This window comes from Lysinibacillus xylanilyticus (assembly GCF_001708185.1).
In the GTDB taxonomy this organism is placed as follows: domain Bacteria; phylum Bacillota; class Bacilli; order Bacillales_A; family Planococcaceae; genus Lysinibacillus; species Lysinibacillus xylanilyticus_A.
Window position 1 is genome coordinate 517,928 of record NZ_MDDN01000002.1, and the last position, 115,343, is coordinate 633,270.

Sequence of the window (115,343 nt, forward strand, 5' to 3'; positions counted from 1 at the left end):
AATTCATTGTCGATTTTGTCTGAAGAACGGTCAATGTTCGCTTGAACATCCTTGATTTCACCTAACACCTTGTCAATTTTGTTGCCAACTTCTCTTGCGGTAGATTTACTAATAATCATAATTGCAAGTTCCTCCTAGAAAAAAATATGTTTATTCATATATATTACCAAAAAACTCTTATTCTTCCTAGCACTATTATCCAATTAGTAAGACAGATATATTTCTTAGGTCTAACCAATGCGAAAAGCCTCCTAACATCCTAGTTAGAAGGCAAAAATAATAGTTCAATTTAGTTCTTTATACTAAATTAGTCGAAAATAATCTTATTCACTGCATCACGGTCTAATTTTTTAATAACTTCTACCACTAATTTTACAGCATTATCATAATCGTCACGATGTAAAATACCTGCATGTGAATGGATATAGCGTGTAGCTATACCGATTGATAGTGCTGGCACTCCATTAGCAGTAATGTGCATTGAGCCAGCATCTGTACCGCCACCAGCCATTGCTTCGAATTGGTATGGAATATTATTATCATCTGCTACATCTAATACAAATTCACGTAAGCCACGGTGTGATACCATTGAGGCATCGTAGACAACAATTTGTGGACCAGCGCCCATTTTACTAGTTGATTCCTTCGCAGTTACTCCTGGTGTGTCTCCTGCTACACCTACATCGACAGCAAAGCCAATGTCTGGTTGGATTTTATGCGTAGCAGTTTTCGCACCACGAAGCCCTACTTCCTCTTGTACGTTCCCTACAGAATAAAGAATATTAGGATGCTTTTCATTTTTCAAAGCTTTCATAACATCTATTGCAATTGCACAACCAATACGGTTATCCCACGCTTTTGCTAATAGATACTTTTCGTTTTTCATCACGTTAAATTCAAAATATGGTGTGACCATATCGCCAGGACGTACGCCCCATTCAAGCACTTCATCTTTTGAAGCTGCACCAACATCGATAAACATATCTTTAATGTCTACCACTTTGTTACGCACATCTGCTGGTAAAATATGAGGTGGTTTTGAACCAATAACCCCAATAATTTCATCGCCTTTACGTGTTGTAATTGTTACACGCTGCGCAAGCATAACCTGGCTCCACCAACCGCCTACAGTTTGGAATTTGATGAACCCTTTGTCATCGATTTGAGTAACCATAAAGCCTACTTCATCTAAATGACCGGCAACCATAATTTTAGGACCATTTTCATCGCCAACTTTTTTAGCAATGACGCTCCCTAAATTATCTGTTTCAACTGAGTCTGCAAATGGTGCAATGTATTTTTTCATAACCTCACGTGGTGCACGTTCATTACCTGCAATACCATTCGCATCCGTTAAATCTTTAAACATTTGTAATGTTGGATCTAGTTGTGTCATCCTTTTGCCTCCTGCTCCTTGTATCCCCTCTATTATACTTCGTTTACCGAAATATTCCTAGCCTAAATCGTCTGAAAATTGGTGTATTTCTTACTTTAATATCCCGAACGCTGACGATTATAATTCTCTTCGTTTTTCTCTATATAGGCCCCAACAACGTCCTCAAACGTAAAACCTAGATTGTACGCAAGTAATCCATAGCATTGCCAAATAGCTAAATAACTATCCTCTGTTGGCTGACTAATAAACGTTAAAATATAGTCCTGTGTCATTAAAAATGTCTCTGTTAAATCTCGCTTCTCTTCAATTACTGGCCATTTTTCTATCGCTGTAAAACCTTTTAATAGGCCAAGTGATAATATAAAATGAATAGAATCCACATATTCCTCTAAAATCACATCACGCTCTGAGGGTCCCTTTGTGCTCCAAAACTTAAAGCAACGAGTTTCATTAGCAAGTTCGGCCAGCTCTACCATTAATGCTAAACCTTTTTCTTTAAATACATCACGATCAATTTTTTGTGTTTTTTCGATGAAATCATCAAGCTCTTTCTGCATTTTAAACAAATGTTGTAAATTCATTTTTTTCTCCTAAATTTCTTAAAATTATTTATAAAAAGTGAAACTAATTGCCCCCTTCAATCGTATAGGAGGGAATAACCTTTCTTCAAGGGGGAAATTGAAAATGTTGCCATTACTTATTCGACTTGCTGTTATTGCGCTTATTATCTATGTATTTTATAAAGCGATTCGTTATATAACCGATCCTAAGCGAAAACTTGATGAAGCCTATGAAAGAGGCCACTATTATTTTTATGATGACGTCAAAAATGTCCGAAAAAATTTCTTTATCTCTTATAAGGGTGCTCTTTTCGAAGGTGAAAAATACCTTGGTACTACTGATGATGCCTTTGAAGTTGTTACGATTTTTGTTGGCGCCCGTGACGCCGCTAAACTGCAAGGTTTTTCGAAAAAAGACTTTGAATACCTCCAGCAGGAAATCCTATTGAACTATCCAAGCGCAAAAATAAACTGGAAACAACCCATTGAAAAGCTTATGCACAACACATCCTCTTGATGAGGATGTGTTTTTAATATATCGCAACATTTTTTACGATTTATCGGAAACATTTTAGGCTTTATCGGAATATTTTCGAGATTTATCGGAAACTTTTTAAGTTTTATCGGAATATTTTTGCGTTTTTTCACCAGATTTGTACGATGATAAAAATTTGAATAGCTGCTAGTAACGGGAATCCAAATGCAAAACTGTTATGGCGTGTTTTATGACGGAATAAATACATCCCTAGTACGCCACCTACTGCACCACCAGCAATTGCTAATGTAAATAACGTACGTTCAGCAATACGCCATTCATGCTTTTTCGCTTTTGATTTATCCAAGCCCATCATCACGAGCAGAACTATAGAAACAACTGCCATATAGGCCAATAATGCTTGCGCCATTGAGTACTCCTTTATTTTTATTATTTACTACTACTCTAACACAAAAAAAGACTGACGGATAAGTCCATCAGTCTTTTAAGAAATTTTGCACCTGTCGCTTCGCTTTCGGTGCTGAAATAATTTTTAACTTCGTCAAAAATTATTTAGCTACTGCTTTTTTAGCAGATTCAGCTAATTGAGTGAATGCTGCTGCATCAGTTACAGCTAGGTCAGCTAACATTTTACGGTTAACTTCGATACCAGCAACTTTTAAACCGTGCATTAAGCGGCTGTATGAAAGACCGTTCATGCGAGCAGCTGCGTTGATACGAGTGATCCATAATTTACGGAAATCACGTTTTTTCTGACGACGGTCACGGTATGCATATTGACCTGACTTCATCACTGCTTGGTTAGCAACTTTATATAATGTATGTTTAGAACCGTAGTAACCTTTAGCTAATTTCAATACTTTTTTACGACGTTTGCGCGTCACTGTTCCGCCTTTTACGCGTGGCATATGAATTACCTCCTGCTTTTCATTTAAAAATGAATGTTAGTATTTTGTTTGTGTAGTCAAATTATTTCATGTAAACAAGTAATGATTTGATGCGTTTGAAGTCACCAGATGAAACGATGTTTGCTTTACGTAGGTGACGTTTTTGTTTTGTAGATTTGTTTGCGAATAAGTGGCTTCCATAAGCACGGTCATATTTTAATTTACCTGAACCCGTTTTTTTGAAACGTTTCGCAGCTCCACGGTGAGTTTTCATTTTTGGCATGTCGAATTCCTCCTAAACTGTTCGTCTAATATTATTTCTCGTTCTTTGGTTGAAGAACTAAGAACATGCTTCGGCCTTCCATCTTCGGTTTTTGTTCAACCGTCGATACTTCAGCACAAGCTTCAGCAAAACGATCTAATACACGTTGACCAATGTCTTTGTGTGTAATCGCACGACCTTTGAAACGTAGGCTACATTTTACTTTATCGCCTTTTTCAAGGAATTTAATCGCATTACGTAGCTTCGTTTGGAAATCATGCTCATCGATTGTTGGGCTCAGACGAACCTCTTTCATTACGATGACCTTTTGATTTTTACGAATTTCACGGTCTTTCTTTTGCTGTTCAAACTTAAATTTACCATAGTCCATGATACGAGCGACTGGCGGCTTGGCTTGAGGGGCCACAAGGACAAGATCCAAGTTTACACGAGTGGCGATTTCTAGCGCTTCGTTACGTGTCTTTACACCAAGCTGGTCACCATTGTGATCGATTAATCGAAGTTCACGTGCGCGAATGCCTTCGTTTACATACATGTCTTTGCTAATAGTAATCCACCTCCAAGTAGTTGTCGCGAATACATGGTTTGGGCAAAGCCTTGCCCGGTTGAACGGTACATCCTCTTGTCATGTCCATAAAAAAAGGACGGACACTTGAAGATGTCCGCCCGCTATATGTGCATGCGCAAGTCAGCGCAAAACAATTCAACGTGTCATACCTGTTCACAGCCTAAAAGCGTTGTATCAGGTGAGAAGCGGGCAGCCTCTACTTCAACCACAAACTTTGTATTCATTAACCTTAACTATATTAACATGTACTTCATAAGCTGTCAAATGTTTATTTAAATTATTTCTAATAAAATAACCTAAAAACTTTTAATCTAAACTATTATGACGGTTTTCATCAAAACGTGGGGTTGATTTCCGTTCCGGCTGGGCGCTTTCCTGGGGGCGTCCGATGAGCCCCAAGGAGTCGCCCAGCCTCCACTCCAATCAACTTATATAAATGACATACGTTCTAACAAATGTCATCCCAAACTTTTGATAATCTTGCCCAGCGAATTCTAATCCTTTTTCAATCTGAACAAATTCACCGGCAAAATCATTAAAATTATTTTGTAATTTCTGCTTTAATATTAGCTAGGAAGTCTTGGAAGCTAATTGTTTCTGAATCTTTTGAGCCATAACGACGCACATTAACGCCACCAGCCTCAACTTCTTTATCACCGATGACAAGCATATACGGGATTTTTTTCATTTGTGCTTCACGGATTTTGTAGCCTAATTTTTCTTCACGGTCATCCATTTCAACACGTAAGTCCGCTGCAGTTAATTGCTCTTCAATTTGTTTTGCATAATCAAAGTGTGCTTCGTTTGAAACCGGGATAACTTCAACTTGTACTGGTGCTAACCAAGTTGGGAATGCACCTTTATATTCTTCGATCAAGAAAGCAACGAAGCGTTCCATTGTTGATACGACACCACGGTGAATAACAACTGGACGATGTGGTTTACCATCTTCTCCAACGTAAGTTAGGTCAAAGCGCTCTGGTAATAAGAAGTCAAGCTGTACTGTTGATAAAGTTTCTTCCTTACCAATTGCAGTTTTCACTTGTACGTCAAGTTTAGGACCGTAGAATGCAGCCTCACCTTCAGCCTCGAAGTAATCTAAGCCAAGCTCATCCATTGCTTCTTTTAACATGCTTTGTGCTTTTTCCCACATTGCATCGTCATCGAAGTATTTCTCAGTATCAGCTGGATCACGGTAAGATAAACGGAATGAGTAATCATTTAAATCGAAGTCTTTGTAAACTTCTAAAATTAACTGTACTACTTTTTGGAATTCCACTTTAATTTGGTCTGGACGAACGAAGATATGTGCATCGTTTAAAGTCATCCCACGTACACGTTGTAAGCCTGAAACAGCTCCTGACATTTCGTAACGGTGCATTGTACCAAGCTCTGCAATACGTAATGGTAGGTTACGATAAGAATGCATACTGTTTTTGTACACCATCATATGGTGAGGACAGTTCATCGGACGCATAATTAATGTTTCATTGTCCATTTCCATTGGTGGGAAAATTGAATCTTGGTAGTGATCCCAGTGACCAGAAGTTTGGTAAAGCTCTTTAGAACCAAGTACTGGTGTGTAAACATGCTTGTAACCAAGTGATAACTCTTTATCTACGATATAACGCTCAATAATACGACGAATTGTCGCACCATTTGGTAGCCATAGTGGTAATCCTTGACCAACCTTTTGAGAAGTTGTAAATAATTCTAATTCTTTCCCGATTTTACGGTGATCACGTTCTTTTGCTTCTTCAAGCATTTGAAGGTGATGTTTTAATTCTTCTTTTTTAAAGAATGCTGTACCATAAACACGTTGTAGCATTTTGTTATCTGAGTTACCTCTCCAGTAAGCACCCGCTAATGAAAGAAGTTTGAACTCACGAAGCTTGCCAGTTGATGGTACGTGGATGCCTCGGCAAAGATCGAAAAATTCACCTTGGTGGTAAATAGATACTTGCTCATCTGCTGGAATTGCTTCAAGTAATTCTAATTTGTATTCATCGCCAACTTCTTCATAGATTGTTTGTGCTTCTGCACGGCTAACATTTTTGCGCTCTACTTCAAGGTTTTCAGCGATAATTTTTTTCATTTCTTTTTCGATTACTGGTAGGTCTTCAGCTGTAATTGGTGTCGGTGCATCAATATCATAGTAGAATCCACCTTCAATAACTGGACCAATTCCAAGTTTAACTTCTGGGAATAAACGTTTAATCGCTTGTGCTGTTAAGTGTGCAGTCGAGTGACGTAGAATTTCAAGTGCTTCCTCATCATCTTGTGTAATAATCGAAATTGTTGCGTCCTCTTCAATTGGTGTTTTTAAATCAACTAAGACACCGTTTACTTTACCCGCATACGCTTTTTTACGAAGTCCTGGGCTGATTGATAATGCCACATCATCAGTAGATGTACCTTTTGCAAATTCCTTTACAGCGCCATCTGGGAAAGTTAATTTAATCATATCTGACATTTTGTTTGCACTCCTTAATGTTTTTCTGGGATACATTGATTGAGAAAACGGTATAGACTTTCCGGATTGAGCATCTTTTACCCGGTGTGAGTAGATTCAAGCGACTACTCAAGAAAATAAAAAAGCTCCGTCCCTAACAAAAGGGACGAAGCGTATGCTCGTGGTTCCACCCTTCTTCCTTCCGACTCTAATAAGCCAGACGAAGCTCAAGGCTAGCTAACGGGCTAGGGACCGGCGAAAGATTTTCCCTTTCGCTGCTCAGTAGGTAGTAAATGATGTGCTCTAACTAGGAAGCTTACAGCCAATGACTTCCCTCTCTAAAAGCTGATACACAAAACTCATGTCCTCATCAATGCATTTTCTTAATTATTATATGAGACAGTATACGCTCGATTGTCGCAAAATGCAACAGTCAATCTTACATACGGCGATTTTTTCCGCGCATTTCAATCGGCTCTGTCAAGGCTTTGACACGTTCCATAATACGTCCAGCCTTCACGACTTCTATGTCACCTTTTTGCGTCTGTGCTAAATGATGCTCTAATTCATCATAATTAAAGTTAGATGTAATGAACGTTGGCAATTGCTCTGCCATACGATAATGGAAAATAGTCCCCAGAATTTCATCACGAGTCCATGCGGTCATTGTTTCAGCTCCTAAATCATCAAGCATGAGCACCGGAGCCTTTTTCACATAATCAATTTTTTCATTCAATGTATTATCGCCAATTGCATTTTTCATTTCTCGTAAAAATTCAGGCACGAAAACAACTACTGAACGAATTTTGATGGAGGCTAACTCATTCGCAAGTGCACCAAGTACAAAAGATTTTCCTACACCAAATTTTCCATATAAATAATAACCCTTTGCGGGAAGCTTTCCTGTTTCTAATGTTGTCTTCACAAATTGTGCCGCTTTTTGCGCAATCATAACACGAGATTCATCGTCAATGAGTAAATCTTGTATTGTCGCTTGCAGCACATCCTTCGGCATATGCATGCTCGCAATCATATTAGCTACGTCACGACGCTCTTCCTCACGTATCTTTTGCTCACATCGCACATAATCAATTTCAATGGTACTCCGCACTACACGTAAAGTTGGTAAAAAACCTTTTAAATAGTTTGTACAACTTTCTGTATTGTCACAGCCACAGCAAGTAGTAGATTGACTAATAAACTCATGAAGCTTCGGTAAATTACGTTCAATTGTCGCATAGCTTAACTCATTTGCATGTTCTGTTAAAAATTCTTGTACACGAGGGTTTTCTAAAATTTCTTGACGCATCGCTTCGTAACGTTCTTGAAATGATGGTACATTAATTGCTCTTTTTAATGGTCCATTAATTGGTTCGATTGTCGTTCACCCTCCTTACTTATCACTTTTCCCTAGCATTTCCAATATTTTTTGACGCTCTCGCTCAAAATCTATCGTGCTGGAAGTGTTTTCTTCTTGTTGCTCGTTACGCTTGTAAAACCATTCAGGTACCTTCTCTTCACGTTGATTTCCTGAACGTCCTTTAACACCTTGATTACTTTTCCTCGGTGTCTGCTGGGGCTTATTTTTCCACGCAGTGTATTTATCATGCTCCTGGCGTGCTAGCTCCATTGCTGCCTTTGCTGTTTGAATATTTTTACGTACCCAATGATCTGCTATCGTTTCCACATATTTTTTAGGTAGCTTCATATCAGTTGTTAACATGACATATTCCAAAAGAGCATTGACAACGCCTACTGGCATGCCATGCTGGACAATTAAACTTTCAGCAAGCTGTACGGAAGTCTGTAGAGGTTCTTTGCCATTATTAATATCTCGCAGTACTTGGACTGGCGGAGTCGTCTCTAAATAATGTTGAAGCTCCTGATCCTTTGTTTTTTGTCCGGATTCTTCAAGAGACGATGGCTCACTCACTCTAGCAAGCTTTGGTGGCTCTTTTGATACCGTTAGCTTATAAAAATCCGCAGCTGCCTTACGTAATCGATCCAGTGAAATACCTAGGTCATCATCTAATGCAAGAATCACTACTTTTTGCATATCTAGTGCAGTTAAGTGATATAAAAACGCTAATTTTGCTATATTTTCACGTACCTCAATTGTTAGTAAGCTTTTCGGCACTAGTTGCTCCGATAAGCCCGCTTGCAGTAATTCAAAGTCAAACTGTTCAAAATAAAACGGATACACTTTTTGCTGTTGTTCCTTACAACTTGTATCCACTTGTAAATCATCTGGAATCTTTGTACTTACTGGCTTAAAAACATCTATGAAAGCACGTGATACCTCTTTAAATTCTGCATCTCTTGCAGAAGGAATAAAACGCTGACGCAATTTCCGATAAGCTTGCTCCCCAATTTTACTAAACAAAAACATCGACAGCAGTGGATCTTTCATAAAGCTATCTGCATCAAGCGGTCGCATAAGCTCATATAAAAAACTTCGTTGGTCAGCATCTTCCTTTTTCCATGTGCGTAACAAACCAATTGCTTCGAGCGCAATACGTGCCTCAAATACTTTACCAATTGGAAGCCCTAGCACATTCATTAAAAAATAATGAGTCATTTGCTGCCTTGGCATTTGCTCGGCTTCTGCCCATAGTGTTAAATAAAGGCTGATTGGCTCCGCTCCAATTAAAGGCTGATAAAATAGTGTTACTAATTGACGTTCCTGCGTAGAAAGTGCATGAGGTAGACGAATGTCAAAAGGATCAGCGGGCTGCAATTCCTTATACAAATGAATCAACGTCATTCACCCTCTCTGTTTTTCTATGATTTCTGCTCTGTCTGACGTTGAATAATCTCTTTGATTTCTTCAATAAAGACATTGATATCCTTAAATTGACGATAAACCGAAGCAAAGCGCACATAAGCAACCTCATCGATTTTCGCTAAGCGATCCATGACCATTTCCCCTACATCCTCAGATTGGACTTCAGAATTCCCAATGCGACGAAGATCTTTTTCAATAGACATAACTAGTCCCTCAAGTACTTCAAGAGAAACAGGACGTTTTTCGCAAGCACGAATAAGTCCACGAAGTACCTTTTCACGGCTGAATTCTTCTCGTGAACCTTCCTTTTTCACCACAACTAACGGTGTCTCTTCAATTTTTTCAAACGTTGTAAAGCGGAAGCCACATGACTCACATTCACGACGTCTACGAATTTCTTTATTATCATCTACAGGCCTCGAATCCACTACACGCGTTCCGTTAAATTGGCAAGATGGACATCTCATATAATTACTCTCCTGATTTCACAACAATTTAATATTTCTATTATAACAAATTTCCCGTATAGACAAAAGAAGATACCTAAGAATCTAATTTCGTATCAAGGCAGTTAGATATGTCTAGCAACAACTGATGATCAAAAGCGTAAGAGTATGCTAATTGAAGTCAAAGGAGGGTTTGAACAAGCAAAAGTGATATTATAGGAAGGAATAATCAAAAGCACCGAGTAGTTCACTCTTCTTGCCCAGAATGTAGACAAAAGATTTTTGAAGCAAATCTGTGATTGAGGTTGTTATAGAAGTTTATTTACGACCAGATAAAGCAGACAATAGACAATATATTAGAGAAACTCAAGTTAACTATTATCAAAAATGAGCACATCGAAACCACTTGGATTTCAATGTGCTCATTATAATTATTATGCGTTTACTGTTTCTAAAGCTTTTGCCACTTTTTTCACAAGATCTACTACGCGTGCAGAATAACCCCACTCATTGTCGTACCAAGCAAGTACTTTTACTTTGCGGTTACCCATTACCATTGTAGAAAGTCCATCTACTGTAGAAGAGTAAGTTGTTGTATTGTAATCAGAAGATACTAGAGGCTCAACTGAGAAGTTTAAGATACCTTTCATTGGACCTTCAGTAGCAGCCTTCACAAATGCAGCATTAACAGCATCTACTGTTACGTCTGTATTTAAATCAACTACAAGGTCAACTAATGATACGTTTGGTGTTGGAACACGAAGTGCCATACCGTGAATTTTGCCTTCTAATTCTGGTAACACTAATTTTAATGCTTTTGCAGCACCTGTAGATGTTGGAATAATTGATTGTGCGCATCCACGTGCACGACGTAAATCTTTATGTGGATTGTCTAGATTCTTTTGGTCATTTGTATAAGCGTGAACTGTTGTCATTAATCCGCTTTCGATACCAAATGTGTCATTTAATACTTTAGCAACTGGTGCTAAGCAGTTTGTTGTACAAGAAGCATTTGAAATAACATCATGTTGTGCGATATCAAGTTTCTCGTCATTTACACCTAAAACAATTGTTACGTCCTCGTTTTTACCAGGTGCTGTTAAGATTACTTTCTTTGCGCCTGCTTCTAAGTGCATTGCTGCTTTTTCACGATCATTAAATTTACCAGTTGCTTCAATAACGATATCCACACCCATTGTTGCCCATGGTAATTTTAATGGATCACGTTCGCTAATAATTTGAACACGTTTACCATTTACAATCAAAGCATCGCCTGCTGGTTCAACCGTACCTTCAAATGTTCCGTGATTTGTGTCATACTTAATCAAATGTGCTAACGTTTCAGCTGGATAGCTCGCGTTAATTGCAACAATATTTAAACCTTCTTGTACGATCGCTTGGCGGAAAACCATACGTCCGATACGTCCGAAACCATTAATAGCAACTGATACTGTCATTTATAAAATCCTCCTGTGAGTGCATACTCAGATTAATTATATACTTTATGCTGATTAGTATAACACAATTTTAAAAAAGATGAACATTATATATGTCATAATATTAAAGTTCTTATTTTCTGAAAAATAAAATCGTCAAATTTCAGTCTTTATTTTGGCATAAGCCCACAAAAAAATGCGCAGCAAGATGTTCTTGCTACGCATCGAGTAATTTTACTGATTCTTAATTCATTTATAATACGTCCCAATACGTCAGGATTTTTTTCAATTGGCTCTCTGTATGTTCTAAGTTTTCATTATTGTAGATAACCGCATGGGCACCTTTTTCTTTGACAGACATAGGTAGCTGAGAATGCATACGTGCTAACGCATCCTCCTTCGATAAATTATTGCGCTCCATTAAGCGTCTAAGCTGTACCTCTTCACTAACCGATACAACAAGAATACGCTCAACAAAATGCTGCAATTTACTTTCAAATAATAATGGAATATCCATCACAACATGCTTTTCCCCTGCCTCTAAATAAGCGTCGCGCTGGCGTAACATTTCCTGGCGAATAGCCGGATGCATAATATCATTTAAAATTTTACGCTTTGCAGGTTCATGGAAAATGATATCACCAAGCTTAACGCGATTTAAACTACCGTCTTCTAGCAATATATCTTGTCCAAAATTTTCGGCTATTAACGTTAATGTCTCCGTTCCTGGTTCTACGACATCACGTGCTACAATATCCGCATCGACAATCGGTAATCCAAGTGCTGTCATCATTTTCGCTACTGTACTTTTTCCGCTGGCAATACTTCCTGTTAGTCCGATAATCATAGTTAAATCCCCTTTAATGTTGACAATTTGGGCAAAAGACTGATGTGCGCCCACCTATCGTCATCTGGCTTGTTGCAGTTTCACACACTGGGCACATTTTCTTCCCATACATTTGCAGTCGATTCTGCATACTTCCAGCCTCACCATTGATATTACGGTAATCTGAAATTGTTGAACCTCCTGCCTCAATGCTTCGATGTAAAACAGCAACAATCGCCTCAAATAATGCACGCTTACGTTTATCGCTAATACGATTCATCGAACGAGCTGGATGAATTTTCTGAGCAAACAACGCCTCCGTAGCATAAATATTGCCACAGCCAGAAATAACCTGCCCATCCATTATTACTTCTTTGACGGCTTTTTTCTCATATTTCGGCAACTTTGATTTAGCAATAAAAAAATCACAAGCTACTTCATCAAATGGTTCTGGCGCCATTTTTGTTAATGGGGCATGATCCTCAATTTTTGTTAAAAAACGCAGTTCACCGAAGCGGCGAATATCCGAATAGATTAAATAACCACCGTCTGCCATGTGAAATGTCGCATGAATATGCTTTTGAAATTTCGCTTCCTCGATTTCCTCAGGCGAATTTACTACAAACCACGCTCCTGTCATGCCTAAATGACTGACAAGTACATAAGGAACATCCTCTTTCAGCAAATGAAAAAAAATGTATTTTGCACGTCGTTCGATTTTTGTAATCGTCATTTGACACAAGGACATTTCAAACGCATCCGGTTCGGCTTGCTTCACAATACATTGCTTTCCCTCTCCAAAGGAAAAACGAATAATTTCAGATAGTTGAACTTGCTGAATTGTACGCCCTTCAATCTTAGGTTTTAATGCCTGGACGACTCCTTCAACTTCTGGTAATTCAGGCATTTTAACTCCTCCTTATTTTGCTTCGTACCAAGTTGCGCCGTAGTTGAAGTCCACTTTTAGCGGTACAGCAAGCTCGATCGCACTTTCCATAACCTCTGGTACTATTTTTTCAAGCATTGCAATCTCTTCCTTAGGTGCTTCAAAAATCAATTCATCATGCACTTGTAATAAAAGCTTTGCCTGCATATTTTCTTTTTTCAAGCGAGCGTCCATATCAATCATTGCTTTTTTAATAATATCAGCTGCACTCCCTTGAATCGGTGTATTCATCGCAGTACGCTCTGCAAAGCTTCGTAGATTGAAATTAGAGCTCGCAATATCAGGTAAATATCGGCGTCTATTTAAAATCGTTGTTACATAACCATTGAACTTCGCATCTCGCACGATATCATCCATATATTCTTTTACACCCGGGAAGCTCGCAAAATACTTCTCGATAAATGTAGCAGCTTCCTTACGAGTAATATCTAAATTTTGTGATAAGCCATAATCACTAATACCATAAACAATACCAAAGTTTACTGCTTTTGCAGCGCGTCGCATATTACTATCGACCTCATCTGCTGAGACATGGAATACATCCATTGCTGTTCGCGTATGAACATCCATATCTTCACGGAAAGCTTCCACTAAATTTTTATCCTTTGACATATGAGCCAATACTCGCAATTCGATTTGTGAGTAGTCGGCAGAAAACAATATCCAATCTTCTTTCGATGGGACAAATGCTTGTCGAATTTTTCGTCCCTCCTCTAAACGAATCGGGATGTTTTGTAAATTCGGATCCGTTGAGCTTAGACGTCCCGTAGCCGTTAATGCTTGTTGGAATCGTGTATGCACCTTTCCATCCTCTTTATGGATTTCCTTCAGCAATCCTTCAATATAAGTTGACTGTAATTTTCCAAGCTGACGATACAAAAGTATATGCTCGATAATAGCATGCTCTGGCTTTAATTTTTCCAATACATCCGCTGCAGTGGAATAGCCCGTTTTTGTCTTTTTAATAACAGGAAGACCAAGTTTATCAAAGAGAATAACGCCTAACTGCTTCGGTGAATTAATATTAAAGGCTTCTCCTGCCTCCGCATAAATCTCCTGCTCAATTACAACTAATTTGTCGTTTAGCTCCTGGCCCATCTTCTCCAAAGTACCACGATTAACCGTAATACCCTCACTTTCCATTTCACCTAAAATAGAAGCAAGCGGAAGTTCTAAGTTTTTATAGAGTTCGAACTGTTCATTTTCCTTTAATAATGCCTCTAGCTTTGGCTGCAATGACCATACAGCAAAGGCTTTGCGACCAGCATGCTCAGCAAGTGCCTCAATGGCAGGTATAGCACGTTTTGCTCCCTTCCCATAAACAACCTCATTTGCTTGCACATCACGATAACCCAGTTCCTTTGCAAGTGTTGCCACATCATCCCCACTAAGTCCAGGATTATTAATATAAGAAGCAAGTAATAGGTCAAATTCAACACCCGCTATACGAATACCTGCACGTTTTAACGCTGCTTGTGCTGCCTTTGAATCTGACATATATTTTATTTTTGTAGCATCTTCTAACCAAAGGCGAAGAGCATCTGATTTAACCGCAATATCAAACGGCACATAAGTTGTGCTCATGCCATCTGTTAAAGCAATGCCTAGTTGCTGACATGTGTGATAATGCTCATCCTCTAGCTCTAAGTGCACTGCCATGACATCCTTTAAATGCGCTGTCTTAACTTCTTGCACAATTTTATAATCAAACGGTGCTTGCTCTTCCTCTTGGACAGTAAAATCACTTTTATCGATCAGTGATTTAAAGCCAAGCTCCCGCCACACGTTCATTAATTCTTCCTCATCTGGACCATTATAAGCAAGGTCAGAAAGCGTTATTGCAATAGGCGCCTCCGTAAAAATGGTCGCAAGCTTTTTACTCATTAGTGCCTGTTCTTCATTGGCAACTAGCTTTTCTTTCATCTTAGAAGCCTTCACCGCATCCATTGCCGCATAAAGTGCCTCCACCGAACCATGCTCTTTTAGCAATTTAACGGCAGTTTTTTCACCGACACCTGGTACACCAGGGATATTATCTGAAGCATCCCCCATTAAACCTTTCATATCAATAATTTGTTGAGGCGTTAAACCATATTTTTCTTCAATAAAGTTTGGTGTATTTTTCTCAATTTCAGTAATGCCTTTTTTCGTAATATATACTGTTACCTGTTCAGTTGCGAGTTGCGTTAAGTCACGATCTCCCGATACGATGATGACATCCATATCCTGCGATGAAGCTTCTTTAGCAAGTGTCCCAATAATATCGTCCGCTTCGTACAACTCAAGCTCATACCGCTTAATACCATAAGCATCAATAAGTTTCCGTATATAAGGAAACTGCTCAGATAATTCCGGTGGAGTCTTTTGTCGACCACCCTTATATTCCGTAAATGTTTCATGGCGGAACGTTGTCTTACCTGCATCAAAGGCAACCAAGATTTTCGTTGGTTGCTCTTCCTCTAATATTCTTTGTAGCATTGTTGTAAAGCCGTATACTGCGTTTGTATGAATTCCACTATCATTCGTTAATAATGGTAACGCAAAAAAAGCACGATACGCTAAACTATTGCCGTCTAATAATAGCAATTTTTCCTTTGTCATGATTTTATCCTCCTGCGTCGTCGTCCTCTTAATTGTAAAACGAAAACGTATGTTTGAAAATGCCTCTTCTTTTTACTTTATCGAGAAAACGGTAATTTTACCAATCATAACGATGAGAATCATGAAAATTTCTACATCATTATATTAACTATACAAAAAAGCCAATTGCACATCGCAATTGACTTTCTTCATGTTATTCGTTGGCCTCATTTATTTTTTCTTGTCGATAAAAAATCTCTTCATATATAACTGTCAAAATAAAGGCATTCATAAAGGCAAACACTAAAAATAATGGCATACCGCCTAGCTGCGGATGTGTAAGCTCTGAATAAAATACCATGACAGTACCAATTTGCGCTAGGAAGAAAATGAATCCAATCCCAACTTGCCATATAGGACGCTGTACTTTACGTTTTTCGTACCAAAATAATTTCTTAAATACTTTTCGTACATCCTCTGCAATAACTAAACTTAACAAAAATAATAAGACAAAAAATACTGGTATATGATAAACACTTTTTGTGATCCATGCAAAATCTGATAGACGGAAGAAAAGTGTAAACAACGATGCAATACTACATGCTATCCCTAAATTTTGGAGCCACATGTTAATGTGCAATTTCACAGCTATTACCCCCAATTTTTAATTCTGAACATTATCATTCTATCAGAAAATAGTTATCTACGAAATACAAAATTATAAATTTCTATTATTTACATAACATAAATTTGATATTTGAAAGATATTTATAAAATGTATAATTAAAAATACCTAAAAACCACACCATGAAGGCTCCTCACTATAACGTAGAGTTGATTCCCGTTCCGACTGGGCGCTTTGTTGTTGCTGCCGCTACGTTAGCACTACGCTTTCGCACAGATAAAACATTTGTTGCTGTCGCATAGATAAAAACATTTGTTGCTGTCGCTTCGCTTTCGCGCAGAGCAGAGCTTCCTAGGGGCGTCGGATGAGCCGCTAATCCCCAAGGAGTCGCCCAGTCTCCACTCCAATCAACTTATACAAATATTACCATTCATTAAATAGTCCTTCCATAAGCTCGTAACCTGTATGTAAAAATATCATAAAAATGCATTGTTAGTTTCATGGATTGTGTAAAAAAAGCCGTCTCAAAAAGTTTGAGACGACTTCATATACTAATCCCTGCAAGAATAATAGTATTATTTTATATAGCCAGATAATATTTTCGCATATGGTGAAGTGGATGGCAAAATAATTACCGTATCTTCACCTACAGTTTTCTTATATGATTCTAACGTACGGTATAACGAATAGAATTCTGGGTCTTGCGAGAATGATTTATTGTAAATTTTCGCTGCTTCCGCTTCTCCTTCAGCTTGAATCAATGCTGCATCCTTTTTAGCTTTTGCCAGCATTTCTTGAACCTGCTTATCGGTTTGAGCTTCGATACTGCGTTTCTGAGCATCACCTTCAGATAGATATTTCTGTGCGATTGATTCACGATCCGAAATCATATTTGTAAACACGGACTGCTCATTCTCAGTTGGCAAGTCGATACGACGTATACGAACATCGACTACTTCTATGCCATACTTATCGTTTGAAAGTAGCTCATTGACACGTTCAGTCACTTGATCATTAATACTACCACGTGAAGAATTTTCATCATTAATAATCTGGGAATATTCTATTCGACCAAGCTCTGAACGAATAACAGAATAGATAAATTCCTCCATACGCGATTCTACTTTTTCTATAGTACCTGCATTTGAAATTAATAATTTTGGATCTGTAATTCGCCAAACAGCATAATTATCAATGATTATGCGTTTTTTATCCTTTGTATTAATTTCCTCTTCCGAAATCTCATAAGTCATTTGGTTTTTAGGAAGTTTTGTAACACTTTGAATAAATGGAACTTTTATTTTCAAGCCAGGCTCACTCTGAAATTTCACTACTTCCCCAAATTGTCGAACTACTGCGTATTCGGATTCTTTCACAATATAAACATTAGCAAATAAGATAATGGCAATAGCGAAAACGGCTGTTAATGTTACAACAAAAGAAATATATTTTTTTGGATTCATCGGACCTTTTTTCGACATTTTGATTACATTGTCCCCTGAATCTCCGTCTTTTGAAGCAGTCTTTTTGGATTTACCCGATAAAAAATTTAGGAATTTGTCAAGGTCCTTGTTTTTTTGGTCCATTAGTTACCGCTCCCTTCTTTTTTCTCTGTAGGTGTCTCCTGTGTCGTTGGTTGCAATGCTTGAATAGGCAAGTATTTCATCGTACTACCATCATCATTCATAATGTAAATTTGCGCTTTAGGTAAAACATTTTCAAGCGTTTCTAAAATTAAACGCTCACGTGTAATTTGTTGATTTCCCTTATATTGCTCATACATTTTATTAAATACTGCTACATCCCCTTGAGCCTGCTCAATACGAGCTGTTTTTTCACCTTGAGCCTTCGAGATAATGGCATCTTTTTCACCTTGAGCCTCGTTAGTACGTTGATTTTGATATTTTTTTGCTTCATTGATTTTTGTATTTTTCATTTCACGGGCATCGGTAACCGCTGTAAAGGCCGCTCGTACATCAGCATTTGGTAATTCAACATCTTGTAATTTTACACCCAGAATACTGATCCCAATATCGTATTTTTCAATAAGTGAAACCAATAAATCTCGTGTGTTTGCTTCTATATCTGCTTTTCCATCTGTTAACGCAGCATCTATGTTGGAACTTCCGACAATTGACCGAATCGCACTCGACGTAGCGCTATGTAAAATTTCTTCTGGATCTTGTGCGTTAAATAAAAACTTATTCGGTTCTGTGATCTTCCATTGAACTACAAGGTCTGTTAAAACAATATGCTCATCGCCTGTAATCATTTTCGTTTCAGCATCATAATCTTCCAATTCACCGTCTTTATTTTGCTTATAGCCAAACTGCAAACTAAATGTTTCTTTTGATAAAACCTCAACCGATTGTACAGGCCAAGGTAATTTAAAATGTAAACCTGGCTCGGTTACTGTATCATCGGCACGACCGAACGTAATGACTACCGCTTGTTCCGATTCATCTACCGTGTACCACGATGTAAATACAGCAATAAGTGCAATAATACCGAAAATACCAAGTCCAACCATCATTAGTGACCTTTTCACACTCATGTCTAATCCTCCCTTAAGCTTAATACTATTGTTTACGGGATACTTTATAAAAAGTTTCAAAATATTTTAATAAACTAATACTATATTTTAGGCAGTTTGACATACTATTCAAAAAAGTAGATTCTACATCAAATGTTGAAGCCAGGCATAATATGAAGCTTTCCCAAACGTTCTGGAAACTGCCAAGCCAGTTTTTCGACAGGAGTGTTAGGACATTCACCTTCATCTTAAATTGTATGGTCACCCAACAAATATTATCAAACAAAAAAATAAAAAAACCTGTTACCATTTAAGGCAACAGGCTATTGACAACTAAATGTTCAAATGCTGGGAAAAATGTTGTTGATAAAACAATACTAATTAATGCAGCTACAACCATAGCAAGACTTGCAAAAGTACCTTCAAGTTCACCAAACTCAAATGCTTTAGAGGTACCTGCACCATGTGCACCCATTCCTAACATTAGACCTCTAGAGGATGGTCTATGAAAGCGACATACTTTAATTACGAACGGTGCCAGTAGACTTCCTAAAATACCAGTTATCATGACGAAAACTGCCGTCAGGGTAGGTGAGCCACCAATCATATTGGAAATATCCATTGCGATTGGTGTAGTGACTGAACGAGGTACTAAGCTATGCACAAGTTCATCATTTAACCCGACTACTACGGCGATTATATAGGATGATGTAATGGCAACCGCGGATCCAACCGCAATACTTAGAAAAATTTCAAAAGCATGTTTCTTTAATAGGTTAAAATTTTTATAAATAGGTACCGCAAAGGCAACTGTTGCTGGACCTAGTAAATTTGTTAAAATATTGGCTCCTGCATTATAGGATTTATAAGATGTACCCGATAGTAACAAAACGATAATGATAACTAACGGTGTTATCAGTACGGGTGTTAGCCATTCCTTTTTATACTTTTTATAAAACATTTTACTACTATAAAAAACTGCAATAGTGCCTATTAAACTTACTACAGCTATTAAAAAGCTCATGCAGTATCACCTTTCTTTCGTAGCTCTAGCCACTGTGCTGTGAAACCTGTTGCAAACATGACAACAATAGCACTCACGACAATAACAAGCACAGCCTTCACACCTTGCGCACCGAAAAGCGAATCATAATCGATCACTCCGATCGCAGATGGAATGAAAAATAGCAATAACTCACTAAGTAATAAACCTGCACCTAACTCAATCCATTCAAGCTTAATAATATGAAACTGCAAAAGTAAAAACAATAAGACTAGTCCAATTATACTCCCTGGAATCGGCAAGTGAAGTAGACGTGCAATACTATTCCCAACAAATAAAAGTACATAAAGATAGCCGATTTGCACGATACTATTGACGATTTTCATGGTCATCCTTCTCTCAATTTTTTATCACACTTTAACGGCCAGTAATAAGCAAGCGTAAACTCACTTTAAAGCCCGATTGGTTCAACTACAATTTATGAACTGATTGTAGCTGAACATTATGCTACTATACTTTACACCTATTTACGTTAGGTGTAAAACAGAAAAAGAATCTACCACCAAAAACTTTGGCAATAGATTCTTTCTTCTGTGGCGATAACTAAGCAGCACAATCAAAAAATCTTTTATATTTAAAGATCTCTAAGCGATTTAACCTTAATAATTATAATGGGGGTTTCTATTAACAAGTATAAATCCCCATTATGAAGCTAAAATTGTGCTATTGTAAAGAAATTGTTAATTTTTCGGAATCATAACAATCATTTTTGTACCTACGCCAACTTCACTTTCTACTTGAATGCGACCATGATGCGCCTCTATTAAGTGCTTCACAATTGCAAGCCCTAAACCTGTCCCCCCAGAATTCCGACTTCGTGCACGATCCACACGATAAAATCGTTCAAAGACACGGGCAATTTCATGTTTTTCAATCCCTATTCCTTGATCCTCTATTTCAATAATGCCATACGTTTCATTTTCCTTTAAACGAACCGTAACGGTTGTATTTTCTGGAGAATACGTAATCGCATTGGTAATTAAATTAGTGACAATTTGAATGATACGATTCGCATCACCCATAACCTGAATATCACGATCTATATCAACATGAAAGCTCATATTTTTCTCATCCAGACGTGGTCCCGTTAACTCTGCTCCACGTATAAGTACATCTTGCAAGCCCATCGGCATAATATTAACGGTAAAACCATGCTGTTCAATTTTCGATAACTCCAGTAAATCCTGAATAAGCATCTGTAGACGGTTACTTTCTTTATTAATAATCTCTAAAAAAGATAGCAGCATTTTTTCATCCTTATACGCTCCATCCAGTAAAGTTTCAGCAAAACCTTTAATGGATGTAATAGGCGTACGTAGTTCATGTGATACATTTGCTACAAAATCCTTACGAATCTGCTCTAAACGAACAAGCTCCGTAATATCGTGCATAACAATAACAACACCAAGCCAGCGACCATGATCTCCTATAACAGGTGCTCCATACACTTCCTTATTATGTAGCTCCTGTTGTACTTCCATTTTAAGTTGTTGTCGATAAGGCATTTCTGTTAAAAACACATGGTCGATAAATTGCTCAAGTGATTTAGGTAAACCGATTGTACGAAAGACCTTCCCTTGAACATCGGCAATTTGCATACCAAAACGCTCTAGAAATACCCGGTTCACGATGGATATATTCCCTTCACGTCCAATCATCATCAGGGAACTTCCCATGTTTTCAATTAAAGTTTTAAGCCTCTCCTCTTCCACCTCACGAATCGTCGTAATATCCTGTAAATTACGTGCTAAAATATTGATCGAGTGACTTAACGGCATCATGCGTTCATGTTCATTTTCATGGGCTCGAGCACGATAATTTCCCTTTGCCAATTCAAGCGCTGTATCTGTCACGTTATCAATAGGCGCAATGAAATTTCGTATCATATAGCGACTTACAACAGCTATTAAAATAAGCGTTATTATGAAAAGAATCGTTAGCACTAGATAAAACCGTGCACGAATATCAGAAAACAGAGAGTCTTTCGCTTCAATGTTTTGAGCCGTATACAGTGCTTCTTTATCTTCCTTAGATAGTTCAAGCTTTCGTTCATCTAATACTTGATCGATAGATTCTTGCAGCTGCAAACTTGCCTGCTCATCGTACTGTTCTATATAAACAGGAAAAAGCTGACCTATAACAAGCATTAGGACAGCTAATATCGTTCCAAGTAATAGCATGAATGTCAAGAATAAGCTGTTGCTCATTGATTTCATGTCGTCTTCGGCTCCTCAAATTTATAGCCAAGACCGCGAATTGTTTTGATGAACATTGGCTTACGGCTATTTTCCTCAATTTTATCGCGAAGGTGACTGATGTGTACATCCACAATTCGAGTATCGCCAGCAAAATCATACTTCCATACAGCACTTAATAGCTGATCACGCGTTAACACACGGTTTTTATTTTCAAGTAAGTAAATGAGTAGCTCAAATTCCTTCGGTGTAAACTCAAGTGCCTCATCCTGTAAAAATACTTCAAAACGCTCAGGAAATACACGCAATTGACCAAACTCATACATTTTCTCTTGTAGCCTATCCTTATCTTCTACCACAACATTTTGTGTAAAACGTCTTAATACAGCTTTTACTCGTGCTAACACTTCACGTGGACTAAAGGGCTTCGTCATATAGTCATCTGCCCCTAGCTCTAGACCAAGTACTTTATCGAACTCGTCATCCTTTGCTGTTAACATAATAATAGGTGTATTCATACGTTGTTGACGAATTTGTTTACATACCTCCATACCATCCAGTCTCGGAAGCATCAAATCTAATAGAATTAAATCTGGCTGTAAATCAATTGCCTTATCAAGACCCTCTTGACCATCAGCAGCTGTTTCTACAACATACCCAGCTTGTTCTAAATTATATTTCAATAATGTCGCAATAGAAAATTCATCTTCTACAACTAAAATCGTTTTTGTCATGTATAATGCCTCCGATAGTGATTTGAAACCCCCATTTCAAATCTCAAGAAGTCTATAATGCGAGTGGTGGCGTCACCAGCAACGTACCTTCAATCACAAGCTGCTTTTGCTCATTATATGAGTGCACAGATACAGTAATTGTATTTTGGAATTTATTTACTTCTGTTACCTCTAAAAGCGTATCAAATAATTCATAGTGATAGAGAGGTCCTAAATATTTTAAATGTTGCTCAATAATTCGTGAACCTGGTCCAGGAATATACTTTGAAACAGCTGACGTAATAATGCCATTTAACATGATCGTCGGTACGATTGGCTTTTGAAAAGGCGTCATCGCAGCATAATCATGTTGAATATAAAGAGGATTACTATCATTTGTCAGACCTAAATAAAGTAGTAAATCCTTATCTTCAATCTTTTCGGTAATATGAATCTTCTCGCCAACTGTAATTTCATCAATAGTGAGACCAAGCTTACTGTTTTTTTGAAGCAAAGATACGCCAACCCCTTTTCTATCATACTACCTTCATAGTATCAATTTTATTCTAAAAGTACAACGAAAAGCAGAATAACCATTTTATCTTTATTCAGCATGATTTATCTGTGCGAAAGCGAAGCGACAGCAACATGTAACGTAGCAACAACAAAAGTATGTTGTTCACGAAGGAGTCACCTAGTCTCCACTCCGAACAACAATCAACTTACTTTCTTAGCATACTTTTTAACAAATTGTCTCCTCAAATCTAAGTTATGACACCACCCAAATTAAAAGAAACCACCTCATATGAGACGGTTACCTCTGGCTATCCATTCAATTAAAGCACTCCGTTAGTTTAAGTACATTTTTTCACAATCTTAGTAGTCGTAATAATTCTAAGCGTATATCCCCCATTCAAACAAAAAATAGTGGCTATCAGATTGTCCGAATATGCACTCATGAACATATCCTTTTAGTATTTGTATAGTTTCGATATGATTTAACCTAATTAAAAGTTCTTTAACAACTGATTCAGGTACATTCACATCAGCTAAATCCCTTTTAAATTTACTTATGAAATCTCCTTTTACCGACGCTATACAAACACATTTTCTTGGGTAATATTCATTAATCCAGAAATTTTTTAGTGCTGTTAGCCATTGTCCATCTGAAGAGTCTGGTTCATCACAGATATCCCATTCTTCTCCATCATACAATTGCTTTTTAAATATTGCAGAAAATGCCTCTTGAATATTATCAAATTGACCTTTTCTGGTGAATAATAAGTCTACTTGCATTGCTGATTTATCACTAAATTCATATACATCAAATGATAGATTTGACAATTGAACATTTGCAATTTGTCTGGAAAACAAATTGAAATCACCAAACAATTCTTGAATTTCACTTCTCAAAATAAATCTCCCCCCCTTCTTTCTGAAGCATTTATTTTTTGATTGTTGATTTTCAACTAACCTCCATTAGTTGAATAAGAAAAAGATGGGTTCCCTGCAGGATCCCATCTTGAAGTAAAGCACCCCTATAGTTTAAGTAGAGATTTCTTCACAAACTTGTCTTTTTTAAACCTAATTAATTATTACTATTTATATGCTTATTTATTTTTTCTTCTGTCAATGATAAACCATTTTAAGATTCCAATTATTAGTATTAAAAGTGCAAATATTAGTATTAAAATTGGTATTCCCTGTACGATTAGAAATCCTGTCCAAAAATCATTTGTAGTGCTGGTCGGGGAGGCTGTTGCCATTCCACCTATAAAAAAAGCCAATGGAGTTGCGATTACATTCAATCCCAAACTAATCATCACAAATGATAATTTTTTACTTTTAATCTTCGGTAATCCAGCCGACCAAAATAAAATTATTGCAACTAATAAAATCAAAACACCCCAAACACCATAAATAGCCAGAACACCCAAAACCTCTACCTCCTAACTAAACGATAGCTCATTCCACTTTCCTGGAAAGATGAAAATCCACCTACCGTCTACTATTTTACCACAAAAACCCATATCATTATTAAACTAAACTGCACTGTTAGCTCAATAAGAAAAGCACCTTTGACCTATGTACTTGATCTTACACTCGTATGAGTTAGGCGGTATGCGAAGCTCCCTAAAACAATCCAGATATGACCCTCTTTCTATTTTCTGGTATCCCGTAATTTGTAAGAACATCTCTTTTCAATCTCAATACTCAAAAAATCGAGTAGGAATGATTCCCACTCGATTTCATAAACTTTTATTAAGCTAAAACTTTCATAACGTCGCGGACAGCCTCTGCCGATTTATCTAAAGCTGCTTTTTCAGTGTCTGTCAATTCAAGCTCAAAGATTTTTTCTACACCATTTGCACCAAGCAATGTTGGAACGCCTAGATATAAATCATTGTAGCCATATTCGCCCTCTAAGTATGCAATAGATGGTAGTATACGTTTTTGGTCTTTAATGATAGCTTCCGCCATTTCAATAAGTGCCGCTGAAGGAGCATAGTATGCAGAACCATTACCAAGGAGGTTAACGATTTCAGCACCACCGTTACGTGTACGGTCAACAATCTCTGCAAGACGATCAGCTGGGATTAATGTTTCTAATGGAATACCACCAGCGAATGAGTAACGAGTAAGTGGCACCATTGTATCACCGTGACCACCTAAAACAAAACCTGTGATGTCTTTTACTGAAATATTAAGCTCTTCAGCAACAAACGCACAGAAACGAGCCGTATCAAGTACACCTGATTGACCTATTACACGATTTTTAGGGAAACCAGTCTCTTTGTATACAGTGTAAGTCATTGCATCTACGGGGTTCGTAAGTACGAGGATTGTTGCATTTGGTGAGTATTTCGCAACTTCCTTGGAAACAGTTTTCATCACATCTTGGTTAATTTGAACAAGATCATCACGGCTCATACCCGGTTTACGAGCAACGCCAGCAGTGATGATTACTACATCAGAATCAGCTGTATCCGCATAATTAGAAGTACCTTTAACATAAGAATCATAACCCTGCACCGGTGCAGCTTCCCACATATCTAATGCTTTACCTTTTGCTGGGTTTTCAGCTTGAGGGATATCCACCAATACTACATCACCAAGTTCTTTTTGAGCTGCTAAAAATGCTGCAGTAGCGCCGGTAAAACCGCTACCAATTACTGAGATTTTTTTTCGTTTCAGAGACATTCGAATACGCTCCTTTAAAATTAGGTTATTTAATCTATTATGCCTCGGCATAATTGCGTCAGGAATCGGCTTTGTGTAAGAACAAAGCCGATTCCGTGACATCCGCCGGAGGCTTCTTTCAGCGAGTGTTTAAACACCCGCTGAAAGAAATTAAAAGAGGGAGGAGAATAAATTCTCCTCCCTCGATTAAACAAGTTCATCGTAAATATTTTATTAAGCTAAGGTCAATAGAAATTTACATTTCACCCTAATTATATCGGCAGAATAAACTTCCGCTTCAACTATAATTTCTATTTTAGAATAGAAAATTATAGGTTTTTGATTAATTCATTCGCGAATTCTGAACATTTTACTTCTGTAGCGCCGTCCATTAAACGAGCGAAGTCATAAGTTACAACTTTAGAAGAAATTGTTTGCTCTACAGATTTAGTAATCATGTCAGCTGCTTCTTGCCATCCTAAGTGTTCAAGCATTAATACACCTGAAAGTAATACTGAAGATGGGTTTACTTTATCTTGACCAGCATATTTTGGAGCTGTACCGTGAGTAGCTTCGAAGATCGCGTGACCAGTTACATAGTTAATGTTTGCGCCTGGAGCGATACCGATACCACCAACTTGAGCAGCTAATGCGTCAGAAATATAGTCACCGTTTAAGTTCATTGTAGCAACTACGTCGAACTCATTTGGACGAGTTAAGATTTGTTGTAAGAAGATATCAGCGATAGAATCTTTAACTAAGATTTTACCAGCTGCTAAAGCGTCAGCTTGTGCTTTGTTTGCTGCTTCTTCACCTTGTTCAGCTTTAATAGCATCATATTGGTTCCAAGTGAATGTTTGATCAGCAAATTCTTTTTCTGCTAATTCATAACCCCATTTTTTGAATCCACCTTCAGTGAATTTCATGATGTTACCTTTGTGTACTAAAGTAACAGATGGGCGTTTATGATTAATAGCATATTCGATAGCAGAACGTACTAAACGCTCAGTACCTTCTTTAGATACAGGTTTCACACCGATACCAGAAGTTTCTGGGAAACGGATTTTGTTTACACCAAATTCAGATTGTAGGAAGTTGATGATTTTTTGTGCTTGTTCAGAGCCAGATTCGAATTCGATACCAGCATAGATGTCTTCTGTGTTTTCGCGGAAGATAACCATATCAACGTCTTCTGGACGTTTAACTGGAGAAGGTACTCCATCAAAGTGACGTACTGGACGTAAGCATACATATAGGTCAAGCTGTTGACGTAATGCTACGTTTAGAGAGCGGATACCACCACCGATTGGAGTAGTAAGAGGACCTTTGATTGCGATTAGGTATTCGTTAATTTTGTCTAAAGTTTCTTGTGGTAACCATTCACCAGTTTGGTTGAATGCTTTTTCACCAGCTAAAACTTCTAACCATTCGATTTTCTTTTCGCCGTTGTAAGCTTTTTCTACTGCTGCGTCCATTACGCGTGATGCTGCAGCCCAAATATCTGGACCGATTCCGTCACCTTCGATGAAAGGAATCACTGGATTGTTTGGTACATTAAGTACGCCATTTTCAACTACAATTTTGTTTGACATTGATGTTGCCTCCTAAATTCATAATCATAGGACTGTGTTATCAGTAACACAGTCCCAAATATTCTAGCATATTTTCCGAATTAGCGCTCGCTGATTGGAACATATTTTTGCATGCCTGGTCCAACATACTCTGCACGTGGACGGATTAGGCGGTTGTTAGCATATTGCTCAAGAATATGAGCTACCCAACCAGAAGTACGTGATACTGCGAAAATTGGTGTGAATAGGTCATGATCAATACCTAAAGAATCATACACTGACGCAGAGAAGAAGTCTACGTTTGCAGGTAATTTCTTTTGTTCTACGATCATGTCATGGATTTTAACTGACATTTCATAAAGCTCTGGTTTACCAGTAAGCTCAGTTAATTTTTGTGACATTACACGTAAGTGTGGTGCACGTGGGTCGCCTTTGCGGTATACGCGGTGACCGAAGCCCATGATTTTTTCTTTGTTGTCTAATTTATTTTGAATATAAGATTCAACATTTTCAAGTGAGCCAATTTCAGTTAACATTTTCATAACTTGCTCATTTGCACCACCATGAAGTGGTCCTTTTAATGCGCCGATAGCTGAAGTTACACCAGAATAAACATCTGATAATGTAGCTACACATACACGTGCTGTGAATGTTGATGCATTTAATTCATGGTCAGCATGTAATACTAACGCTTTGTCGAATGCTTCCACTTCAATTGCCGCTGGTTCTTCACCTTTAAGCATGTATAAGAAGTTTGCTGCATATCCTAATTCTGGTTTTGGAGCAACTGGCTCTAAACCTTTACGAACACGTGCAAACGCAGTAACTACTGTAGCAATTTTAGCTTGTAAACGGATAGCTTTACGGTAGTTAGCTTCCGGATCCATAACATCTGCCTCTTCATCGAATACACCAAGTAAAGATACTGCAGTACGTAGTGCAGCCATTGGATGTACAGTTGAAAGTGGGTAAGTTTTAAATTGGTCTACAATTGCTTGCGGAATAGTCATGTTGTCTGCTAATTGTTGTTTTAATTCAGCTAGCTCGTCCGCTTTTGGTAAACGAGTATGCCATAATAAATAAATTACCTCTTCAAATGACGCGTTCACTGCTAAATCATCAATGTTGTAACCAACATATGTAAGTGTGTCATCGATAATTGAACTGATTTTAGATTCCGCTGCTACGATACCTTCTAAACCTTTAGTTGCTGACATAAAATATCGCTCCCTCATAGTTAAATTTTTGGGTGTGTAAATGCTTTTTGTAGATCACATTTACGTTTTTTGCTCATATGAACCATTAAGTAAATCGCTTACATTGCTATTATAATCATTTTTGACATCTTTGTGAATGAAAATCCTCCGAATAAAGAAAAAGGTGTTTTAGCGATTATTTAAACGTTCCAAAGAGATTATTTTGTATTTTTTAACATTAATTCATCATTTGAAACGGGGTGAAATTGTAAAAATGAGGAATATTAAATATTTTTCATACGAAAGGACCACTAGTATATTGTTTTTTATTTTTTATTTGGTAATACTATGGTTCGTATTACCTGTATCTCTTGCGATTTTCTTATCTTTTTCTACGTACCCTATCATAAAATTTCTTCACTCTTATTGTAGGCTTGCCTATTGGCTTGCAGCAATCATCGTAGAAGTACTCATACTAACTTGCATTTTTCTTCTCGCTATCATATCTATAAACAGCATTATTCTGATCTTCCCTGAAATCCGAGAAACATTACAAAATTTCCCACTTTTCAACGAATATGAATCCATGTTCATCCAAGTTTTAAAGGAAAAATCATTGTCTATTTTCGATTCAGTCTTAGTATATATAGCTAATATCTTCCAATTATTTATGAAGCATGTTATTGAAGTATTTATATTCCTTATCGCTTACTACTTTGCCCTATTGGAAACTCGCAAATCTCGTTATTGGTTCTTTCAATATGTGCCAAAAAAATTCCGCAATGAATGGCAATCACATTTTTCGAAGATAATGCAACTATTCCATTACTTTTTGTTCGTGGAGTTTCAGCTATTCACAATCACACTGCTCATTCTTTGTGCAGGGTTTATGATTCTCCAATTTGAACAAGCCATTATTAAAGCTTTTATAGTAGCTTTCGCAGATATACTTCCTTTCTTCGGCATCGGAGTATTCCTAGTACCCATGAGCTTTTATTTTTACTTAAAAGGAAATACCTTTTTATGTGTGGCTATTTTAATTTTGTATCTATTTGTTCAATTAACAAGGCAGCTAGCTGATTCCATGCTTTGGTCAAATACACTGCAATTGCGAACATTCCACACCTTTTTCATCAGTGCCGCCTCTATCTTATTATTTGGTTTTTATGGCATTTTACTTAGCCCTATATTTTTATTTTTGGCGGTTAAACTAAAGGAAAATGCTATTTTTGAACGATGATGAATTGACCTTTTTTCATTTTTTTACGCATCCAATAATAAAAGATTGGTTGGAACATTTTACGAGTAAAAGGCATAAGCAACAATAAACCAATAAGATCCGTTATAAAACCTGGTAATGCTAGAAGTACACCCCCGCTAAAATTTAACACTGTGTCAATTAAAGCTGGACCAGGAGCCTCTCCACGTGCTATCGTATTTTTTACCTTTTGTACAGAATTCATACCTTTATTTTTCACTACAAAAATTCCTATAATACTCGTAGCAACTATAAGTAATAAAGTATTGAAAACACCAATATTTTGACCAATCACTATTAATAATGCCAATTCGGCCAATACGTAGACAATGAAACCAAGAAAAATTTTTCTCATATTTTTCTCCTTTCTATCTAAAAAAGCTATACCTTTAATACGTTATTATAGCCAATTTAGTTCCCTTAAAAAACAACGAGCCCCTAATAAGAAAGTCTAGACTATACTTTCATTATAGTAAAATCCCCATTCCATGAAGGGAAAAGAAACTATTTTTCATGCAAGAAACATCTATTGGCCCAATGACTCTGGCGGATGTCACGGTTTGGAAAGGAGTTTTTGTGCAAGCACAATGCCGAATCCGAACACAATTACGCTGAGGCATAATTGATTCAAACGAAAATATCTTTTTTCATAAGAAAAGCTCTAGTACAACCATTCGTACTAGAGCTTTTTGTTATGGTTTAAAGAACACTTGCATGCCCTTTGTAAATAACGCCTGTTTCAGCATCCATCGTAATTTCTTGATCGTGGCGAATCAATGTAGTGGCTTCTTTTACACCGACGATCACAGGGATACCAAGGCTTAGTCCTACAACCGCTGCATGACTTGTAAGTCCACCCTCTTCTGTAATCAGACCAATACAGTTTTCAAGCACTGGCATCATATCACGATCTGAACCAACCGTTACTAAAATGCATCCGTCTGTATCATATGCTAGTGCCTCAGCGGCATTTTTTGCAACAACTGTTTTACCTACAACTGAAGCTTTACCGATCCCTTGACCACGAGCTAGTAAATCTCCGATAATGTGTACCTTCATTAAGTTAGTAGTACCTGCTTCACCTACTGGTACACCTGCTGTAATGACAACTGCATCACCGTGCGTTACAAAGCCATGCTTCAAGCTTTCGTCAACAGCTAGCTCTAAAATTTCATCTGTTGTCGTAACACGTTGACAAACAACTGGGTATACACCCCAAACTAGTGTTAATGCGTTAGCTGTATTGGTAGAGCCTGTTACAGCGACAATCGGTACACCTGGGCGATATTTAGCAATCATTTTAGCAGTGTTACCACTTTCTGTTGGTGCTAATACTGCTTTTACACCTAAGTTAATTGAAGTGTACGCTACTGCCTGAGAAATTGCTTCAGTCATATTCGCCTCTTTTTCACGACTACGTGTAGAGACAATCGTCTTATAATCTAATGAATTTTCTGTGCGCTGTGCGATTTTATTCATTGTTTGTACGGACTCTACTGGATAAAGCCCCGCCGCAGTTTCACCAGACAGCATAATTGCATCTGTACCATCGATAATTGCGTTTGCTACGTCACTTGCCTCTGCTCGTGTTGGACGTGGATTACGCTGCATCGAATCTAACATTTGTGTAGCTGTAATTACTGGTTTACCTACTTGGTTACATTTTAAAATTAATTTCTTTTGTACAAGTGGTACTTCTTCTGCTGGGATTTCTACACCAAGGTCACCACGTGCCACCATTAATCCATCTGAAACTAAGATGATTTCATCGATATTATCGACACCCTCTTGGTTCTCGATTTTCGGGATGATTTGAATATGGTTACCACCATTTTGTTCAAGTAATTCTCGAATCTCTAGTACATCCTTTGCTCGACGAACAAATGAAGCTGCAATAAAATCTACACCTTGCTTAATACCGAATAGAATGTCCTGTGCATCTTTTTCTGTAATTCCTGGAAGCTGTACAGAAACGCCTGGCACGTTAACACCCTTTTTATTTTTTAAGACACCTGCATTTTCAACAATTGTATGGATAAGGCCTTTTTCCATATCTGTTGCTAATACACGTAATTGAATAAGTCCATCATCTAATAAAATGATTGAGTTTTGCTCAACATCCTCGATTAAACGATCATATGTGACAGAGAAGCATTTTTCTGTTCCTTCAACTTCAGTCATTGAAATATCAATCACTTGTCCTGTAGCTAAATGTAATTCCCCGTTTTTCATATTATGTGTACGAATTTCTGGACCTTTTGTGTCGAGTAAAATACCAACTGGTTTACCTAATTTCTGTGCTACTTCGCGAATTAAACTAATACGTCCTTCATGCTCTTCATGAGAACCATGTGAAAAATTTAAGCGGGCAACATTCATACCTGCTTCGATTAGTTTCTCTAAAGTTTCTGGTGACTCACTTGCCGGACCAATTGTACATACGATTTTTGTTTTTCTCATTTTCTGCCCACTCCGTTTTATAACAAATTATATAGATAGTTCTTTCATTAAAGTATACAAGCTTACATCTGACTCATGATTTTTTTCAAAAGCCTCAGGCATATCATAGTCAATAACTTGATGATTGCGGATACCTACCGCTCTTCCAGTTTTCCCCTCCATTAATAACTCAACTGCATGAGCACCGAACTGACTTGCCAGAACACGATCGCGTGCAGTAGGTGAACCGCCACGCTGGATATGTCCAAGAACAGAAACACGAATCTCTTTTCCTGTTTTGTCTTTTAACAGTTTTGCCAAATCACTACCTGACATAACACCTTCAGCGACAATAATAATACTATGCTTTTTCCCACGCGCAGCACCACGATCTAAGCGTGCCACAATGTCATCCAAATTATAATCTTCTTCTGGAATTAAAACTGTTTCAGCACCAGCTGCAAGACCTGCCCATAATGCAATATCTCCTGCATCTCGCCCCATTACCTCAACTATAAAGGAATTTTCATGGGAAGTTGCTGTATCGCGGATTTTATCAATCGATTCCACGACTGTATTTAGTGCTGTATCGAATCCTATAGTATATTCGGTTCCTGGAACATCATTATCGATTGTTCCTGGAACGCCAACAGCAGGAAAACCTTTTTTCACTAAATCCATAGCACCACGGTAAGAACCATCGCCGCCAATAACAACTAGCCCTTCAATCCCAGCTTCACGCAAATTGTCAATGCCTCGCTGTTGAACAGCGTCTTCTTTAAATTCAGGACATCTTGCTGAAAATAACTGTGTGCCACCACGTTGAATAATGCCACCTACTGAGCCTAAATCGAGATTTTCCATGTAACCTTTTATTAAGCCTTCATACCCATGCTTAATTCCGACAACTTCAATTCCATGATATGCTGCCTTACGAACGACTGCACGAACAGCTGCATTCATCCCTGGCGCATCTCCACCACTTGTTAATACGGCAATTTTTTTCATTGTCGACCTCCTGCAGTACTATTATTATTCACATTAACACGAAAAAACAAACTATGTAAGTGTTCTGAGGCTACAAAAACATAACTTTTACAAAAAAATAAAAAGAATGCGCTTTCACACACTCTTTTCAGCAAAAAACAACCGAAATCTAACATTTTTTCAAAAAATCTGCATTGTTTTTTGAGTGTTTTCTTCTTCCATCATTAGGCTTTTTATCTAATTAAGATACAAATTAGGTTCATTACGATAACATAGGGATAGATTTCCGTTTTATCTGTGTTTTAGCACGAGAAACAAATGTTTCCTGCGTGAAAGCGAAGCGACAGCAACAATATGTTTTCTGTGCGAAAGCGAAGCGACAGCAACAATATGTTTTCTGTGCGAAAGCGAAGCGACAGCAACAATATGTTTTCTGTGCGAAAGCGAAGCGACAGCAACAACATGATGTTGGTCTCGAAGGCATTATCACAAGAGGTGATATTTTTTAGCCTTCGTTCCTATACATCGCTTACCACCAAAGTCTCATAAGTGACCGCTGATCCTCAAGGATTCGCCCAATTTCTACTTCAATCACCTAAGCGGCAAAAGCTTCTCTCTTTTGTTACTGACCACTCATTGATGAAAAATCAAAAAATGTATGAATTTACGCTTCAGTATATTGTCCGATCTTTTTAAATTTCTCATAACGGTCTTCTATTAATTGTTCGCCATTTAAAGAATTTAATGCTTTTAGCGTGTCGCTTATACATTCTTTTAAATAAAGTGCTTGCTTCGCTACATTGCGATGTGCACCACCTGTAATCTCAGGGATAATTCCATCTATAACGCCAAGCTCTTTTAAGTCAGGTGCTGTTATACGCATAGCTTCTGCTGCTTGCTTCGCTAAGCTACCATCACGCCATAAAATCGACGCAGCACCTTCTGGAGAAATAACCGAATACGTAGAGTTTTCTAACATAAAGACACGATTCGCTACACCTAATGCAAGTGCGCCACCGCTTCCGCCTTCCCCAATAACTATGCTTATAACCGGTACTGTTAGACCCGCCATTTCGACTAGATTTCTGGCGATTGCTTCACTTTGACCGCGTTCCTCGGCAGCCTTACCTGGATAAGCACCTTTCGTATCAATAAAACAAATAATTGGGCGCTTAAATTTCTCAGCCTGCTTCATTAAGCGTAATGCCTTACGATATCCTTCAGGATGTGGCATACCAAAATTACGACGAATGTTTTCTTTAGTTGATTTTCCGCGTTGATGTCCAATAATTGTTACTGGCTGTCCTTCAAAGAGAGCAATTCCTCCAAGAATAGCCGCATCATCACCAAACGTACGGTCTCCATGTAACTCTATAAAGTTTTCGCACATTGCTTCTATATACTGTAATGTTGTTGGGCGTTCAGGATGTCTTGCAACCTGTACACGATCCCACGGCTTCATATTGGCATAAATAGATTCTTCTAACTGTATTAGGCGTGTTTCAAGCTTTTCGATTTCACCTGTCATATCTACTTCCGCTTCGGTAGCAATTTTTTTTAACTCATCGATCTTTTCACGTAATTGTACTACTGGTTCTTCAAAAGCTAAATTTTTAGACATGTTGCACGCCGCCTTTCGTATGCATTTTAACAAGTACTGCTACTTGGTCTCGTAAATCTTTTCGATGGAAGATTGCATCCAGCTGACCATGCTCTAGTAAAAATTCCGCTGTTTGGAAATCATTAGGTAATTTTTCTCTTACTGTTTCTTCAATTACACGGCGGCCAGCAAAGCCAATCAATGCTTGTGGTTCTGCAATATTAATATCTCCAACAGAAGCGAAGCTTGCAGAAACACCACCTGTTGTAGGATGCGTTAGTATTGAAATAAACAATAGTCCTTCATTGCTATGACGTTTTAATGCCACACTCGTTTTTGCCATTTGCATTAAAGATAGTACGCCTTCTTGCATGCGCGCTCCACCACTTGCAGTAAAGATAATAAACGGAACACGTAATTCAGTAGCTTTTTCAACAGCACGCGTGATTTTTTCTCCGACAACCGAGCCCATAGAACCCATGCGGAAATGAGAATCCATAATCGCTACTACAATTTCTTCTCCATCGAGTGTACCTAATCCTGTCAGAACAGCTTCATTTAATCCCGTTTTTTGTTGATCAGCTGAAATTTTTTCAACATAAGCAGGGAAATTAAGCGGATTACATGTTTGTAAATGGTCATCCATTGACACAAATGAACCTTCATCTAAGAAATATGTTACACGCTCCTGTGCGGTCATTTTGAAATGATGGCTGCATTTTGTACATACTTTATGATTTTTTTCTAATTCCTTCGTTAATTGAATATGACGGCATTCTGGACATTTTGTCATAAGTCCTTCAGGAAATCCCTTCTCTTGTCCGTCTTCTTTCTTTTTGCTAAATAAGCTGCGTATCGCCATGTTCGACTCCCCCTTTGTTGTCTAAATACTTTGTACATTCTTCATCCACTGCTCGTAGGCCTTTAATGCTTCTCTTTCATAGCCAAGCTGCATCGATTTCAACATTGTTTGAATTTGTAACTTTTCATCTTCAGTTGAGTTTCGATTTAAACGGTCGCCATCATAAGCTGCTAATTGAAACCAGATTTTCAATGAAAGACGGTTTCCTGACGTGATTAATATTTCTCGTAAAACATCCAGACAATTAATTGTTCCTTCTATCTCTAGCTTTACAAAAAAACTGTCCCACACAGGTAGTGTTTGCAGAGTCTCTGTACAACTTATTACGCGAATTGCTTCCTTTTCATGAATTTGTCGCGTTAATTCGACATCCTTTTTCGATTTTTCATCTTCTAATATAAACATCGACAGTATTTCTACAAGCTGATGTTTATGTGTTGAAGCTAGAAAAGTACCTCCACCATGTCTCGTTTCAATAAGACCTAATAACTCTAAGCTACGCAACGCCTCTCTCACAGAGGATCGTCCGACGCCTAAACGCTCAGAAAGGACTCGTTCGGAAGGTAATTTTTCACCAGCCTGAATTTTTTCCATTTTAATAAGTTGACGTAATTGTTGGACGATTTCTAAAAACACTTTCTTTTGTTCAGTTTTTTTATCCATACGATCAACTCCTCTTATAAAAAGTGGTCAGACCACTTTTTGACGTTGATTCTAGCTTACAAAATAATTATTAAAAAGTAAAGAAAAAACTGCATAAAAAATCTATGCAGCTTCTAAAATATTCTTTAATTCCCTAGTTTTTTCGTCGCTTGCGCATGTTTTACTTTAATCTGCGACTTACCAAAACGTCTTTCTAACGTTCCTTCAAGATAAATCAATTCATCCTCAAGCAAAAACTCTTGAACAAGCTGAAATACTTGAGGGAATAAAGTAACAGATACCGTTCCAAATTCATCCTGAAGCTGAACAAAAGCCATTTGCTCACCTTTTTTAGTCCGAATTTTTTTCACTTCTTCTATCATGCCAATCATTTTAACATACGTTCCTTCTCGTTCACGCTTTATCTCTCGGCACGTCATATTTACTTCATTCCAAAAAGTTCTTTCCTCAGTGACTGGATGTGCTGATATATAAAAGCCAAGACTTTCCTTCTCATGTAGTAATTTTTCCTTTTGAGGCATAGCTTCCGCTTCCATATACTTTGGCTTACCAAAGCTATAGGCAGTAGCCGATGCAATATCAATATCCTCAGTTGGTCTTAGCAACTCAGCATGCTTCTGGGCAGCCTCCACTGTTGCTAACAATACCGCACGATCTTTCATTAAATAATCGAGAGCCCCAGCGAAAATTAAAGACTCCATGATTTTTGGTTTAAAATGCTGTGCACTTAAGGCAACTGCCAAGTCAAATAAATTATCAAATGCTTCTGCATTCGTTTGTCGTAATGCATTAACTGTCTCTATAAATGTATAAGGTACACCCTTTACTCCGGAAAGGCTATAGCGAACTCCATCCTTTTCTACAGTAAAAAATTTCGTACTCCGTTTGAGCGAAGGTGGGTAAAACGGAATCCCTTTCTCTTTTGCCTCACTCACAAGCTGCTGAATTTTTTCCACATTTCCTGTTGCATTTGATAGTAGTGCCGCATAGAAACTTAGTGGGAAGTGTGCCTTTAAATATGCCATTTGATAGGAAATAACACTATATGCGACAGCATGACTTTTAGGGAAACCATAATCTGCAAAGCGTACAATTAATGCATACACTTCTTCAGCCACTTGAATATCAAAGCCTTGCTTTATTGCTCCATTAACAAATGCCACACGTTGCTCTTCTAATACTTGACGATTTTTCTTGCTCACCGCTCGACGCAATAAATCCGCTTGTCCCATCGTAAAGCCCGCCATCACCGAAGCAATTTGCATTATTTGCTCTTGATATACTATGACACCAAATGTCTCCCGTAAAATAGGCTCTAAAGCTGGATGTAGCATATTTGTAGGCTCCTTACCCGCTTTCCGTCTTGCATAGACAGGAATAAAATCCATTGGACCAGGGCGATACAACGCATTGACTGCCACTATATCTAAAAAATGGGTTGGATGTATATCACGTAAAGCTTGTTTCATACCTTCCGATTCTAATTGAAAAATACCTAATGTATCTCCCTTTTGTAGTAGCTGAAATGTCTTTTCATCTTGCATTGGAATAAGCTCAAACTCTATCCACGGGCCACCTGCTTTATAAATTGACCAACGTACCTGCTCTAATATTGTCAGATTGCGCAAACCTAAAAAATCCATTTTAACAAGGCCACAAGCTTCTACATCTCCCATCGGCCATTGCGTACAATATATCCCGTCATGACCCTCTTCAATCGGTATTGTATTGACTAGTGGTGATGGTGCCAGCACAATCCCAGCTGCATGGGTAGAAGAATTCCTTGGCAATCCTTCTAATTTTAACGCCACCTCCAACCAGCGACGATGCTTCTCATCCTCTGCTAGCCAGCCCTGCAAGCCTTGTGATTCGTCAACCGCTCTTTGCAATGTTATCCCAGGTTTATTTGGAATCATTTTCGATATTTTTTCCAATATTTCAGCGTCAAAACCAAAAACACGAGCAACATCTCTAGCAACAGCCTTCGCAGATAAAGTGCCAAACGTAATAATTTGCGCCACGTTTGCCTTTCCATATTTTTGAGCAACATAGTGGATGACTTTTTGTCTTTTACTGTCGACAAAATCAATATCTATATCTGGCAGCGTGACACGTTCAGGGTTTAAAAAGCGTTCAAATAATAAGCCGTAAACCAGTGGATCTACTTGTGTAATGGATAAACTATATGCTACAAGAGAACTTGCTGACGAACCACGACCTGGACCAGTTAAAATACGGTTTTCTTTAGCAAAATGCATAAAATCTGCAACAATTAAAAAATAATCAGCAAAGCCCATTGAACAAATAATTTCAAGCTCGTATTGAAGTCGCTCCCGATAAACATGTGGGATTTCAGTTTGTTTGAAACGCTCTGCTAATCCTGCAAATACTTCTTTGGCAAGCAAGCTTTCGGCTGTTTCACCTGTTGGTACAGGAAATTTAGGCATTTGTACGTGCATTTCAGGGATTTCCGCAGTACAGCTAGCTAGCATCGTTGCACTAGCTTCAAGCCATTCTGGATGATCCGCAAACCAACTTCGCCATTCTTCCTCTGTTGGAGCGAAATAGCTTTGTAAATAGACGGATAACATTGTACCCGTAAGCTTTTCACCTGTATCAATTGCTCTTGCAACCTCGAAGGCAAAATGATCTTCTGGACGTAAAAAATAACAGCTCTGTGAGGCAATTATCGCGATGTTCATCGTTTCACACCATGCTACATACGTTTCTTCTTTTTCCGCTATCACTCCTGCCGGCCTTGCTATCCCCATAAATAAGTGCTTACCGAATACCCTGTATAAAGCACTTACTACTTCAGTCCAATCCTCAACTCCCGCTAAATCATCCGAAGAAAGTAGTGCAACACAGCCTGCTGCATACCCTTCCAGCCATTTCCAAGGAAGTGCATCATCCTCCCGAATCGACACTGCACTACTAATCTTTAAAAGATGTTGATAACCTTCTTGTGTTTGAGCATACAGCACAAGTGGTACCTTTCTCTCGTGCCACTGTACATTTATCGAAAGCCCTAATACTGCATGAATATTTGCTTGTCGCAATGCTTTACTAAAAGGCAAAAGCCCGTACAATTTTGAGTTGACGATTGCACAGGCCTGAGTATTTTGCTCTTGTAAAAAAGGGATCAATTGTTCAAGCCGAATCGTGCTTTTCAATAAATCCGCGCTCGTATGCATTTTTGTGTATACATGTGTCAAATGAATCCCTTCCTTTCTAGGTTTCAAAGAATTATTAAGTAAAAGAATCGTCTCTTTATTGATAAGCCTTACAAATTTCCTGTAATCTCGTTATAACACGGTCTGCTTCTTCCCATGAGTAAGCTGTTGCACCAGAAGCAAGCGGGTGTCCCCCACCATTAAATTCCTTCGCTAAAGTGTTAATAACAGGACCTTTTGAGCGTAGACGTACACGAATCTGATCGGCCTCTTCAATGAGGATTACCCATGCACAAATACCTTTCACACTTCCAAGACAGCCGACTAACAGTGACGCTTCTGACGGTACCGCATTGTATTCAGCTAGCAATTCCTTTGTCAGCTTAATATACGCCGCTCCATGCTCATCTATTTTGAAGTTTTGATAAATATAGCCTTGTAAATTTAAAAGCTTTCGATCCATTTCATACATTCCATCGAAAATTTGATTTCGATCAAAATCATAAGTAATAAGTTCTCCAGCAACCTTAAATGTTTTTACTGTCGTGCTAGGATATTGGAAGCGTCCAGTATCTCCTACAATACCAGCAAATAATAATCTAGCGGCTGCATCAGATAGAGTCCAGTTTGCTACTTCTTTTCCTTCCTCAAAAAGCTCATAAATCATTTCACTACAAGAGCTTGCAGTCGTATCCACCCATAGTAAATCACCATATGCATCATCATTTGGATGGTGATCTATTTTAATAACCATTTTCCCTTTTGTATAGCGTTGATCGTCTACACGTTCAGTATTTGCAGTATCTGTCACAATCACTAAGGCATTGTTGTACACATCATCCGTAATGTAATCTGGCTTTGCTAAAAATGTTAAAGATTCATCATGCTCACCTGCTGCAAAAACCTTCTTTTCAGGATAATTTGCTAAAATAAGCTCTTTTAACCCTAGCTGAGATCCATAAGCGTCAGGATCTGGACGCACATGGCGATGAATAACGATTGTCTCATATGAAGCAATTGTGTCGATGATTTGTCTTTTCATAATAATTTCCTCCAAAATGATAGTAATAACCGTTAGCATTTTTCTTCAATAATCGTTACAATATAGTCTAGTTATGCTAGGAGGTTTACTATGCTCAATTTAATTTTTGTGTTTGCAATTATCATATCATTTGCTATTTATTTTTATTTTAAAACAAAACAGTTCCGTTCTCCATTACCCATCGCTAAAAATTGGTACAAAAGTAAAGCAAACGTAAGTTTCGGCGTATTTATTCTTGTATTTGGTGTCAATCAAGCCTATTTATTCCCTGGAATATATACATTTATTATTGTAGCAATTCTTGTCGTTTTAGGCATCCTTGTTATTACCGAAAATATTAAAAAGACTCGTCACTACGGCAAATTTGTTGAAGAAGAATTCCGTATTAACCAATAAATATCCACCGGAGGCTTTAGGCCAACAGATGTTTTTTGTGCGAAAGCGTAGCGACAGCAACAGATGTTTTTTGTGCGAAAGCGCAGTGCTAACGTAGCGGCAGCAACAAATGTTTTTTGTGCGAAAGCGTAGCGACAGCAACAACAGGAAGTTGGTCACTCAGTCGTTGCCACAGGACGTGGCGTTCTTAGACTGAGAGGTCCTTTATTCGGCGGGTGTTTGGATACCCGCTGAAAAAAGTGAAAGGGATGACCTAGCATTTGTCTAGGCCATCCCTTTTTGCATCTTCTTAACGTTCCAGCAGTTGGAACATCATCATTGCCTTTCCAACAAGCATTTGTTGATTAAACACTTCGAAGTCCATTTTCACGAACTTACGACTCATGTCTAATATTCGAGGTCTTACCGTAAGAGTACTTTCCATTTGCACAGGCTTGATGAAATAAATCGTCATGTTTTCGGCAACTGCATCCCCACGTTTTCGACGCTTTAACGCAAATGAGCCAACTTCTGCTAACAAAGTGGTAAATGCCCCGTAAGAAATTGCCCCATATTGGTTTGTCATTTGAGGTGTTACTTTAAACTCTACGATTAATTCTTCATCGCCAAGCACCTTCATCTCATTTTTCACTAAATCATCAATTGTTTCACCATGCTGTGGCTGTCTTTGTGCGAGTTGAAGCGCTTTTAGTACATCTTGACGACTAATGACACCTTGCAAAATATTGTCATCATCGACAATTGGTAGTAGATCAATCCCTTCCCAAATCATACGATGTCCTGCAGAAGCAACACTCATTTTCATCGATCCGGCAATCGGATTTTTCGTCATAACCTTTTCAATAAGCTCAGTTTCTTCTCGACCAATAACGTCTTTTACTGTAATCATCCCAACAAGCTTATTGCTTGCTGTAACAACAGGAAATGCACCATGAGTCGTTCGTTCATTTAACTTTTGGAAGTGATGAATGGTTTCATCATTTCGAAGAACAGCCGTATCAGTCATCGGTACATAAATATCTTCAATAAATAAAATATCTTTTTTGATTAATTGGTCATAAATTGCACGATTAATCATTGTTGCTACTGTAAAGGTGTCATAGCTAGTTGAAATGATTGGTAGGTCTAAGGAATCTGCGAGTAGCTTGTTTTCCTCAGTAGTATCAAAGCCACCTGTAATTAAAACAGCTGCACCAGCTCGTAGTGCATTTTCATGCGCTTTAATACGATTCCCAACGATGAGCAAGCTTCCTGCATCTGTATAACGCATCATATCTTCTAATTGCATTGCACCAATAACAAATTTCGTTAACGTTTTATGTAGACCTGTTTTTCCACCTAAAACTTGGCCGTCTACAATATTAACAATTTCAGCAAAGGTTAATCGCTCAATATTCTCTTTCTTTTTCTTCTCAATTCGAATCGTTCCAACACGTTCAATGGAGCTTACTAAACGACGATTTTCCGCTTCCTTAATGGCACGATAAGCCGTTCCTTCACTGACCTGCATTTCCTTTGCAATTTGACGTACTGAAATTTTATCGCCCACGGGTAGTGATTCGATGTATTGTAAAATTTTCTCATGTTTTGTAGACAAAATATCACCTATTTCTCAAGTTCAATTCTGCTCTTAGTGTACCATATTTTTTATAAAAATATTTAATATAAAGTGATGAATTTGTTTTACTTTTCCCATCGTTTCAACTACGCACGTGGTGTCAGTTCATATAGTACAGCTGTGTTATTGATTAGGAACAGTTTACTTTTTCACCGGCTTTCAAAATTTGAACCTCTGAATTTTGCACTAAATCTGCAAAAACTTGTGGATCCTGCTCGATTGGAGGGAATGTATTATAATGGATTGGTACGACAATTTTCGGCTTCAAAAATTCAACTGCACAAGCGGCATCTTCTGGACCCATTGTGAAATTGTCTCCAATTGGTAAAAATGCAATATCGATTGGGTGGCGTTCCCCTATTAATTTCATATCGCTAAACAACGCCGTATCCCCTGCATGATAGATTGTTATTCCTTCGATAAATAATAAAATCCCAGCAGGCATTCCCATATAAATGATTTCATTATTTTCAGTTACATAAGACGAACCGTGGAATGCTTGAGTAAATTTCACTTTACCAAAATCAAATTCCTTGGCCCCGCCTATATGCATTGGATGTACCTTCACTCCTTGCCAAGAAATCCAATTAGCTAGCTCATTCGGTGCAATAACGAGTGCATCATTTTTCTTAGCAAGCTCGACTGTATCACCTACATGATCATTATGGCCATGTGTAAGTAAAATAATATCTGGGGCTTCATCAGCAACCTTTAAATCTGTTTGCCCATTCCCATTAATAAATGGATCAATCAATATTGTTTTCCCCTTTGATTGAATTTTGACAACAGAATGTCCATGATAACTAATTTCCATATACGTTTCCTCCTTGCAGTACATAATGTGCTTCATCATTTTTATTCGCTATCCATGCGATTTTTCCCTTTTTTTGATATGCTGTACAGAGAATAATCGCAGCTTTCCAAACAAAGCCAGACCCTGTTAGGAGACAATTATTCATTCGTACAAAAATGAAGCTTCGAATTCGACTTATAGTTTGCTGAAAGATCGAAGCTTCATCGTGTAGGCTATTATTTCAGCCGAGCACAATGTTTCAATACAACACGAGGAGGAAATGTTTATGTCAAAGGTTGAAGAAATTCAAAATTATTTACAACAAAATCAAATTGATGCTGCTTTCATCACAACACCAGACAACGTTTTTTACGTTTCAGGCTTTAAAAGTAACCCACATGAGAGATTACTAGGCGTAATGGTTTTTAAAGAGGCAGAACCTTTTTTAATTTGTCCACAAATGGAGATCCCAGATGCAAAAGCTGCGGGTTGGTCCTATGAAGTCATTGGTCACCAAGATACTGAAAATTCAATGGAAGTTCTTGCACAAGCGATTAGAACCCGTCATGATAATCCATTAGCGTTTGCCATTGAAAAAGCACAACTAAATGTAGAACGCTTTGAAGCCCTACAAATCTCGTTCCCGCAAGCAAAATTTGTCCGCCTCGACGAAAAAATCAATGCTATGCGAGTGATTAAGGATGAAAATGAATTAGAAAAATTACGTAAGGCAGCTGAATTAGCTGACTACGCTATTGAAATCGGCTGTAAGGAAATCGCTGAAGGCAAAACGGAGATGGAAATCTTAACAGCCATTGAAAATGCAATTCAAGATAAGGGCTGCAAGATGTCCTTTGAGACAATGGTATTGAGTGGTCCTAAAACAGCCTCTCCTCACGGTACACCAGGTGCTCGCAAAATCGAAAAGGGTGATATGGTGTTATTCGACCTGGGCGTAATTTACGATGGTTATTGCTCTGATATTACACGTACGGTTGCCTTTGGTGAACCTAGTGAAGGACAAAAGGAAATCTACAACGCAGTACTTTCTGCTAACACAAATGCAATTGCAGCGGTAAAACCAGGTGTTCGTGCAATGGATTTAGATAAAATTGCTCGTGATACTATTTCCGAAGCAGGCTATGGTGAGTATTTCACACATCGACTTGGTCATGGACTCGGCATTTCTGTGCATGAATTTCCATCTGTAACAGGTGCCAACGACATGGCTATGGAGGAAGGCATGGTCTTCACAATTGAGCCAGGTATCTATAAATCTGATGTGACAGGTGTCCGTATTGAAGATGATGTTGTAGTAACAAAAGACGGAGTAGAAGTATTAACAAAATTCCCAAAAGATTTGATCGTACTATAATTCAAAATCCGGATACAAATACGCCAAGGCGAAATTGATTTAATGAATCCTATAGAAAAGGAAGGAAGCAACCAAAAGAGGTGCTTCCTTTTTTAGTATAAAGTATTGCGGCAAAACGAGGGGGTGATTTCCGTTCCGACTGGGCGCTTTGTAGCTTGAAACGGAAATCAACCCTCTTTTTGCTAAGAGCTCGACCTTCATTGCCACAATAGTTTTTCAACAATATGAAAGGAAGCAACCATAATGAAACATGGTGCTTCCTTTTATTATTTTACTTATTGAATTAACTCATCAACATTAACATATGGCAGACCTTGAGAATCTGCAACTGCCTTGTAAACGAGATGTCCATCTATAGTATTAACACCTTTTTTCAATGCAAGATTGTCAAGACATGCTTGGTTGTAACCCTTATTAGCAATTTGAAGCGCATAAGGAATTGTATTGTTTGTTAAAGCGATTGTCGAAGTACGTGGTACAGCACCAGGCATGTTCGCAACTGCATAATGCACAACGCCATGTTTTACATAAGTTGGGTCATCATGTGTCGTCACACGATCAGATGTCGCAAAAATACCACCTTGGTCAATTGCAATATCAACAACTACAGAGCCAGGTTGCATTGACTGAATCATTTCCTCAGAAACAAGCTTTGGTGCTTTGGCGCCAGGAATTAAAACAGCTCCAATTACTAAATCTGAGTTTTGCACAGATTCTGCAATATTATAAGGATTGGACATTAATGTTTGAACATCACGACCAAACAAATCCTCTAACTGACGTAAACGTTCTGGGCTTAAATCAATGACCGTTACATCTGCACCCATTCCGACAGCTATTTTCGCTGCATTTGTTCCAGCGATACCACCACCGATCACAGTTACTTTACCGCGTGGAACACCTGATACGCCGCCCAGTAAAATACCTTTACCTTCATGATTTTTCTCTAAAAATTGTGCGCCAATCTGCGTTGCCATTTTACCTGCAACCTCACTCATTGGTGTTAAAAGTGGTAAAGAACCATTTGCTAATTGTACAGTTTCATAAGCAATACCTACAACTTTTTTATTTAAAAGTGCCTGCGTTAACTCAAGCTCTGGCGCTAAATGTAAATACGTAAATAAGATTTGACCTTCATAGAAATAATCGTATTCTGATGCTACAGGTTCCTTTACTTTCATGATCATTTCTTGTGCCCATGCTTCTTTTGCCGACTCAACGATATGAGCACCTGCTGCCAGGTAGTCTGCATCTGTAAAACTTGAGCCCAAACCTGCTCCAGTTTCAATGTACACTTCATGCCCTGCATGTGTTAATGTTACAACTCCTGCTGGTGTCATGGCTACACGATTTTCATTGTTTTTAATCTCTTTTGGAATACCAATCTTCATATTTCCTATCCCCTTCCATTACCTAAAAAATAAGCATCAGTTTGTTACATACACTTCGATGTATTGATGCGCCCCTTGCATTTCCATATTACCAAACAAATAAAAAAAATGCTTTAATAAAAGTGATTATAGAAAAAATTTATATTATTCCTACAATATTAAAAACTCAAATTCAGGTGGCAATCTTTAGCCCGCGATGAAAGCAAATCGATTGGAGCACTTGAGTTGCACCATTTACTTGATGGCTCCCCTGGAAAGAATGTAACGAAATATAATTCTGCGAATATTACTTCATTCCCAAATGTTTTCTGTGCGAAAGCGCGCCCAGTCGGAACGGAAATCAACCACACGTTATGGTTATGAGCCAAATCACTGTAAATGCCTTCACTTTTTCACATTTATTCTTCCGGAAAGTATTTCCTTTAGAAAATCATTTGGTATAATCAAAATATACAAATCAGGGAGGTAATTCAAATGGCTAATCATTATAAAAGCATTGTAGTTGCAGTAGACGGTTCTAAGGAAGCTGAATACGCATTCCGTAAATCAATCGACGTTGCAAAACGTAACGAAGGTGCTGTCTTAAACCTAGTAAATGTTATTGACACTCGTTCATTCGCTGCAATCGAAGCATATGACCGTTCAATTGCTGAACGTGCTCAAGCATTCTCTGAAGAATTATTAAATGGTTACAAAAAACAAGCTGAAGATGAAGGCATTGCAAACGTTAACCTTGTAATTGAATACGGCTCACCAAAAAATATTATTACAAAAGAGCTTTCTAAAATTGTAGACGCAGACTTAATCATTTGTGGTGCAACTGGTCTAAATGCAGTAGAACGCTTCCTAATCGGTTCTGTATCTGAAGCAATTGTACGCTCAGCTAAATGTGATGTACTTGTTATCCGTACACCTGAAAATTAATATGTAGTACATAAAAAGGTATCCAATTTTGGATACCTTTTTTACTTATTTACCTTCTTGCCACATTTTCACTTTTTCAAAGAACATAGCAAGAGCTTGTTTATTTTGCATATTTGGTACTTTTGCTAACAATACCTCTTTAGGCGCTTTGAAATCTGCACCTTGTTTTTGCAAGATCACAATACTTTTTTCAAGTGCTTTATTGGCAAACATTGTATCTGGTAATTGAATAATTGCCTGAATCCAAGCATGCTTTTGAATGTATTTATGCAATTGTTTCGACTGCTCAGACTCAAAGAGATGGGTTGGTGCAAGGAAAAATAAGTAGCCTCCATCCTTTGTATAGTTAATGGACTGCTCAATAAATAAATGATGTGCATAACTCATTCCTTCTGAAGGGCATAATTCATAATCTAATGCGACATCTTCATTCGGATAATAGCCAACTGGTAAATCACAAACAATTGCATCGACAGGATTTACTAATAGATCTTGTAAAGCATCTTGGCGATATAATGAAACTGGTTGCTCTGTTAAATCAGCGGTAGCAGCAGCTAAACGAATAAGTAGCTCATCAACCTCTACACCCGTTGCTTCTATTTTCCCATCTAATAAATTCATAACTGTTAGTAGTAAATTTCCTGTACCTATTGCTGGATCTAAAATAGAAATTTTTTCGGTTTCTAGACGCTTCGCAAATATTTGCTCAACAAAATAACCAACTAATAACCCAAGAGTATCTGGTGTCATTTGGTGATTTGGTTGAGAGCCTTTTCGCATCCCTTTTAAAACAGCAATTTGAATCGCTTTACGCACATCTTCCTTTGACGCACCGTCTTGTGAAAAATCAACTTCCCCATCTAGCCATGCCTCTAAACCATCTAAAATACCCTCAAGTAACGTAGTATTATGTTCTTTTTCTATCTTTTCAGCATGTTCATTTAGCATACCAAATAATTTTTCGATATTTTCCATACATAACTTCCTTTCAAGCAGAAAAGAGCCGTGACAAAAACTTGTCACAGCCCCTTTGTCTAGTAATATCTTAGCCTAAAATCAATAAATTATGCTAGTGCTTTTACAGCTGCAATTGCCGCTTCATAGTTTGGATGGTTTGTTGCCTCAGAAACATATTCTACATATGCCACTTTGTCATTTGCATCCACAACAAATACTGCACGTGTTAGAAGACGTAACTCTTGGATATAGACACCGTATGCTTCACCAAATGACAGATCGCGGTGATCTGAAATTGTTTGAACAGCGTCAATACCAGCTGCACCACACCAACGTTTTTGAGCAAACGGAAGGTCAACAGATACTGTATAGATCACTACATTATCACCTAAGCTTGCTGCTTCTTCATTAAAACGACGTGTTTGCGCATCACATACACCAGTATCTAATGATGGTACTACACTAATTAAACGAATTTCCCCCTCTGAATCTTTTAAAGTGACAGGTGATAGATCATTCGCTAATACAGTGAAATTTGGTGCTTGGTCTCCAACCTTTACTTCATTACCTACAAGTGTTACTGGACCATTTTTAAATGTTACTTGTGCCATATAAACGCCTCCTAATCTTCATATGTACATAATATTACTAAATGAAGGGAATTAAATGCAACTGAGACAGCTTACCAAAAAAATTAATGGTTTTAAAGAGTGCCCAGCCTTTACTCCAATCAATTTATATACAAGGCATATATATTACAAAGTTTGGAGCTATTCCCCAACAAACTAACCATTAATCACCACTATCACCGCAAAAATAAAGAGCTGTCTCAAGTAATGAGACAGCTCTAGCCACTATTCTTCGTTTTTTTCCTCTAACTTTTCAGGTTCTGGTTTTTCCGCTTGAAGTACGGATTCAGTCTTTTCCTCTTTGATTGGCAAAGATGGTTGCACAACACTTTTTTCAATATAGACTTTTTCATGAACAACTGTTGTGTCTGCAAAATAATCATGTAGACCTTGATTGTTCGGTAAAATGACTATAAGAATATATAGGGGCATAAAAATGTTGTTAATGATGCGACCTATCCAATCACGGAATAACACATCTGACCAAGTCAGCTTCTCATGTTTTAATGAAATAACCCGTAATCCAAATATCATTTTCCCTAAGGTTTGCCCAAAAAATTTCGTCATTAATACGAAATAGCTGTAATAAAAAATAGCGGATATAATCGAAATTGGTGCATACCACACTGTTTCGGATAATGACCAATCCATTATATAAAAAATCGGGTTAACAAGAATTCCGATTACCGCTGTAATAATGAATCCATCCAATAAAAATGCCCAAAAACGTATCCAAAAGCCTGCCGTTTTTAATGCATAATTTTCATTTGTAATTGGCTTATCAATTAGGAGGGCATTCTCCATAGAGGGTGAACCTTGCATAACAATTTCATGGTTTGTCATTGTACTCCCTCCTTAGTATTCGCCATATAAGTACATCATTTTTGGTGCTTTATATTCCGTCATAATTTTCATCAACATTTTTTCTTCTGCTGATGGACCAAACATTGATCCAATCTTCATACCGACATACGATTGCAAACCACCCACATCATATGAATACTCAAATAATTGAGCATCCTCTAAACCAAAGTCTTCACGTAATGCCGCAACTGCTGCTTCCTCATCACCAATTTCATCAATTAATCCTGCTTCAAGAGCCTTCGTACCGCTAAGAATTCGACCATCGGCTACTTTTTTCACATCGGCTTCAGGCATATTACGCCCTTCTTCAACAATATCAACAAATTCTTCATATGATTCATTAATCATATCTTGCATCATAGCACGTTCTTCCGGTGTCACTTCACGCATTGGACTAAGCATATCCTTATGTGCACCAGATTTAAATGTTTCATATTTAAAACCAACTTTTTCAGCTAGTTTTTGATAATTAATGGATTGCATAATGACACCAATCGAACCAGTAATTGTATCACGTTGTGCAAATATTTTATCTGCAGGTGCTGAAATGTAATAACCACCTGATGCTGCCATAGAATCCATAGAAACATAGATTGGAATTTGTCGCTCCTCTTTAATTTTTAAGAGCTTTTTATAAATTTCTGCTGATTCCTTTACACCGCCACCTGGTGAATTAACACTTAAGACGATGCCTTGAACAGTATCATCATATAAAATATTATCTAATTGGTCTAAGAAAAATTGATGATCATACGCAACTGGTTGCCATAATGTACTTGAGCCAACATCTTGAATCGTACCATCAACCTTTAAGTATGCAATACGTTTATCCATATTGCCGTCTTCTTTAATCTCTTCCATTACCTCTAAATTATTCCCAGCTACCATACTATCAAAATTACTAAAGAAATCCGATTTAAAAATTGCAAATACGGTGTTAATCCCCAATGAAAATACTAATAAGACACCTGCAATTATTAAAGCAGCCCACCTTTTAACATTCATAAATTTCCGCCTCCTCATCACGTTATACGATTGACATTCTAATTTGTTTCATTTTTTTTGCAATAATAGGCGAATGTTTTAACCTATTCAACCTATATTACATTACCTAAAATCATGAAAAAAATCAAAGTTCATAAAAAAAGTACGAACTTTGATTTTCTTCAACATATTTCCCCAGGAAATTATTATTGACTACTTTATTGATTTTTTTCTTGTTCACGCAATTCGACACGACGAATTTTACCTGATGAAGTCTTTGGTAGTTCAGTTACAAATTCTATCGCACGAGGGTATTTATAAGGTGCTGTTAAAGTCTTTACATGATTTTGTAGTTTTTTAATCAGTGCTTCATTACCAATTTCTCCATCACGGAGCACTACAAATGCCTTTACAATATTTCCGCGAACTTCATCTGGACTCGCAACAACAGCAGTTTCTTTAACTGCTGGATGCTTCAATAATGCATCTTCTACTTCAAATGGACCTATCGTATAGCCAGAAGATATTATGACATCATCTCCACGTCCTTCAAACCAAAAATAACCATCTTCATCTTTATATGCACGATCTCCGGTAATATACCAATCGCCTCTAAATTGTAGATTTGTACGTTCTGGATCATGTAAATATTTTTTAAATAACGCAGGTGTTTCACGATGCACAGCAATGTCTCCAACTTCTCCAATTGCAACTGCATTTCCGAAATCATCGATAATTTCAACAGTATTCCCCGGAGTAGGTTTACCCATCGAGCCAATTTTAGCCTTCGTCCCTACCATTGTACCAACAAGTAATGTATTTTCTGTTTGTCCATAGCCATCTCGTACTTGTAAATTCAAAACCTCCGAAAATACTTTTATCACTTCGCTATTTAATGGTTCACCTGCTGACACAGCCTGACGGACTGTACTTAAATTGAAATTTTGTAAACTTTCAAGTGCTGCCATAAATCGATATTCGGTTGGTGTACAGCACAGAATATTAATCTTGAATTTTTCAAGCAGTGTAAGGTATGTTGTCGCATCAAAGTGACCTTTGTAGACAAATGCTGTTGCACCACTTCCTAATGTAGCGAGAAACGGACTCCAAATCCATTTTTGCCAGCCTGGAGCTGCTGTAGCCCAAACAATGTCACCTTCTTGAACACCTAACCAATTCGGTGCAGTTGTTCGTAAGTGTGCATAACCCCAGCTATGTGTATGTACCGCTGCCTTTGGATTTCCTGTTGTACCACTCGTATAAGCTAAAAATGCAATGTCAGTACTTTTAGTAGGTGTGGAGCTTATGTAGGTTGTTGGTTGGCTTTGCATTTTTTCAAACAACGGCTGCCAAGATTCATGTGCATGACCAATGACAAATTGCTGTATGCCTTGCGAATTTTTAACAGCATCAAATTGCTCAATATAAGGCTCAAATACAACAACGCCTTTTGCGTTTGCGTGATTGATGCGATATTCAATATCCTTAGTTCTCAACATTTCTGAGCTTGGTATAATTGTTAACCCAGCCTTCAAGGCTCCAAGATAAACGATATACGCTTCAACTGATCTTGGCACCATGACTAAAATAACATCACCTTTTGTTAAACCATGTGATGTAAATACATGAGCTGCCTGATTAGCCTTTTCAAGTAAACAAGCATATGTAATGTACTGAATTTCTTCGTTTTCGTTATAAACTATTAATGCGCATTTTGTAGAATCCTGTGCATATTTTTCGATTTCCTCTGAAATGTTATACCACTCTGGTGCGATTAAATCTTGTCGTTTCATGGCAAATGCCCCCTTTTGCTATGCTCATTATAAAACTCAAATTTCATCATTTTCAATGAAAGGCACTCTAATTTGTTAAAGTCATGACAACTATCATGCTCTGCTATATGGCATCAGTCACGTCTTCGTTCAAAAAAACTCTCTATTGAATACGAAAGAAAAATATGGTACATTTTGGTCAACTAAAAGCATAATTGCAGGGGGACTCATTTAGAGTTGAGAAGGTAAAACCTGACCCTTTGAACCTGTTAGTTAATACTGACGTAGGGAGCAATTCACATCTAATTACTGATGAAAGGCTCTTTTGCGTGTTTTTTCTGCACGAAAAAGAGCCTTTTTTGCACGCTTACGTCCATCCAATAAGGAGGACATAAATTGATATTTCATACGATCCGTAAACGAAATCCACTTATTCATTGCATTACTAATTATGTTGTAGCTAATTTCCAAGCAAATGGCTTATTAGCAATAGGTGCTTCTCCAGTAATGGCCGATGACAGTCATGAGGTTGAAGAAATGGTCGCTATTGCCTCAGGCTTATTGATAAATATCGGTACCCTAAATAATCAAATGAAAAAATCCATGCTACTCGCAGGAAAAAAAGCTAATGCTCTGGGCATTCCCATTGTTTTAGATCCTGTTGCTGCAGGTGCAACAACTTACCGTAAACAGACGGTACAGCAATTATTAAAGGAAATAAAATTTGCAGCTATTCGTTGTAATGTTGGAGAGCTTGCGGCGATTGCCAATGTTGACTGGCAACAAAAAGGCGTAGATAGTGGTACTGGTTCAATTTCTTTAGAAATTGAGGCAAAGCAAATAGCTCAACTCTACAATTGTATTGTTATTGTGACCGGTGAAAAGGATTTTATAACTGATGGCGAACATCAGCAATGGATTACAGGTGGAAATTCTCAAATGACAGAAGTCACCGGAACAGGTTGCTTATTAAGTGCAATTTGTTGCGCTGCTTACTCCACAGGGAATGAACCCTATAACCAATTAGTCGATGCATTATCACTTTATAAAAAAGTGGCAGAACAAGCTTCTTCTTCCACAGATTACATTGGCGATTTTCAAATTACAGTATTGAATGAATTACATCGCATTTCCAAGGATGGTGAAGAACAATGCATATTGTAACAACAATTGCTGGTTCAGATAGTGGTGGCGGCGCAGGCATACAGGCTGATTTAAAAACATTTCAGGAATTAAAGGTCTTTGGAACATCTGTTATTACAGCTTTGACTGCCCAGAACACACTTGGTGTATCCGATGTCTTACCAATTGAAGTTAGCTTTGTTGAAAAACAACTTAAAGCACTAATCGAGGATTTTTCAATTAGTGCTGTTAAAACAGGAATGCTATTTTCCTCAGAAATCATTCAATCAATCGCACGTATTTTAGCTGAAGTTAATATTCCGTTAATTGTTGATCCTGTCATGATTGCAAAAGGTGGCGAAAGCTTATTACAGCAAGAAGCAATTGTAGCATTATGTAGTTATTTACTTCCTTTAGCAACAATCGTTACACCAAACATACCTGAAGCTGAAACACTTACCGGAAGAAAAATCAAAACGTTTGCAGATATTCAAGACGCGGCACACACCCTATTACAAAAGGGTGTACAATGTGTCATCATTAAAGGTGGTCATTTAACGGATAACGATTATGCAATTGATTATGTATTTTTTAAAGATGGCAAATCATTTTCCATGCAGTCCTCGCGTATTGCAACAAAAAATACACACGGAACAGGCTGTACGTTCTCTGCCGCACTCACTGCGTTTATTGGACGAGGATTTTCTATAAAAGAAGCGATTGTGGAAGCCAAAAAATATATTCAATTAGCCATAACTTATGATTTATCGATTGGCAATGGGCATGGTCCAACAAATCATTTTGCTTATCAAAAATATAAGGAGTCGTGTGAGGTGATCATTCATGAAACGTGATAATTTACAGCTATACTTTATTATGGGTACAAGTAATGTTTTAATTCAAAAGCCATTAAACGTTCTAGAGAAGGCTTTACAATCTGGCATTACCATGTTTCAATTTCGTGAAAAAGGACCGAATACACTCACTGGGCAAGCCTATGAAAATTTTGCGCAAGAATGTCAAAAGCTCTGTCAACAGTATAATGTTCCGTTTATTGTTAATGATGATGTAGAGCTCGCTGTGAAACTTGGTGCAGATGGTGTTCATATTGGACAAGAAGATTTGCCTGTGTCGATGGTACGCGAAAAAATTGGTAGCATGATTTTAGGTGTTTCTGTTCATTCACAAGCTGAATTACAAACTGCTCTACAATACGGTGCGGATTATGTAGGAATTGGTCCTATTTTTGCAACCTCTTCTAAAAAGGACGCCAAGCCACCTAGTGGGACAAAATTTTTACAGCAAGTTCGCATACAATACCCCGAACTCCCCATTGTTGCAATAGGAGGACTAAATTGCTCGAATGCCCATACAGCATTTAAAGCTGGTGCAGATGGAATTGCTGTTATTTCTGCAATTTGTGAAAGTGAAGATATTTCAAATACAATCTCTACACTTAAATCATTTTCAATATTGGATAAAAAAATCAAAATCTAACCAAACTAAAACCAGTGCCTTTTACGGTCACTGGTTTTAAGTTTAATAAATGCTGTTTAAGCAATTATTGGTTGTTGTTTGGCATACCTTTTAATTGAGATTCTGCCATTTGTACAAGACGTTTAGTGATTTCACCGCCAACGGAACCGTTAGCACGAGCTGAAGCGTCAGCCCCTAATTGAACACCAAATTCTTGTGCAATTTCGTATTTCATTTGATCTAGTGCTTGTTGTACACCAGGTACTGCAAGCTTGTTTGAACTGCGGTTGTTGTTTGAAGTCATGTCTCTCACCTCCTTGTGAATATAGAATGTGCGATATTAGATTTTTAATACGAAAATTTTATAGGTAAATTGTACCTCAGAAGGAAACCAACTAAAAAAGCCGACTCAAAATGCACTTTTGAGTCGGCTCGCAAATTTCTTCTATAGAAGATCTGCAAATTTATCTGCTTCTTGCTCTTTTTTCGGGAAAATATAGACCTCACGATTTTTCACTGCTCGTTCAATTAGTTCATCAAAATCCGAGAAGCTTTCATAATGCTCAACCTTTTCAAGCTTTGGTTTTGTTTTTGGACTTGCAGGAGTAAAAATTGTACAGCAATCTTCAAATGGCTGGATAGACGTTTCGTATGTGCCAATTTTCTCTGCAATATCGATAATTTCTAATTTATCAGATGAGATTAATGGGCGTAAAATTGGTGTGTTGGTTACGGCATTGATAGCTGTTAGGCTTTCAAGCGTTTGACTTGCTACTTGACCAAGACTTTCACCTGTAACAATTGCTAGTGCACCAATTTCTTCACGTACTTTATCTGCGACTTTTAACATCATACGGCGAGTTGTTGTCATCGATACATTAGAAGGTACTTTTTCTTTAATAAGAACTTGAATTTCAGTGAAAGGAATGACATGTAAACGTATACTAGCTCCAAATTTCGTTAATTCATTAGCAAGCACCTTTACTTTTTCCAATGAATTTTGGCTTGTATACGGTGGGCTAAAGAAGTGAATCGCCTCTAAGCGCACTCCTCGTTTCATCATTAAATAACCAGCAACAGGACTATCTATACCACCAGAAAGCATTAATAGAGATTTTCCGTTTGAACCTACTGGCATTCCACCTGCACCCGGAATAACTTGTGCCATCATATATGTTGCATCATGGCGAACTTCTACTCGAAGCTCGATATCGGGTTGCTTCACTTTTACTGATAAGTTTTTAAACTGCGGTAAAACATAACCACCAATTTCACGTTGAATGGCATGAGATTCTAAAGGAAATGTTTTATCTGTACGCTTTACTTCTACTTTAAAAGTAAGTTGTTCATTTTTAAATGTATCCATAATAGTTATCGCAAGCTTTTTCATTGCTTCCATATCTTTTTCACATGCAGCAACTGGACTAAATGATTGAATGCCAAAAATTTTGGGTAATCCTTTTACTAGAACGTCCATTTGTTCTTCATTTTGAATGGCAATAAACATACGATCACGCTCTGTACGAATGTGTAAGTGTCCTAAATCTGCAAATGCATGACGAATATTCTCACGTAAACGGCGAATAAAGTCCATTTTATTGCGTCCTTTTGTAGAAAGCTCGCCATATCGAATTAAAATTTCTTTCCAAATCATTATTTATATTCTCCTTTAAGTTCCATCAATACTTCATCTAATACTTGTTTAAACTTTACTATATCTTCATCTGTTACATATGCACCAAAGCTTATACGAATGACACCCTTTTTAAAATGTTCATCAAGATTTAGCGCTTCAACAACATGACTTGTTTTTGTTTGCTTTGATGAACAAGCACTAGATGTCGATACAATAACATTACGTTTTTGCATTGCATTAATGATGACTTCACCTTTTAAATCGCGAATACTAAAAGATAAAATATGTGCAGCTCCCTGTGGTGTCGATAAAATATGCACTGCTTCCCCATATCCATGTAATTGTGTGCAAATTTCTTCATACCATTGGCGGTATTTTTTCGCTCGGTCATTCATCGTCTCTACTGCTACTCTGGCCGCTTTAGATAGTGCGACAGCCTGCGGGACAGCTACAGTTCCACTACGTAAACCAAACTCCTGCCCTCCGCCAAGTGCATAAGGTTGCCATTTCATTTTTTTGCGGAATGCTAATACGCCTGAGCCTTTAAAGCCATGAATTTTGTGACCAGAAATTGAAATACAGTCTGGTCCCTCGTCATCGTTAAATGATATCGGTAATTTTCCAAAGCTTTGTACGGCATCAATGTGAAAAGCTGCTCGACTCGACTCATGGATAATTTTTGCGGCTTCAACAATTGGTTGAATAGCCCCCATTTCATTATTTACATGCATCATACTTACTAAAATGGTATCCTTACGCACTTTTGCGCGAAGCTCCTCTAAAGAAATAACGCCATTTTCATCTACTTGCAAATAGTCTACGTCAAAGCCCTCTTGGTCAAGCTGCTTAACAGATTCTAGCACAGATGGATGTTCAATTTCAGTTGTTAAAATATGATTTCCTTTATGTGTATTGCTACGTGCTAAACCTAATATAGCTGCGTTATTAGATTCAGTTCCACCTGATGTAAATAGCACATTTTTTGCTTCTGTATGCAAAATATCTGCTACTTGCTCACGTGCACGCATTAATAATTCGTTGGATTCAACACCCATTGCATGAATGGAAGCAGGATTGGCATAATACTGCTCATTCACTACCATAAATGCTTGCATAACCTCTTTTAAAGGTTTTGTTGTTGCACTATTGTCTAAATAGATTGTATTAACTTCCATTAATATTCACACACTTTCAAAACGTTGATTTAACGGTATTTATCATAACGCAATCTTCGGCAATTGACTACTAACTTTAACAATTATCCTAATTTAATCACTTATCTGTTTGCTTTTAATGTGAAAAACCCCCCTTTATAGAGTGGCATCTAAAGACTTGCTATGAACGTCTCTGGCTAAAAATTAAGCAGCATAAAAAATTGGATTTTTGCATTGTTAGGCTCATCATCATCACGTGTAGTTGATTTCCGTTCCGACTGGGCGCTTTGTTGCTGTCGCTTCGCTTTCGCACAGATAAAACATTTGTTGCTGTCGCTTCGCTTTCGCACAGATAAAACATTTGTTGCTGTCGCTTCGCTTTCGCACAGATAAAACATTTGTTGCTGTCGCTTCGCTTTCGCACAAAAAACATCTGTTGGCCCGAGACCTTAATTGACTAGTTGATTCATTAACCTTTCTTCATAGTTATAAATTCAGTTGATGCTGTGAATTCCATGACTTTATTAAAGCCTAATTTTTCGTAAAGGTGAATTGCTCTTGTATTAAATGTAGCTACTGTTAAACGAAGAGGACTATGATTTTCTTGCTGTAGCTGATTTAATATAAATGAAAAAAATTCTGAACCATAACCTTTTCCTGTTAGCTCAGGCTTCATCCCAATCCCAACATCAATGCACTCATCTAAATACGCAGCATAATCACGTCCTTTAGGTACTTGTGCAGCTGTTCCTGTACAGTAAAAACCGACTAGCTCTTCTTTATCATTGAAAATTGAATAATACGGACTTTCTAGAAATTCTTTTAGCGATTCATCGCATAGATCATTATTATAAAAATCATATGGTTCCTCATATTTCCAATTCAAAATGTCAGTCGCATAAATTTCATTCATTTCTCGAATATAAAATTGCATTATGAACACCTCTATTTTTCATCGTTTTTAATCAAAAATTGAGATAAGGTACAATGTGAAGCTTCCCGTTATTTATGTCCAAGAGCACACGCAAAAGTATGAAAAGTCGTATAAACACCCCAATAAATTGGCTTTTTAATAAAAAAACTGTCTAAAAAGTAATAACTATACCTTTTAGACAGCTGATGTAATTCTTTATTTACTTACTACTGTTTCATCTGCTACAAGTTCTTGAATTCGCTTTAAAGCGCCAGGCTCCATCTCTTCCACTGCCGTTCCAGCCTCTTCTAGTGCTTTGGAATAACGGAATTGATGGAAAGCTTCTTCGGCTTCTTTTAAACGCGCATGCAATTTTGCATTTGTAGCACGATGACGATTACCGTACTGAATAATACGTTCAATCAGCATTACATTTTCAATCAATTCATGTGCTTTTGACTTTACGTCCTCCACACAAAGTGTTGCTGCATTTAAATTATTATGAACCGTTCCCATGTTAAGAGGTACCTCTTGCAAACTTTGCATAACTACATAAATGTGCTCTGCTGCCTCATCTAGACGTGCATCCATCTCCTCAGGGATACCTGGAATATTAGCCTTATTCAATAACCTGTCTGTTTCTTGTAAAATTTTCTTTAAACTTTCTACTTGCGCACGAGCCTTGTTTTCATCAATTCGCAGCTTCTTCATCGTATTCGATAAATGTCCTTGCTCCTCATGAATACGTTCAAGCTCATCATTAATTTCAATCAATTCTTCCTGCAAACTTGAAGATGCAGATTTTTCTTCTTTAACACGCATTGCCAATAAATCATAGCGCCGTTGTAAAGCTTCTAATTGTTTTAATGCAGCTTTTGGAATATCTGCATCTTTTTCATTTAGATGATAGCTTTGCTGCACAAAGGTTGCTTCATCACTTACTAATCTTGTTGAACTAATAACATTAGTAATCGAGCTTAATAAACGATCACAATTTTGGTCAACGTAATTTTTAGCAATAACCTCTTTTTCAAGCAGGTCGTAATATTGATCAATCTCTTCATTTATTTCAGCAACACGTGGCTTAACAGCTGTTAAGTTAAGCTCTGCTAATTCATTTTTTAATGTTGCAAATTCCTCATCAAATTTATCCAGCGCTTTAGTTAGTTCTAAATGCTGTAAGTAATAGGATTGCTCCTCCATTTCACGCTGACCACTGCGTAATTCCTGTACAGCTCCTGGTAGCTTTACTTGCAATTCAGTCAAAATTGTTGGTACATCATTAATGTATTCAAATGTCTGTTGCGATTCTTGATTTAAGCTAATAACAATTTCTCGCGCCTGCAAATAGTTCCCTTCGCTAGTGAGCACATCAAATTCTTCAAACTTTTGAACGAACGTCTCTAACTTTTTCTCTAGCGCTGGTAATGCAACGCCGAACGAATGTTGGTGCGCTAACAATGTTTTACGCGCAGAGCGATAATATTCTTTTAATTGTTCAATTTCAATACGATTTTTTTCTTCGCTACCAATTAATTCATTTAGTTCTTCCAAGATTTTATCTTTATCTTGTTCACATTTTGCAATGTAATCTTCTATCTCACGTTCAATTAATGTTGCTTTCTTAAAACGAAGTCTATTGATTTGATCCTCTGCATCAAATAAAAGCGAATCAATTTTTGTCATATGTACATCGATGACTTCATCCCAACTATTGCGCCACCGTTCAAACATCTCTTCTGTTTCACCGTTCATGTTTAAAGATTTAACTTTCGAAATTTCTTCATTTATGGGATTGTTTTGTATTTGTGATTTTTCATTTTCAAGTTCAGCAATAATTACTGTATGTTTTCGTCGCATCATAAATCCTACTATTGCTAAAATTAATAGTAGGATAACTGGAATGATGATATACTCCATCGTAAGCCCCCTATTCTAAAATCAATATCGCCTTGGCGTAATTACGTCCAGATTTTGAATTGTGTTTGCACAATTCATTCCTTTCAAAATCCGTGACATCCGCCGGAGGCTTTATCTTCATTCAGTAGGTGTTTGGACACCACTAAAAAGAAACCTCATCTGCATTCATCTCATCACCTTGAGAGGTGGAAGTCTTCTGCTGAATGAAGATAAACGAATTGGCTAGTTGTATTTATTATATACTATGTTTTCGCCTTTTGTACTAAAATTTGAGTGTTTTTGTGTATTTATGCCTTTTCAAAATGACAATACTTAAATTTTGAACAACTGGCGTACTAAAAATCGTTATTATCCAAAATCTAAAGGAGTGGTAACTTTATGAAACGTGACGGCCATATTCATACCCCTTACTGTCCACATGGTACTTCGGATTCGTTTAAAGAATATATTGAAAAAGCAATCGCTCATAACTTTACACATATTACCTTCACAGAACACGCTCCATTACCATCGAGTTTTGTAGACCCTACACCAGAGCAAGATAGTGGGATGAATCCAGAATTTTTAATGCCTTATTTTGAAGATTTGCAAAGCCTTCAAAAGGAGTACGCACAAGACATTCGCATTGGAATTGGTTTAGAGATTGACTATATTCAAGGTTTTGAACAAGAAACTCGTCAATTTCTTGACACATTTGGACACTTTTTAGACGATTCTATTTTATCGGTCCATTTCTTACAATGGCAAAATACCTTTGAATGCATAGATTTTTCTCCAGAAAATTTTATAACTTTTTCAAAAAAAGTGGGTTCTATTAAACAGGTGTATGATTTGTATTATGATACTGTCCTACAATCGATTAAAGCAGATTTAGGACAATATAAGCCTAAGCGCATTGGACATCCTTCACTAATTCACAAATTTCAATTAGCACATATGGTGAAAATTGATGACTCTATCCGGATTCGAGAAGTTTTAGATTTAATGAAGGAAGAAGGCTATGAGCTAGACTTAAATAGCGCTGGTTTAAGTAAAACATATTGTCAGGAACCTTATCCACCATTTTACTTTATCGATTATAGTAAATCTATTGGGCTACCAATTGTTTTTGGTTCAGATGCTCATAGTGTGACTGATTTACATCAACACTATCAAGTTATATATCCAAAATAAATAACTTTCAAACGAGGTGCTTTATGTTTACACAAATTAATTATGAAGGATCTGTTGCAGAGCAATATGATACATTAGCAAAACAATTAGATGCACTGCTGACAGGAGAAAGCGATCGCATTGCTAATTTCAGTAACGCTTCTGCATTACTGAATCAATTTCTAACAAACATTAACTGGGTTGGTTTTTATTTATTACAAGGAGAGGAACTCGTATTAGGCCCATTCCAAGGCTTACCTGCCTGCGTTAGAATACCAATCGGACGCGGTGTTTGTGGCACAGCTGTAGAAAAAGAAGAAACAATGGTCATCAAAGATGTACATGCCTTTCCAGGGCATATTGCCTGCGACGCCGCTTCCCAATCCGAAATCGTTATTCCCTTGATTAAAGAAGGCGTTGTACTTGGTGTTCTTGACATCGACAGTCCAATCATCAATCGCTTTTCTAAGGAGGATCAAGAGGGGTTAGAGCTATTTGTAAAAACCTTACTCCTGCATTTATAAAAAATGCCCTGAAATGATTTATTGTCATTTCAGGGCATTTCAGCATATAAGGATGGCTGACATTTTATTTCAAAAACATCTGTTTACTTTTTCACATTATGAATTTGTTTGGCAGAATCGATCATGAATACAAAATCGATTTTTACCACTGTTTTTCGCTTCATATAGAGCAGTATCTGCATATGAAAAAACAGATTGAAACGCTGGACGGTACTGTTCATCCCACGTTATGAGACCAGCTGAAATTGTCACCTGAGGATCCGTTGCATTTGGAATGACTGCAACGATTGCTGTTGTCAATTCAATTGCTTCTTTCTCATCAATATTTGGGACACACACGGACATTTCTTCTCCACCCCAGCGTGCACAAATACCACGATCTCCAATCGTTTCTTTTAACTTTAACGCAATTTGCATAAGAATCTTATCACCAATTTGATGACCATACGTATCATTAATGTATTTAAAATTATCAATATCAATGAGTAGGAACATCCCTGATTGATCTTTTTCAAGCGATTTCTCTACATATTGGTCTAAATAACTTCTAGCATACAATTTTGTCAAATGATCCAAATCTACCATTTCTTGAAGTTGATTTCGTAATATTGAGTTTGCAATGGCTAAAGAAGAGTGGTGGATTAATGATTGCATTAATTTAAAGCTATCAAATGAAAAGAAATACGGCTCCTTGTGTAACACAATACTAAACCCATTAATTTTTTCTTCCATTAAGATTGGGATTGCCATAATTGAACGATAATCAATTTGATTAGAGGTTAATCGACTGAAATCAGCAATAAACAGTGGATCATTGGTATGTTCAAAATGTTGTTCAACATGTTTTATATATGTTTGCCCCTTCTCTGAATTGAATAAAGCTGTACTAGCATCTGTCACTTCAAAGGAGTCATTATGTTTAAAAGCGAAACAAACTTCCATTGGTTGCAAGGATTTCAACTGTTTTTGTAGAAAAAGTAACATTTCATGAATATCAATCCTCATATTTAAACGATGCGAGGTTTCATTGATGAGTTGTAAATCACTTACGAGGCGATGCGATTGATGATATAGTTTTGCATTTTCAAGTGCGTTTCCAGATGCTTGTGCTAGCATACGTACAAAATCCTTTTCAGTCGTTGTAAAAAGATATGATGTAGGTGCACCTACTTGTAAAATACCATAAATAGCTTGTCTCCCTTTTATTGGAGCATTTAATAATCGACAATTCAAATCGCTTGCAAGCTCTGTCGTTAGTTCTCCTGAGACAAAAGCCTCAATCGTTGCAGGTCTTTCAGATAAGTAATCGAAAAGCTTAATATCGATAGTCGTACGGCGGTCTTGATCATTTGATAGTATAAGCTCCACATTAAACTCTGGGAAATTATCCTTTATATTTTTCAAGACATTTTCTAAAATTAAATCAATATCCATTGTCGAATGAAATAAGTCTGTCATATTATACAATTTTCTATATTGATCTTCATTCACTTTTAGTTCTAAATTTTCTCTGATCATCTGTAGAACCTTCGTAAGGGTTTCCACACACTCTTCCCCATAATCTGAAGTCATAAAATCTGTCCAAGCATCTGTCGCCTCTACAAGTAGCACACCAATTGGAGTTTTGCCCTCTGCTTGGAATAGCACCAAATCTGTCATCATATTATAAGCTTCTTTTTCTTTTAATATATAAGGAATTTTCACCACATTTTGTTGATAAAAACTAGCTTCAACCATTTGCCATGACACAGCATTTAGTTTTGTTTCGATTGTTAAAGCAGCCATCTCTTCAACAGGTATTAAAGAATTACTGTCAAAACTGAGAAAAGCAGCATTTACAATCCCCAAGCGCTTCTTTAGACACTGTTTTAATGAATAAAAATACTCATTAAAACTGGCTTGTGCTTTAGAATTCACCCAAAAGCTCAAAACATCTGATTGTATATATTTTAGCGTTTGTAAATGGTCTGTCATGAAATCACCTTTTCTATATAACATCCAATAAATTACTATTAACTTATAGTACATTATACATAATTTGTGTCATTTTGACTATGTTATTCTATTTTACTTTTATATTTTACATTTTCACTGCATCATTGAACTATACCGGAGTTGCATGAACTGTATATAGAGGAAATTATTACTACATATCTTTTTTCGAAAATAGTTAGTGTAATAATTGACGTCTATGTAAGAAGCAGTTACAATGTAATTTGTGTAAAATAAACGCAGCAGTGGTATAAGCTTATTACTGTATTTTATTCCTCTATTTCATTTAGTATAGCTAAACAGAATAGATGGTGTATTGTGTAACCTAATGGCTGCATAGGCGAAAGTACATGAAAATAAAATGCGTATAAGAATGGGTACTACTGGTTTTTGTTTTACAACAAAAAAACCAAATTTAAAGGAGGAGACAACAATATGTCTCGTTATACAGGTCCATCTTGGAAATTATCACGTCGTCTTGGTATCTCACTAAGCGGTACAGGTAAAGAAATCGAAAAACGCCCTTACGCACCAGGTCAACACGGTCCAAACCAACGTAAAAAATTATCAGAATACGGTTTACAACTTCAAGAAAAACAAAAACTTCGTCACATGTACGGCATGAACGAACGTCAATTCCGTACTCTATTCGACCGCGCTGGTAAAATGAAAGGTGTTCACGGTGAAAACTTCATGGTTCTTCTTGAAACTCGCCTTGACAACCTAGTTTACCGTTTAGGTTTAGCTCGTACTCGTCGTGGATCTCGTCAATTAGTAAACCACGGCCACATCTTAGTAGATGGCAAACGCGTTGATATTCCTTCATACAGCGTAAAACCAGGTCAAACGATTTCTCTTCGTGAAAAATCTCAAAACCTTGCTGTAGTAGCAGAAGCAATCGAAGTAAACAACTTCGTACCTGACTACTTAACATTTGATGCTGACAAAAAAGAAGGTACATTCACTCGCCTTCCAGAGCGTTCTGAATTATCAGCTGAAATCAACGAAGCATTCATCGTAGAGTACTACTCTCGTTAATTTTTTAACGTTAGATTACTTACGGTTCTTAAGCCTCGCAACCTTGTTTATACAAGCGTTTGCGAGGTTTTTGTTTATAATAAGATAATCGGAAATTTACGTTCTTATTGATTTTGAAATAAAAAAATAACATACGGACAGGTGTACACTAACTCAGATTTATTCAATTTTCTACCACACTTCCAAAAAGTATTCTTCTCTATCTCCTTCTGCCTATCAGACTGAATCCATAAAAAAATAATGTAAATCAACTTTTGTCCCCTTTTGAACATATTTTGATAAAACCACTTTGGAGAATTAGGATCCTGAGTTGATCTTATTGTAATTAATTCACAAACAGGCAAAAAACAGTGAAAAAAATCAAGTTCAAGTTGAATATAAAACATACAAACACTATTTTATCTGAATTTTATCAATTTTCGTTCAATTAATAACAAAACTTGATTTTGAACCATTTATAATTAATGATACGTTATTAACATACTCAGGAAAAAGTAAAGGAAGGAGGAAATACCATGCTTAAATTTTATTAATATTTTAAATTAGGAGCTCTTTCAAGTAGTAAATTACTATTTTGTAGAAAAAGACCCGAGTAGCAATTACACGGTTAGGGGTTTTTTAAAAGTTTTTCGTATTAGAATAATCAGAAAATCAGATTCACCGTTATTGAATTTTGCGTATTATCGAAAATGAAAGGGGGAAGAACATGAAAAAAATGACAAAAAACATTCTTATTTTTTCTCTAGGCTTTGTGACGTTCTTCATTTTCTCAATCATTTTCAGATTTTTCTTTTAAAACAAAGGGGTAAAACGAAAAAGCAACTAAAGTTCCCAGTTATGGGCTGGAGTTGTTAACTCATAACGTCTGCTATTGGAAGTAGTCCAAACAAACTTAGAACAGCTTATGTATAGAGGGCAACACTGTTACGTGGTATCTGTTTATGCAAACGGTGTTAAACCAAGTTCGTCGAAGATAGCTTATGTATATTCATTCATATAGTAGTGCCCCCTAAAGTTAAAGTTTTTATTATGCAGCTAATTGGATGGCATGAATTCGGTATTTTAATTTCAGGAGGGATAACATGAAAAAAATAGCTATTTTGGTACTAATTTGTTCTTTGCTAGGTATTATTATTAGAATTTATGATATCGGGAAATCAAGAAATACAATATTCTCCATTTATAATATTGATTTAATTATTCTTTGTATAATAGTAATCTTTAGTTTGGTGCTCAGTTTAAAACTTGATCCAAAGAAATGAATCCGAATATAATTTACAGTATATTCAACTTATTTGTGTTTGATATTTTAAATACTAGTCAATGTTGTTAAACTCACTACAATCATGTATTAAAGATAAACCATCACTGTCCTTCTTAAATTCAAATTTGGCAAAGGTAATAACTCTATTATATTCTTTACCGAACCAATACTACGTTTGTGTACCCAAACTGTCCTAAGAAAGGAGACCTACCCCACCCAAGAATTCTTTAATAATAAAAACCCTAGAAACCTTATTAGATTAATGGCTCCTAGAATTTTTTTCATCGCTAAAATTTTCAAACGATAGCTGTTGTACTCGATTTTGATACAATTTCCCTCTTCAGCTTTTTTCGTTTAGTTCGCAATACAAGCCCAACTATTAGGTAAAGAATTGTAGTAATAATACCTGCCGTTGGAGAAACAATACATACTTTTCCCTCCCAGTCTCCACTCCAATCAACTTTTAGTGATGAGCCCTGAAAATGCTAAAAAAATAAAAAAGAAACCTTCTGTCTTTACGGAAGTCTAAATAGAAAATATTTCAAATTACAAGGAGGGAATTATGGGGTTTTCTGAACTTACTGTGATGGCCTTAATTTATAGTGGCATGATGATTTTTTTCTTAGTACCTTTTAAAAAGCAGCAAAGCAATTTTCAATCCATTTTTAAAGAAAGCTTACTTCATATCACTTTTCATAAAAAAGCTTTACTGGCCCTCCTTTTATTAACCTTTTTGTTAATAGCTATTTGGTTCGGTTATGAGCAAGAGATCTATCATTTTAATGCTCACAGTGGTGATCCCCCTATCAATACAGATTCAGAAGCAACTTTCTATATGTGCGCATTAATTGGGTATACAGTCATTCTTTATTTACTTCTCGCATTATGGATCTCCTTAAACATTTTAAAAAGAAAGGTAAATTAATTAAATATTCTAATAATTTATGACGTTTTTTTGTACTTTACAATAGTAATCTCTCAATTTATAAACAACTTAATCACTACTTTTATAATAGAAACAATATATCAGTTTTTTACTATTCATCCCACCTTTAAAATAGAACCGACTTCCAAAAAATATATTTTACTTTTATAAGAAAACAATTTAAAAACGCTTTCATTTAAACAACCATAGACAATTCAATCTTTCTACAACCTGAAAAAACAGCTAACTTTTTTGTAAAATAATAACATGAATAAAATTAACAATTTTAATAAAAATACGAGTTGAACTTTTACACGGATTAGAATAACATGAATTTCGGAAGGTGGTTCGCCATCATTCAAGCAATAACAATTTTGTTAAAGGGGTTGGAAATATGTCAGACGTTCTAAAGCAATTTGTAATGCCAAAAACAAACTTATTTGGACCTGGAGCAATTCAAGAAGTTGGTACACGCTTAAATGATTTAGAAGTGAAAAAGACATTAATCGTAACAGATGAGGGCTTACACAAATTAGGTCTCTCTGAACAAATTGCTAACATCATTACAGCTGCTGGAATTGATGTAGCGATTTTCCCGAAAGCAGAACCAAATCCAACAGATCAGAACATTGAAGATGGAGTTGCAGTATATCATGCCGAAAACTGTGATTCAATCATATCTCTTGGAGGAGGTAGCGCACACGATGCAGCGAAAGGTATTGGACTTATTGCTTCGAATGGTGGACGCATTCATGATTACGAAGGCGTTGACAAATCTCAAAACCCATTGGTGCCATTAATCGCTATCAACACAACTGCTGGTACTGCAAGTGAAATGACTCGCTTCACAATTATCACGGATACAGAACGCAAAGTGAAGATGGCCATCGTTGACAAACATGTTACACCACTTCTGTCGATTAATGACCCAGAGTTAATGGTTGGCTTACCTCCTGCCCTAACTGCGGCAACTGGTTTAGATGCATTAACACATGCGATCGAATCGTTTGTATCGACAAACGCAACACCAATTACTGATGCATGTGCTGAAAAGGTACTTCAGTTAGTTCCTGAATATTTACCACGTGCCTATGCAAACGGTGCAGATTTAGAAGCACGTGAGCAAATGGTATACGCACAATTTTTAGCAGGTATGGCATTTAATAATGCATCACTTGGCTATGTACATGCGATTGCTCATCAATTAGGTGGCTTCTATAACCTACCACACGGCGTATGTAATGCTATTTTATTGCCACATGTTTGCCGCTTCAACTTAACAGCACGCACAGAGCGTTTTGCAAGAATTGCTGAATTATTAGGCGAAAACGTTGAAGGATTAAGTAAACGTGATGCTGCTGAAAAAGCAATTGCAACAATTGAAAATCTCTCTAAAGATTTAAACATTCCATGTGGCTTCCGCGAATTAGGTGCGAAGGATGAGGATATTGAAATCTTAGCGAAAAACGCAATGTTAGATGTATGTGCTGCAACAAACCCACGTAAAGCAACTTTAGAAGACATTAAACAAATTATTACGAACGCGATGGGCCCTGTAGCGAAGAAAGAAGAGTCACTTGAAGCTGTCGCACTTTCTTAATAAACAATAAAACAAATAGAACGGCATGTCTTTTACAGGCATGTCGTTTTTGTTGAGTCGAAAATGCGTTCGCTCATTGTATGTAACGCCAACACTCGCTATACTTTTCTTAAAAAGAATTGGAGATATGAATATGCGTTTAATCTCAATTTGTCCTAGTAATACTGAGCTCGTCGCTTATCTAGGTTTGACAGATCAGCTTGTTGGTGTCGATGATTTCTCAGATTGGCCATTAGCAGTTAAAAACTTACCACAGCTAGGTCCAGACCTATCCATTAATATGGACGCATTAGAAGCATTACAGCCTGATCTTGTACTTGCATCCTTAAGTGTACCCGGTATGGAAAAAAATATTGAAGCTCTACAAGCAAGAAATATTCCTCACATTGTTTTTAATGCCAATTCATTAGAGGAAATCGCACAAGATCTCCATACATTGGGTAAAGCCTGTGGAGTTGAAGATCGAGCTAGAAAAATTTCTGAGGAATATTTACAATATATTGAACGTCTTCGCTCTGTTGCACAAACGATTCCTAAAAAACCTACGCTCTATTGGGAATGGTGGCCGAACCCTATTTTTACACCAGGTAAAATAAATTGGCTAACTGAAATTAGCACCATTGCTGGTGGGCAAAATCTGTTTCAAGATGTAGAACTCGCAAGCGTGCAAACTGATTGGGCAAATGTAGTAAGGCGCAATCCAGACTATATTATGATGGCTTGGGTAGGAGTTGCCTTCGAGCGTATTCAACCTGCAATTTTATTAAAACGTCCACATGCGCAGGAGCTACAGGCAGTTCAAATGAAACAGCTTCACGTGATGGAGGAATGGCTTTATTGTCGCCCATCACCTCGCCTAATAGAGGGTGCATTGAAACTTGCCCAAATACTTCACCCAAAAGAATATGGGCACTTAAAGCTTCCTAGTTTTTTAGATAGCTAAAACCCCTCGTTTTGCCAAAGAGCCATACTTTATTTAATAGAACACCCAAAATAAAACATCCCCTCAAATATTGAAGGGATGTTTCGTTTTGTTGTATAGGTTTGAATTAAACAAACTTCACCATATGGTATTTTTTCTTACCGCGACGTACAATGCTAAACGCATCCTCTAAACGATCCTTGCCGTCGATGACATATTCTAATTCAGTGACCTTTTCACCGTTCACGCTAATCGCACCATTCGTTACGTCTTCACGAGCTTGACGTTTTGAAGGTGAAATGCCTGCTTCCACAAGTAAATCTACGATGTTTTTATCTTCTTTCGCCATTTCAAAAGAAGGAACATCTTTAAACGCATCCTTCATTTCATCAGCAGAAAGTGCTTTTAAATCACCAGAGAATAATGCAGCAGTAATACGAATTGCTTGATCTAATGCTTCTTGACCATGAATTAAACGAGTCATTTCTTCTGCTAGGGCTTTTTGTGCCTTACGTAAATGTGGTTCCTCTTCCACAGATACTGCTAAAGCTTCTATCTCTTCACGATAAAGGAATGTAAAGATTTTTAAGTATTTTACAACATCAGCATCTGCAGCATTAATCCAGAATTGGTAGAACTCGTATGGGGAAGTTTTCTTGCCATCTAACCATACAGCACCACCAGCTGTTTTACCGAATTTTGTACCATCTGCTTTCGTTACTAATGGAATCGTTATACCAAATGCTTTCGTCTCTTCCTCATGCGTTTTACGAATAACTTCTAAACCAGTTGTAATATTCCCCCACTGATCAGAACCACCTACTTGAATGCGACAGTTGTAATGGTTGTATAAATGATTGTAATCAATACCTTGAATTAAAGTGTACGCAAACTCAGTGAATGAAATCCCTGTGTCAAGACGTGATGCAATTGTATCCTTTGCTAGCATGTAGTTCACATTAATTAATTTCCCGTAATCGCGTAAAAACTCAATTGTATTGATATCGCCAATCCAGTCACGGTTGTTAACTAACTGCGCACCATTGCCATCTTCTGCAAAGTCAAAAATACGCTCTAATTGACTACGAATACCTTGAACGTTTTTATCGATTTGCTCAACTGTTTGCAATTGGCGTTCTTCTGAGCGACCAGATGGATCTCCAATCATACCAGTCGCACCTCCTACTAGCAAAATCGGACGATGACCTGCTTTTTGGAATCGACGTAGTGTTAAAAGAGGCACAATATGTCCAATATGCATAGAGTCTGCAGTTGGATCTACACCACAGTATAAAGAAACAGACTGTTCATCTAATAATTTGGTCATACCTTCAGCATCAGTTTGTTGGTATAACAATCCGCGCCATTCTAAGTCTTGTAATAATTCGTTCGTCATTTCTATTCCTCCTAATGTGTTTAATGTTTCTTTACGTGTAGAGCCAATCTAAATAAAAAAGTCCCTACACGCAAAATATTGCATGCAGGGACGTTAATCACTAACGCGGTACCACCCGGCTTGAAGATGTCATCCATCTTCCTCTTCATTCAACCGCCTTTATCGCAGGCGCGCACGTCTAAGCTCCAAGCACGTAATTCGTCTCTACATTATGACCAGCTTTCACCAACCGCTGGCTCTCTAAACAGGGAATATAGATACTACTGCAAGCTCTTCATCACTAGAAAACTATAAGCATTATTCTATACGATTCTTTTTTTCATTGTCAATAACTATGTTCGAGCTAAATCAATATGTGCTATAATAAACAAGATTTTAGGAGGTCGATACATTGAAAGAATGGATTGAGAAAATCAATGCAAAGATCGAAGAATTATTAGTACGAAAATGGATGAAGAAATTACGCATTTCCGGAAGTGTTATCTGGAACTTATTTTTACTATTTTTAATCTTTGCATTGGTAGGCACTGTATTTGTCGGTTCAGTTGGTGCTGGCTATTTTGCTTCACTCGTTAAAGAAGAGCCTCTGCGCTCCAAAGAAGAATTGCGAACTCAAATTTTTAACTACGATTCAACCAGTGAAATTTATTTTGCCGACGATATTTATATTGGAAAATTACGTACCGATTTAGAACGTCGTGAAACAACATTAAATAATGTCTCACCAGATGTAATTAATGCCGTATTAGCGACAGAGGATGAGTATTTCCGTGAACACAACGGAATAGTTCCGAAGGCCGTTATTCGTGGGCTACTTCAAGACGTAACAAACTCTTCTACTCAAACAGGGGGCTCTACGCTAACACAGCAACTTATTAAAAACCAAGTATTAACAAACGAAGTATCCTATGAACGTAAAGCAAAAGAACTTTTACTTGCGATGCGTTTAGAGCATTTTATGACAAAGGAAGAAATTTTAGAGGCCTATTTAAATATTATTCCTTATGGTCGTAGCTCTTCAGGTCGAAATATCGCAGGAGTGGAAACTGCTGCTGAAGGTATTTTCGGCGTAAAAGCAAAGGATTTAACGCTTCCTCAAGCGGCGTACATAGCTGGTATTCCTCAAGCACCTTTTGCTTACACACCTTTTACAAATACAGGTGATCTTAAAAGTGAAGAAGCTCTTCAACCGGGCATTGATCGTATGAAAACTGTTCTTTATCGTATGAAAGACGCAGGTTATATTAACGAAGCGCAGTATAAACAAGCAATCGCTTATGATATCACTGCCGACTTCCGTTCACCCGAGATACATGCTGAGGATAGCTATCCATGGCTAACATATGAGCTCGAAAATCGCGCGAAAGAAATAATTGCTGAAAAACTAGCAAAAGAAGATGGTATTGATCCAGAACGCTTAAAGAATGAACAAAAATTAAAAGATAGATATATGATCTTAGCAGACCGTGATGTCCGTTCGAAAGGCTATCGTATTTATTCGACAATCGATAAAGATATGTACGATGCGATGCAAAAAGCAGCGGAAAACTTTAAATATTACGGTCATACGTATACAGCTAAAGAAAAGGACCCTGTAACAGGTGAAGAAGTTGAGGTTCAAATGCCTGTTCAGGTTGGTAGTGTTTTAATCGAAAATACTACTGGACGTATTTTAAGCTTCGTCGGTGGTCGTGATTTTGAATTAAAAAGTTATAACTATGCTACACAGGCAAAACGCTCAAATGGCTCAACAATGAAGCCTTTACTCGTATATGCACCTGCAATAGAATACGGTGTAATCGGTGCAGGTAGCCCGTTAGTCGACGTAAAATTCTCTATTGGTAATTGGAGTCCAAGCAACTATATTGCTAGTGATGAACGAGGACTTATACCTGCACGTGAGGCATTAGCTGATTCACAGAACTTATCTGCTTTACGTCTATATTATGATATTCTTAACAAACGTCCTGCCGATTATTTAGTAAAGATGGGGATTACGACCTTACAACCGGATGACTTCACAAACATTGCAGCCGGGATTGGGGGAGTAAAAGAAGGTATTACTGTTGAAGAGAACACCAATGCCTACTCAACTTTTGCAAATGGTGGACAATTCATCGACGCTTATATGATTGATAGAATTGAAGACCAAGATGGGAATATCATCTATAAACACGAAGTTGAACCTGTACAAGTATTCAGCCCTGAAACATCTTATATCATGACTGATATGATGCGAGATGTGTTATCACAAGGAACGGGTACAGTTGCAAAAAATACACTAAAATTCTCTTCTGACTTCGCTGCTAAAACTGGTACATCACAAAACTATAAAGATGTTTGGTTAGTCGGCTATAACCCGAATGTTTCTCTTGGAGTATGGATGGGTTATGATCAAAATCAATCACTGTATGCATTTAACAATACGTATCAGCAACCTAGTGTGCGTATTAACAAGCTATGGGGAACATTGATGAATTCTGTGTATGATGTAGATCCGCAATTAATTGACCCTAATACTAGCTTTAAGGCACCTAAAAACGTTGTGACTGCATCATTCTGTGGTATTTCTGGTTTAGCGCCTTCTGCAGCATGTGCGAATGCTGGTCTCGTGCGCTCTGATTTGTTTAATGCGAAAGTATTTTTACCTTCGCAGCCAGATGATAGCTTAGCTTCTTCTAGTGTAGTTACGATTAAGGGTAACACATATAATGCACTACCTAGTACACCACGAGAATTTGTAAAAGCAGGTGGTGCAGGTATTAATCAGGCATTTATTAAACGGATGCTAGGCCCACTTGGCGGTAATCCGGCTAGCCTATTACCAAAAAATTCGTCATTATCGAATTCAGCGGTATCAGCTGTTAATTTCCCAGCTGACAGTCATGCACCTGGAGCAGTATCTGCTTCAATTAATGGCAATACGTTATCTTGGTCAGGCTCTTCAAATGATGTAGTCGGTTACCGGATCTATAACGTAACAAACGGTGGTAGGACACTTGTCGGATCAGTACTTGAATCATCACAAAGTATGACGGTAGCAAGTGGTCAAGCCTATGCTGTTGTCGCTGTAGATATTACAGGTTTAACTTCACCGCAATCCAATGTCGTTTCTACTGGTGGCAGCGGAAGTGAAAAAAAACCTGAAGAAAAAGACGAACAAGAAAAGCCACCAACAACTCCACCTACTAACGAAAATGATTCGGACAATAATGAAAATGGCAATGGTTCCGATGGTAGTAATGGGGATGGCTCCAATACCGGCAGTGGTTCCGGGAATAACGGAAACAACTCGAATAATGGCAGTGGCTCCGGGAATAACGGAAACGGCTCGAATAATGGCAGTGGTTCCGGGAATAACGGAAACGGCTCTAACAATGGCAGCGGCTCCGGGAACAACGGAGACGGCTCGAATAGCGGCAGTGGCTCCGGGAATAACGGAAACGGCTCTAACGGAGGAGACAACGGAAATACAACTCCACCTCCTACCCAATAAAGATAAACAAGCTTGCTACAATCAATTTTGAATTGTAGTAAGCTTGTTTTTTTGTCATTATAAAGAGGACTACTAATTTGAAGAGGTGGAAAAAATATGAACATTTTAGTTTTAGGAGGCACTCGCTTTTTTGGTAAAAAGCTCGTTGAACTTTGTATTGAAATTGGACATAATGTAACTATTTTAACACGTGGTCAAAGTGGAAATCCTTTTGGTACAAAGGTGAAGCAACTAGTTGTTAATCGAGATGATGCTAATGCGTTGTCACAAGTACTATCAGGTACAACATGGGATATTGTCTATGATAATATTTGCTATTCTCCAAATGAGGCACATCAACTAAGCAAAATTTTAGATGGTAAAACGAAAAAGCTCGTTTTCACCTCTACTCTCTCGACCTATGACATAAACAACATTGTCAAAACAGAAGAAGATTTTAATCCTTACGATTATGAAATTCGAATGGGAAAGCGTGAAGATTTTTCATATGGTGAAGGTAAACGACAAGCGGAGGCAGTACTTTTCAAAGAGGCTACATTCCCCGTCGTCGCTGTACGTTTCCCAATTGTTATGGGTGAGAACGACTATACACGCCGTTTACATTTTCACGTTGAGCGAATTTTACAGGATCAGCCTATTTCATTCCCAAATATTGAAGCAAAGATGAGTTTTATTACCGATGAAGAGGCCGCTGCATTTTTATATTTTGCTGGCATTACGCCTATTGAAGGACCTTATAACGCTACAGCAACGGATGCAATTTCGTTACAAGATTTAATGGGGCTTATTGAAGAAGCTAGTGGGAAGCATGCAAAAATTTCACTTGTAGGTGGCGATGAACAGTCGCAATCGCCATATGGAATTCCAGCAGATTGGTATATGTCAACTGCAAAGGCAGAAGCTGCAGGCTTTACATTTAGTCACCTTCACGATTGGCTCCCTGCTCTAGTAAAAACATTAGTAAAAGAGCTGAAATAAAATTTTACTAAGTTACCCAATAGTTTGCGGATGGCATTTGTTAAAACGTAAACCATGTAAGTTGATTGGAGTGGAGGCTGGGTTATGGTGATAAGTCTTTTTTGATTAGCTATTAAAAATCTGCTAAACTTCTTGTAAAAGGAAGTCTAGCAGATTCATTTTTTATCGTATTTAATTGTCTAGATACTATAGCAATATCGTTTTTAAAATCGCTATTGCTTCATCGATTTCTTCCTTTGACACGGTTAAAGGAGGTAATAGACGAATAACGTTTGGTCCCGCCCCTACCACTAATAAGCCCTTTTCCTCTGCTGCCGTTATAAAAGGAACCACTTCAGTATCGCCACCACAGCCAATGCCAAGAAGCAAACCCTGCCCTTGAACTGTATACGTTGACGGTAAATTCGCTTTCAACTGCTTAACAAAATACGTGGAAAGCTCCTGTACATTTTGTAAAAAGGCCGGTTCAAAGATATGATCAAGCACGGTTTCCGCAACACTCATCGCTAACGGATTACCACCAAATGTTGTCCCATGTGTACCAGGACCAAATGTTTCATATAGCTCAGCTGTTCCAAGCATTCCGCCGACAGGGAAACCACCACCTAGTCCCTTCGCCAATGTTACAATATTTGGTTTCAATACAGTTTGCTCATAAGCATATCTTGTTCCTGTTCGTCCAATACCTGTTTGAACCTCATCGATGATTAGTAAAATACCTTTGTCATCACAGGCTTTCGCTATGGCTGCCGCGAATTCTGGTGATACGCTGTTAACACCGCCCTCACCTTGAATCATTTCCAACATAATGGCCGCGACAGAATCATCAATCGTTGCTTCAAGTGCTTCCACATCATTAAAAGGAAGAATCGTAAATTTTTCAACAAGTGGTCCGAAGCCATTATGTACCTTGCCCTGACCTGTTGCAGACATCGCTCCAAAAGTTCGCCCATGAAAAGATTTTTCAAATGTAATCAGATGATTTTTCCCTGTATGCTTACGAGCAAGCTTGATAGCCGCTTCATTTGCTTCTGCACCACTATTACAGAAAAATGCATAAGAAAAATGTGTGTTTGCTACTAATTTTTGCGCAACTTTCTCCTGACCCGGTATATCAAATAAATTAGAAATATGCCAAAGCTTTTCACTTTGATCATGAATAGCCTTCACAATCGCAGGATGGGCATGACCAAGACTCACTACAGCGATTCCACTTGTAAAATCTAAATATTTTTTCCCAGCAGCATCTTCTACTACAGTTCCTTGCCCTTTGACAATTTGGGCACGGCGTTTTCCATAGTTTCCAAATAAAGCACTCATTTTATCAACCCCTACTAATATTTTGCATAGGCAAAAATCTTCAAATATCTTCTCTAAATATCTATACTGCTTCCAGCAAATCATTAGAACGCTCAATCTTCACTATAATAAAGAATGACTTTTACTGGTTGAGGCTAAAATCGTCGTACCTTCTAAGGAATCTCCAACAATTTGCACCGATGGAATACCTGCACTTAAGCATTCAAGAGCTCCTTGTACTTTAGGTATCATCCCACCATAAATATAACCTTCCTCAATCCATTGATCGATTAAGGAAGACGTCGCTTCCGATTGATACTCATCATTAATTCGAATCCCACTTACATCCGTTACAAGTAATAGACTATCCGCATCTATAGCTAGTGCTATTTCACTTGCAACGGTATCTCCATTAATGTTTAACGCCTGACCATGTTCATCTGCTCCAACGCAAGCAATTACTGGTACAATACCCGCACTAATTAATGCTTCTAATAAAGATGTATTAACAGCTTTTACTTCACCAACAAAACCGTATACATCTTTGTCTAAATAATCCGCTACAAGTAACTGACCATCAAAGCCGTTTAAACCAATTGCAGCAATTCCAGCAGTTGTTAATTCATGAACAAGAGCTGGATTGACCTTTCCTATTAACGTTGACTGTACAATAGCAACTGCAGCTTCGTTCGTTACACGAATACCATTTAAAGCGTGTGATTCTACCCCGCGCGCCGCAAGTTCACGGTTAATGGCTGGGCCACCACCATGGGTAATAATAAGCTCTACACCACTCTCTTGTAGTTTTTTAAAATTCTTAAAAAACGACTCGTTTAAGCCTTCTAACGTACTACCACCAAGCTTAATGACCATTCGTTTACGAGCGGTATGATGCATTGATTTGAACGTAGTCATAAGTAAGATCACATCCCCAAGCATGCCCCTTGCCCTCACCCATACCAAGTGACACATAGATTTTTACTTCATTCATTTTTAAAATTTGAATTAACTCATCTTCTGAGAATGAAATGGGCTCACCATTTTCGACCATTGTTGCGCCACCAATTTGGATTGTAATGTTATCTGGATTAACTGTTGCACCACTGTAGCCTACAGCAGCAATAATACGTCCCCAGTTTGCATCACAGCCAAATACTGCCGTTTTCACAAGTGGAGAACCTACTACCGTTTTTGCAATTTTACGTGCTTCTTCATCCGAAATGGCCCCTTCTACTTCAACCTCAATCAGCTTCGTTGCCCCTTCACCATCTTTGGCAATCATTTTTGCTAAATCTTGCGCTACTGTTTTTAGAGTATAGTAAAAGTTTTGCCAATCTGGATGGTTAGGCGTTAAAGCTTCATTTCCTGCTAAGCCGTTTGCCATTACAACTACTGTGTCATTTGTAGATGTATCTCCATCCACTGTGATTGCATTAAAAGTGAGATTTGTAATGTCAGATAATGCATACTGTAAAACATCTGATTCGATATTTGCATCCGTCGTAATAAAGCCAAGCATCGTTGCCATATTCGGTTCAATCATACCTGAACCTTTAGCAACCCCAGCAATAATTACCTCTTTACCGTCAATTGTCGTACTATAACTTGTGTTTTTCATAACAGTATCTGTTGTCATGATTGCTTGTGCAAAATCAATAGCACTTTCTAAATTATCCATAGGCTCTAACTGAATAATCCCATTTGCCACTGGCTCCATATTCATAATTTCACCGATGACACCTGTTGAGCAAACCCCTACTAGATTCGCCTCTATGCCAAGCTTTTCTGCCAGTAGGGACTGCATTGTTAGTGCATCCTTTACACCCTGCTTCCCTGTACACGCATTAGCATTTCCGGAATTAACAATCATCGCCTGCATTTTCTTCGTCGCGTACACAACCTCTTTCGTTACTTTTAATGGCGCTGCCTGAACTGCGTTCGTTGTAAATACACCTGCAACACTTGCTGGTACTTCACTGACTAACACAGCTAAATCTTTTTTCTTATGCTTTAATCCACAATGTAAACCCGCAGCTTTAAAACCCTTTGGTGAAACAATATTTTTACTTGACAATTTTTTCATAATACTAGTTGATGCTATTAATGTCATAAAATAATTCCTCCTTAGTTTTAAGAATAAGAGAAGCATACAGTTTCCTGTATGCTATTAAATAAAGAATGGAACGACATCCAGTCCTGTCGTTTGAGGTAAATCAAATTGAACATTCATATTTTGAATCGCTTGCCCCGCTGCCCCTTTGACCAAATTATCGATGACCCCAATAATTGTTGCACGATTTGTACGGCTATCTACCTTCACCAAAATATCACAATAGTTCGAACCTTTAACACGGTTTGTTCCTAGACTATTTATATCTGTTACAATTCGCACGAACGGATGCTTTTCATAAGTATTCTGCAAACAAGCTACTAACTGCTTCTCTGTAACACCAGGCATAACTGGCGCATACGAGGTCGATAAAATCCCTCGTGTCATTGGCACTAAATGAGTATTAAAAGAAATAGTTGCATCGACACCGGCAAACATAGCAATGGACTGTTCAATTTCTGGTATATGCTGATGCGTATTGGTTTTGTAGATGGAGAAGCTTTCATTCACCTCACTAAAATGTGTCGTTTGCGAAGGCTTATTTCCAGCCCCTGAAATCCCACTTTTCGCATCAATCACTAAAAAGCTCGGATCAATCAATCGCTCTTTTAGCAATGGCAACAACGACAGCAAAACGGCTGTTGGATAGCAGCCAGGATTTGCGATAAGAGATGCATGTTGAACCTGCTCTGCATTCCATTCAGTTAAGCCATAAACACTTTTCCTAAGAATATCGAGTGGTGCCGCCTTTTTACCGTACCACTCTTCATAGCTTGCTGGATCTTTTAAACGGAAGTCCCCAGACAAGTCTATTAACTTAGGACCTTTCCCTACCAACGGAGGTAATAGCTCACTTGTCACCCCAGAAGGCGTGCTTGTAAAAACAACATCAAATTTCTCCAAAGCCCCATAATCAATTTTTTGTAATGGTGTATCAGCAATATGAACGAGATGACCAAACTTAGAAGAAAAAATTACACCTTCTTCTGAAGATGTGAATAAATCGATCCGCTCCACCGCTTTATGATTATGTAAAAATCGAATAAGTTCTAATCCACCATATCCGGTTGCACCTACAATTCCTATTTTCAATACACTCACCTCTGAAATAAGTTAAAATTAGTATACGTCTGTATATTTATTAAGTCAATTGAATTTTTATTTACATTTAAACTTTTCTAAATATTCGCTGATTATCACCAAACGTGAGGTTGATTTCCGTTCCGACTGGGCGCTTTCCTGGGGCGTCCGATGAGCCGCTTCACTCGCGTTGCTCGCTCCAGGGTCTCATCTGTGACGCTGATCCCCAAGGAGTCGCCCAGTCTCCACTCCAATCAACTAAAACACATGGCATACAATTTAACAAATGTCATCTCCAACTTTTGAAGAAAAGCTCTTTGTAAATAAAATAGTTATATTTTTTATTTACTTATCTTTTTAATATTATTGTATTAAATAATAGCAATGCGATTTTTTCTAGAAGGTATAAAAGAGAGGTAACCAATTTCTCTAAAAACTTAGAGTAAGGGGACGTTCTTTCTATCTGAAGGGATATGTATTATTATGCAAAAAATATTAGTATATTCTTTCTGTTTCTATTAGTACTAACAGGTTGTTCTTCTACCAGGTAATCCAACATCAAAAACTATTCTTAAAGAAGATCCTCAAAAAGATATTTTACAAATTGATCAATTAATTTATTTAAAAGCAGCCAATCAACAATCTCTGAAAATGGTGATTTTATAAAAGAAGACAAATTCAGAAAAAAAACGACTACATTCACTCTATTTTTCAAAGATTTTTATCCTTTAAATTGCCAGTTGGATCTGAAATTTTCGCTACATATAATCATCACATTTACACAATTATTTAGAAATTGATGGTAAACAAATATTATATACGGCGCTTGTAGAAGGCTAATCCTAACCCGCCTATAACTGGCAGCAAAACGAGAAAGCAGGAATTTTTCGTCGACCGAATAAATTCCTGCTTCTTATGCTACAAATCAGTCTTCCAACGTAGATAAATCGCCAGTTGGTAAATTTAACTCCCACGCCTTTAACACACGACGCATAATCTTTCCACTGCGTGTTTTTGGTAGCTTATCCTTAAATTCGATTTCGCGTGGTGCAGCGTGTGCAGACAAGCCCTTCTTGACAAAATTACGAATATCCTCAATTAATACATCAGAAGGTTCAATACCCTCACGTAATGATACAAAAGCTTTAATAATTTCACCTCGTACAGGGTCTGGCTTCCCAATAACCCCTGCTTCGACTATATCAGGATGCTCTAGTAGTTTACTTTCCACCTCGAAAGGCCCTACCCGCTCACCGGCCGTCATAATAACATCATCTACACGTCCCTGGAACCAGAAGTAACCTTCATCATCCATATAAGCTGAGTCCCCAGATACATACCATTCTCCTTTTAAGAAATAGGATTCATAGCGCTCTGGATTCCCCCAAATTTGACGCATCATTGCCGGCCAACCACGGCGAACAGCAAGATTGCCCATTGTAAAAGGCGGTACTTCATTACCAGCATCATCAACAATCGTCGCATGGATACCAGGTAATGGTTTCCCCATAGATCCTGGCTTAATATCCATAGAAGGATAGTTACAAATCATATGTGCACCCGTTTCCGTCATCCACCATGTATCATGAATACGGTGACCTAGTTCATCAATCCCCCAACGAATTACTTCTGGATTTAACGGCTCACCAACAGATAAAATGTGGCGTAAAGAAGATAAATCATAATTCTCAAGCATGCCACTACCAGCGCCCATTAACATTCTGAAGGCTGTTGGTGCACTATACCAAACTGTTACACTATAATCTTCAATTGCTTGATACCAAGCTTGTGGTGAGAATCTTCCCCCAACAACTAGCATTGTGACACCATTTAACCACGGACCGAAAATGCCATATGCTGTGCCTGTTACCCATCCTGGATCAGCCGTACACCAGTAAATATCATCTTCACGCAAATCTAGTACCCATTGTGTGGATTGATATTGTTGAAGCATTGCGTTATGGACATGCAAAACGCCCTTTGGTGCTCCAGTTGATCCAGAAGTATAATGAAGAATCATACCATCCTCTCGCTCCAACCATTCAATATCAAATTGAGAAGATGCCTCTTTCAGGCGTTTATTGAAATCTAAAATTTGTGATGTCTCCTCTATATTCGATCCAACTAAAAAGACGTGCTGCAAATGCGGTAGCTTTGCTAAAGGTACTCGTTCAAGCAACTCTGGTGTCGTCACCAGTACTTTCGCTTCACTATCTACCAGCCTGTCATAAACAGCACCTTCCATAAACGCCTCAAATAACGGACCTACAATAACGCCCATTTTCAATGCACCTAATAGTGTAAAATAAAGCTCGGGTGACCGTGGCATGAAAATAAATAAACGATCCCCTTTTTCTAAATTTGTCGCTGCCTTAAAAACATTTGCCGCTTTATTTGTCAGCCTTTTCATTTCATTGAAAGAATAAGCCTCTTTACGCTTACCATCATTAAAATAAAGAGCCACTTTGTTTTTTCGATGCGTTTCTGTATGACGATCAATTGCCTCATACGCCATATTCACAAGACCTGTTTCATACCAACTAAATCCCTTTTCTGTCTCTGCCCAATCATGTACCGCTGCTGCTTCCTCATAATCGGGCAAATTGTATTGCCCTATTAAAGCATTCAACTTCTCCATCATTTTCATCCCCATGAAACTACCCCTTTCTTTGCTATCGCTTTAGAACATTAGGAAGCAAATTTCAAATCGTAATCTAAACCTCACTATTTTTCCCCTTCAAAATTCGCTACCTTCTCCAAAGACAACTACGTTATGTAGCGATTGTTATATAACAGTTTATGCAGTGTAAAATTAATCATTTATTATTCACCCTACATTCATCTGTTAAATAACAGATGCAATATAAATATATTTTACACGAATTTACTAATAATGTCTCAATATTTTTATTTTTCCAAAAACACAGGTGTATTTTGCAAAAATAAGCGTTTTTCCGCAAGAAATCAGCTATAATGGAATCATTAAACTCAGGTGGTGTAATTATGGAACATAAAAAAACTTTTTTTTCTGTCACAAAGGAAACAAAGCATGGTACTGTGTATGTGGAAGGACCTGTTCCTCCAGAAAAATTAGCTACATATTCATTCCACGAAGGTTTGGTTGCTTTTAGACCTCCAAAACAACAACAACAAGCCATTATAGAAATTGCAGGACTTCCTGAAGGAAGAATTATTATTATCCGAAATGAAAATATCATTGTAGGCTACGTCACCTATCTATACCCTGATCCATTAGAACGATGGGCGGAAGACCGAATTGATAACATGATTGAGCTAGGTGCCATTGAAGTCATTCCAGAATATCGTGGAACAGGTGCTGGTAAAGCACTACTAGCTGTGTCTTTTACGGGAGATGAAATGGAAGACTATCTTGTTATCACTACCGAATATTATTGGCATTGGGACTTAAAAGGGACTGGTTTAAACGTTTGGGATTATCGCAAAATGATGGAGAAAATGATGAGCTCTGCTGACTTCGAATATTTCGCTACAGATGATCCTGAAATTACATCACATCCAGCTAACTGCCTGATGGCTCGCGAAGGAAAACGTGTGCCTCCTGAAACAATGGAAAGATTCGATAGACTTCGTTTTAGAAATCGCTTCATGTATTAAACCAACACAAAGGGGATTGAGTATATGATCGTAGAAGAAATTATGAATGATGAGCCCTTCACGCTGGCTCCGACAAATACAGTATTTGAAGCGCTTAAGTTAATGCGCGAGAAAAAAGTACGTCATGTGCCAGTCGTAGACGAGGAGCATCACGTTCTTGGGGTTATTACTGAACGAGATATTAAAGAGGCGTTACCTTCCTCATTACGGGATGAACCAAATTCTCCAGTTTTTAATGCAAAAGTGGAAGAAATTATGGTTAAAAATCCACTCGTCGGCCATCCACTTGATTTTGTAGAAGAAGTGGCTCTTACTTTTTATGAATCCAAAATAGGCTGCTTACCCATTGTCACTGGAGGAAAATTAGTTGGAATTGTGACTACCACAGATTTACTCTATACATATATAGAGTTAACTGGCGCCACTGACCCTGGCTCAAAAATTGAAATTCGCGTATCCGATACGCCAGGAATATTATTTGAGATTACAAAGATTTTTCACGAACATCATGTAAATGTCCAAAGCGTCCTAGTTTATCCTGATTCTGAAAATGCCCAAAATAAAATTCTAAGCATCCGAGTAAAAACACTGAATCCGCTCGCCATGATTGAAGATCTTCGTAAAAAAGGCTTTGATGTATTATGGCCTAACTTACCAGGTGTTTCGTTACAATGAAAAAAGCAGTATTTGTATACTCGCCAGAGCAACTCGGATATAAATTTTCAGATACCCATCCTTTCAATCATAAACGCTTGACGCTTACAATGGATTTGTTAAAAAATATAGACGCTCTTCATGATTTAGATATTGTTCCAGCTCGTGTCGCTACGGAGAAAGAGCTTTTGCTAGCACATGATCCAAAATATATAGATATCGTTAAAAGAGCAGGGCACGGTGAGCTTTCAGAGGCACAATGCGAAAGCTACGGCATAGGTACCGAAGATACACCCATTTTCGAAAACATGCACGAAGCAAGTGCACAGCTTGTTGGCGGAACGCTAACAGCTGTCGATTATGTTATGCAAGGCAAAGCCGAGCACGCCCTCAATCTAGGCGGAGGGCTACATCATGGCTTCCGTGGTCGTGCATCAGGTTTTTGTATTTACAACGATAGTACAGTAGCTATTCGCTATTTGCAGGAAAAATACAACGCTCGTGTACTTTACGTGGATACGGATGCCCATCATGGAGATGGTGTACAATGGAGCTTTTATGAAGACCCGGATGTTTGTACATTATCTATTCATGAAACAGGCCGCTATCTTTTCCCCGGAACGGGTAATATTACGGAACGTGGAAATGGGCAGGGCTATGGCACGTCTTTTAATTTTCCAATTGATGCTTTTACAGAAGATGAGAGTTTCCTAGAAATATATGAAAAGGCTATGCGAGAAGTCTTTGAATATTTCAAGCCAGATGTTGTACTAACACAAAACGGCGCAGATGCACATTTTTTCGATCCATTAACTCATTTATATGGAACAATGAATATTTATAGAGAAATTCCAAAGCTTGCGCATAAATTAGCACATGAATATTGCGATGGTAAATGGATTGCTGTCGGTGGTGGAGGCTATGATATTTGGCGTGTGGTGCCTCGTGCGTGGTCTATGCTATGGCTTGAAATGACCGATCAGCCATTACCGACAGGACCTCTCCCTCAAGCATGGTTAAATCGTTGGCAGCCTGAAGCACCAGTGCCCTTTATTCCAACTTGGGAGGATCCAAATCCCTTGTATGAGCCAATCCCTCGAAAAGCCGAGATTGAAGAAAAAAATGCGCAAATGCTGGCCAAAGCGCTACATATTATTCGCAATGAAAAGCGCGCTTAATATTACGCCTCACGATTTTCGTGGGGCTTTTTTATTTGTTCTCAATCATCTATCCGCCTGCATAAAAAACACGTAAATCATCGACTGATTTACGTGTTAAGTCCCATTATTTACTTTTGACAGATTGTCGATGCTCAATGCGATGAGGTAAAATTACTGCCTTGTCCTCAACAGGCTCTTTGCTCATCAATTTAGTTAGTAAGCGCATGGCAACAGCTCCGATATCGTACAACGGTAGCGCTACACTTGTAAGCTGCGGACGTACCATACGCGCTAATTTTGAATTCTCAAAGCTGATCACTTCAATATCCTCAGGTACATTTTTTCCTACATCCTGCGCACCATGAATCAGTCCAATTGCCAATTCATCACTACCTGCAAAATAAGCAGTTGGCGGATTTTCAAGTGAGGATAATGTTTCCCACGCCTCTAAGCCCATATCATAGCTTGATTCTTCTGCAACAATTAGTGATACATCTATAGGTAAACCTGCATCTTGTAAGGCTTTTTTATAAGCTTCAAGTTTGAATTTTCCATTAATAGTATACGTAAGTGGACCTGTTACAAAGCCGATTCTCTTATGACCGTTTTGAATGAGTAAAGTAATCGCCTCATAAGCTGCTTGGTAATAATCAATATTCACAGTCGCGATGGTTTGTGATTCATCTACTGAACCCGCAAGCACAATCGGTACAGGTGAATGATCCATAGTTTGTTGCATTTTCTCAGTTACATCATCACTCATCATAACAATACCGTCAACCTGTTTCCCCAGCATTGTATCCAGTAGCTGTAGCTCTTTATCTTCATGTTGATCTGAGTTGGCTAAAATAATATTGTAACGATACATTGTTGCAATATCCTCTACACCACGTGCCAGCTCCGCATAAATATTATTTGCAATATCTGGGATAATCACGCCAACTGTTGTTGTTTTCTTACTTGCTAATCCTCGCGCTACTGCGTTCGGACGATACTCTAATCGTTCAATTACTTCTAATACTTTTTTTCGTGTTGCTGGCTTTACGTTTTGATTGCCATTGACTACACGAGAGACTGTTGCCATAGAAACATTTGCTTCTCTTGCAACATCATAAATTGTAACAGTCATCGCACGTGCCTCCCTTTTTTCCTTTTATAGCCTTATAATACGATAATTTTTATAATCTTTTCAAGAAGAAGTAAGTGTATGAAAAGAAAAACCAAGTACAAATAGTATTATTCTAGACATTATTTTGTCACGATATATAGTAAAAACCGCCTGCTACTAATTAAGCAAGCGGTTTTTATCAAAACAATTAAGCATGGATTTCATAGTTCTTCATGAAATTTTGTAATGTTTCGTAGAAAGCATCAAATGTCGGAATATCCATTTGTTGTTGTGAGTCAGATAGTGCTACAGACGGATCTGGATGCACCTCTGCCATGACGCCATCAGCTCCAATTGCAATTGCCGCCTTAGCACATGGTAATAGTAAATCACGACGACCTGTTGAATGCGTAACGTCTACAAATACTGGTAAATGCGTTTCTTGTTTTAAAATTGGTACGGCAGAAATATCTAATGTGTTACGAGTTGCTTTTTCGTAAGTACGGATACCACGTTCACAAAGAATAATGTTCTCATTCCCTTTAGACATAATGTATTCTGCTGCGTGAATGAATTCATCAATTGTCGCTGCTAAGCCTCGTTTTAAAAGTACAGGTTTGTTTGCAGCACCAGCCGCTTTTAATAATTCGAAGTTTTGCATATTACGTGCACCAATTTGGATAACATCGATATAATCCAATGCTTCCTCTAAATGACTTGGTGTAACAATTTCCGTAATAACGGCTAAACCGTATTCCTCTGACACACGTTTTAAAATTTTTAGACCTTCTAATCCAAGACCTTGGAAGTCATATGGAGAAGTACGTGGTTTATATGCTCCACCACGTATTAATTTTTCACCTTTTGCTTTAATAGATGCTGCTACTGCTGCTACTTGCTCGTATGATTCTACAGCACAGGGTCCAAATACGAAAGATGGTTTTCCTTGGCCAATTAGCTCACCATTCACATTAATGACAGTATCTTCTGATTTCTTTTTACGGGATACAAGTAACTCTTTCTTCTTATCTGCTTCAAGTTGTTTTAAAGCTGTTTTAAAGATTTGCTTAAATATATAATCAACCGTCATTTGATTTAACGGACCTTGATTGTGTTCTTTGATGAGATCAAGCATGTGTCGTTCACGTAATGGATCATAACGATTCACACCTTGTTTTTCTTTAATCTTACCGATTTCATCAACTACAGTTGCTCGTTCGTTAATTAGACGAAGAATTTCTAAGTTTAAGTCGTCTATTTGACTACGTAAACTTTCTAAATCTTTTTGGCTCATGCTTCTTTCCCCTCTCCTCATGACAGACACTTTCAGAACTCTGAAATGTATGTTACATTTTTAGATATTAGCATCATTATAATCAATGTTGTACAGAATGTCACGCATTTTTAATTTAGCGCTTCAACTCGCTAAATTATATTAACATATTTCGAGAAAGGAAGCGAGTATTTTGAGTTCAAAATTATTTGCACTTGATATCGGTACACGCTCAGTAGTGGGCATTATTTTAGCTGAAGATAATGACCGCTTTCACGTGGAAGACATCTTAATAAAAGAACATAAAGAACGCGCCATGGTTGATGGACAAATACATAACGTCATGTATGTGGCAGATTTAATCAATGAAATTAAACATGAACTTGAAGACAAGCACGGCCCTTTAACAAAAGTGAGTGTCGCTGCGGCTGGTCGCTCTTTAAAAACAGAACAAGCAAGCGTAACAATCAATATACGTAATCGGCCAATCTTTACAGAAGAGGATATAAGTCGTTTAGAACTACAAGCTGTTCAACAGGCACAGCAACAGCTTCTACAACATAAAGAGGATACCAAAATAAGCCACTATTATTGTGTTGGTTATTCAGTTCTATATTATCGATTAGATGGTGAAGAAATTGGTAGCCTACTCGATCAGCAAGGTGATGAGGCACAAATTGAAGTTATTGCTACGTTCCTACCTCGAGTTGTCGTAGAATCACTAATTGCAGCTCTTAAACGCGCGGATTTAGAAATGGATGCACTAACGTTAGAACCTATTGCAGCTATTAATGTCCTGATTCCGCCTACTATGCGCCGTTTAAATGTTGCACTCGTTGATATTGGTGCTGGGACTTCCGATATTGCCATTACTGATAAAAGTACTGTTGTCGCCTATGGTATGGTGCCAACAGCTGGTGATGAAATAACAGAGGCTTTAAGTGACCACTATTTACTCGACTTCCCTGTTGCTGAAAAAGTGAAGCGTCAACTGCAAACAGAAGAAGAAATTTTAATTCAAGATATTTTAGGCTTTGATCAATATTATCCGAAAGAAGAAGTTTTTCAAGCAATTGAACTTGCTGTCAAACAACTTGCAAAAGCCATCGGGGAAGAAATTTTACGCCTTAATAATCGTACAGCTCCTAAGGCGGTCATGCTTGTTGGTGGAGGAAGCTTAACACCAAACCTTACGACAGAACTTGGACTAGTACTAGATTTACCAGCAAATCGTATTGCCGTTCGAGGGATTGACGCCATTCAAAACTTAACGAAAGAAGAACATATTAAAGCATCGCCTGAACTGGTTACACCAATCGGTATTGCCATTGCAGCAAAAAAAATGCCCATTCAATATATGAGCCTAACTGTCAATGAACAAGTAGTTCGTCTTTTTGAATTAAAGGAAATGACCGTTGCCGATGCATTTTTAGCAGCCAATATTCGAGCAAAACAATTATATGGTAAACCAGGACATGGATTATCAGTGAGTGTAAATGGACAAGATATTTTCATCCCTGGTGGTCACGGTCAACCGGCGGAAATTTTAGTAAATGGGCATCAGGCATCTACTAAAACGATGATTAAAACAGGCGATGCCATCCAGTTAATTGAAGGCCAAGACGGTCAGCAAGCTACTGCTACAGTAAGAGATATTGTAGATGATGCTGCCATCAAAACAGTCACGATTCAACACACAAAATATGTAATAGAACCACAAATTACTGTTAATGGTTCCCATGCATCTCTAGATAGTGCAATAAATGATCGAGATGTTGTTAAGTTTGAAATAGCGGAAACAGTAGAGGATGTATTTAAAAACACAAATAATCGAGAGTTATTAAAACAATTTGAGTCATTTTACATTCAAGTAGACGGAAAGCCACTTTATTTACCAGAGTTTTCAGCGCAATTAATGATTAATGGTAAACCTTCTAAAATGACATATGCTGTACAAGATGGGGATGTTATTACATTTCAGCAACAAACATTACCGACTGTTCAACGTATTGCTGATCAAATGAATGTTTTACTTGAGGATAATATCATCGTACATTTCCAAAATGAGGTGTTGGAGCTAAAGAAGATGGCAAACGAAGTACTCGTTAATCAGGTAGTCGTATCACCACTTTCAACAACACCAAATGGAGCAACCATTTCATTTAAAGAAAAAGACCGAAGTCGTTGGATTTACCAAGATGTATTCCGCTTCTCCAATTGGCAACTACCTACTACATTTAAAGGTAACTTTACAATTTTACGAAATGGCCAACCGGCAAGCTTTGATATGGAGATTTTCGGTGGGGATAAATTAGAAATTTTACTAGAAGAAGCGTCTATATCTCACTAAAACAAAAAGGGATCCAATACGTCGAAAGATGTATTGGATCCCTTCTTTATCGCTCATGCATTAGGCGCGAACTTCTTCACTTTTTTCATCAGCTTGCACTTTTTTTTCACTAGCATCCTCTGCTTTAGGCTCTTCATTAGGAATGAAATCCTCTAGTGGCTCTTCACCCTCGAAAGAAACAGTACCATCATCAAAAACAGTTGGTGCCTTTGCTGATTTTAATGTTTTAACTTTCTCTACTAATTGTGTAGATTGCTCTTGAAGTTGTTTAGATAATTGAACCGTTTTATCTTTTGCAGTTGTCGAGAAATCTGCACTCTTATCCTTAAAGTTAACAGCTTGTACTGCTACGTCGCTACGTAAATCTTTTCCTGATTTTGGAGCTAATAATAAGCCTGCAGCTGCACCTACTATACCCCCAACTAATGCGCCAATAACAAAATCTTTCATGTTCACACGCTCCTCTTCATAAATCGATTCTTGCGGATAATAAAGCTGAGGCAATGAACTTTCAAGCTGTTGTTCCTTCACTTCATTAAAATTCGGCTTTTGAGTTGTCATGCAACAATTCCTCCCCATAAAATAATCTAATTTGCCTAGACTGGTTGTCCATCTGCTTTCGCGGATGCATCTTCAACTTATGCCTAAGACTTTATTTTTATTCAGTTGACATTCAATGTCTACCGAATAATAATCACTTTTTACGGCCCCATCTTCTTTTCGATTTTTCCGACTGCTCTGGTTCAAAAGAGTAAAGATCTTCTTGACCCATTTCATGTGCCTGATCGATGATTTTACGCTTCTTCCACTTATCAGCAATACCCATTGCGACATTGCTCCACTGAACAACCTGTGCAATTTTTTCTTCATTGTGTTCTACACTTTTTGAAATCGAAGAAGTGATTTGCTGTACAGACGTATTTAGTCCGTTCACAGAGTCACCAATGCCCTTGACTGCATGAACAACGGAATTTAACTGTTCAGATTTTTCTTGAATATCCTCTGCTAAGCTATTTGTTTTGGATAGTAAGGAAGTCGTTTCGCGTGTAATACCCTCCATTTGTCCCTCAATACCTGATAATGTCCCAGCTAAGCTGTTAAGAATTGATTTGAGCGAAAATAATGTCATGCCGACGCTCACACATAAAATTAAAAACCCGATTGCTGCAATGATTGCTGCAATATACAAAATAATTTCCATCACTAGACCTCCCGGAAGTAAAAATTCTCTTTACTATTCCTTTCCATATCTTCGACAAAAAAAACTAATTTCCTCCTCATTTTTTGAGAAAAAACAGCTTATTCCTTACGGACTAAGCTGTTTCGTTGTTTTTTAGCACGTTTTCAAAGGCATCTTGGAATTTATGAACATCGCCAGCACCCATAAATAAAAATACTGCGCGCTCATGCTTTGTAAGCACTTCAATTCCTTCAGTAGTAATCACTGCACTACCTTCAATTAAAGATGCTAAATCTTGGATTGAAAGTGCACCTTGTGTTTCCCTTGCAGAACCAAATATATCACATAAGTAAGCTGTATCTGCAAGACTTAGACTATCTGCAAAATCCTGTAAAAAAGCTTGCGTACGTGTAAATGTATGTGGTTGGAAAATAGCTACCAGCTCACGATCTGGAAATTTTTGTCGTGCCGATTGAACTGTTGCACGTATTTCAGTTGGATGATGTGCATAGTCGTCTATTAAAACATTATTTCCAATATCCGTTTCTGTAAAACGTCTTTTTACACCTTTATAAGTGATTAAACGTTCTTGGATAATGTCTGGTGATATCCCTTCGTACTCGCAAAGTGTAATAACCGCTAATGTATTTAATACCGCGTGATCTCCAAACAATGGGATAAAGAATGTACTATAAAATTCATTGCGAACAAATACATCAAATTTTGTACCCTCTGTTGTTTTTTCAACATTACGAGCCTCAAAATCATTTTCAGCTCCAAAGCCATAATATACAACCGGTACCTTTGCTTGAATACGTTGTAGCTGTTCATCATCACCACAAGCAATAATTGCTTTTTTAACCTGTAATGCTAATGATTGAAAGGCTGAATAAACATCCTCTATGTTTGCAAAGTAGTCTGGATGGTCAAAATCAATATTAGTCATTACAGCGTAATCGGGATTGTAAGCTAAAAAGTGTCGACGGTATTCACATGCCTCCATTACAAAGAAGTCAGCATTTTCATGCCCGGCTCCTGTTCCATCACCGATTAAATATGAGGTTGGTTTATAACCTCCTACAACATGAGACATTAAGCCTGTCGTAGATGTTTTACCGTGTGCACCAGTAATAGCAATCGACGTATAATTACCGATATATTCACCTAAAAATTTATGGTAACGAACAACTTCTACACCGATTTGACGAGCACGTTCTAATTCGGGATGGTCATCAGGAAATGCGTTCCCTGCAATAATTGTCATACCTTCTTTAATATTATCTGCATTAAATGTAAAAATTGGAATATTACGTTCACGTAACGGTTGCTCCGTGAAGAAATATTTATCAACATCTGAGCCCTGTACTTGTTCACCAGCATCAAATAAGATTTGTGCAAGTGAACTCATGCCAGAACCTTTAATGCCTGTGAAATGAAAAACTGTCATTAATTAAACCCCCCGGGAATTCAATATCCCTTCTATCATCTATTAGGTGTATCGTATCTTTTACTTATTATTAGGTATTAATACCTTTTCAAGTGTTAAAAAATACGTACTAATCAACACATCTCGTCTATTATAGCACTATTTATGCACAAGGATAAATGTGTAACTTTTCTAAAAATACGAAATTTGACGTAAAAAAGATAATCTATACGAAAACAATGCAATTATTATTCAAACATAGCAATTAAATCTTCTTCCGTAATATAGCTTTCTCGTGGTTTACTTCCCCTTGCCTCAGACACAAAGCCATGAGACTCTAACATATCAATTAAACGAGCAGCACGATTGTAGCCAATATGATATTTTCGCTGAATCAAGGAAGTCGATGCGCCTCCCTGTTCATACACAAATCGGCAGACATCCTCAAACAGATCATCTTGCTCAGCTGAAACTTCCGTTTTCTTTAAAAGTTCCTCTTGATCAAATATATAATCCGGCTCCCCTTGCTCACGAACATGATCAATAATGGCTTCAATTTCATCATCTGTCACAAATGTTCCCTGCAAACGCACAGGGGCAGACATACCATTACCTAAATATAACATATCGCCTCGTCCAAGTAATCTTTCTGCGCCTTGCCCATCTAAAATAGTACGTGAATCTATTTGTGATGATACTGCAAAGGCAATACGTGTAGGAATATTTGATTTAATAAGCCCTGTAATAACGTCAACAGACGGTCTTTGAGTCGCAACAATTAAATGGATACCACAAGCACGCGCTTTTTGCGCAATACGACAGATCGCCTCTTCTACATCTGCAGGAGACATCATCATTAAATCTGCTAACTCATCAATGACAATTAGAATATACGGTAATTTTAAGCTATGTTCATTATTTTTATCCGCTATTGCATTATAACGCGTTATATCACGTGCACCTACATGAGCAAATAACTGATAACGACGCTCCATTTCCTCCACTGCCCATTTTAGTGCAGCAGTAGCAGCCTTAACATCTGTGATGACCGGGCTAACTAAATGTGGGATATGATTAAAAGGTGCTAACTCTACCATTTTAGGATCAATAAGCATCAGCTTTAATTCATGTGGCGCAGCTTTATATAGCAAACTAACCAAAAGTGAATTGATACAAACTGATTTACCAGAACCTGTAGCTCCAGCAATTAAGCCATGTGGCATTTTTCGCAAATCAATGGTTACAGGCTTCCCTGTTAAATCCAGACCCAATGCTGCTTCTAACGGTGAATCTGACTCGAGGAAAGAAGCACTATTTGTCACTTCCGATAGTCGAACAGCGCGAGATACACGATTCGGTATCTCAATGCCAATTGAGCTCTTACCAGGAATCGGAGCTTGGATACGGATATCTTTCGCTGCCAACGCAAGCTTCAAATCATCTGCTAAATTGCGGATTTTGCTAACCTTCGTACCATGACTCACTGTTATTTCAAATTGTGTTACGGCTGGTCCTTGCATAATAGATTCTATTTGAGCTGAGACTTGGAAGTAAGACAAAGCTTCAACCAATGTATCACCCTGTTGCTCCATCCACTCAGTATCCTGTGTTTTTTCCTCAGGCGGCTCTAAAAATTCATCATTTGGTTTTTGATACACATGAACAGGTTTTTGAGGTTCCTCCATTACTTGATTCTCTACTAATGTTTCATCTGATTTGGAAGGTCGCTCTGGATATTCATCTGCGTCATTAGAATCCTTCTCAGAAATCTCTATGTTGTTTGTAGGAAGCTCCTGTTCAATAGTTGCGTCTGTTTCCATTTCGGTAGTTGCTGAAATTTCGTCAGAACTCTCAATGTCTAGTTCTTTCTTTTCTAATGTCGAAACGCTAGACATTGTTGCTACTGGTGACATAGTAATAACTGATACACTGTCTGTTGCAGCATTGATTGGTGAAGTATTTTGAATAATATCTTCGTTTTCCTTCGACGATTGCGGTGCTGTTTCATTGTCCATCTCTGAAGATAAAGGATTTTTATTTTCATCTTTATTGGATGGTGTTAATCGATGTTCTATATCCAAATGAATAAGTTCAGAAGAAGACTCTTGGACTTTTTGAGCTTCTTGAACTTCTTGGGCATCCTGAGCTTCTTGGGCTTCTTGAGCTTCTTGAACTTCTTGGACTTCTTGAGCTTCTTGAGCTTCTTGAGCTTCTTGAGCTTCTTGAGCTTCTTGAGCTTCTTGAGCTTCTTGAGCTTCTTGAGCTTCTTGAGCTTCTTGAACTTCTTGAACTTCTTGAGCTTTTTGCACTTCTTGAGCTCTTTGCACTTCTTGAGCTTTTTGGGCCTCTTCAACAATTGTTGTAGTTGGCTTCGTATTTTTAAATTGCTGTTGTATTCTCCATTTCTCTTTATCTTTTTTTAGCATTAGGACATTAAAAGGAATACCGCTTTTTTCACGCTTGGCTTCTTCTACAGATTTCTCTTCTAACACCTCTTGCTCATCAGCTTCAGTTGTTGACGGCTGGATTACTGTAACTTCCCCAATGTGTATGGTAGAATTTTCTATCTGCAATTGTTCTACAACTACTTCTTTTACATGAATTTCTGATTGATTCTCTGAAAGTTGTTCACCATTCAGCTCGTGCTGAACGGCCTCTTTCACTTGATCTTCAAATTCTACGGCAAAGGAAGTTGTTTGCAGTACAGGTAATTCCGTGTTCGTTTCATCACTAGGCTGGTTCGTTTCGTCTGTAAATTTTTCATCAAAAGTAATCGGTTGCTTTGTAGGTGCTTCAATTTTTTCATGGACTTCAAGCTGTTCAGGTTCTTCTTTCTGAACTGTGCTCACAGGCTCTTTTTCTTTTAGTATATTTTCAATAGCCTCATTTGTTGTCGCTTCTTTTAAAGTCTTAGTTGCTGTAGGTATTGCAGACTCTTTCTTGTCATGCTCTTCCTTCCGCTTCTCTAATAATTGCTCAATTGGGCTCGGCTTAGAAAAACCATAAACCGGTGAAGGGACATCACTTGGTACAAAGCGCTTGTGATTAGCAGCTAAATCACGTTCAACTGTCTTTTCTGGTGAATTATTAGTTTCTTTAGGAGTAATAGGTGGTTCATTTTGCGCATCTCTAAAAACAAGACTTGCTCTTGTCCGATTCGTTTGTTCAGACTGACTTCGTGTAACTGTCGTTCTACCCGTTCGCTTCGTACGATTTGCTAATAAATCTCGAATTCCTGAAACCTCAATATCATAAACACTTGAATCCACAATATGATTATTTAAATGCCTCGGCAGAGATAAATCTTCAATTTGTCCGTAATTAGCATCCTCCATTTGATTGAATGCTTCTTTTGATGATGTTGTTGATGGTGAAGCTGAAAATTCCTCATCCTCAATTAACGGAAAACGAAAAGTTTTTGTCTGTGGTCCAGGTGCTTCTTTAAGCTGCTCAGATTGTTCTTCTTCATAGTCCTCATAAAATTCCTCATATTCGTATTCATTGTCATCTCTATTTACAAATTTATTTATTTGTTTTTTAAACCAATTCACATTATTCACTCATTTCTATTACACTTCATTTATAGCATCGTCTATGTCATTTCAAAAACAAATTCAATGTCTATAACAAAAAGCATACCATAAAAATGTAATAGAAACTTGCATATAGAGGCTCATTCTAGACAAAAAAATCGTTATGTTACTAGCATATTAGTAGCATAACGATTTTAATTATATTTTATCTAGTTGGCGTTTCAAACGCACTACCAATTACTTCATCTTCTGGTAATACTAAAATCCCTTTTTCAGAAGGTGCATTTGGTATTGCTAATTCACGTGCTGAACATAACATACCGTATGAATCAACACCTCGTAAATTACCTTCTTTAATAAGCATACCCGAAGGCATCACTGCACCGATTTTTGCCACGACAACTTTTTGACCTGCTTCAACATTAGGCGCACCACATACAATTTGTAATGTCTCTTCACCAACGTTTACAGAACAAATGCTTAGTTTATCAGCATTTGGATGCTTGTCCTTAGTTTCTACATAACCCACAACAAATTTTGGAGAAAAATCTACATCAAGACTAATTTCAGCGCCATTTTTTGCAATAGCCGCCTCTAGCTGTGCAACTAATTCTGGAGTAACCTCAACTAAACCTTTAGCATCAGTTTGTATATAGCTGCTGGCATTAAATAAATTAAATGCTTTAATTTCTCCTGTCTGTGCTTCCTTTAAAATAGCGAGATCACCTGCACGTTCTACCTCTGTTTTCACGATTGATTCTGATGCTAATTGTACTAGCAATACATCTCCTACATGCTCTTTGTTGTAAAATACATTCATTGTTTCTCTTGCTCCTTTTTAACTCTGTTTTTTGCTAATATAAAGATTGGTTCTAACTCCCCATCTTCATAAATAAAAGATAATGACGTAATCGGTACAGTACCGACAGCGAAGAAATGCATCGTCATCTGTGCTAATACATCATACCCTGTTTCATTCCGAATATCACCTACTATTAATACGTCCTGATGTGGCACAGATAACGTCATATCGCCCTCAATTTTAGTCTGCATGTCTTTCAAAAAGTTTTCATTTAAAATGCGACTTGCATCGTAGCCATCATTAGCATTAACAAAATAGAAAATATTCCCTGCAACTTCATCTTTCTTATACTTTGTTGGTAATTGCTTTACAGAAAATCGTGCCATTTCACGAATTTGCTCTACTGTTAATTGTAGTACCTCTAACATGGATTCATCAATAAAACGATAGGTTTTTCCTAAATCGAGCGCATAAAAAATACGTGTTTCAGCTGTATGTTCAGTAGTGATGAATGCATGCCCCTCCTTCGAGGCTTGAGGGTAGGATGTTGCGCGAATAACAGGATAAATTTGCGAAGTAGATTGGAATCCTTTTTCCATCTCTTGCTCCATAGCATTAAAGGTTTGCTCGATTGTATAAACAACTTCATCGATTGCAGCCCCTTGCTTGTCATTATATTTTGCTAAAATACCTGGTAGAGATAGCTCCATCCCTTTACCAATCTTTTTATGATTTAAACGTAATTTATCGTGCTTTTTGTCAAATTCAAAATCAAACGTTTCCTCATTTAATTGTTGCTTTAATAGGGACACAAGTTGTTCTGATTTAATTTGTTTCACCTAGCTCACATCCTTTCTTTATAATCAATATTGCCTCGGCGTAATTGAAACTGTCGCTTCGTTAGTACTACACTTTCGCGCAGATAATTTACTACAGGACGTGCATACTTAGACTGAGTTCCTCTACTTCTGGAATCTACACCCTCATACAACTCATCAACTATAGAAGTAGACATCTTTTATAGACTAATAAATGCTAAATGAGAGAAAACGGCTCACATGTTTGTGAACCGTTCTGTTCAAAACTATCCAATTACTTAATCTTAACCGAATGAACGATTTTCGTCATCTCATGTAAATTATCTTCAATATGTTTTCCTTGAGAAATGGTTGTCATTTTTACGCCACCGCTACTGACAATGAGCTCATATTCGTCTTCATTATCAGTTTTTGAAACAGCTGAAAAGCCGAAAATACCATCCTTTTCATATGTATTTTCTTCAATTATCTTTTTTGAACTATCCTCTTTTAATAAATTGTAATAGAGTTTACTCTCTGCATCTTCGCGATCATTGATGAAAAGAACATAACTCTTTTTTCCTTTAGTTACCAATATATTGTATGCATCTGAACTATCTTCAACTTTAAAGTTGGAAGGTAAGTATAATTCTACATCCCCAATACTATCTGTATGCTTCTCTGGCTCTCCGGCAAAGACAGTTTCTGTTGTTTGAAGTCCATTTTTAATTTGTTCATCAACAGATTGATTACAGCCAGTAAGTCCCAACAGTAAAAGCATTAAGCCTACCGCTCGTAGCCATGTATGAGACATATTTCTCTTCCTTTCATTGCTAACTTTTATTTATTTTAAAAAAATTTATGTAAAGTTGCAACTTCCCTGTTCCAATATCACTAATCCAAAAACATTACTCATGTGCTAATGTGAATAAATATTGACCAACAAGAAGCGAGACAATATGCTCAAACATCATCTGACGACTTACTACCCCTTGCGTAAAAATACCTACAGCTCCCGCACCTTGTCGAATATCTCGACGTTGTGTATATAGCTCCATCACTGGCCCAAGTTCCTTCCCAGCTCTTATTTCCTGGGCAATTTCTTCTGGTAATATAATTTGTGCGCCAGCAGCTGTATAAGTTGTGCCATTTGTTACTGTAAGAGCTCCCCAGTTACATACGTACATAACACCATCAATTTCCGTTACTCCACCCTCTAGTCCAAACGATAATTGAGCACCCGTCTCATTCATTGCATTTTTTGAACGGTTTATGGCCCCCATTCGTGTTTCTTCATGAGTCATCGGTTGATCAGATACTTGTGAAGCAGCCTTAACATAGGTAAAAATCGGTTTATCAAAATATTTTCTAGCTATAACTTCAACTGCCTCTGTTTTTGCTTTGTTTGTTGTCCCAATAGCTATCTTCATTTTTCCAATCCCTCTTTCTTTTCATAGAAAAAGATGCCCTAAAGGCACCTCCGGCGGATGTTACTTTACACATTAGCGCGAATCGTCTCTAATGTCGAACGATCTGCTTTTTTCACTAGTTCCACAATTAAAGCTTTTGCAGCTGCATAGTCATCAATATGAATAATTGATGCAGCTGTATGAATATAGCGTGAGCAAATACCGATTACCGCACTTGGCACACCATCATTTGCTGTGTGTACACGCCCTGCATCAGTTCCACCTTGTGATACAAAATATTGATAAGGTATATGATTTGTTTCAGCCGTATCTAAAATGAACTCACGCATGCCTCGATGTGTGACCATTGTACGGTCCAAAATACGCAATAAAGCACCTTTTCCAAGTTGACCAAATTGATTTTTTTCTCCTGACATATCATTTGCAGGTGAAGCATCTAGAGCAAAAAACAAATCTGGTTTAATCATATTTGCGGATACTTGAGCACCACGTAGACCAACTTCTTCCATTACATTCGCGCCTGAATATAAATGTGAGGCTAGCTTTTCATCCTTTACTTCTTTCATCAATTCAATTGCCAATCCACAGCCATAGCGGTTATCCCAAGCTTTCGCCATAATTTTCTTCGGATTAGCCATCGGTGTAAATGGACAGACAGGGATAATTGATTGACCCGGACGAACGCCAAGTGCAATAGCATCCTCTTTATTATCTGCACCAACATCTATTAGCATATTTTTAATATCCATCGGTTTAGAACGTTCAGCATCTGTTAGTAAATGTGGAGGTATTGATGAAATCACACCAGGAATCGCACCATTTTTAGTAAATACTTCAACACGTTGCGCTAGCATAACCTGATTCCACCAGCCACCTAATGTTTGAAAGCGGAGCATCCCGTTGTCGGTAATAGAAGTAACCATAAATGCCACTTCATCCATATGACCTGCAACCAATATTTTTGGTGCATCAGCAACATCACTGTGCTTTACACCGAAAATCCCACCTAAATTATCCTGAACGATTTCATCCGAGTACTTTTCCAACTCAGAACGCATGAACGCACGTACAGCATGTTCATTACCCGGAGCGCCTGGTAATTCCGTTAACGTTTTAAATAATTGTAATGTTTCCTCATTCATGATGACTCTCTCCCCACGAAGTAGAATATTCTTCCTTGCTATTGTAACACATTTATCTTCATTCAGTAGAAGACTCCTACCTCTGAATGTGGTGAGATGAATACGAGTGAGGTTTCTTTTCAGTGGGTATCCAAACACTTACTGAATGAAGATAAAGCCTCTGGCAGATGTCACGGATTTTGAAAGGAATGAATTGTGCGTGCACAATTCAAAATCCGGACACAATTACGCCAAGGCGAAATCGATTGCTGAATTCAAAATATTGATACATTTCCTAAAAGCGCTCATGTGTGAACGTGCATTCAATCCGTATGCTATGTTAAAATGAACCTATAGAAAAAGGAGGAAAAAAGCATGAAATTACGTGATTTTTTAATTGGTGTTGCAACTGGCCTAGCTGCCGCAGTCATTGTTAAAGAAGCAAGTGAAAAGGTTTCTCCGTATGTACCTGCTGGACAAGTACTCGAAAACATAAAAAAAGAATTTAAAAAGGATTCGCCGATTGATGGTTCTTGGATTTTTATGAAAACTGACAATTTCACAAACGGCATTATGACAATTCCAGTATACCGTGGAGGTATCTCACGTATGCATGAGGGCGAAATGCAAACCTTTGAATTCGCTGCTGACGCCCGCTCAGGTGTAGTTGTCGAGCTAACAGAAGTGTAACCTTACTCTGCAATACGCGATCAAAAATTATAGAACCCTACGAAAGAAGCCATCTCAGCTATTTGAGATGGCTTCTTTGTTTTACTCAGACAATCCTTTATTGTTGAAGTATTTTTTATATTTTCGATAATAATTTAAATTATTTAACGTTAGCTTCACCCAACGCTTTGCATTCATATCTTGATTATAGTAAAGAGAGTTTGTATATTTCCCTTCACGAATTAATTTTTTCGCTTCTAATTTAAGCTTTTCATTTGAGGCATATTTGAATAATACGCCCTTAGGAATGATCATCCATAAGTGCTTATCTTGAACATACGTTACATCCTGTTCAATATTTAACATATGGTCATCAGCTACATACTTCATTAAATTATGACCACTTGCTGTTACATAATAGCTTGAGCGACCATTACGTAGGTTAATTTCAAACAACTTATACTGTTTGTCTCGCATATCGTATTTCATATCAAAGTTAGCAAAACCTGTGTAACCGATATCTTCTAAAAAGGAACGTACTTGATCCAATAATTCTTTATCGTATGTTGTCACGATCGCTGCATAACTACCAATACCCTCAGGTGAATGCTCTTCTAAGATTGGGTTTCCTAGACACATTAGCTTCACTTTGCCGTCTTTCCCGACATAGGCATTTAATACACGCATATATGAATCATCACCTGGGATGAATTCTTGAATAATCATTGTATCCTGATAGGTTGAGCTATAGATTGCTTTTAAAATGGCTGTTTTTTCAGCTTCATCATGTGCAACGAATACTTTTTTCTTACCTGGGAATTTACATGCCCAGTATTCCACTGAGTTCGATGCCTTTAAAATAATTGGATAATCGAACGGTGGTGTAAAGTTTTCGTAATTATCAGCTGTCACTGTCGTCGTACCTGGATACTTAAAATTGTACTTATCACACATTTTATAGAAATTTTCTTTTAATAAAATTTCATCCATTAATGATTCATCGATATATGGTACTGTAAAATGCTCCTGCAATGCCGGCTTATTTTTGATAATAAGTTTTGCATAGTCATCACCACAAGCTAACAACAGTAGTTTTTTATTTGAATATTTTTTCGCGACTTCTGCAAGTGCAGGTGCAAACACATCCTGTTCATTTAAGCGATCAATTGCTTGAAAATTTATAATGTGGCTGTCTTGTGTTGCCGTTAAATGTGAACGCCCTAATACAAGTGGTTTAATACCATATGCCTCGTAAAATGCACGTGCCATACCATATGCATTCATATCTGATCCTAGTAATACTGGTAAAAATGGTTGTTCAGTTGTCATGTAATTTCAACTCTCTTTTGTGTTTTAGTATAGCTTTTAGTGTATCATATTTTACAAAATGTTCACGAAAAAAAGTGTCAAAAAAATGGGGTATAGACAATTAAGCATATCTTCATAACGTTAAGTTGATTTCTGTTCCTACTATACAACTACAATAATTTATATCACATAGCTTACGTTTACATAAAACAATAAGTGAAGTTCCGTTTTATCACTATAAATTAGAGTGACATACCAGAGATACATACTACGTGAAGCGTTTGATTGGAGTGGAGACTGGGCGACTCCTCGGGGATTAGCGATAAAGGAACAAAGGTTAAAAGCATCACGTCCTGTGATAACGCCTTTGTGACCAACATCCTTTTGGTCCAAGCGGCTCATCGGACGCCCCCAGGAAGCTTTGCTCTGTGCGAAAGTGCAACGACAGCAACATTGTTTTTTCTGTGCGAAAGTGCAACGACAGCAACATTGTTTTTTCTGTGCGAAAGCGTAGCGACAGCAACATTGTTTTTTCTGTGCGAAAGTGCAACGACAGCAACAACAAAGCGCCCAGTCGAAACGGAAATCAAACCCTATTTTGCCAAAGAGCGATACTTTATTTAATTCCCTTAATTTTATTGACACAATAGTTTTCAACACTATGAAAAAAACGTGCGAACACAAAGGTTCACACGTTCTATTAATTAGAATGTAATAACAGCTTGTCTGCTACGTTCTAGTTTATCTACAATTTCTTTACCTGTTTCATCCCATTTAATCATGCGATAATAGGCATCATGATAAAAGATAAAGCCATAACCATTCGCAAGCGCTTCTTTCATAATACGCTCTTTTGCAAAGACACTCGCCATTGGATAATCATCATACGCTAATACCCATAATGGATTTTGATGCGCATGTGTCGGCATAATATCCGCCATATGCAATAATACTTCGCCGTTTTGTGTTAATTTTATTACGGCATGTCCATCACTATGACCACCAGTATGAATCATTTCAATCCCAGGAACTATCTCTAACGTACCTTCATACGTTTCAACTAAATGCTGAACTGGCTCCCAGTTTTCTTTCCAATACGTATTTTTTGAGCGAATATTTGGCTCACGCATCTCGTCCCACTCAATTTTCGTCACATAGATTTTTGCATTTGGGAATGTTGGTACAAGTACTTCGCCTTCCCATTGCGTTAAACCACCAGCGTGATCGAAATGTAAATGCGTCATTAACACGACATCAATATCAGCTGTAGTTAATCCTAACTCCTGTAAGCTAGCCGCTAATGTTGATTCTTCAGTAACACCAAAGTTACGTAGCTGTTTTTCATTTAATTTGTTAAAGCCAACACCCGTATCAATAATATAGTTTTTACCTTCATATTGAACTAAGATTGGCTCAGTCGGTAACTCAATTTGATTTTTTTCGTTTACCGGATACTTGCGTGCCCAAAGTGGTTTGGGCACAACTCCAAACATAGCACCGCCATCAAGGCAAGTGACACCCCCGTTTAGCCATGATAATGACATGTTGTGAAACTGTAACTGATCCATCCATACTCCCCCTATTTAGTAATGAATTGTGATTCTAGACGATAAATCGGCTGTCCTTTCGCAGAAAATTTCTGCTCATATTCAGTCATCACATTATCCTCAGGCATATTCGCATGTAAGTCGAGTGATACATACTTTAGTAACATACCGTATTCAGACATACTAATTAACGAATACTCAAACAAACCACGGTTGTCCGTTTTAAAATGGATTTCCCCATTATCCACTAAAATCGACTCATATAATTTCAAAAAATCCCCGTGCGTTAAACGTCGCTTAGCATGGCGCGTTTTCGGCCAAGGATCTGAGAAATTCAGATACACACGGTCTACATCATTTTTACCAAAATATTTATATAAATCTGCGCCATTTACTTTTAATAATCGTAAATTCGCTGGAGATTTAGCCTCTAAAATTTTTTCCAATGCACAAACGATTACACTGTCATAAAGCTCAATGCCAATATAATTTATATCTGGATTTTGTAAGGCCATACCCGTGACAAATTGTCCTTTCCCAGTACCTACTTCAATATGTAGTGGGTTGTCATTTCCGAAAACAGCCTGCCAATTCCCTTTAAAGTCTTCAGGATTCGGGATGATCACCTCTGAATGATTCGTAATCATTTCCTCCGCCCAAGGCTTATTTCTTAATCTCAATTTTTTTCCTCATTTCTTTCTCGTGAAATTATTGATTTGTTATAGTATAACTTATAACCATCAAATTCGCATGAAATTATTGCGAAATGATATTTTTTAATAGTTCTTTGATATAATCTGCCACGCATCACGTTGGACTGTACAGTGAATTCTCGTACCTTTTCTAATTTCCCCAATATAGTTACCATCTGTATGACAATCTACGTCATTTGCATGCACAAAAATATCAAATTGATTGCCTTGCAAAAAAGAAATCTCTTTAAATTTTGTATGTTTTCCAAAAAACACAGTGACAAATACCAGTAGTAATTTGAGACGTGAAATACTGTGAACGATTGTTATTTCGATTTGTCCATCATTAGGGATAGAGGAAGGCGAAATTTTCATACCTCCTCCGAAATAAGGATGATTGCTCATCGCAACAAACCATGCCTGCTGAAATTGCCACTCTTGCTCGTTTGCTTGAATGATTACATCAAAACGTTCAAAGCTAAATAGTCCTCTTACAACAGCCACAGCATAGGATAACTTGCCGAACCCAATTTTATTGAGGTAAAACTTTAAACGAGATTTATTAATGTGCTTTGTAACAAATGCATCAAAGCCCACACCTGCATTGTTAACAAATATCTCGTGTTGGAGTGCTCCAAGGTGAATAGCTCCGACATCCATCATTTTATCGGCAATCTCCGTCTGCAAATAGGCTTCGATTTGTTTTACATTTTTAAAAGTAGTAAAGTATCGTGCAAAATCATTCCCAGAGCCAGCACGCACTACACCAATAACTATAAATTCATTATGTAAAACACCACTCACTACCTCATGTATTGTGCCGTCACCGCCAACTACAACAATTAGTTTTTTTGTACGTGTATCGTCCGCACATTTTTTCGCAAGTTCCTGTCCATGTCCTTCATATTCTGTAAAAGCAACTTGATAATCAATTGTCAAATGGCGTTGAAGATGGCACCAAACTTTCTTACCTTTTCCATTCCCAGCTGCTTCATTTACAATAAATAACACTTGCATTTATTAATCCTCAGCTGGTTGAGAAGATTTCTGCCAAATATCCCGGTTAAAGGATGTTGTTTGTACATTGTTTAAAATCGTTTGGGCAGCTCGAATTTGCATATGCTTCATCGGGGAGGACACTTTCTTTAAATGTTCCATCCATTCTCCGTAGTTTCGACGATCAATAAACTGAATGCCAAAGGATGTACCTGGATAATCGAAGTAGCCATTACGTGTTAAAACAACTTTACGAATTGGCATATCTATATTGTCCTGCTTAAATAATTGAGTTAATACAGATTCCATACGATTTAGATTTATCAATGGATTAAGGACTTTTGAATCTTTCGTTCCTACTTTTTTTATCCAGAATCGTTCACTACCACCCACATAAACTGCTTGATTTTCCGCATCTAGCACTGTAATGCAAATACATTCTGTTGGTGACATTAGTACGACATCAAGCTCTATGGGTGCTTTTCTGATTTGTAAAATAGGGTAATAAAAAAGCAGATAATTATCTGGTAATTTTTGCAACAAATCTCGCAACAAGGAATCACGCATAAAACGAGGATCTACATACGACTTTTCACGTAGTGTTGAACTTGCCCATTTCATCTGAAAATGGAAAAATTGATCGATAAACATACGCTTTAATTCATGGATAGATTGCGGCGCATAGACAATTTTAGGTTCAAATGTTAAAGTCGTTTCTTCTTCTGGTATGCTTTCTTCATCACTCACCAGTTCATTCGTTATTTCTACCTGTTCAACGTCCCCACTGTCTGCCTTCTGGCGACCCGCAAACCATTTTTTCAATAAAGAAAATCGCTCTTTCTCTTCAAAAGAATCATTTTCAGAATCGTTGTCATGTTGCCACTCACTAATTTCTTCTCCTAACTCCCACTGTCGCTTAACACGTTCCCATTGACTATTCTTTAAGCGTACAAATTGTGTTGGATATCTCGCTAAATCAATTTGATAGCGTGAGATATAATCTTGTAATTTCACTAATTGTGCCATTTTAAGGTCACTCCAATCTTACTCGCCCTAATATCTAAACTCCCTGACTACGTTTTTGAGGGTACTCAAAAACATTATCAATAGCTATTTGCATTCATTACATCGTCATTTGTTCTTTGATTTTAAATATGTAAACTTCAGGCTATGTAGTTAAATCATCATCTTATTTATTTTACATGACGTTCCAGAAGAAAACATCCATAATTTGTTCTATAGAAAAAGAGAACTACCCTAGTAGCTTGGGATAAAACCAAGTTAAGGTAGCTCTCTTGAAAGCGTAACTTATTTAGCATTAATGGAAAGCGGTAATTTCGCCTCAAATGCTTGCTGTAATTTTCGAGTCCATTCACCTGGAACTCCAGCACCAATTTTGTTACCATCGACATCGATCACCGGTGTTACTTCCGAAGATACAGATGATACAATTACCTCATCCATCGTTAATAAATCAGCCTTTGTCATCGGTTCTTCAATAACAGTTAGGTTAATCTCCGCAGCACATTTTAAAATAACTTGGCGTGTAATACCGTTTAAAATGAAGTTATTTGCAGGGTGTGTATAAAGCTTACCATCTTTAATGCCATAAACATTCGCTGATGAACATTCTGTTACGACATCTCCACGATGTAAAATAGCTTCATAGCAACCTTTTTCAGAAGCTTCTTGCTTTGCCAGTACAGCGCCTAGTAAATTTAAGGATTTAATATCACAACGTAACCAACGGATATCCTCTACAAAAGTAGCCTTAACACCTTTTTCAAAATTTTCATATGAACGCTCGCCAACTTTAACATTCCCTGTTAATACAGCTGGAACACTTGCATCTGGGAAAATATGATTACGAGAAGTTGTACCACGTGTAATTTGGAAGTAAACATGTCCAGTGTCTAAATTATTTGTCTCAATAAGTTCATGTAATAATTTGTGTAATACGTCTTTAGTATAAGGAATGACAAGACGAATTTTTTCGGCACTCGCATAGAAACGATCAATATGTTCTTGTGCTGTGAACATGTTGCCGTTATAAACTTTAATTACTTCATAAATGCCGTCACCAAATTGGTAACCTCTGTCTTCTGGGGATACTGCAATAGATCCTTCTTCAACGATTTGATCATTCCATAATGAATATGCCATGTTTCGCTCATCCTTTTCAGCTTTAAATTATTTGTTTCCTGCAAGTTCAACAATTGCTTCAGCGTAAATAGCTGTTGCTTTTATAAGATTTTCAATGACAACAAACTCATCTGCACGATGCGCTACGTCAGGTTCGCCTGGGAACAGCATACCGAATGCCACACCTTTTTTCATGACACGTGCATACGTACCACCACCTGTAGAAAGTAAAGGTGTTTCATAATCTCCTGTTTGACGTCTATAGATATCAGCTAAAGTCTGAATCAATGCATCATCCTCACTTACATAATGCGGCTTTGAATCATCTTGAATATCCAATGAAAATCCTTTAGCCACCGCTATACGTTGTGCTTCGGTAATTTTTTCATCAAACGGATAAGTGACTGAATAACGCATACTAATCACCATACTGCCACCTTTAGCTACATCAAAGCTCACAATCCCTGGATTTAATGTAGTTTTACCAGACATTTCGTCCTCAAATTGTAGTTCAAGCATGTTGCCATAATGATCTTGATAAAAAACATCTGCGGTAAAGTCGACAAATTGCTTACTTGCCTCTGTCGTCAACTCATGCTGTAAAAATGCTGCAAGATAAACAGCTGCATTGACCCCTTTTTCTGGTTCCATAGCGTGGGCTGCTTTACCTTTGATAGTTATTATATAGTGAGAACCCTCGATTAATAAAGAGCCTTCTAGCTGATTTTCGCTTAAATATGTGTGAAAATTCTGTTCGAATTGCGGAGAAACAAATTGCACTGTCGCTTCTGCAAAATCAGGTACCATATTTGGTCGCTTTCCAGCATTAAATAGTAATAGCTGTTCTTTCGTTGCATCACCAGTTTTATTTTGAGAGAACACTAGCTCTGCAATGCCTTTTTCTGCATTGATGAGTGGGAAATCCGCATCTGGCGCAAATCCAATAGTCGGCATTTCCTCGTGTTTAAAATAGTGGTCGACACAGCGGAAGCCTGTTTCTTCATCTGTACCAATAATCATTCGTACTCTTTTATCAAGCTGAATGCCTGCATCTTTAACAAGTTTCATAGCCATCCATGCTGCAATAGTTGGTCCCTTATCATCTATTGCACCACGGGCGAATAGTTTACCATCTGCAACAGTGCCACTAAATGGTGGGTATGTCCAATTTCTTTCATCACCAACAGGTACTACATCAACATGACATAAAATACCTAATAAATCTTCACCTTCACCCATCTGTATATGCCCTGCATAATTATCAATATTTTTCGTTTGCAGTCCTTCAGCTTGGCCCTTTGCTAATAACCATTCAAGAGCCTTTAATGGACCATCACCGAAAGGTACTTCAGTAGTGATCGTATTCTCATCGAGTACACTATTAATTTGCACAAGCTCCTGTAAATCTTGTATTAATTCATCTTGCCTTTCTTTTGCAGCTTGTAACCAATCCATACGATGTACCTCCTCCAATTTCATAACATTATTCTACTCTTTACACCTTAAATTACAATCATCTTTCTGACAACTGTTTTTACAATCTTCCTCTAACACTACCATATATAGCATGTTCTTCGCTTTTTTCCACAAAATACAGTATAAATTTTTTATTTAAATTGTAAATTTCCCTTGCATTCACTAGAAAATCAACTAGTTTTTCTATATAATAAAGTTATCAGAATAATTGTTCTGAATATAAAATTAGAAAAGGGGATGTCTAAGGCAGCTACTTATTAGCCTAAGTGCACTCCGCACATATTGTCGTCCGCTAGTCTTTGCCAAGAGAAATAAGATGAAGGAGTGGTTCATTTATGAAACCAACTACTGATCGAATGCTTAATCGTATTAAAGACGTGTACATGTTTATTTTAGACAAAGGAACCGTGTCTACACAGGATTTAGTCGAAGAGTTTAGTATCACTCCTCGCACCGTTCAAAGAGATTTGAACGTGTTAGCCTTTAACGATTTGGTGATGAGTCCAAGTCGAGGCAAATGGACAACGACGAAGAAAAAAGTAAAATTGACGTCTTAGTTTTTACGTTTAACACGTAAAGCATTTTGTATGGGAAAAGAATGACCTTTCGTCGTGGTCATTCTTTTTTTGTTGTCTTGTAATTGTTGATGCCCTCATCTATTCATCAATTATGCCTAATTGCGTCCGGAATCCACTTTGTGCTTTCATAAAGAGCTCTTCGGAACAGAAATCCCCCCGCCTTTTAATCCGTTTCACTTATATGGGGATTCCAGTTCATTTCTCTCCTCAATTTGCTAAGAATTACATGCATTTTTATAAATATTTTGTTCTTCAGCGTTATCCCTGTTTATTTTTTGACTATTTACAATTGCTCAACAATCCGTTAAAATCGAAACATTCTATATTTTGGAAGGAGGATTTTCTATGAAACTTCCCAAACTGTTCCATCCACTCGTTTGGATTATTTTAGGCGGAACTATTTTCACACGCATTGCAAGTTTTATGGCAATGCCCTTTCTAGCAATTTACCTACATAATGAAATTGAAGCCTCCCCTTTACAAATAGGTTTGACAATTGGTATTGCACCATTAATCTCCACTGTAGGAGGTTTCATAGGTGGTTATTTAACAGACCGATTTGGTAGGAAAAGAATCATTTTGCTTACTATTATTGTTTGGAGTATCGTGTTCTTCGGCTTTGCAATCGCACAGACTGTTTGGGTCTTCGTAGCATTAAACGCCTTGAATGGCTTATGTCGTTCCTTCTTTGAGCCTTCCACCCAGGCATTAATGATTGATTTTACTCCCGCTGACAAACGAAAAAGATTGTTTTCATTACGCTATACGGCGATTAACATAGCTGCGGTGATCGGTCCCGTTATCGGTGTTTATATTTCTCAATTATCCAGCCCAAGTATCCCTTTTATGCTGACAGGAACTATGTATATTATTTATGCTGTATTTTTATATTTCGTTTTAAATTGCTATAAAATGCAACAACAAAAAGCTGCAACACAAACAAAAATATTGCAAACCTTCACAATACTAATAACAAATCGTGTACTATTAAGTTTTATTTTTGGTGCAATTTTAATAAATATTGGTTACTCTCAATTTGATTCGACACTGCCACAAATCATTGAGCTCAAAATTGAAGACGGTACTAAGCTTTTTTCTCTACTCATTTCGCTAAATGCAGCAGTTGTGTTATTACTACAATTACCGATTAGTATACTATCTGAACGCTTTTCATCGGCAGCCACTCTATTAGTAGGAATCCTGTTCTTGGCGTTTGGTCTTTTATTATTCGGCCTCTCAAACAACTATCCGCTGTATATAATCGCTATGATTATATTTACGATTGGTGAGATTTTCGCCTTTCCAACTATGAATGTCATGATTGATGAAATTGCGCCTGATACACAAAAGGCAACCTATTTAGGAGCAGCCCAATTTAAAAATTTTGGGGGCTTTGTTGGGCCAATTATTGGTGGGTGGCTATTATCACATTATATGAATGCAACGTTTGCAGTCATCGCTGTTGTTGTTTTATGCAGTTGTCTATTTTATAGAATCAATTATGCCTCTGCATAATTGTGTCCGGAATCGGCTTTGTGCTTACTGCTAGATGCAGGTCAGTTAGCCGTTATCGTATGGATGCGATGATTTTAAGCTACCATCCTTTATTAACTCCTTTCCGATTTCGTGACATCCGCCAGGAGGCTTTGGGCCAACAAGATGTTGGTCACTCAGTCGTTGTGCCACAGGACGTGGCGTTTTTAGACTGAGTAGCTGACGCATTGCTTTCGCTACAAAAACCATCTGCTGAAAGAAGTTAAAACTTAAGCCGCTACAGTAACTAGACTTCAGACAAAAAAATCGCTCCATTTCTTTTAGCGAATCTCAAGCATTTGAAAAACTTGCTTGGACTCACTATTAGGAATGGAGCGAGCAATATTACAATTTATCCTTATAATTTTTAAGTGGTTTTAGCTTTCTTCATCAGCAGCAACCTCTTCATAACTGGAGTATTGGTCTTTACCAGCATTTTTCGATTGATATAATGCCTTATCTGCACGCTCAAATAAACTTCTTTCTGACTCATCCGGATGAATGCAAATGGCACCGCCCATACTGACTGAAAGTACAGACCATCTATCAATAGTGACTTTATCAACATACTTCAAGTGGCGAATTTTCTCCAAAATAGAATTCGCTATTTGCTGTATAGCTTCTTCCTTCGCGTCATACAAAACAACTGCAAATTCATCCCCACCGAACCTTACAACAAAGCCATTCCTTTCCACTTCTTGTTTTAAAATTCTTGCTGTTTCAATCAGGATTTTATCTCCTTCGCCATGTCCAAATCGATCATTTACTTGTTTAAAATTATCTAAATCTAGCAACAATAAACCAGGTTGATTCATCTTCCTTTTCCTTAATAACTTGTCCATTTTTCTAATATAGGTAGCACGATTATAGACATTTGTTAACGGATCGTATGTTGCAAGATGCATCGTTTTGGAAAGGAGTTTATTGATGACTAATAGCATTATGAAAGAAGTTACTAATGCAATACAAAGCAATAGCTGAAACTGCTTTGTATTTTTAGCTAGCGCCTTTAATTCTGTGAAATTACCATATTTCACAAACACAACCCTTTTAGAAGATTCCCCTCGAACCGTTTCTGCTTCGTATGGTAAAAAACGATACTTTTCAATATAGCCATTTTGAAACTCCTCTTGAAATTCCGTTGGCTGCATCGTTTTTCTTGCTAACTCAAAATGCTCTTGAAATTTTTTCGATTGATCTGTTACAGTTGTTTTACTGGCTTTAGAATAATCAAAGAAAACTCCCCCCGCATTTATCGTTTGTACCTCTAACAAATCAGCATATTTATCAATTAAATATTCAGATGTCTTTTCAAAGTTAAAAGTTTGGAACACAGGATTATCAAGTAAGTCTATACCTAACTCAAATAAATATTTGTTATCAGGTGTCGCTAAATAGCTAAATTTTCGATAGCCCCCTGTTGTTGTCGAAATATCTATGCCATCACTGTAGAATTCCCCGCTTGCTCGACGTTCATCTAGTAAAGCAGAAAAACGTATGCAGCATTTTGAAAAATTTAATCCTTTATCTTTTTCAAAAGTTGTATAAATTACAGTATTTGATTGATCGAGTATGTACACATCCATACCATGTTCGTTTTTAATCTTCTGCAAATCCCACGTCGCTATATCTGGATTTTCTCTATAATATGTAATTAGTTTCCGGAGTTCTTCTTCCATTTTGTCAGAGATATTCTTATCAAAATAATAATGGGCATTATCTACAGTTTGCATATCTGTCAGAATATGCTTTTCAATTAACTCTCTATTCAAGGCTTCTTGTTCTTCTATATCTGCCATTAGTATTTGCCTGTTGACATAAGAAATGACAGCAACCAGTACTAATGCAAAGACAATTAAAGATATTAATAATTTAATTCTCAGGTTTTTCATTAATTTGTCCTCTACTTAATTTCACCATCTTTTTTCTGAAAGATTTAGAGATTTTTTAGTACCATAGACTAAAAAGCTATTCATTGAAAGTTATATCATATTATACATTCACTATTATAAGTATGTATATTAAAATACCTCGATACTAATTGTCCTTAGCATCGAGGTATTCTTTAATCCCTATTCTGTAATCCGACTAACTCTTCAGCAGTTAACTCTCGATATTCACCTAATTCTAGATTGTCATCTAGCTTTAGGTTCCCCATCGACAGCCGCTTTAAATACGTTACACGTTTACCTACTGCCTCAAACATACGCTTCACCTGATGAAACTTACCTTCTTGAATCATTAACTCAATTTCTGATTGCTGAGCAGATTTTAATATGATGAGCTCTCCCGGTTTTGTTACATAACCATCGTCTAGCTCAACACCTTGAGCAAATTTCTCACAGTCTTCATCCGTGACAATACCTTCTATTTGTGCATAATAGACCTTTGGCACGTGCTTTTTTGGAGACAATAAATTATGTGCTAATATGCCATCATTTGTTAACAGCAATAACCCCTCTGTATCTTTATCTAAGCGACCTACCGGGAAAGGCTCGAAATGTTGAAGTAAAGGATCTAACAAATCAATGACGGTTTCATCCCGTAAATCTTCTGTTGCAGAAATAACTCCCGGAGGCTTATTCATCATAATGTATACAAATTCTGTATATATAACACGTTCACCAAAAACGGAGACATCTTGCTTTTCAGGGTCAACATGCAATGCTGCATCCTTCACATATGCACCATCCACTGTCACTGCTTTTTGCTTTAGAAGTTGTTTAACTTCCTTGCGTGACCCATAACCCATATTCGCCAGTAATTTATCTAATCGCATAATACCTCCTATTTCAATCCCAGTTTGTTCGTAATTCTTGTCAATCGTTCACCGAGTAATTTTTGTGCTAAACCTAAGCGTAAAGACAAATAGCCATATACGGCTACACCTACTCCAGCACAAATAACAGAATAAACTAATGCGGAGAATTTACCATCTACTGGTCCCATCAATAACTCTAAAAGTTTATGAACAATTAGTACACTTACCGCCATGGCCACTGTCAAACAAGAAATAAGCATCACACGACGTATAACCATTTCTGATCTATAGTTTAGTGTTTGTCGTAGCACAAATACATTGATGATAATTGATACACTATAGCCAATAGCTGTAGCAAGAATCGCGCCATCCGCCTCCATCCAACGAATTAAAGGAATATTAATGGCTAGCTTTACTAAAATACCAGATAATAAGCTAAAGACAATCCATTTTTGGAAATCAATGCCCTGTAAAAGAGCCGCTGTTACTTGGAACAATGCAAATAAAATTGCAACAGGTGCGTAATGGGCTAAAATTGTAGCCCCCATCTCACTTTCAGAATAGAGCATAAAGTATATTTCATTTGATAACAACGAAATTCCAACTACCGCTGGCAATGTAATAAAAATTAATATTTGATATGTCTTATCCATTGCATGTCGTAGTGATAAATATTCACCTTGCGTATAATATTTTGTAATCGTCGGTAC

Annotated in this window: 107 protein-coding genes, 1 riboswitch and 1 other annotated feature (2 of these 109 running past the window's edge); of the genes, 27 read left to right on the forward strand and 80 right to left on the reverse strand. The window is 37.5% G+C overall.

Annotation, left to right across the window (positions count from 1 at the left end):
- The 3 genes from BFJ97_RS07180 to BFJ97_RS07190 form a co-directional block, all read right to left on the reverse strand.
- Positions 1-119, reverse strand: partial view of a hypothetical protein gene (locus tag BFJ97_RS07180; RefSeq protein WP_068983945.1) — the 5' portion only. The gene continues 298 nt to the left of window position 1, outside the view; 119 of the gene's 417 nt are visible here — the first part of the coding sequence; it begins with the start codon at positions 117-119; its stop codon lies off the left edge, out of view.
- A gap of 188 nt (positions 120-307) precedes the next feature.
- A complete protein-coding gene (locus BFJ97_RS07185) occupies positions 308-1,396 on the reverse strand; it encodes a M42 family metallopeptidase (protein WP_068983946.1) in 1,089 nt (362 codons plus the stop codon).
- A gap of 95 nt (positions 1,397-1,491) precedes the next feature.
- Positions 1,492-1,977 carry a dUTP diphosphatase gene (locus tag BFJ97_RS07190; RefSeq protein ID WP_068983947.1) on the reverse strand — a complete coding sequence of 162 codons (486 nt, stop codon included), beginning with the start codon at positions 1,975-1,977 and terminating at the stop codon, positions 1,492-1,494.
- A gap of 103 nt (positions 1,978-2,080) precedes the next feature.
- On the opposite strand from BFJ97_RS07190, the gene BFJ97_RS07195 reads away from it, so the two are divergent.
- Positions 2,081-2,473: a sigma-w pathway protein ysdB gene (locus tag BFJ97_RS07195; protein WP_068983948.1), complete on the forward strand. Its 393-nt coding sequence runs from the start codon at positions 2,081-2,083 to the stop codon at positions 2,471-2,473.
- 127 nt (positions 2,474-2,600) lie between these two features.
- Here BFJ97_RS07195 and BFJ97_RS07200 read toward each other — a convergent pair whose 3' ends face one another.
- The 25 genes from BFJ97_RS07200 to citZ form a co-directional block, all read right to left on the reverse strand.
- On the reverse strand, positions 2,601-2,861 hold the full coding sequence (locus BFJ97_RS07200) for a DUF1294 domain-containing protein (RefSeq protein WP_068983949.1): 261 nt from the start codon (positions 2,859-2,861) through the stop codon (positions 2,601-2,603).
- Between the two features lie 139 nt (positions 2,862-3,000).
- A complete protein-coding gene (gene rplT / locus BFJ97_RS07205; protein ID WP_049667524.1) occupies positions 3,001-3,360 on the reverse strand; it encodes a 50S ribosomal protein L20 in 360 nt (119 codons plus the stop codon).
- A 61-nt stretch (positions 3,361-3,421) separates the two neighbouring features.
- Complete coding sequence (gene rpmI, locus BFJ97_RS07210) at positions 3,422-3,622, reverse strand: 50S ribosomal protein L35 (protein ID WP_004226312.1); 201 nt, start codon at positions 3,620-3,622, stop codon at positions 3,422-3,424.
- Positions 3,623-3,653: 31 nt separating this feature from the next.
- Positions 3,654-4,157 (reverse strand): translation initiation factor IF-3, encoded by a 504-nt coding sequence (gene infC / locus BFJ97_RS07215; RefSeq protein ID WP_024363824.1) that lies wholly within the window; start codon positions 4,155-4,157, stop codon positions 3,654-3,656.
- Between the two features lie 574 nt (positions 4,158-4,731).
- A complete protein-coding gene (thrS, locus tag BFJ97_RS07220; RefSeq protein ID WP_068983950.1) occupies positions 4,732-6,663 on the reverse strand; it encodes a threonine--tRNA ligase in 1,932 nt (643 codons plus the stop codon).
- Between the two features lie 418 nt (positions 6,664-7,081).
- Positions 7,082-8,011 (reverse strand): primosomal protein DnaI, encoded by a 930-nt coding sequence (gene dnaI / locus BFJ97_RS07225; protein ID WP_223555464.1) that lies wholly within the window; start codon positions 8,009-8,011, stop codon positions 7,082-7,084.
- A 24-nt stretch (positions 8,012-8,035) separates the two neighbouring features.
- A complete protein-coding gene (locus tag BFJ97_RS07230; RefSeq protein ID WP_223555422.1) occupies positions 8,036-9,406 on the reverse strand; it encodes a replication initiation and membrane attachment family protein in 1,371 nt (456 codons plus the stop codon).
- Positions 9,407-9,423: 17 nt separating this feature from the next.
- Entirely contained in the window at positions 9,424-9,894 is a 471-nt protein-coding gene (gene nrdR, locus BFJ97_RS07235; protein WP_053592410.1) for a transcriptional regulator NrdR, read from the reverse strand.
- A gap of 413 nt (positions 9,895-10,307) precedes the next feature.
- The gene (locus BFJ97_RS07240; protein ID WP_068983952.1) at positions 10,308-11,330 is read right to left on the reverse strand and encodes a glyceraldehyde-3-phosphate dehydrogenase; all 1,023 of its coding nucleotides are present in this window, start codon (positions 11,328-11,330) and stop codon (positions 10,308-10,310) included.
- Between the two features lie 232 nt (positions 11,331-11,562).
- A complete protein-coding gene (gene coaE / locus BFJ97_RS07245; RefSeq protein WP_068983953.1) occupies positions 11,563-12,156 on the reverse strand; it encodes a dephospho-CoA kinase in 594 nt (197 codons plus the stop codon).
- A gap of 13 nt (positions 12,157-12,169) precedes the next feature.
- Positions 12,170-13,042: a bifunctional DNA-formamidopyrimidine glycosylase/DNA-(apurinic or apyrimidinic site) lyase gene (mutM, locus tag BFJ97_RS07250; protein WP_068983954.1), complete on the reverse strand. Its 873-nt coding sequence runs from the start codon at positions 13,040-13,042 to the stop codon at positions 12,170-12,172.
- A gap of 12 nt (positions 13,043-13,054) precedes the next feature.
- The gene (polA, locus tag BFJ97_RS07255; protein WP_068983955.1) at positions 13,055-15,682 is read right to left on the reverse strand and encodes a DNA polymerase I; all 2,628 of its coding nucleotides are present in this window, start codon (positions 15,680-15,682) and stop codon (positions 13,055-13,057) included.
- 193 nt (positions 15,683-15,875) lie between these two features.
- A complete protein-coding gene (locus BFJ97_RS07260) occupies positions 15,876-16,307 on the reverse strand; it encodes a DNA polymerase I (protein WP_068983956.1) in 432 nt (143 codons plus the stop codon).
- Between the two features lie 554 nt (positions 16,308-16,861).
- Positions 16,862-17,872, reverse strand: coding sequence for a protease modulator HflC (gene hflC / locus BFJ97_RS07265; RefSeq protein WP_068983957.1), 1,011 nt, complete (start codon positions 17,870-17,872; stop codon positions 16,862-16,864).
- Complete coding sequence (gene hflK, locus BFJ97_RS07270; protein ID WP_068983958.1) at positions 17,872-18,840, reverse strand: FtsH protease activity modulator HflK; 969 nt, start codon at positions 18,838-18,840, stop codon at positions 17,872-17,874. Before hflK ends, hflC begins: the two co-directional genes overlap by 1 nt.
- Before the next feature lie 289 nt (positions 18,841-19,129).
- Positions 19,130-19,843, reverse strand: a complete 714-nt coding sequence (locus BFJ97_RS07275; protein WP_068983959.1) for an LrgB family protein — start codon at positions 19,841-19,843, stop codon at positions 19,130-19,132.
- On the reverse strand, positions 19,840-20,208 hold the full coding sequence (locus BFJ97_RS07280) for a CidA/LrgA family holin-like protein (protein ID WP_068983960.1): 369 nt from the start codon (positions 20,206-20,208) through the stop codon (positions 19,840-19,842). The genes BFJ97_RS07275 and BFJ97_RS07280 overlap by 4 nt, the downstream gene beginning before the upstream one ends.
- 354 nt (positions 20,209-20,562) lie before the next feature.
- Complete coding sequence (gene pnpS, locus BFJ97_RS07285) at positions 20,563-22,098, reverse strand: two-component system histidine kinase PnpS (RefSeq protein WP_068983961.1); 1,536 nt, start codon at positions 22,096-22,098, stop codon at positions 20,563-20,565.
- Positions 22,095-22,811 (reverse strand): response regulator transcription factor, encoded by a 717-nt coding sequence (locus BFJ97_RS07290; RefSeq protein WP_068983962.1) that lies wholly within the window; start codon positions 22,809-22,811, stop codon positions 22,095-22,097. Before BFJ97_RS07290 ends, pnpS begins: the two co-directional genes overlap by 4 nt.
- A 52-nt stretch (positions 22,812-22,863) precedes the next feature.
- Positions 22,864-23,304, reverse strand: a complete 441-nt coding sequence (locus BFJ97_RS07295) for a MaoC/PaaZ C-terminal domain-containing protein (protein WP_068983963.1) — start codon at positions 23,302-23,304, stop codon at positions 22,864-22,866.
- A gap of 380 nt (positions 23,305-23,684) precedes the next feature.
- Positions 23,685-24,206 carry a hypothetical protein gene (locus tag BFJ97_RS07300; RefSeq protein ID WP_068983964.1) on the reverse strand — a complete coding sequence of 174 codons (522 nt, stop codon included), beginning with the start codon at positions 24,204-24,206 and terminating at the stop codon, positions 23,685-23,687.
- Between the two features lie 194 nt (positions 24,207-24,400).
- Positions 24,401-24,727 carry a hypothetical protein gene (locus tag BFJ97_RS07305; protein ID WP_068983965.1) on the reverse strand — a complete coding sequence of 109 codons (327 nt, stop codon included), beginning with the start codon at positions 24,725-24,727 and terminating at the stop codon, positions 24,401-24,403.
- Positions 24,728-25,052: 325 nt separating this feature from the next.
- On the reverse strand, positions 25,053-25,991 hold the full coding sequence (gene mdh, locus BFJ97_RS07310; RefSeq protein WP_068983966.1) for a malate dehydrogenase: 939 nt from the start codon (positions 25,989-25,991) through the stop codon (positions 25,053-25,055).
- Between the two features lie 308 nt (positions 25,992-26,299).
- Positions 26,300-27,562 (reverse strand): NADP-dependent isocitrate dehydrogenase, encoded by a 1,263-nt coding sequence (gene icd / locus BFJ97_RS07315; protein ID WP_068983967.1) that lies wholly within the window; start codon positions 27,560-27,562, stop codon positions 26,300-26,302.
- Positions 27,563-27,642: 80 nt separating this feature from the next.
- On the reverse strand, positions 27,643-28,758 hold the full coding sequence (citZ, locus tag BFJ97_RS07320; RefSeq protein WP_068983968.1) for a citrate synthase: 1,116 nt from the start codon (positions 28,756-28,758) through the stop codon (positions 27,643-27,645).
- Between the two features lie 253 nt (positions 28,759-29,011).
- Between citZ and BFJ97_RS07325 the strand changes: the two genes are divergently transcribed.
- Positions 29,012-29,977, forward strand: a complete 966-nt coding sequence (locus BFJ97_RS07325) for an AI-2E family transporter (protein WP_068984090.1) — start codon at positions 29,012-29,014, stop codon at positions 29,975-29,977.
- On the opposite strand, the gene BFJ97_RS07330 is transcribed toward BFJ97_RS07325, so the two are convergent.
- From BFJ97_RS07330 to pfkA, 3 genes are all read right to left on the reverse strand, one after another.
- On the reverse strand, positions 29,961-30,350 hold the full coding sequence (locus tag BFJ97_RS07330; protein WP_068983969.1) for an FxsA family protein: 390 nt from the start codon (positions 30,348-30,350) through the stop codon (positions 29,961-29,963). The genes BFJ97_RS07325 and BFJ97_RS07330 overlap by 17 nt on opposite strands.
- Positions 30,351-30,694: 344 nt before the next feature.
- Positions 30,695-32,455, reverse strand: coding sequence for a pyruvate kinase (gene pyk, locus BFJ97_RS07335; RefSeq protein ID WP_068983970.1), 1,761 nt, complete (start codon positions 32,453-32,455; stop codon positions 30,695-30,697).
- Between the two features lie 27 nt (positions 32,456-32,482).
- Positions 32,483-33,442 carry a 6-phosphofructokinase gene (gene pfkA / locus BFJ97_RS07340; protein ID WP_068983971.1) on the reverse strand — a complete coding sequence of 320 codons (960 nt, stop codon included), beginning with the start codon at positions 33,440-33,442 and terminating at the stop codon, positions 32,483-32,485.
- 308 nt (positions 33,443-33,750) lie between these two features.
- Between pfkA and BFJ97_RS07345 the strand changes: the two genes are divergently transcribed.
- Positions 33,751-33,930: a hypothetical protein gene (locus BFJ97_RS07345; protein ID WP_068983972.1), complete on the forward strand. Its 180-nt coding sequence runs from the start codon at positions 33,751-33,753 to the stop codon at positions 33,928-33,930.
- A gap of 155 nt (positions 33,931-34,085) precedes the next feature.
- On the opposite strand, the gene BFJ97_RS07350 is transcribed toward BFJ97_RS07345, so the two are convergent.
- The 5 genes from BFJ97_RS07350 to BFJ97_RS07370 form a co-directional block, all read right to left on the reverse strand.
- Complete coding sequence (locus tag BFJ97_RS07350; protein ID WP_068983973.1) at positions 34,086-35,042, reverse strand: acetyl-CoA carboxylase carboxyltransferase subunit alpha; 957 nt, start codon at positions 35,040-35,042, stop codon at positions 34,086-34,088.
- Positions 35,035-35,883 carry an acetyl-CoA carboxylase, carboxyltransferase subunit beta gene (gene accD, locus BFJ97_RS07355; protein WP_068983974.1) on the reverse strand — a complete coding sequence of 283 codons (849 nt, stop codon included), beginning with the start codon at positions 35,881-35,883 and terminating at the stop codon, positions 35,035-35,037. The genes BFJ97_RS07350 and accD overlap by 8 nt, the downstream gene beginning before the upstream one ends.
- 21 nt (positions 35,884-35,904) lie before the next feature.
- Complete coding sequence (locus BFJ97_RS07360) at positions 35,905-36,546, reverse strand: FadR/GntR family transcriptional regulator (RefSeq protein ID WP_068983975.1); 642 nt, start codon at positions 36,544-36,546, stop codon at positions 35,905-35,907.
- Positions 36,547-36,671: 125 nt separating this feature from the next.
- Complete coding sequence (dnaE, locus tag BFJ97_RS07365) at positions 36,672-39,761, reverse strand: DNA polymerase III subunit alpha (protein ID WP_068983976.1); 3,090 nt, start codon at positions 39,759-39,761, stop codon at positions 36,672-36,674.
- A gap of 55 nt (positions 39,762-39,816) precedes the next feature.
- A complete protein-coding gene (locus BFJ97_RS07370; RefSeq protein ID WP_068983977.1) occupies positions 39,817-40,761 on the reverse strand; it encodes a DHH family phosphoesterase in 945 nt (314 codons plus the stop codon).
- A gap of 90 nt (positions 40,762-40,851) precedes the next feature.
- Between BFJ97_RS07370 and BFJ97_RS07375 the strand changes: the two genes are divergently transcribed.
- Positions 40,852-41,157, forward strand: a complete 306-nt coding sequence (locus tag BFJ97_RS07375; RefSeq protein ID WP_068983978.1) for a YtpI family protein — start codon at positions 40,852-40,854, stop codon at positions 41,155-41,157.
- 289 nt (positions 41,158-41,446) lie between these two features.
- On the opposite strand, the gene BFJ97_RS07380 is transcribed toward BFJ97_RS07375, so the two are convergent.
- Positions 41,447-42,754 (reverse strand): DRTGG domain-containing protein, encoded by a 1,308-nt coding sequence (locus BFJ97_RS07380; protein ID WP_068983979.1) that lies wholly within the window; start codon positions 42,752-42,754, stop codon positions 41,447-41,449.
- 151 nt (positions 42,755-42,905) lie between these two features.
- Positions 42,906-43,589, reverse strand: coding sequence for a metal-dependent hydrolase (locus BFJ97_RS07385; RefSeq protein WP_068983980.1), 684 nt, complete (start codon positions 43,587-43,589; stop codon positions 42,906-42,908).
- A gap of 265 nt (positions 43,590-43,854) precedes the next feature.
- On the opposite strand from BFJ97_RS07385, the gene BFJ97_RS07390 reads away from it, so the two are divergent.
- The gene (locus BFJ97_RS07390; protein ID WP_068983981.1) at positions 43,855-44,943 is read left to right on the forward strand and encodes a M24 family metallopeptidase; all 1,089 of its coding nucleotides are present in this window, start codon (positions 43,855-43,857) and stop codon (positions 44,941-44,943) included.
- Positions 44,944-45,218: 275 nt separating this feature from the next.
- On the opposite strand, the gene ald is transcribed toward BFJ97_RS07390, so the two are convergent.
- On the reverse strand, positions 45,219-46,334 hold the full coding sequence (gene ald / locus BFJ97_RS07395; protein ID WP_068983982.1) for an alanine dehydrogenase: 1,116 nt from the start codon (positions 46,332-46,334) through the stop codon (positions 45,219-45,221).
- A gap of 225 nt (positions 46,335-46,559) precedes the next feature.
- Between ald and BFJ97_RS24575 the strand changes: the two genes are divergently transcribed.
- On the forward strand, positions 46,560-46,697 hold the full coding sequence (locus BFJ97_RS24575; RefSeq protein ID WP_175401699.1) for a hypothetical protein: 138 nt from the start codon (positions 46,560-46,562) through the stop codon (positions 46,695-46,697).
- Between the two features lie 111 nt (positions 46,698-46,808).
- Complete coding sequence (locus tag BFJ97_RS07400) at positions 46,809-47,258, forward strand: universal stress protein (protein ID WP_068983983.1); 450 nt, start codon at positions 46,809-46,811, stop codon at positions 47,256-47,258.
- 45 nt (positions 47,259-47,303) lie between these two features.
- Here BFJ97_RS07400 and BFJ97_RS07405 read toward each other — a convergent pair whose 3' ends face one another.
- From BFJ97_RS07405 to mbcS, 5 genes are all read right to left on the reverse strand, one after another.
- Positions 47,304-48,233 (reverse strand): class I SAM-dependent methyltransferase, encoded by a 930-nt coding sequence (locus tag BFJ97_RS07405; protein ID WP_068983984.1) that lies wholly within the window; start codon positions 48,231-48,233, stop codon positions 47,304-47,306.
- An 89-nt stretch (positions 48,234-48,322) separates the two neighbouring features.
- Positions 48,323-48,826, reverse strand: coding sequence for a thiol peroxidase (gene tpx, locus BFJ97_RS07410; RefSeq protein ID WP_068983985.1), 504 nt, complete (start codon positions 48,824-48,826; stop codon positions 48,323-48,325).
- Positions 48,827-49,069: 243 nt separating this feature from the next.
- Positions 49,070-49,687: an RDD family protein gene (locus BFJ97_RS07415; protein ID WP_068983986.1), complete on the reverse strand. Its 618-nt coding sequence runs from the start codon at positions 49,685-49,687 to the stop codon at positions 49,070-49,072.
- Between the two features lie 12 nt (positions 49,688-49,699).
- A complete protein-coding gene (sppA, locus tag BFJ97_RS07420; RefSeq protein ID WP_068983987.1) occupies positions 49,700-50,713 on the reverse strand; it encodes a signal peptide peptidase SppA in 1,014 nt (337 codons plus the stop codon).
- A gap of 197 nt (positions 50,714-50,910) precedes the next feature.
- Entirely contained in the window at positions 50,911-52,485 is a 1,575-nt protein-coding gene (gene mbcS / locus BFJ97_RS07425) for an acyl-CoA synthetase MbcS (RefSeq protein ID WP_068983988.1), read from the reverse strand.
- A 188-nt stretch (positions 52,486-52,673) separates the two neighbouring features.
- A riboswitch (TPP riboswitch) is annotated at positions 52,674-52,772 on the forward strand.
- A gap of 88 nt (positions 52,773-52,860) precedes the next feature.
- On the opposite strand from mbcS, the gene thiM reads away from it, so the two are divergent.
- The 3 genes from thiM to thiE are packed head-to-tail and all read left to right on the forward strand — an operon-like array spanning position 52,861 to position 55,083.
- Positions 52,861-53,628, forward strand: coding sequence for a hydroxyethylthiazole kinase (gene thiM, locus BFJ97_RS07430; RefSeq protein WP_068983989.1), 768 nt, complete (start codon positions 52,861-52,863; stop codon positions 53,626-53,628).
- Positions 53,616-54,440, forward strand: coding sequence for a bifunctional hydroxymethylpyrimidine kinase/phosphomethylpyrimidine kinase (gene thiD, locus BFJ97_RS07435; protein ID WP_068983990.1), 825 nt, complete (start codon positions 53,616-53,618; stop codon positions 54,438-54,440). Before thiM ends, thiD begins: the two co-directional genes overlap by 13 nt.
- Positions 54,430-55,083: a thiamine phosphate synthase gene (thiE, locus tag BFJ97_RS07440; RefSeq protein ID WP_068983991.1), complete on the forward strand. Its 654-nt coding sequence runs from the start codon at positions 54,430-54,432 to the stop codon at positions 55,081-55,083. Before thiD ends, thiE begins: the two co-directional genes overlap by 11 nt.
- Before the next feature lie 64 nt (positions 55,084-55,147).
- Here thiE and BFJ97_RS07445 read toward each other — a convergent pair whose 3' ends face one another.
- The 6 genes from BFJ97_RS07445 to ezrA all read right to left on the reverse strand — a co-directional run bounded on the left by BFJ97_RS07445 (position 55,148) and on the right by ezrA (position 60,685).
- A complete protein-coding gene (locus BFJ97_RS07445) occupies positions 55,148-55,366 on the reverse strand; it encodes an alpha/beta-type small acid-soluble spore protein (protein ID WP_068983992.1) in 219 nt (72 codons plus the stop codon).
- Positions 55,367-55,507: 141 nt separating this feature from the next.
- Positions 55,508-56,716, reverse strand: a complete 1,209-nt coding sequence (gene thiI / locus BFJ97_RS07450; RefSeq protein WP_068983993.1) for a tRNA uracil 4-sulfurtransferase ThiI — start codon at positions 56,714-56,716, stop codon at positions 55,508-55,510.
- Positions 56,716-57,873, reverse strand: coding sequence for a cysteine desulfurase family protein (locus BFJ97_RS07455; protein ID WP_068983994.1), 1,158 nt, complete (start codon positions 57,871-57,873; stop codon positions 56,716-56,718). Before BFJ97_RS07455 ends, thiI begins: the two co-directional genes overlap by 1 nt.
- A gap of 231 nt (positions 57,874-58,104) precedes the next feature.
- Positions 58,105-58,278 carry a hypothetical protein gene (locus BFJ97_RS24580; RefSeq protein WP_175401700.1) on the reverse strand — a complete coding sequence of 58 codons (174 nt, stop codon included), beginning with the start codon at positions 58,276-58,278 and terminating at the stop codon, positions 58,105-58,107.
- Positions 58,279-58,321: 43 nt separating this feature from the next.
- Positions 58,322-58,786 (reverse strand): GNAT family N-acetyltransferase, encoded by a 465-nt coding sequence (locus BFJ97_RS07460; protein ID WP_068983995.1) that lies wholly within the window; start codon positions 58,784-58,786, stop codon positions 58,322-58,324.
- 195 nt (positions 58,787-58,981) lie between these two features.
- Positions 58,982-60,685 carry a septation ring formation regulator EzrA gene (gene ezrA / locus BFJ97_RS07465; protein ID WP_068983996.1) on the reverse strand — a complete coding sequence of 568 codons (1,704 nt, stop codon included), beginning with the start codon at positions 60,683-60,685 and terminating at the stop codon, positions 58,982-58,984.
- Positions 60,686-61,063: 378 nt separating this feature from the next.
- Between ezrA and hisJ the strand changes: the two genes are divergently transcribed.
- Positions 61,064-61,858 carry a histidinol-phosphatase HisJ gene (gene hisJ, locus BFJ97_RS07470; protein ID WP_068983997.1) on the forward strand — a complete coding sequence of 265 codons (795 nt, stop codon included), beginning with the start codon at positions 61,064-61,066 and terminating at the stop codon, positions 61,856-61,858.
- Positions 61,859-61,881: 23 nt separating this feature from the next.
- Positions 61,882-62,361, forward strand: coding sequence for a GAF domain-containing protein (locus tag BFJ97_RS07475; RefSeq protein WP_068983998.1), 480 nt, complete (start codon positions 61,882-61,884; stop codon positions 62,359-62,361).
- Between the two features lie 96 nt (positions 62,362-62,457).
- Here BFJ97_RS07475 and BFJ97_RS07480 read toward each other — a convergent pair whose 3' ends face one another.
- On the reverse strand, positions 62,458-64,335 hold the full coding sequence (locus tag BFJ97_RS07480; RefSeq protein ID WP_068983999.1) for a sensor domain-containing diguanylate cyclase: 1,878 nt from the start codon (positions 64,333-64,335) through the stop codon (positions 62,458-62,460).
- 453 nt (positions 64,336-64,788) lie between these two features.
- On the opposite strand from BFJ97_RS07480, the gene rpsD reads away from it, so the two are divergent.
- The 5 genes from rpsD (at position 64,789) to BFJ97_RS07505 (ending at position 70,123) form a co-directional block, all read left to right on the forward strand.
- On the forward strand, positions 64,789-65,391 hold the full coding sequence (gene rpsD / locus BFJ97_RS07485) for a 30S ribosomal protein S4 (RefSeq protein WP_068984000.1): 603 nt from the start codon (positions 64,789-64,791) through the stop codon (positions 65,389-65,391).
- Between the two features lie 1,082 nt (positions 65,392-66,473).
- On the forward strand, positions 66,474-66,653 hold the full coding sequence (locus BFJ97_RS07490) for a hypothetical protein (protein WP_068984001.1): 180 nt from the start codon (positions 66,474-66,476) through the stop codon (positions 66,651-66,653).
- Between the two features lie 564 nt (positions 66,654-67,217).
- Positions 67,218-67,580: a hypothetical protein gene (locus BFJ97_RS07495; RefSeq protein ID WP_068984002.1), complete on the forward strand. Its 363-nt coding sequence runs from the start codon at positions 67,218-67,220 to the stop codon at positions 67,578-67,580.
- A gap of 394 nt (positions 67,581-67,974) precedes the next feature.
- Complete coding sequence (locus BFJ97_RS07500; RefSeq protein WP_068984003.1) at positions 67,975-69,180, forward strand: iron-containing alcohol dehydrogenase; 1,206 nt, start codon at positions 67,975-67,977, stop codon at positions 69,178-69,180.
- Positions 69,181-69,313: 133 nt separating this feature from the next.
- Positions 69,314-70,123 (forward strand): cobalamin-binding protein, encoded by an 810-nt coding sequence (locus tag BFJ97_RS07505; protein WP_068984004.1) that lies wholly within the window; start codon positions 69,314-69,316, stop codon positions 70,121-70,123.
- A gap of 106 nt (positions 70,124-70,229) precedes the next feature.
- Here the strand turns inward: BFJ97_RS07505 and tyrS are convergent, their stop codons facing one another.
- Entirely contained in the window at positions 70,230-71,498 is a 1,269-nt protein-coding gene (tyrS, locus tag BFJ97_RS07510; RefSeq protein ID WP_068984005.1) for a tyrosine--tRNA ligase, read from the reverse strand.
- An 83-nt stretch (positions 71,499-71,581) separates the two neighbouring features.
- Positions 71,582-71,785, reverse strand: a binding site (T-box leader).
- 104 nt (positions 71,786-71,889) lie between these two features.
- Between tyrS and BFJ97_RS07515 the strand changes: the two genes are divergently transcribed.
- Both BFJ97_RS07515 and BFJ97_RS07520 read left to right on the forward strand, forming a co-directional pair.
- The gene (locus BFJ97_RS07515; protein ID WP_068984006.1) at positions 71,890-74,994 is read left to right on the forward strand and encodes a transglycosylase domain-containing protein; all 3,105 of its coding nucleotides are present in this window, start codon (positions 71,890-71,892) and stop codon (positions 74,992-74,994) included.
- A gap of 96 nt (positions 74,995-75,090) precedes the next feature.
- The gene (locus BFJ97_RS07520; protein ID WP_068984007.1) at positions 75,091-75,972 is read left to right on the forward strand and encodes an NAD-dependent epimerase/dehydratase family protein; all 882 of its coding nucleotides are present in this window, start codon (positions 75,091-75,093) and stop codon (positions 75,970-75,972) included.
- 186 nt (positions 75,973-76,158) lie between these two features.
- Here the strand turns inward: BFJ97_RS07520 and BFJ97_RS07525 are convergent, their stop codons facing one another.
- The 5 genes from BFJ97_RS07525 to acsA form a co-directional block, all read right to left on the reverse strand.
- Positions 76,159-77,292, reverse strand: a complete 1,134-nt coding sequence (locus BFJ97_RS07525) for an acetylornithine transaminase (RefSeq protein ID WP_068984008.1) — start codon at positions 77,290-77,292, stop codon at positions 76,159-76,161.
- A 102-nt stretch (positions 77,293-77,394) separates the two neighbouring features.
- A complete protein-coding gene (argB, locus tag BFJ97_RS07530) occupies positions 77,395-78,186 on the reverse strand; it encodes an acetylglutamate kinase (protein ID WP_068984009.1) in 792 nt (263 codons plus the stop codon).
- A complete protein-coding gene (gene argJ / locus BFJ97_RS07535; protein WP_068984010.1) occupies positions 78,149-79,381 on the reverse strand; it encodes a bifunctional glutamate N-acetyltransferase/amino-acid acetyltransferase ArgJ in 1,233 nt (410 codons plus the stop codon). The genes argB and argJ overlap by 38 nt, the downstream gene beginning before the upstream one ends.
- A gap of 57 nt (positions 79,382-79,438) precedes the next feature.
- Positions 79,439-80,473, reverse strand: a complete 1,035-nt coding sequence (gene argC, locus BFJ97_RS07540) for an N-acetyl-gamma-glutamyl-phosphate reductase (protein WP_068984011.1) — start codon at positions 80,471-80,473, stop codon at positions 79,439-79,441.
- A 913-nt stretch (positions 80,474-81,386) separates the two neighbouring features.
- Positions 81,387-83,114: an acetate--CoA ligase gene (acsA, locus tag BFJ97_RS07545; RefSeq protein WP_439097996.1), complete on the reverse strand. Its 1,728-nt coding sequence runs from the start codon at positions 83,112-83,114 to the stop codon at positions 81,387-81,389.
- A gap of 350 nt (positions 83,115-83,464) precedes the next feature.
- Between acsA and BFJ97_RS07550 the strand changes: the two genes are divergently transcribed.
- From BFJ97_RS07550 to BFJ97_RS07560, 3 genes are read left to right on the forward strand one after another with little or no spacing between them, the layout of a single operon-like run.
- Entirely contained in the window at positions 83,465-84,097 is a 633-nt protein-coding gene (locus BFJ97_RS07550) for a GNAT family N-acetyltransferase (protein WP_068984012.1), read from the forward strand.
- A 24-nt stretch (positions 84,098-84,121) separates the two neighbouring features.
- A complete protein-coding gene (locus tag BFJ97_RS07555; protein ID WP_068984013.1) occupies positions 84,122-84,772 on the forward strand; it encodes an acetoin utilization AcuB family protein in 651 nt (216 codons plus the stop codon).
- Complete coding sequence (locus BFJ97_RS07560; protein WP_068984014.1) at positions 84,769-85,929, forward strand: acetoin utilization protein AcuC; 1,161 nt, start codon at positions 84,769-84,771, stop codon at positions 85,927-85,929. The genes BFJ97_RS07555 and BFJ97_RS07560 overlap by 4 nt, the downstream gene beginning before the upstream one ends.
- Positions 85,930-86,035: 106 nt before the next feature.
- On the opposite strand, the gene ccpA is transcribed toward BFJ97_RS07560, so the two are convergent.
- Together ccpA and BFJ97_RS07570 are read right to left on the reverse strand one after the other, a co-directional pair.
- Positions 86,036-87,040 carry a catabolite control protein A gene (ccpA, locus tag BFJ97_RS07565; RefSeq protein WP_068984015.1) on the reverse strand — a complete coding sequence of 335 codons (1,005 nt, stop codon included), beginning with the start codon at positions 87,038-87,040 and terminating at the stop codon, positions 86,036-86,038.
- Between the two features lie 187 nt (positions 87,041-87,227).
- Entirely contained in the window at positions 87,228-88,313 is a 1,086-nt protein-coding gene (locus BFJ97_RS07570) for a bifunctional 3-deoxy-7-phosphoheptulonate synthase/chorismate mutase (protein ID WP_068984016.1), read from the reverse strand.
- A gap of 172 nt (positions 88,314-88,485) precedes the next feature.
- On the opposite strand from BFJ97_RS07570, the gene BFJ97_RS07575 reads away from it, so the two are divergent.
- Positions 88,486-90,642: a cell division FtsA domain-containing protein gene (locus BFJ97_RS07575; RefSeq protein ID WP_068984017.1), complete on the forward strand. Its 2,157-nt coding sequence runs from the start codon at positions 88,486-88,488 to the stop codon at positions 90,640-90,642.
- Between the two features lie 60 nt (positions 90,643-90,702).
- On the opposite strand, the gene BFJ97_RS07580 is transcribed toward BFJ97_RS07575, so the two are convergent.
- From BFJ97_RS07580 to BFJ97_RS07620, 10 genes are all read right to left on the reverse strand, one after another.
- Entirely contained in the window at positions 90,703-91,203 is a 501-nt protein-coding gene (locus BFJ97_RS07580; RefSeq protein WP_068984018.1) for a YtxH domain-containing protein, read from the reverse strand.
- A gap of 133 nt (positions 91,204-91,336) precedes the next feature.
- Entirely contained in the window at positions 91,337-91,843 is a 507-nt protein-coding gene (locus tag BFJ97_RS07585) for a DUF948 domain-containing protein (protein WP_068984019.1), read from the reverse strand.
- Positions 91,844-91,955: 112 nt separating this feature from the next.
- Positions 91,956-93,269 (reverse strand): UDP-N-acetylmuramate--L-alanine ligase, encoded by a 1,314-nt coding sequence (gene murC / locus BFJ97_RS07590; protein ID WP_068984020.1) that lies wholly within the window; start codon positions 93,267-93,269, stop codon positions 91,956-91,958.
- Positions 93,270-93,496: 227 nt separating this feature from the next.
- Positions 93,497-96,799: a DNA translocase FtsK gene (locus BFJ97_RS07595; RefSeq protein WP_068984021.1), complete on the reverse strand. Its 3,303-nt coding sequence runs from the start codon at positions 96,797-96,799 to the stop codon at positions 93,497-93,499.
- Positions 96,800-96,986: 187 nt separating this feature from the next.
- Entirely contained in the window at positions 96,987-97,601 is a 615-nt protein-coding gene (gene ytpR, locus BFJ97_RS07600; protein WP_068984022.1) for a YtpR family tRNA-binding protein, read from the reverse strand.
- The gene (locus tag BFJ97_RS07605; protein WP_083226943.1) at positions 97,598-98,422 is read right to left on the reverse strand and encodes a DUF1444 domain-containing protein; all 825 of its coding nucleotides are present in this window, start codon (positions 98,420-98,422) and stop codon (positions 97,598-97,600) included. Before BFJ97_RS07605 ends, ytpR begins: the two co-directional genes overlap by 4 nt.
- A gap of 5 nt (positions 98,423-98,427) precedes the next feature.
- Positions 98,428-98,598: a hypothetical protein gene (locus tag BFJ97_RS24585; protein WP_175401701.1), complete on the reverse strand. Its 171-nt coding sequence runs from the start codon at positions 98,596-98,598 to the stop codon at positions 98,428-98,430.
- 77 nt (positions 98,599-98,675) lie between these two features.
- Positions 98,676-99,194, reverse strand: coding sequence for a hypothetical protein (locus tag BFJ97_RS07610; protein WP_068984023.1), 519 nt, complete (start codon positions 99,192-99,194; stop codon positions 98,676-98,678).
- 94 nt (positions 99,195-99,288) lie between these two features.
- Positions 99,289-99,810 carry a DUF84 family protein gene (locus tag BFJ97_RS07615; RefSeq protein ID WP_068984024.1) on the reverse strand — a complete coding sequence of 174 codons (522 nt, stop codon included), beginning with the start codon at positions 99,808-99,810 and terminating at the stop codon, positions 99,289-99,291.
- 65 nt (positions 99,811-99,875) lie between these two features.
- On the reverse strand, positions 99,876-100,952 hold the full coding sequence (locus tag BFJ97_RS07620) for a M42 family metallopeptidase (protein ID WP_068984025.1): 1,077 nt from the start codon (positions 100,950-100,952) through the stop codon (positions 99,876-99,878).
- Positions 100,953-101,306: 354 nt separating this feature from the next.
- Between BFJ97_RS07620 and BFJ97_RS07625 the strand changes: the two genes are divergently transcribed.
- Entirely contained in the window at positions 101,307-101,621 is a 315-nt protein-coding gene (locus BFJ97_RS07625) for a peptidase M4 (protein WP_053592328.1), read from the forward strand.
- Positions 101,622-101,702: 81 nt separating this feature from the next.
- Here BFJ97_RS07625 and BFJ97_RS07630 read toward each other — a convergent pair whose 3' ends face one another.
- Positions 101,703-102,929: a carboxylate--amine ligase gene (locus tag BFJ97_RS07630; protein WP_068984026.1), complete on the reverse strand. Its 1,227-nt coding sequence runs from the start codon at positions 102,927-102,929 to the stop codon at positions 101,703-101,705.
- Between the two features lie 264 nt (positions 102,930-103,193).
- On the opposite strand from BFJ97_RS07630, the gene BFJ97_RS24020 reads away from it, so the two are divergent.
- Positions 103,194-103,532: a hypothetical protein gene (locus BFJ97_RS24020; protein WP_139114391.1), complete on the forward strand. Its 339-nt coding sequence runs from the start codon at positions 103,194-103,196 to the stop codon at positions 103,530-103,532.
- An 80-nt stretch (positions 103,533-103,612) separates the two neighbouring features.
- On the opposite strand, the gene BFJ97_RS07640 is transcribed toward BFJ97_RS24020, so the two are convergent.
- From BFJ97_RS07640 to pepV, 6 genes are all read right to left on the reverse strand, one after another.
- Positions 103,613-104,476, reverse strand: coding sequence for a YtnP family quorum-quenching lactonase (locus BFJ97_RS07640; protein ID WP_068984028.1), 864 nt, complete (start codon positions 104,474-104,476; stop codon positions 103,613-103,615).
- 11 nt (positions 104,477-104,487) lie between these two features.
- Positions 104,488-105,135, reverse strand: a complete 648-nt coding sequence (trmB, locus tag BFJ97_RS07645; protein ID WP_068984029.1) for a tRNA (guanosine(46)-N7)-methyltransferase TrmB — start codon at positions 105,133-105,135, stop codon at positions 104,488-104,490.
- 96 nt (positions 105,136-105,231) lie between these two features.
- Complete coding sequence (locus BFJ97_RS07650) at positions 105,232-106,164, reverse strand: diacylglycerol/lipid kinase family protein (RefSeq protein WP_068984030.1); 933 nt, start codon at positions 106,162-106,164, stop codon at positions 105,232-105,234.
- A gap of 3 nt (positions 106,165-106,167) precedes the next feature.
- Complete coding sequence (locus tag BFJ97_RS07655) at positions 106,168-107,169, reverse strand: nuclease-related domain-containing protein (RefSeq protein ID WP_068984031.1); 1,002 nt, start codon at positions 107,167-107,169, stop codon at positions 106,168-106,170.
- A 282-nt stretch (positions 107,170-107,451) separates the two neighbouring features.
- Positions 107,452-108,306, reverse strand: coding sequence for a D-amino-acid transaminase (gene dat, locus BFJ97_RS07660; RefSeq protein WP_068984032.1), 855 nt, complete (start codon positions 108,304-108,306; stop codon positions 107,452-107,454).
- A gap of 27 nt (positions 108,307-108,333) precedes the next feature.
- Positions 108,334-109,740, reverse strand: a complete 1,407-nt coding sequence (gene pepV, locus BFJ97_RS07665) for a dipeptidase PepV (protein WP_068984033.1) — start codon at positions 109,738-109,740, stop codon at positions 108,334-108,336.
- A 356-nt stretch (positions 109,741-110,096) separates the two neighbouring features.
- Between pepV and BFJ97_RS07670 the strand changes: the two genes are divergently transcribed.
- Entirely contained in the window at positions 110,097-110,318 is a 222-nt protein-coding gene (locus BFJ97_RS07670; protein WP_049667439.1) for a DeoR family transcriptional regulator, read from the forward strand.
- Positions 110,319-110,684: 366 nt separating this feature from the next.
- A complete protein-coding gene (locus BFJ97_RS07675; protein ID WP_068984034.1) occupies positions 110,685-111,854 on the forward strand; it encodes an MDR family MFS transporter in 1,170 nt (389 codons plus the stop codon).
- Between the two features lie 45 nt (positions 111,855-111,899).
- On the opposite strand, the gene BFJ97_RS24025 is transcribed toward BFJ97_RS07675, so the two are convergent.
- From BFJ97_RS24025 to BFJ97_RS07690, 4 genes are all read right to left on the reverse strand, one after another.
- Positions 111,900-112,148, reverse strand: coding sequence for a hypothetical protein (locus BFJ97_RS24025; RefSeq protein WP_139114392.1), 249 nt, complete (start codon positions 112,146-112,148; stop codon positions 111,900-111,902).
- Positions 112,149-112,249: 101 nt separating this feature from the next.
- Positions 112,250-113,764, reverse strand: coding sequence for a GGDEF domain-containing protein (locus tag BFJ97_RS07680; RefSeq protein WP_068984035.1), 1,515 nt, complete (start codon positions 113,762-113,764; stop codon positions 112,250-112,252).
- 173 nt (positions 113,765-113,937) lie between these two features.
- Positions 113,938-114,651, reverse strand: a complete 714-nt coding sequence (locus tag BFJ97_RS07685; protein ID WP_068984036.1) for a pseudouridine synthase — start codon at positions 114,649-114,651, stop codon at positions 113,938-113,940.
- Between the two features lie 8 nt (positions 114,652-114,659).
- Positions 114,660-115,343: the final stretch of a putative polysaccharide biosynthesis protein gene (locus tag BFJ97_RS07690; RefSeq protein ID WP_083226944.1), read on the reverse strand. The gene runs 930 nt beyond the window's last position; only the last 684 of its 1,614 coding nucleotides appear in the window; its start codon lies off the right edge, out of view; the stop codon is at positions 114,660-114,662.

Bases quoted from the DNA above. Each gene is read 5' to 3' on its own strand.
- BFJ97_RS07560 (WP_068984014.1), top strand. From the start codon at position 84,769: ATGAAAAAAGCAGTATTTGTATACTCGCCAGAGCAACTCGGATATAAA.
- BFJ97_RS07680 (WP_068984035.1), bottom strand. From the start codon at position 113,764: ATGAAAAACCTGAGAATTAAATTATTAATATCTTTAATTGTCTTTGCA.
- argB (WP_068984009.1), bottom strand. From the start codon at position 78,186: ATGACTACGTTCAAATCAATGCATCATACCGCTCGTAAACGAATGGTC.
- BFJ97_RS07615 (WP_068984024.1), bottom strand. From the start codon at position 99,810: ATGAAGATAGCTATTGGGACAACAAACAAAGCAAAAACAGAGGCAGTT.
- BFJ97_RS07505 (WP_068984004.1), top strand. From the start codon at position 69,314: ATGCGTTTAATCTCAATTTGTCCTAGTAATACTGAGCTCGTCGCTTAT.
- BFJ97_RS07445 (WP_068983992.1), bottom strand. From the start codon at position 55,366: ATGACTTCAAACAACAACCGCAGTTCAAACAAGCTTGCAGTACCTGGT.
- rpsD (WP_068984000.1), top strand. From the start codon at position 64,789: ATGTCTCGTTATACAGGTCCATCTTGGAAATTATCACGTCGTCTTGGT.
- BFJ97_RS07685 (WP_068984036.1), bottom strand. From the start codon at position 114,651: ATGCGATTAGATAAATTACTGGCGAATATGGGTTATGGGTCACGCAAG.
- murC (WP_068984020.1), bottom strand. From the start codon at position 93,269: ATGACAGTTTTTCATTTCACAGGCATTAAAGGTTCTGGCATGAGTTCA.
- BFJ97_RS07240 (WP_068983952.1), bottom strand. From the start codon at position 11,330: ATGACAGTATCAGTTGCTATTAATGGTTTCGGACGTATCGGACGTATG.
- tyrS (WP_068984005.1), bottom strand. From the start codon at position 71,498: ATGACGAACGAATTATTACAAGACTTAGAATGGCGCGGATTGTTATAC.
- BFJ97_RS07375 (WP_068983978.1), top strand. From the start codon at position 40,852: ATGCTCAATTTAATTTTTGTGTTTGCAATTATCATATCATTTGCTATT.
- BFJ97_RS07405 (WP_068983984.1), bottom strand. From the start codon at position 48,233: ATGGAAAATATCGAAAAATTATTTGGTATGCTAAATGAACATGCTGAA.
- dat (WP_068984032.1), bottom strand. From the start codon at position 108,306: ATGGCATATTCATTATGGAATGATCAAATCGTTGAAGAAGGATCTATT.
- pfkA (WP_068983971.1), bottom strand. From the start codon at position 33,442: ATGAAAAAAATTGCCGTATTAACAAGTGGTGGAGATGCGCCAGGGATG.
- accD (WP_068983974.1), bottom strand. From the start codon at position 35,883: ATGGCGATACGCAGCTTATTTAGCAAAAAGAAAGAAGACGGACAAGAG.
- ccpA (WP_068984015.1), bottom strand. From the start codon at position 87,040: ATGACTGTTACAATTTATGATGTTGCAAGAGAAGCAAATGTTTCTATG.
- tpx (WP_068983985.1), bottom strand. From the start codon at position 48,826: ATGGCACAAGTAACATTTAAAAATGGTCCAGTAACACTTGTAGGTAAT.
- BFJ97_RS07620 (WP_068984025.1), bottom strand. From the start codon at position 100,952: ATGAATGAGGAAACATTACAATTATTTAAAACGTTAACGGAATTACCA.
- BFJ97_RS07500 (WP_068984003.1), top strand. From the start codon at position 67,975: ATGTCAGACGTTCTAAAGCAATTTGTAATGCCAAAAACAAACTTATTT.
- BFJ97_RS07360 (WP_068983975.1), bottom strand. From the start codon at position 36,546: ATGGATAAAAAAACTGAACAAAAGAAAGTGTTTTTAGAAATCGTCCAA.
- BFJ97_RS07195 (WP_068983948.1), top strand. From the start codon at position 2,081: ATGTTGCCATTACTTATTCGACTTGCTGTTATTGCGCTTATTATCTAT.
- mbcS (WP_068983988.1), bottom strand. From the start codon at position 52,485: ATGAAACGACAAGATTTAATCGCACCAGAGTGGTATAACATTTCAGAG.
- BFJ97_RS07490 (WP_068984001.1), top strand. From the start codon at position 66,474: ATGAAAAAAATAGCTATTTTGGTACTAATTTGTTCTTTGCTAGGTATT.
- BFJ97_RS07640 (WP_068984028.1), bottom strand. From the start codon at position 104,476: ATGGATCAGTTACAGTTTCACAACATGTCATTATCATGGCTAAACGGG.
- BFJ97_RS07495 (WP_068984002.1), top strand. From the start codon at position 67,218: ATGGGGTTTTCTGAACTTACTGTGATGGCCTTAATTTATAGTGGCATG.
- mutM (WP_068983954.1), bottom strand. From the start codon at position 13,042: ATGCCTGAATTACCAGAAGTTGAAGGAGTCGTCCAGGCATTAAAACCT.
- BFJ97_RS07460 (WP_068983995.1), bottom strand. From the start codon at position 58,786: ATGCAATTTTATATTCGAGAAATGAATGAAATTTATGCGACTGACATT.
- thiE (WP_068983991.1), top strand. From the start codon at position 54,430: ATGAAACGTGATAATTTACAGCTATACTTTATTATGGGTACAAGTAAT.
- rpmI (WP_004226312.1), bottom strand. From the start codon at position 3,622: ATGCCAAAAATGAAAACTCACCGTGGAGCTGCGAAACGTTTCAAAAAA.
- BFJ97_RS07390 (WP_068983981.1), top strand. From the start codon at position 43,855: ATGTCAAAGGTTGAAGAAATTCAAAATTATTTACAACAAAATCAAATT.
- BFJ97_RS07585 (WP_068984019.1), bottom strand. From the start codon at position 91,843: ATGGAAATTATTTTGTATATTGCAGCAATCATTGCAGCAATCGGGTTT.
- citZ (WP_068983968.1), bottom strand. From the start codon at position 28,758: ATGTCAGCAACTAAAGGTTTAGAAGGTATCGTAGCAGCGGAATCTAAA.
- BFJ97_RS07400 (WP_068983983.1), top strand. From the start codon at position 46,809: ATGGCTAATCATTATAAAAGCATTGTAGTTGCAGTAGACGGTTCTAAG.
- BFJ97_RS07655 (WP_068984031.1), bottom strand. From the start codon at position 107,169: ATGGCACAATTAGTGAAATTACAAGATTATATCTCACGCTATCAAATT.
- polA (WP_068983955.1), bottom strand. From the start codon at position 15,682: ATGACAAAGGAAAAATTGCTATTATTAGACGGCAATAGTTTAGCGTAT.
- BFJ97_RS07610 (WP_068984023.1), bottom strand. From the start codon at position 99,194: ATGTCTCATACATGGCTACGAGCGGTAGGCTTAATGCTTTTACTGTTG.
- BFJ97_RS07290 (WP_068983962.1), bottom strand. From the start codon at position 22,811: ATGACAAAAACGATTTTAGTTGTAGAAGATGAATTTTCTATTGCGACA.
- BFJ97_RS07185 (WP_068983946.1), bottom strand. From the start codon at position 1,396: ATGACACAACTAGATCCAACATTACAAATGTTTAAAGATTTAACGGAT.
- BFJ97_RS07200 (WP_068983949.1), bottom strand. From the start codon at position 2,861: ATGGCGCAAGCATTATTGGCCTATATGGCAGTTGTTTCTATAGTTCTG.
- BFJ97_RS07325 (WP_068984090.1), top strand. From the start codon at position 29,012: ATGAGGAATATTAAATATTTTTCATACGAAAGGACCACTAGTATATTG.
- thiI (WP_068983993.1), bottom strand. From the start codon at position 56,716: ATGATTTGGAAAGAAATTTTAATTCGATATGGCGAGCTTTCTACAAAA.
- coaE (WP_068983953.1), bottom strand. From the start codon at position 12,156: ATGATTATCGGACTAACAGGAAGTATTGCCAGCGGAAAAAGTACAGTA.
- BFJ97_RS24585 (WP_175401701.1), bottom strand. From the start codon at position 98,598: ATGTCTACTTCTATAGTTGATGAGTTGTATGAGGGTGTAGATTCCAGA.
- BFJ97_RS07275 (WP_068983959.1), bottom strand. From the start codon at position 19,843: ATGAGCTTTTTAATAGCTGTAGTAAGTTTAATAGGCACTATTGCAGTT.
- BFJ97_RS07415 (WP_068983986.1), bottom strand. From the start codon at position 49,687: ATGACAAACCATGAAATTGTTATGCAAGGTTCACCCTCTATGGAGAAT.
- BFJ97_RS07520 (WP_068984007.1), top strand. From the start codon at position 75,091: ATGAACATTTTAGTTTTAGGAGGCACTCGCTTTTTTGGTAAAAAGCTC.
- thiD (WP_068983990.1), top strand. From the start codon at position 53,616: ATGCATATTGTAACAACAATTGCTGGTTCAGATAGTGGTGGCGGCGCA.
- BFJ97_RS07670 (WP_049667439.1), top strand. From the start codon at position 110,097: ATGAAACCAACTACTGATCGAATGCTTAATCGTATTAAAGACGTGTAC.
- pepV (WP_068984033.1), bottom strand. From the start codon at position 109,740: ATGGATTGGTTACAAGCTGCAAAAGAAAGGCAAGATGAATTAATACAA.
- hflC (WP_068983957.1), bottom strand. From the start codon at position 17,872: ATGGACCAAAAAAACAAGGACCTTGACAAATTCCTAAATTTTTTATCG.
- pyk (WP_068983970.1), bottom strand. From the start codon at position 32,455: ATGAGAAAAACAAAAATCGTATGTACAATTGGTCCGGCAAGTGAGTCA.
- BFJ97_RS07650 (WP_068984030.1), bottom strand. From the start codon at position 106,164: ATGCAAGTGTTATTTATTGTAAATGAAGCAGCTGGGAATGGAAAAGGT.
- infC (WP_024363824.1), bottom strand. From the start codon at position 4,157: ATGTATGTAAACGAAGGCATTCGCGCACGTGAACTTCGATTAATCGAT.
- ezrA (WP_068983996.1), bottom strand. From the start codon at position 60,685: ATGGAGTATATCATCATTCCAGTTATCCTACTATTAATTTTAGCAATA.
- ytpR (WP_068984022.1), bottom strand. From the start codon at position 97,601: ATGAATGTATTTTACAACAAAGAGCATGTAGGAGATGTATTGCTAGTA.
- argJ (WP_068984010.1), bottom strand. From the start codon at position 79,381: ATGACATTAATAGCATCAACTAGTATTATGAAAAAATTGTCAAGTAAA.
- hisJ (WP_068983997.1), top strand. From the start codon at position 61,064: ATGAAACGTGACGGCCATATTCATACCCCTTACTGTCCACATGGTACT.
- BFJ97_RS07555 (WP_068984013.1), top strand. From the start codon at position 84,122: ATGATCGTAGAAGAAATTATGAATGATGAGCCCTTCACGCTGGCTCCG.
- BFJ97_RS07480 (WP_068983999.1), bottom strand. From the start codon at position 64,335: ATGACAGACCATTTACAAACGCTAAAATATATACAATCAGATGTTTTG.
- rplT (WP_049667524.1), bottom strand. From the start codon at position 3,360: ATGCCACGCGTAAAAGGCGGAACAGTGACGCGCAAACGTCGTAAAAAA.
- BFJ97_RS07385 (WP_068983980.1), bottom strand. From the start codon at position 43,589: ATGGAAATTAGTTATCATGGACATTCTGTTGTCAAAATTCAATCAAAG.
- BFJ97_RS07550 (WP_068984012.1), top strand. From the start codon at position 83,465: ATGGAACATAAAAAAACTTTTTTTTCTGTCACAAAGGAAACAAAGCAT.
- BFJ97_RS07330 (WP_068983969.1), bottom strand. From the start codon at position 30,350: ATGAGAAAAATTTTTCTTGGTTTCATTGTCTACGTATTGGCCGAATTG.
- BFJ97_RS07580 (WP_068984018.1), bottom strand. From the start codon at position 91,203: ATGACAACTCAAAAGCCGAATTTTAATGAAGTGAAGGAACAACAGCTT.
- BFJ97_RS07525 (WP_068984008.1), bottom strand. From the start codon at position 77,292: ATGAGTGCTTTATTTGGAAACTATGGAAAACGCCGTGCCCAAATTGTC.
- hflK (WP_068983958.1), bottom strand. From the start codon at position 18,840: ATGAGTGTGAAAAGGTCACTAATGATGGTTGGACTTGGTATTTTCGGT.
- thrS (WP_068983950.1), bottom strand. From the start codon at position 6,663: ATGTCAGATATGATTAAATTAACTTTCCCAGATGGCGCTGTAAAGGAA.
- pnpS (WP_068983961.1), bottom strand. From the start codon at position 22,098: ATGAAATCAATGAGCAACAGCTTATTCTTGACATTCATGCTATTACTT.
- BFJ97_RS24025 (WP_139114392.1), bottom strand. From the start codon at position 112,148: ATGGAGCGATTTTTTTGTCTGAAGTCTAGTTACTGTAGCGGCTTAAGT.
- BFJ97_RS07455 (WP_068983994.1), bottom strand. From the start codon at position 57,873: ATGGAAGTTAATACAATCTATTTAGACAATAGTGCAACAACAAAACCT.
- BFJ97_RS07190 (WP_068983947.1), bottom strand. From the start codon at position 1,977: ATGAATTTACAACATTTGTTTAAAATGCAGAAAGAGCTTGATGATTTC.
- acsA (WP_439097996.1), bottom strand. From the start codon at position 83,114: ATGGGGATGAAAATGATGGAGAAGTTGAATGCTTTAATAGGGCAATAC.
- BFJ97_RS07630 (WP_068984026.1), bottom strand. From the start codon at position 102,929: ATGACAACTGAACAACCATTTTTACCAGTATTACTAGGATCAGATATG.
- ald (WP_068983982.1), bottom strand. From the start codon at position 46,334: ATGAAGATTGGTATTCCAAAAGAGATTAAAAACAATGAAAATCGTGTA.
- icd (WP_068983967.1), bottom strand. From the start codon at position 27,562: ATGTCAAACAAAATTGTAGTTGAAAATGGCGTACTTAATGTACCAAAC.
- BFJ97_RS07370 (WP_068983977.1), bottom strand. From the start codon at position 40,761: ATGAAAAGACAAATCATCGACACAATTGCTTCATATGAGACAATCGTT.
- sppA (WP_068983987.1), bottom strand. From the start codon at position 50,713: ATGAATGTTAAAAGGTGGGCTGCTTTAATAATTGCAGGTGTCTTATTA.
- BFJ97_RS07230 (WP_223555422.1), bottom strand. From the start codon at position 9,406: ATGACGTTGATTCATTTGTATAAGGAATTGCAGCCCGCTGATCCTTTT.
- BFJ97_RS07280 (WP_068983960.1), bottom strand. From the start codon at position 20,208: ATGAAAATCGTCAATAGTATCGTGCAAATCGGCTATCTTTATGTACTT.
- BFJ97_RS07675 (WP_068984034.1), top strand. From the start codon at position 110,685: ATGAAACTTCCCAAACTGTTCCATCCACTCGTTTGGATTATTTTAGGC.
- BFJ97_RS07475 (WP_068983998.1), top strand. From the start codon at position 61,882: ATGTTTACACAAATTAATTATGAAGGATCTGTTGCAGAGCAATATGAT.
- BFJ97_RS07350 (WP_068983973.1), bottom strand. From the start codon at position 35,042: ATGTCTAAAAATTTAGCTTTTGAAGAACCAGTAGTACAATTACGTGAA.
- BFJ97_RS07625 (WP_053592328.1), top strand. From the start codon at position 101,307: ATGAAATTACGTGATTTTTTAATTGGTGTTGCAACTGGCCTAGCTGCC.
- BFJ97_RS07570 (WP_068984016.1), bottom strand. From the start codon at position 88,313: ATGAGCCAAAAAGATTTAGAAAGTTTACGTAGTCAAATAGACGACTTA.
- mdh (WP_068983966.1), bottom strand. From the start codon at position 25,991: ATGTCTCTGAAACGAAAAAAAATCTCAGTAATTGGTAGCGGTTTTACC.
- nrdR (WP_053592410.1), bottom strand. From the start codon at position 9,894: ATGAGATGTCCATCTTGCCAATTTAACGGAACGCGTGTAGTGGATTCG.